This is a genomic window from Kordiimonas sp. SCSIO 12603, assembly GCF_024398035.1.
GTDB lineage: Bacteria > Pseudomonadota > Alphaproteobacteria > Sphingomonadales > Kordiimonadaceae > Kordiimonas.
In genome coordinates, this window is the sequence record NZ_CP073748.1 from 177,501 (window position 1) to 292,843 (window position 115,343).

Annotated in this window: 113 protein-coding genes, 1 tRNA gene and 1 pseudogene (1 of these 115 only partly in view); 47 read left to right on the forward strand and 68 right to left on the reverse strand. The window is 45.5% G+C overall.

Annotated features, from left to right (window positions below; genetic code table 11):
• Positions 1–201: 201 nt before the first annotated feature.
• The gene (locus tag KFE96_RS00700) at positions 202–813 is read right to left on the reverse strand and encodes a pentapeptide repeat-containing protein (protein WP_255834094.1); all 612 of its coding nucleotides are present in this window, start codon (positions 811–813) and stop codon (positions 202–204) included.
• Positions 814–1,046: 233 nt separating this feature from the next.
• Complete coding sequence (locus KFE96_RS00705; RefSeq protein WP_247020108.1) at positions 1,047–1,499, reverse strand: TerB family tellurite resistance protein; 453 nt, start codon at positions 1,497–1,499, stop codon at positions 1,047–1,049.
• Between the two features lie 218 nt (positions 1,500–1,717).
• On the opposite strand from KFE96_RS00705, the gene KFE96_RS00710 reads away from it, so the two are divergent.
• A complete protein-coding gene (locus KFE96_RS00710; RefSeq protein WP_255834095.1) occupies positions 1,718–2,131 on the forward strand; it encodes a VOC family protein in 414 nt (137 codons plus the stop codon).
• A 9-nt stretch (positions 2,132–2,140) separates the two neighbouring features.
• On the opposite strand, the gene glpK is transcribed toward KFE96_RS00710, so the two are convergent.
• The 9 genes from glpK to KFE96_RS00755 all read right to left on the reverse strand — a co-directional run bounded on the left by glpK (position 2,141) and on the right by KFE96_RS00755 (position 14,328).
• The gene (glpK, locus tag KFE96_RS00715) at positions 2,141–3,631 is read right to left on the reverse strand and encodes a glycerol kinase GlpK (protein ID WP_255834096.1); all 1,491 of its coding nucleotides are present in this window, start codon (positions 3,629–3,631) and stop codon (positions 2,141–2,143) included.
• A gap of 117 nt (positions 3,632–3,748) precedes the next feature.
• Positions 3,749–4,873 (reverse strand): acyl-CoA dehydrogenase family protein, encoded by a 1,125-nt coding sequence (locus tag KFE96_RS00720; RefSeq protein ID WP_255834097.1) that lies wholly within the window; start codon positions 4,871–4,873, stop codon positions 3,749–3,751.
• Between the two features lie 18 nt (positions 4,874–4,891).
• The gene (locus tag KFE96_RS00725) at positions 4,892–6,103 is read right to left on the reverse strand and encodes an acyl-CoA dehydrogenase family protein (RefSeq protein WP_370650528.1); all 1,212 of its coding nucleotides are present in this window, start codon (positions 6,101–6,103) and stop codon (positions 4,892–4,894) included.
• A gap of 6 nt (positions 6,104–6,109) precedes the next feature.
• Complete coding sequence (locus KFE96_RS00730) at positions 6,110–7,261, reverse strand: acyl-CoA dehydrogenase family protein (protein WP_255834099.1); 1,152 nt, start codon at positions 7,259–7,261, stop codon at positions 6,110–6,112.
• 10 nt (positions 7,262–7,271) lie between these two features.
• Positions 7,272–8,084, reverse strand: coding sequence for a TIGR03084 family metal-binding protein (locus KFE96_RS00735; protein WP_255834100.1), 813 nt, complete (start codon positions 8,082–8,084; stop codon positions 7,272–7,274).
• Between the two features lie 5 nt (positions 8,085–8,089).
• On the reverse strand, positions 8,090–10,090 hold the full coding sequence (locus KFE96_RS00740) for an acetyl-CoA carboxylase biotin carboxylase subunit (protein ID WP_255834101.1): 2,001 nt from the start codon (positions 10,088–10,090) through the stop codon (positions 8,090–8,092).
• Entirely contained in the window at positions 10,090–10,908 is an 819-nt protein-coding gene (locus KFE96_RS00745) for an enoyl-CoA hydratase/isomerase family protein (RefSeq protein ID WP_255834102.1), read from the reverse strand. Before KFE96_RS00745 ends, KFE96_RS00740 begins: the two co-directional genes overlap by 1 nt.
• A 10-nt stretch (positions 10,909–10,918) precedes the next feature.
• A complete protein-coding gene (locus KFE96_RS00750) occupies positions 10,919–12,541 on the reverse strand; it encodes an acyl-CoA carboxylase subunit beta (RefSeq protein ID WP_255834103.1) in 1,623 nt (540 codons plus the stop codon).
• Complete coding sequence (locus KFE96_RS00755) at positions 12,541–14,328, reverse strand: acyclic terpene utilization AtuA family protein (RefSeq protein ID WP_255834104.1); 1,788 nt, start codon at positions 14,326–14,328, stop codon at positions 12,541–12,543. The genes KFE96_RS00750 and KFE96_RS00755 overlap by 1 nt, the downstream gene beginning before the upstream one ends.
• Positions 14,329–14,508: 180 nt before the next feature.
• On the opposite strand from KFE96_RS00755, the gene KFE96_RS00760 reads away from it, so the two are divergent.
• Positions 14,509–15,129 (forward strand): TetR/AcrR family transcriptional regulator, encoded by a 621-nt coding sequence (locus KFE96_RS00760; RefSeq protein WP_255834105.1) that lies wholly within the window; start codon positions 14,509–14,511, stop codon positions 15,127–15,129.
• Here the strand turns inward: KFE96_RS00760 and KFE96_RS00765 are convergent.
• On the reverse strand, positions 15,126–16,670 hold the full coding sequence (locus KFE96_RS00765; protein ID WP_255834106.1) for a cytochrome c peroxidase: 1,545 nt from the start codon (positions 16,668–16,670) through the stop codon (positions 15,126–15,128). The two genes, KFE96_RS00760 and KFE96_RS00765, sit on opposite strands and share 4 nt — an antisense overlap.
• A 100-nt stretch (positions 16,671–16,770) precedes the next feature.
• Here KFE96_RS00765 and KFE96_RS00770 point away from each other — a divergent pair, with 100 nt between their 5' ends.
• Entirely contained in the window at positions 16,771–17,298 is a 528-nt protein-coding gene (locus tag KFE96_RS00770; protein WP_255834107.1) for a hypothetical protein, read from the forward strand.
• Positions 17,299–17,324: 26 nt separating this feature from the next.
• Positions 17,325–19,700, forward strand: a complete 2,376-nt coding sequence (ygjK, locus tag KFE96_RS00775) for an alpha-glucosidase (RefSeq protein ID WP_255834108.1) — start codon at positions 17,325–17,327, stop codon at positions 19,698–19,700.
• Here ygjK and KFE96_RS00780 read toward each other — a convergent pair.
• From KFE96_RS00780 to KFE96_RS00810, 7 genes are all read right to left on the reverse strand, one after another.
• A complete protein-coding gene (locus tag KFE96_RS00780) occupies positions 19,690–21,258 on the reverse strand; it encodes an NAD(P)/FAD-dependent oxidoreductase (RefSeq protein WP_255834109.1) in 1,569 nt (522 codons plus the stop codon). The genes ygjK and KFE96_RS00780 overlap by 11 nt on opposite strands.
• A 61-nt stretch (positions 21,259–21,319) precedes the next feature.
• Positions 21,320–22,381 (reverse strand): DUF418 domain-containing protein, encoded by a 1,062-nt coding sequence (locus tag KFE96_RS00785; RefSeq protein WP_255834111.1) that lies wholly within the window; start codon positions 22,379–22,381, stop codon positions 21,320–21,322.
• A 69-nt stretch (positions 22,382–22,450) separates the two neighbouring features.
• Complete coding sequence (locus KFE96_RS00790) at positions 22,451–23,257, reverse strand: class III extradiol ring-cleavage dioxygenase (RefSeq protein WP_255834113.1); 807 nt, start codon at positions 23,255–23,257, stop codon at positions 22,451–22,453.
• A gap of 179 nt (positions 23,258–23,436) precedes the next feature.
• On the reverse strand, positions 23,437–24,387 hold the full coding sequence (locus KFE96_RS00795) for an Hsp33 family molecular chaperone HslO (RefSeq protein WP_255834114.1): 951 nt from the start codon (positions 24,385–24,387) through the stop codon (positions 23,437–23,439).
• Between the two features lie 38 nt (positions 24,388–24,425).
• Positions 24,426–25,364: an ornithine carbamoyltransferase gene (argF, locus tag KFE96_RS00800; RefSeq protein WP_255834116.1), complete on the reverse strand. Its 939-nt coding sequence runs from the start codon at positions 25,362–25,364 to the stop codon at positions 24,426–24,428.
• Between the two features lie 24 nt (positions 25,365–25,388).
• Entirely contained in the window at positions 25,389–26,573 is a 1,185-nt protein-coding gene (locus KFE96_RS00805) for an aspartate aminotransferase family protein (protein WP_255834117.1), read from the reverse strand.
• Between the two features lie 164 nt (positions 26,574–26,737).
• Positions 26,738–27,562 carry an ABC transporter permease gene (locus KFE96_RS00810; RefSeq protein ID WP_255834118.1) on the reverse strand — a complete coding sequence of 275 codons (825 nt, stop codon included), beginning with the start codon at positions 27,560–27,562 and terminating at the stop codon, positions 26,738–26,740.
• 159 nt (positions 27,563–27,721) lie between these two features.
• Here KFE96_RS00810 and KFE96_RS00815 point away from each other — a divergent pair, with 159 nt between their 5' ends.
• Complete coding sequence (locus KFE96_RS00815) at positions 27,722–28,138, forward strand: GcrA family cell cycle regulator (protein WP_247020067.1); 417 nt, start codon at positions 27,722–27,724, stop codon at positions 28,136–28,138.
• A gap of 122 nt (positions 28,139–28,260) precedes the next feature.
• On the forward strand, positions 28,261–28,722 hold the full coding sequence (locus KFE96_RS00820) for a cytochrome c (protein ID WP_255834119.1): 462 nt from the start codon (positions 28,261–28,263) through the stop codon (positions 28,720–28,722).
• A 74-nt stretch (positions 28,723–28,796) separates the two neighbouring features.
• On the opposite strand, the gene KFE96_RS00825 is transcribed toward KFE96_RS00820, so the two are convergent.
• The 3 genes from KFE96_RS00825 to KFE96_RS00835 are packed head-to-tail and all read right to left on the reverse strand — an operon-like array spanning position 28,797 to position 31,370.
• On the reverse strand, positions 28,797–29,441 hold the full coding sequence (locus tag KFE96_RS00825; protein WP_255834120.1) for a cytochrome b/b6 domain-containing protein: 645 nt from the start codon (positions 29,439–29,441) through the stop codon (positions 28,797–28,799).
• Position 29,442: 1 nt separating this feature from the next.
• Positions 29,443–30,435, reverse strand: a complete 993-nt coding sequence (locus KFE96_RS00830; protein ID WP_255834121.1) for an alpha-ketoacid dehydrogenase subunit beta — start codon at positions 30,433–30,435, stop codon at positions 29,443–29,445.
• A complete protein-coding gene (locus KFE96_RS00835; RefSeq protein WP_255834123.1) occupies positions 30,435–31,370 on the reverse strand; it encodes a thiamine pyrophosphate-dependent dehydrogenase E1 component subunit alpha in 936 nt (311 codons plus the stop codon). Before KFE96_RS00835 ends, KFE96_RS00830 begins: the two co-directional genes overlap by 1 nt.
• A gap of 199 nt (positions 31,371–31,569) precedes the next feature.
• On the opposite strand from KFE96_RS00835, the gene KFE96_RS00840 reads away from it, so the two are divergent.
• The 7 genes from KFE96_RS00840 to KFE96_RS00870 all read left to right on the forward strand — a co-directional run bounded on the left by KFE96_RS00840 (position 31,570) and on the right by KFE96_RS00870 (position 37,760).
• On the forward strand, positions 31,570–32,031 hold the full coding sequence (locus tag KFE96_RS00840) for an SUF system Fe-S cluster assembly regulator (RefSeq protein WP_247020056.1): 462 nt from the start codon (positions 31,570–31,572) through the stop codon (positions 32,029–32,031).
• A gap of 41 nt (positions 32,032–32,072) precedes the next feature.
• Positions 32,073–33,542, forward strand: coding sequence for a Fe-S cluster assembly protein SufB (gene sufB / locus KFE96_RS00845; RefSeq protein ID WP_247020054.1), 1,470 nt, complete (start codon positions 32,073–32,075; stop codon positions 33,540–33,542).
• A 14-nt stretch (positions 33,543–33,556) separates the two neighbouring features.
• Complete coding sequence (gene sufC / locus KFE96_RS00850; protein ID WP_255834124.1) at positions 33,557–34,294, forward strand: Fe-S cluster assembly ATPase SufC; 738 nt, start codon at positions 33,557–33,559, stop codon at positions 34,292–34,294.
• 24 nt (positions 34,295–34,318) lie between these two features.
• The gene (gene sufD / locus KFE96_RS00855) at positions 34,319–35,605 is read left to right on the forward strand and encodes a Fe-S cluster assembly protein SufD (RefSeq protein WP_255834125.1); all 1,287 of its coding nucleotides are present in this window, start codon (positions 34,319–34,321) and stop codon (positions 35,603–35,605) included.
• Positions 35,606–35,608: 3 nt separating this feature from the next.
• Positions 35,609–36,850: a cysteine desulfurase gene (locus KFE96_RS00860; protein ID WP_255834126.1), complete on the forward strand. Its 1,242-nt coding sequence runs from the start codon at positions 35,609–35,611 to the stop codon at positions 36,848–36,850.
• A 74-nt stretch (positions 36,851–36,924) separates the two neighbouring features.
• Complete coding sequence (locus KFE96_RS00865; RefSeq protein WP_370650546.1) at positions 36,925–37,419, forward strand: SUF system Fe-S cluster assembly protein; 495 nt, start codon at positions 36,925–36,927, stop codon at positions 37,417–37,419.
• An 11-nt stretch (positions 37,420–37,430) separates the two neighbouring features.
• Positions 37,431–37,760, forward strand: coding sequence for an iron-sulfur cluster assembly accessory protein (locus KFE96_RS00870; protein WP_255834129.1), 330 nt, complete (start codon positions 37,431–37,433; stop codon positions 37,758–37,760).
• Between the two features lie 36 nt (positions 37,761–37,796).
• On the opposite strand, the gene KFE96_RS00875 is transcribed toward KFE96_RS00870, so the two are convergent.
• The 10 genes from KFE96_RS00875 to hemC all read right to left on the reverse strand — a co-directional run bounded on the left by KFE96_RS00875 (position 37,797) and on the right by hemC (position 46,861).
• Complete coding sequence (locus tag KFE96_RS00875) at positions 37,797–39,458, reverse strand: U32 family peptidase (RefSeq protein WP_255834130.1); 1,662 nt, start codon at positions 39,456–39,458, stop codon at positions 37,797–37,799.
• Between the two features lie 15 nt (positions 39,459–39,473).
• The gene (locus tag KFE96_RS00880; RefSeq protein ID WP_255834131.1) at positions 39,474–40,472 is read right to left on the reverse strand and encodes a rhodanese-related sulfurtransferase; all 999 of its coding nucleotides are present in this window, start codon (positions 40,470–40,472) and stop codon (positions 39,474–39,476) included.
• A 92-nt stretch (positions 40,473–40,564) separates the two neighbouring features.
• Entirely contained in the window at positions 40,565–40,855 is a 291-nt protein-coding gene (locus KFE96_RS00885) for a helix-turn-helix domain-containing protein (protein ID WP_247020036.1), read from the reverse strand.
• A gap of 12 nt (positions 40,856–40,867) precedes the next feature.
• Complete coding sequence (locus KFE96_RS00890) at positions 40,868–41,305, reverse strand: hypothetical protein (RefSeq protein WP_247020034.1); 438 nt, start codon at positions 41,303–41,305, stop codon at positions 40,868–40,870.
• Between the two features lie 256 nt (positions 41,306–41,561).
• Positions 41,562–41,891: a helix-turn-helix domain-containing protein gene (locus KFE96_RS00895; protein ID WP_255834132.1), complete on the reverse strand. Its 330-nt coding sequence runs from the start codon at positions 41,889–41,891 to the stop codon at positions 41,562–41,564.
• A gap of 4 nt (positions 41,892–41,895) precedes the next feature.
• Positions 41,896–42,426 carry a hypothetical protein gene (locus tag KFE96_RS00900; RefSeq protein WP_255834133.1) on the reverse strand — a complete coding sequence of 177 codons (531 nt, stop codon included), beginning with the start codon at positions 42,424–42,426 and terminating at the stop codon, positions 41,896–41,898.
• Between the two features lie 178 nt (positions 42,427–42,604).
• Positions 42,605–43,954, reverse strand: coding sequence for a heme biosynthesis protein HemY (locus KFE96_RS00905; RefSeq protein ID WP_255834134.1), 1,350 nt, complete (start codon positions 43,952–43,954; stop codon positions 42,605–42,607).
• Positions 43,955–43,957: 3 nt separating this feature from the next.
• Entirely contained in the window at positions 43,958–45,187 is a 1,230-nt protein-coding gene (locus tag KFE96_RS00910) for a COG4223 family protein (RefSeq protein WP_255834135.1), read from the reverse strand.
• 16 nt (positions 45,188–45,203) lie between these two features.
• A complete protein-coding gene (locus tag KFE96_RS00915) occupies positions 45,204–45,902 on the reverse strand; it encodes a uroporphyrinogen-III synthase (RefSeq protein WP_247020028.1) in 699 nt (232 codons plus the stop codon).
• Positions 45,899–46,861 (reverse strand): hydroxymethylbilane synthase, encoded by a 963-nt coding sequence (gene hemC, locus KFE96_RS00920; protein ID WP_370650547.1) that lies wholly within the window; start codon positions 46,859–46,861, stop codon positions 45,899–45,901. The genes KFE96_RS00915 and hemC overlap by 4 nt, the downstream gene beginning before the upstream one ends.
• A gap of 141 nt (positions 46,862–47,002) precedes the next feature.
• Here hemC and tsaD point away from each other — a divergent pair, with 141 nt between their 5' ends.
• Genes tsaD through KFE96_RS00945 form a run of 5 tightly spaced genes read left to right on the forward strand, consistent with a single transcriptional unit; the run spans position 47,003 to position 50,285 of the window.
• Positions 47,003–48,124, forward strand: coding sequence for a tRNA (adenosine(37)-N6)-threonylcarbamoyltransferase complex transferase subunit TsaD (gene tsaD / locus KFE96_RS00925; protein WP_255834137.1), 1,122 nt, complete (start codon positions 47,003–47,005; stop codon positions 48,122–48,124).
• A 57-nt stretch (positions 48,125–48,181) separates the two neighbouring features.
• Positions 48,182–49,174, forward strand: coding sequence for an NAD(P)H-dependent glycerol-3-phosphate dehydrogenase (locus KFE96_RS00930; protein ID WP_255834138.1), 993 nt, complete (start codon positions 48,182–48,184; stop codon positions 49,172–49,174).
• 9 nt (positions 49,175–49,183) lie between these two features.
• Positions 49,184–49,483, forward strand: coding sequence for a YciI family protein (locus tag KFE96_RS00935; protein ID WP_255834139.1), 300 nt, complete (start codon positions 49,184–49,186; stop codon positions 49,481–49,483).
• A gap of 11 nt (positions 49,484–49,494) precedes the next feature.
• Positions 49,495–49,905 carry an EVE domain-containing protein gene (locus tag KFE96_RS00940; RefSeq protein WP_255834140.1) on the forward strand — a complete coding sequence of 137 codons (411 nt, stop codon included), beginning with the start codon at positions 49,495–49,497 and terminating at the stop codon, positions 49,903–49,905.
• Complete coding sequence (locus tag KFE96_RS00945) at positions 49,905–50,285, forward strand: Rieske 2Fe-2S domain-containing protein (RefSeq protein WP_255834141.1); 381 nt, start codon at positions 49,905–49,907, stop codon at positions 50,283–50,285. Before KFE96_RS00940 ends, KFE96_RS00945 begins: the two co-directional genes overlap by 1 nt.
• Here KFE96_RS00945 and KFE96_RS00950 read toward each other — a convergent pair whose 3' ends face one another.
• Positions 50,286–50,942 carry a hypothetical protein gene (locus KFE96_RS00950; protein ID WP_255834142.1) on the reverse strand — a complete coding sequence of 219 codons (657 nt, stop codon included), beginning with the start codon at positions 50,940–50,942 and terminating at the stop codon, positions 50,286–50,288.
• A gap of 164 nt (positions 50,943–51,106) precedes the next feature.
• On the reverse strand, positions 51,107–51,625 hold the full coding sequence (locus tag KFE96_RS00955) for a histidine phosphatase family protein (protein WP_255834143.1): 519 nt from the start codon (positions 51,623–51,625) through the stop codon (positions 51,107–51,109).
• A 130-nt stretch (positions 51,626–51,755) separates the two neighbouring features.
• On the opposite strand from KFE96_RS00955, the gene KFE96_RS00960 reads away from it, so the two are divergent.
• Positions 51,756–52,379, forward strand: coding sequence for an alpha/beta fold hydrolase (locus KFE96_RS00960; protein ID WP_255834144.1), 624 nt, complete (start codon positions 51,756–51,758; stop codon positions 52,377–52,379).
• Here the strand turns inward: KFE96_RS00960 and KFE96_RS00965 are convergent.
• A complete protein-coding gene (locus KFE96_RS00965) occupies positions 52,376–53,038 on the reverse strand; it encodes a glutathione S-transferase family protein (protein WP_255834145.1) in 663 nt (220 codons plus the stop codon). The two genes, KFE96_RS00960 and KFE96_RS00965, sit on opposite strands and share 4 nt — an antisense overlap.
• Positions 53,039–53,157: 119 nt before the next feature.
• On the opposite strand from KFE96_RS00965, the gene KFE96_RS00970 reads away from it, so the two are divergent.
• A complete protein-coding gene (locus KFE96_RS00970; protein ID WP_255834146.1) occupies positions 53,158–53,550 on the forward strand; it encodes a response regulator in 393 nt (130 codons plus the stop codon).
• Here the strand turns inward: KFE96_RS00970 and KFE96_RS00975 are convergent.
• From KFE96_RS00975 to rpmI, 5 genes are all read right to left on the reverse strand, one after another.
• Positions 53,539–54,531, reverse strand: a complete 993-nt coding sequence (locus tag KFE96_RS00975; RefSeq protein WP_255834147.1) for a cyclopropane-fatty-acyl-phospholipid synthase family protein — start codon at positions 54,529–54,531, stop codon at positions 53,539–53,541. The genes KFE96_RS00970 and KFE96_RS00975 overlap by 12 nt on opposite strands.
• Before the next feature lie 120 nt (positions 54,532–54,651).
• Positions 54,652–57,051 carry a phenylalanine--tRNA ligase subunit beta gene (gene pheT / locus KFE96_RS00980; RefSeq protein ID WP_255834148.1) on the reverse strand — a complete coding sequence of 800 codons (2,400 nt, stop codon included), beginning with the start codon at positions 57,049–57,051 and terminating at the stop codon, positions 54,652–54,654.
• Positions 57,048–58,127, reverse strand: coding sequence for a phenylalanine--tRNA ligase subunit alpha (gene pheS, locus KFE96_RS00985; protein WP_255834150.1), 1,080 nt, complete (start codon positions 58,125–58,127; stop codon positions 57,048–57,050). Before pheS ends, pheT begins: the two co-directional genes overlap by 4 nt.
• 137 nt (positions 58,128–58,264) lie before the next feature.
• Positions 58,265–58,624 carry a 50S ribosomal protein L20 gene (gene rplT, locus KFE96_RS00990; RefSeq protein WP_255834152.1) on the reverse strand — a complete coding sequence of 120 codons (360 nt, stop codon included), beginning with the start codon at positions 58,622–58,624 and terminating at the stop codon, positions 58,265–58,267.
• Positions 58,625–58,659: 35 nt separating this feature from the next.
• Positions 58,660–58,857: a 50S ribosomal protein L35 gene (rpmI, locus tag KFE96_RS00995; RefSeq protein ID WP_247019996.1), complete on the reverse strand. Its 198-nt coding sequence runs from the start codon at positions 58,855–58,857 to the stop codon at positions 58,660–58,662.
• 205 nt (positions 58,858–59,062) lie between these two features.
• Between rpmI and KFE96_RS01000 the strand changes: the two genes are divergently transcribed.
• Together KFE96_RS01000 and KFE96_RS01005 are read left to right on the forward strand one after the other, a co-directional pair.
• On the forward strand, positions 59,063–59,461 hold the full coding sequence (locus KFE96_RS01000) for a DUF3052 family protein (protein WP_255834153.1): 399 nt from the start codon (positions 59,063–59,065) through the stop codon (positions 59,459–59,461).
• The gene (locus KFE96_RS01005; RefSeq protein WP_255834154.1) at positions 59,461–59,922 is read left to right on the forward strand and encodes a GNAT family N-acetyltransferase; all 462 of its coding nucleotides are present in this window, start codon (positions 59,461–59,463) and stop codon (positions 59,920–59,922) included. Before KFE96_RS01000 ends, KFE96_RS01005 begins: the two co-directional genes overlap by 1 nt.
• On the opposite strand, the gene KFE96_RS01010 is transcribed toward KFE96_RS01005, so the two are convergent.
• Both KFE96_RS01010 and KFE96_RS01015 read right to left on the reverse strand, forming a co-directional pair.
• Entirely contained in the window at positions 59,919–60,590 is a 672-nt protein-coding gene (locus KFE96_RS01010; protein WP_255834155.1) for a cupin domain-containing protein, read from the reverse strand. The genes KFE96_RS01005 and KFE96_RS01010 overlap by 4 nt on opposite strands.
• 50 nt (positions 60,591–60,640) lie before the next feature.
• Positions 60,641–61,267: a glutathione S-transferase family protein gene (locus tag KFE96_RS01015; RefSeq protein ID WP_255834156.1), complete on the reverse strand. Its 627-nt coding sequence runs from the start codon at positions 61,265–61,267 to the stop codon at positions 60,641–60,643.
• Positions 61,268–61,378: 111 nt separating this feature from the next.
• Here KFE96_RS01015 and KFE96_RS01020 point away from each other — a divergent pair, with 111 nt between their 5' ends.
• Positions 61,379–61,951 (forward strand): TetR/AcrR family transcriptional regulator, encoded by a 573-nt coding sequence (locus KFE96_RS01020; protein WP_255834157.1) that lies wholly within the window; start codon positions 61,379–61,381, stop codon positions 61,949–61,951.
• Between the two features lie 25 nt (positions 61,952–61,976).
• On the opposite strand, the gene KFE96_RS01025 is transcribed toward KFE96_RS01020, so the two are convergent.
• Positions 61,977–63,695 (reverse strand): serine hydrolase, encoded by a 1,719-nt coding sequence (locus KFE96_RS01025; protein WP_255834158.1) that lies wholly within the window; start codon positions 63,693–63,695, stop codon positions 61,977–61,979.
• A gap of 466 nt (positions 63,696–64,161) precedes the next feature.
• Here KFE96_RS01025 and KFE96_RS01030 point away from each other — a divergent pair, with 466 nt between their 5' ends.
• A complete protein-coding gene (locus tag KFE96_RS01030; protein WP_255834159.1) occupies positions 64,162–65,319 on the forward strand; it encodes a LytTR family DNA-binding domain-containing protein in 1,158 nt (385 codons plus the stop codon).
• Positions 65,320–65,328: 9 nt separating this feature from the next.
• Here the strand turns inward: KFE96_RS01030 and pyrF are convergent, their stop codons facing one another.
• The 5 genes from pyrF to cmk all read right to left on the reverse strand — a co-directional run bounded on the left by pyrF (position 65,329) and on the right by cmk (position 69,578).
• Positions 65,329–66,042 carry an orotidine-5'-phosphate decarboxylase gene (pyrF, locus tag KFE96_RS01035; protein ID WP_255834160.1) on the reverse strand — a complete coding sequence of 238 codons (714 nt, stop codon included), beginning with the start codon at positions 66,040–66,042 and terminating at the stop codon, positions 65,329–65,331.
• 53 nt (positions 66,043–66,095) lie between these two features.
• Positions 66,096–66,461 (reverse strand): LapA family protein, encoded by a 366-nt coding sequence (locus KFE96_RS01040; protein ID WP_255834161.1) that lies wholly within the window; start codon positions 66,459–66,461, stop codon positions 66,096–66,098.
• Between the two features lie 32 nt (positions 66,462–66,493).
• Complete coding sequence (locus tag KFE96_RS01045; RefSeq protein ID WP_255834162.1) at positions 66,494–66,772, reverse strand: integration host factor subunit beta; 279 nt, start codon at positions 66,770–66,772, stop codon at positions 66,494–66,496.
• A gap of 286 nt (positions 66,773–67,058) precedes the next feature.
• On the reverse strand, positions 67,059–68,756 hold the full coding sequence (rpsA, locus tag KFE96_RS01050) for a 30S ribosomal protein S1 (RefSeq protein ID WP_247019975.1): 1,698 nt from the start codon (positions 68,754–68,756) through the stop codon (positions 67,059–67,061).
• A gap of 192 nt (positions 68,757–68,948) precedes the next feature.
• Complete coding sequence (gene cmk / locus KFE96_RS01055) at positions 68,949–69,578, reverse strand: (d)CMP kinase (RefSeq protein ID WP_255834163.1); 630 nt, start codon at positions 69,576–69,578, stop codon at positions 68,949–68,951.
• 135 nt (positions 69,579–69,713) lie between these two features.
• Between cmk and KFE96_RS01060 the strand changes: the two genes are divergently transcribed.
• The gene (locus tag KFE96_RS01060) at positions 69,714–70,124 is read left to right on the forward strand and encodes a VOC family protein (protein WP_255834164.1); all 411 of its coding nucleotides are present in this window, start codon (positions 69,714–69,716) and stop codon (positions 70,122–70,124) included.
• Between the two features lie 42 nt (positions 70,125–70,166).
• On the opposite strand, the gene KFE96_RS01065 is transcribed toward KFE96_RS01060, so the two are convergent.
• Entirely contained in the window at positions 70,167–71,492 is a 1,326-nt protein-coding gene (locus KFE96_RS01065; protein WP_255834165.1) for a S41 family peptidase, read from the reverse strand.
• Between the two features lie 31 nt (positions 71,493–71,523).
• On the reverse strand, positions 71,524–72,843 hold the full coding sequence (gene aroA, locus KFE96_RS01070) for a 3-phosphoshikimate 1-carboxyvinyltransferase (RefSeq protein ID WP_255834167.1): 1,320 nt from the start codon (positions 72,841–72,843) through the stop codon (positions 71,524–71,526).
• 122 nt (positions 72,844–72,965) lie between these two features.
• Between aroA and KFE96_RS01075 the strand changes: the two genes are divergently transcribed.
• Complete coding sequence (locus KFE96_RS01075; RefSeq protein WP_255834168.1) at positions 72,966–73,286, forward strand: TIGR02300 family protein; 321 nt, start codon at positions 72,966–72,968, stop codon at positions 73,284–73,286.
• 111 nt (positions 73,287–73,397) lie between these two features.
• Positions 73,398–73,473: transfer RNA gene (locus KFE96_RS01080), tRNA-Ala, on the forward strand.
• A 68-nt stretch (positions 73,474–73,541) separates the two neighbouring features.
• On the opposite strand, the gene KFE96_RS01085 is transcribed toward KFE96_RS01080, so the two are convergent.
• From KFE96_RS01085 to KFE96_RS01095, 3 genes are all read right to left on the reverse strand, one after another.
• Positions 73,542–74,960, reverse strand: a complete 1,419-nt coding sequence (locus KFE96_RS01085) for a hypothetical protein (protein WP_255834169.1) — start codon at positions 74,958–74,960, stop codon at positions 73,542–73,544.
• A complete protein-coding gene (locus KFE96_RS01090) occupies positions 74,957–75,589 on the reverse strand; it encodes an ATP-binding cassette domain-containing protein (protein WP_255834170.1) in 633 nt (210 codons plus the stop codon). The genes KFE96_RS01085 and KFE96_RS01090 overlap by 4 nt, the downstream gene beginning before the upstream one ends.
• A 221-nt stretch (positions 75,590–75,810) precedes the next feature.
• Complete coding sequence (locus KFE96_RS01095) at positions 75,811–76,530, reverse strand: CPBP family intramembrane glutamic endopeptidase (RefSeq protein ID WP_255834171.1); 720 nt, start codon at positions 76,528–76,530, stop codon at positions 75,811–75,813.
• A gap of 210 nt (positions 76,531–76,740) precedes the next feature.
• Between KFE96_RS01095 and KFE96_RS01100 the strand changes: the two genes are divergently transcribed.
• A complete protein-coding gene (locus KFE96_RS01100) occupies positions 76,741–77,574 on the forward strand; it encodes a helix-turn-helix transcriptional regulator (protein ID WP_255834172.1) in 834 nt (277 codons plus the stop codon).
• 108 nt (positions 77,575–77,682) lie between these two features.
• Here the strand turns inward: KFE96_RS01100 and KFE96_RS01105 are convergent, their stop codons facing one another.
• A complete protein-coding gene (locus KFE96_RS01105; protein ID WP_255834173.1) occupies positions 77,683–78,567 on the reverse strand; it encodes a dienelactone hydrolase family protein in 885 nt (294 codons plus the stop codon).
• 174 nt (positions 78,568–78,741) lie between these two features.
• Positions 78,742–81,993, reverse strand: coding sequence for a glycosyl hydrolase (locus KFE96_RS01110; RefSeq protein ID WP_255834174.1), 3,252 nt, complete (start codon positions 81,991–81,993; stop codon positions 78,742–78,744).
• Positions 81,994–82,324: 331 nt separating this feature from the next.
• Between KFE96_RS01110 and KFE96_RS01115 the strand changes: the two genes are divergently transcribed.
• Complete coding sequence (locus KFE96_RS01115; protein ID WP_255834175.1) at positions 82,325–82,891, forward strand: helix-turn-helix domain-containing protein; 567 nt, start codon at positions 82,325–82,327, stop codon at positions 82,889–82,891.
• Here KFE96_RS01115 and KFE96_RS01120 read toward each other — a convergent pair.
• From KFE96_RS01120 to KFE96_RS01130, 3 genes are all read right to left on the reverse strand, one after another.
• Complete coding sequence (locus tag KFE96_RS01120; protein ID WP_255834176.1) at positions 82,888–84,078, reverse strand: glycine C-acetyltransferase; 1,191 nt, start codon at positions 84,076–84,078, stop codon at positions 82,888–82,890. The two genes, KFE96_RS01115 and KFE96_RS01120, sit on opposite strands and share 4 nt — an antisense overlap.
• A gap of 3 nt (positions 84,079–84,081) precedes the next feature.
• Positions 84,082–85,110, reverse strand: a complete 1,029-nt coding sequence (gene tdh, locus KFE96_RS01125; RefSeq protein ID WP_255834177.1) for an L-threonine 3-dehydrogenase — start codon at positions 85,108–85,110, stop codon at positions 84,082–84,084.
• 254 nt (positions 85,111–85,364) lie between these two features.
• Positions 85,365–86,186, reverse strand: coding sequence for an SDR family NAD(P)-dependent oxidoreductase (locus tag KFE96_RS01130; RefSeq protein ID WP_255834178.1), 822 nt, complete (start codon positions 86,184–86,186; stop codon positions 85,365–85,367).
• 124 nt (positions 86,187–86,310) lie between these two features.
• Between KFE96_RS01130 and KFE96_RS01135 the strand changes: the two are divergent.
• The 4 genes and pseudogenes from KFE96_RS01135 to KFE96_RS01150 all read left to right on the forward strand — a co-directional run bounded on the left by KFE96_RS01135 (position 86,311) and on the right by KFE96_RS01150 (position 90,497).
• Positions 86,311–88,039 (forward strand): annotated as a pseudogene (locus KFE96_RS01135) (IlvD/Edd family dehydratase).
• Positions 88,039–88,968, forward strand: a complete 930-nt coding sequence (locus tag KFE96_RS01140) for a 2-dehydro-3-deoxygalactonokinase (RefSeq protein WP_255834180.1) — start codon at positions 88,039–88,041, stop codon at positions 88,966–88,968. The pseudogene KFE96_RS01135 and the gene KFE96_RS01140 overlap by 1 nt, the downstream one beginning before the upstream one ends.
• Positions 88,969–89,598 carry a 2-dehydro-3-deoxy-6-phosphogalactonate aldolase gene (locus tag KFE96_RS01145; protein WP_370650548.1) on the forward strand — a complete coding sequence of 210 codons (630 nt, stop codon included), beginning with the start codon at positions 88,969–88,971 and terminating at the stop codon, positions 89,596–89,598.
• Between the two features lie 11 nt (positions 89,599–89,609).
• Positions 89,610–90,497 carry an SMP-30/gluconolactonase/LRE family protein gene (locus tag KFE96_RS01150; RefSeq protein ID WP_255834182.1) on the forward strand — a complete coding sequence of 296 codons (888 nt, stop codon included), beginning with the start codon at positions 89,610–89,612 and terminating at the stop codon, positions 90,495–90,497.
• 36 nt (positions 90,498–90,533) lie between these two features.
• Here KFE96_RS01150 and KFE96_RS01155 read toward each other — a convergent pair whose 3' ends face one another.
• On the reverse strand, positions 90,534–91,232 hold the full coding sequence (locus tag KFE96_RS01155) for a FadR/GntR family transcriptional regulator (RefSeq protein ID WP_255834183.1): 699 nt from the start codon (positions 91,230–91,232) through the stop codon (positions 90,534–90,536).
• Positions 91,233–91,378: 146 nt separating this feature from the next.
• On the reverse strand, positions 91,379–92,683 hold the full coding sequence (locus KFE96_RS01160) for an O-antigen ligase (protein WP_255834184.1): 1,305 nt from the start codon (positions 92,681–92,683) through the stop codon (positions 91,379–91,381).
• Between the two features lie 74 nt (positions 92,684–92,757).
• Here KFE96_RS01160 and KFE96_RS01165 point away from each other — a divergent pair, with 74 nt between their 5' ends.
• The 6 genes from KFE96_RS01165 (at position 92,758) to KFE96_RS01190 (ending at position 100,715) form a co-directional block, all read left to right on the forward strand.
• Entirely contained in the window at positions 92,758–94,224 is a 1,467-nt protein-coding gene (locus KFE96_RS01165; RefSeq protein ID WP_255834185.1) for an undecaprenyl-phosphate glucose phosphotransferase, read from the forward strand.
• 32 nt (positions 94,225–94,256) lie between these two features.
• Positions 94,257–95,351 carry a glycosyltransferase gene (locus tag KFE96_RS01170; RefSeq protein ID WP_255834186.1) on the forward strand — a complete coding sequence of 365 codons (1,095 nt, stop codon included), beginning with the start codon at positions 94,257–94,259 and terminating at the stop codon, positions 95,349–95,351.
• A gap of 47 nt (positions 95,352–95,398) precedes the next feature.
• Entirely contained in the window at positions 95,399–96,298 is a 900-nt protein-coding gene (locus KFE96_RS01175; RefSeq protein WP_255834187.1) for a class I SAM-dependent methyltransferase, read from the forward strand.
• Positions 96,299–97,562: 1,264 nt separating this feature from the next.
• A complete protein-coding gene (locus KFE96_RS01180) occupies positions 97,563–98,714 on the forward strand; it encodes a CDP-glycerol glycerophosphotransferase family protein (protein ID WP_255834188.1) in 1,152 nt (383 codons plus the stop codon).
• 1 nt (position 98,715) lies between these two features.
• Positions 98,716–100,299 carry an asparagine synthase (glutamine-hydrolyzing) gene (gene asnB, locus KFE96_RS01185; RefSeq protein WP_255834189.1) on the forward strand — a complete coding sequence of 528 codons (1,584 nt, stop codon included), beginning with the start codon at positions 98,716–98,718 and terminating at the stop codon, positions 100,297–100,299.
• A complete protein-coding gene (locus KFE96_RS01190) occupies positions 100,296–100,715 on the forward strand; it encodes an adenylyltransferase/cytidyltransferase family protein (protein WP_255834190.1) in 420 nt (139 codons plus the stop codon). Before asnB ends, KFE96_RS01190 begins: the two co-directional genes overlap by 4 nt.
• On the opposite strand, the gene KFE96_RS01195 is transcribed toward KFE96_RS01190, so the two are convergent.
• From KFE96_RS01195 to KFE96_RS01205, 3 genes are all read right to left on the reverse strand, one after another.
• Positions 100,712–101,959, reverse strand: a complete 1,248-nt coding sequence (locus KFE96_RS01195) for a lipopolysaccharide biosynthesis protein (RefSeq protein ID WP_255834192.1) — start codon at positions 101,957–101,959, stop codon at positions 100,712–100,714. The two genes, KFE96_RS01190 and KFE96_RS01195, sit on opposite strands and share 4 nt — an antisense overlap.
• 126 nt (positions 101,960–102,085) lie before the next feature.
• Positions 102,086–102,793: a LytTR family DNA-binding domain-containing protein gene (locus KFE96_RS01200; protein ID WP_255834193.1), complete on the reverse strand. Its 708-nt coding sequence runs from the start codon at positions 102,791–102,793 to the stop codon at positions 102,086–102,088.
• A gap of 3 nt (positions 102,794–102,796) precedes the next feature.
• A complete protein-coding gene (locus KFE96_RS01205) occupies positions 102,797–104,482 on the reverse strand; it encodes a histidine kinase (protein ID WP_255834195.1) in 1,686 nt (561 codons plus the stop codon).
• 254 nt (positions 104,483–104,736) lie between these two features.
• Between KFE96_RS01205 and KFE96_RS01210 the strand changes: the two genes are divergently transcribed.
• Entirely contained in the window at positions 104,737–105,501 is a 765-nt protein-coding gene (locus KFE96_RS01210) for a hypothetical protein (protein ID WP_255834197.1), read from the forward strand.
• Between the two features lie 50 nt (positions 105,502–105,551).
• Here KFE96_RS01210 and KFE96_RS01215 read toward each other — a convergent pair whose 3' ends face one another.
• Positions 105,552–106,010 carry a MarR family winged helix-turn-helix transcriptional regulator gene (locus KFE96_RS01215; protein WP_255834199.1) on the reverse strand — a complete coding sequence of 153 codons (459 nt, stop codon included), beginning with the start codon at positions 106,008–106,010 and terminating at the stop codon, positions 105,552–105,554.
• 177 nt (positions 106,011–106,187) lie between these two features.
• Between KFE96_RS01215 and KFE96_RS01220 the strand changes: the two genes are divergently transcribed.
• Positions 106,188–106,904 carry a ParA family protein gene (locus KFE96_RS01220; RefSeq protein WP_255834201.1) on the forward strand — a complete coding sequence of 239 codons (717 nt, stop codon included), beginning with the start codon at positions 106,188–106,190 and terminating at the stop codon, positions 106,902–106,904.
• A gap of 12 nt (positions 106,905–106,916) precedes the next feature.
• Entirely contained in the window at positions 106,917–107,207 is a 291-nt protein-coding gene (locus KFE96_RS01225; protein WP_255834203.1) for a hypothetical protein, read from the forward strand.
• Here KFE96_RS01225 and KFE96_RS01230 read toward each other — a convergent pair.
• Positions 107,204–108,316 carry a tetratricopeptide repeat protein gene (locus KFE96_RS01230; RefSeq protein WP_255834204.1) on the reverse strand — a complete coding sequence of 371 codons (1,113 nt, stop codon included), beginning with the start codon at positions 108,314–108,316 and terminating at the stop codon, positions 107,204–107,206. The two genes, KFE96_RS01225 and KFE96_RS01230, sit on opposite strands and share 4 nt — an antisense overlap.
• A gap of 138 nt (positions 108,317–108,454) precedes the next feature.
• Here KFE96_RS01230 and KFE96_RS01235 point away from each other — a divergent pair, with 138 nt between their 5' ends.
• The 3 genes from KFE96_RS01235 (at position 108,455) to KFE96_RS01245 (ending at position 110,751) form a co-directional block, all read left to right on the forward strand.
• Positions 108,455–109,747: an SPOR domain-containing protein gene (locus KFE96_RS01235; RefSeq protein WP_255834205.1), complete on the forward strand. Its 1,293-nt coding sequence runs from the start codon at positions 108,455–108,457 to the stop codon at positions 109,745–109,747.
• Positions 109,748–109,921: 174 nt separating this feature from the next.
• Positions 109,922–110,329, forward strand: a complete 408-nt coding sequence (locus KFE96_RS01240) for an Hsp20 family protein (protein WP_247019917.1) — start codon at positions 109,922–109,924, stop codon at positions 110,327–110,329.
• The gene (locus tag KFE96_RS01245) at positions 110,329–110,751 is read left to right on the forward strand and encodes a secondary thiamine-phosphate synthase enzyme YjbQ (RefSeq protein ID WP_255834206.1); all 423 of its coding nucleotides are present in this window, start codon (positions 110,329–110,331) and stop codon (positions 110,749–110,751) included. The genes KFE96_RS01240 and KFE96_RS01245 overlap by 1 nt, the downstream gene beginning before the upstream one ends.
• Here the strand turns inward: KFE96_RS01245 and KFE96_RS01250 are convergent.
• Positions 110,748–111,728, reverse strand: a complete 981-nt coding sequence (locus tag KFE96_RS01250; RefSeq protein WP_255834207.1) for a YdiY family protein — start codon at positions 111,726–111,728, stop codon at positions 110,748–110,750. The two genes, KFE96_RS01245 and KFE96_RS01250, sit on opposite strands and share 4 nt — an antisense overlap.
• A gap of 102 nt (positions 111,729–111,830) precedes the next feature.
• On the opposite strand from KFE96_RS01250, the gene KFE96_RS01255 reads away from it, so the two are divergent.
• Both KFE96_RS01255 and KFE96_RS01260 read left to right on the forward strand, forming a co-directional pair.
• Positions 111,831–112,799 carry an NAD-dependent epimerase/dehydratase family protein gene (locus KFE96_RS01255; protein WP_255834208.1) on the forward strand — a complete coding sequence of 323 codons (969 nt, stop codon included), beginning with the start codon at positions 111,831–111,833 and terminating at the stop codon, positions 112,797–112,799.
• 107 nt (positions 112,800–112,906) lie between these two features.
• Positions 112,907–114,634 (forward strand): hypothetical protein, encoded by a 1,728-nt coding sequence (locus KFE96_RS01260; protein ID WP_255834209.1) that lies wholly within the window; start codon positions 112,907–112,909, stop codon positions 114,632–114,634.
• A gap of 5 nt (positions 114,635–114,639) precedes the next feature.
• Here the strand turns inward: KFE96_RS01260 and KFE96_RS01265 are convergent, their stop codons facing one another.
• Positions 114,640–114,795, reverse strand: coding sequence for a DUF1674 domain-containing protein (locus KFE96_RS01265; protein ID WP_255834210.1), 156 nt, complete (start codon positions 114,793–114,795; stop codon positions 114,640–114,642).
• 22 nt (positions 114,796–114,817) lie between these two features.
• Positions 114,818–115,343 carry the 3' portion of a CPBP family intramembrane glutamic endopeptidase gene (locus KFE96_RS01270; RefSeq protein ID WP_255834211.1) on the reverse strand. It continues 347 nt past the right edge of the window, so 526 of the gene's 873 nt are visible here — the last part of the coding sequence; its start codon lies off the right edge, out of view; the stop codon is at positions 114,818–114,820.

A 115,343-nucleotide genomic window follows, 5' to 3' on the forward strand; every position in this document is an offset into this window, starting at 1 on the left:
CAGACCTTCCTCTGAGATGACTAGCAAAGACGCTAACACCTGAACCCTAGAGATACCGCGGCTTACAGAATATTACCTGTAAAATGAATCACCTAAAACCATGAAAACCGACTTTGAAGAATCAAATACCGCCAAAGTGAATCGCTATAATGAAAAAACGCCGAAACGTATGTTCCGGCGCTGCTATTGTCTTCAGTATGATTAAGACGGCTCCTTTACTGCCATGTGCTCACCATGCCCTATACAGGCCTCTGCATAAGAGAGTGCTTTTAAGATATCGGCACCTAATTCAGGCGATGCCTCCAATGGAATATTGGTAACGCCGTTATGGCTATGCACATGCCAGCTTGCAGCTGTCTTATATATAAAGAGTGGATGACCCATTGTTGTGACCCTTACATAAGGCATAGGCCCATCGATTTTCGCCGCTCGCGAATAACGCGGATGAATAAAGCTGCAACAATGGAAATCATCAGGCCCCATAAAGCCACCGATGATGCAATCTGTAAAACTGGTATCAGACACAGCTGACGCTTTCATATCCGTTCCTGCAAGCGTGCAGGATATGAATTCGCAAGCATCAAGATCACAGGCCCTGAAACTGGCCCCAGAGAAATCGCAATTAAAGAAGATAGCACCAGAGACCATCAAGAGATGGAACCGAGCTTCAGAAAAATCGCAGTTTACGAAAATAGTATCAGACCAATCCAGAATGGCCCGCACTTTAAGTGCGCTGATATTTTCCTGCGCGAATTGTTCCCCCATAACTAATTTATGCGAAGGAAACATATGTGTAAGTGTTTTTAAATCCATGACAGTGTCACCCAAATTAATGTCATGAACGTCCCCAACCGTCCGAAATGCCGGGATAATGCCGATGCTTGGATCACTCGTAAAGATTTAGATAAAACTTTAAGTAATTTCTGGGCGTGAACACCTAATGGTTTTGAATAATAGAAAAGTTAAGCGCTAAAAGGGCGTTAAAAGCAAAAAAAAGGCCACCTCTGATGAGGTAGCCTTTTTGAAAATCAGTATCCTTATACCGATTAAACTTTGATTGGGTCTTCCACAAGGCCCATAAGCTGAGCAGGTGTTACGCGCAGCGCATCAACAACGCTGTTATAGAAAGCCACTTCAAACGGGCTTACATTATCATCTGCTTTAATCAGTTTTGCGAGAGACTTAGCAATCTGTAGGCGCTGACCATCATTAATCTTACGGCTTACGTTGGAAAGATAACCTTCAAGGGTTGCTTCATCATAAAGGTCAGAGATTGCAGCAATGCGCACTTCACTTTCTTCCACATCCTTGCCAGCAAATTCAGCGAAAATCTTCTGCACTGTATCCACTTCAACAGGATTGATATTAGAATCAGCGCTTGTCGCGCGGGATAGAGTAAGAAGAAGTGCTTCTTCGAATAGCTTTTGGCTTTCTTCCGCAGACGGCATCTGATCACCAGTGAAAAATTTAACAATGTGGCTAAAGCTTACAATGCTCATTATGCCCCTCCTAAACGTTCAAACGTTACCCGTATCGATAGTTTGCAGGATTTCAACGTAAATTGCCAACCCGGAATAAGGATTAACGTAAAATTTCGAAATTACCCCACAAGAATATTCTTTAATTGCTGAACTACTTCAAGAAATGGTTTGTTGCAAGCATATGTTCGAGCTTTCATAAAAAGACAGAGTAAACAGCTTCAAGAGAAAGAAAAGAGATGCCTGCATTTTTCCATTACGCCTGCCATGTGAGATCCCTTGAAGATGCGGTTAAATTCTACTGTGATCTTCTTGGGTGCACAAAAGGCCGATCTACAGAAACATGGGTTGATATAGACTTCTTTGGCCACCAATTATCGCTGCACATAGGAGAACCATTAGCTACACAGCCAACAGGTATCGTAGAAGGTATCAACGTTCCTATGCCTCATTTCGGTGCCATCCTTCCTTCTTCAGAGTGGCACACATTAGCTCGTAAACTTGATGAAGCTTGTGTTGATTTTATCCTTAAGCCAACAACTCGTTTCGAAGGGGAAGCAGGCGAACAAAACACTATGTTTTTCACTGATCCATCCGGAAACGCAATTGAGATAAAGGGCTTTACTGACATGAGTGGTATTTTTACTGCCTGATTCGTCCAGCTAAACTGAAAATGCCTCCGTTGCAACTACCGCCTTGCGCCAGCGCATGCGCTTTTCCTGAACTGCATTTTCAGTTTCTTCAGGCACGAAACCACGTTCGCACTGCCAATTCGCGCTGATATCCTCAACCGAGTGGTAGAGCCCGGCCTGTAAGCCTGCAAGATAGGCAGCACCCAAAGCGGTTGTTTCCATCACCACAGGACGATCCACTGACACATTTAGAAGCGTAGACAAATTCTGCACCATCCAATCGTTGGCCACCATGCCGCCATCAACCTTAAGCACTTCTGGTTTCACACCATCATCAGCCATCGCTTCCAATAAATCTGCTGTCTGGAAGCATACAGCTTCAAGAGTAGCCTTAACGATTTCCGCTTTACCGCTTGCACGCGTAAGACCAAACATGGCGCCACGCGCTTCTGGATTCCAGTAAGGTGCCCCTAATCCCGTGAAAGCGGGCACAAGAATTACACCACTATCAGGATCAGCTTCTTTCACAAGTACCTCAGTTTCTTTTGCGGAACTGATAAGCTTCACTTCATCCCTGAGCCACTGAACAGCAGCGCCTGCGATAAAGATGGAACCTTCAAGCGCATAAGTGGTTTCACCGTTCAACCGGTAGGCCACGGTGGACAGGAGTTTATTTTCTGAATGAATGCGTGTCGTGCCAGTATTGAGCATTACAAAACAGCCAGTGCCGTATGTACTTTTAATATCGCCAGCCTTGAAACAACACTGCCCGATAGTTGCAGCTTGCTGATCACCGGCCACACCTAATATTGGTACCGGACGGCCGAAAATATTTGGGGCTGTCTCACCATAATTATCAGCAGAATCTTTCACCACCGGCAATACAGAAGAAGGCACACCGAAAAGCGAAAGCAATTCTTCATCCCAGGCTTGAGTTTCAATATTAAAGAGACTGGTACGACTGGCGTTTGTAGCATCTGTCGCGTGCACACGACCATCCGTCAATCGTGAAATCAGGAAGCTATCAATAGTGCCAAATGCAAGGTCACCTTTTTCAGCTTGCGCTCGTGCGCCTTCCACATGATCCAAGATCCAGGCAACTTTGGTGGCGGAGAAATAAGGATCAAGCAACAGCCCTGTTTTCTGCTGAACCGTTTCACTATGGCCAGCCACCATCAAAGATCGGCAAGTTGCCGAGGTTCTGCGGTCCTGCCAGACAATCGCGTTATAAAGTGCTTTACCTGTATCTCTGTTCCATACGGTGGTGGTTTCCCGCTGGTTGGTAATGCCAATGGCGATTACCTCATAGCCTTTGCCTTCTGCTTCGCGGAAAGCCGTTTGCGCAGTTTTGAGGCTTGTTTCCCAAATAGCTTCCGGATCATGTTCAACCCAACCGTCGGCTGGATAAATCTGCGGAAACTCTTCCTGTGCAACAGCAACGATTTCTGCTTCTTTAGTAAAGACCATGGCTCGGCTGCTTGTGGTGCCTTGGTCCATCGCTAAAATGCACTGCTGTTTCATAAAATCTCCTCCCACCATTCGGTGGTAAGCATAGCCAGAACAAATAGCATAGGAAAAGAAAAAACAGCGCCACAAGGGGCGCTGTCTTCAACTCAGAACTTTACTCAAAACAAGAAATTAAAACATTAATGCCGCAAGTTTTTCACGGTGATACGCGCCATCCCCTGCCATATGCTCACACCAGAGCGAACGACGACGGTAAAGCTGAGCATCACATTCATACGTAAAACCAAAACCGCCATGGAATTGAATGGACCGATCAGCCGCATAAGAGAAAGCTTCCCCCGCTTTTGATTTAGCCATACGCACTGCGATTTCCTGCTCGCCCTGTTTATCAAAATTATGTGCCGCACTATAGAGATGAGACCGCGCATGTTCATAAGAAATATGCGCATCTACAATCGGGTGCTTCAGCGCCTGATAAGACCCGATGATTTTATCAAACTGCTTACGGGTGCGGAGATAATCAAGTGTATATTCTATGGTACTGAAGGCACCACCGCACATTTCCGCAGAAAGAAGCAAAGCCTGCACCATATGAATATGAGCAAGAGCTGCATCAACTTGATTCACATCCATCATCTGAATTTCATGCACACCAACACCGTCCAAACATAGTTTGAATGAGCGTCGGGTTTCATCAATCACAGTCTCTCGGCGAATAGAACCTTCTGGCAGCATATCTTTTTCAACAATAAACAGTTTTGCTGAGCCGCCATCTAAAGCAGCTGAGACAATGAAAATTTCAGCAGAATGAGCATCACACACAAATGTCTTTGTGCCTGATAGCATATAGCCACTCCCTTCCAGATTAGCCGTGGCAGTGATATTTGAAAGGTCCCAATCGCCATTATCTTCTGAAAGCGCGACAGTTGCCGCCATGCCTTCAGCAATTTTTGGCAGATAGTTTTTTTTCTGAGCCTCAGTACCGCCCGCGATGATCGCCTGCGCGGCAATACTGGTGGAAACAAACGGCGTTGCCATCAAATTACGGCCCATCTGCTCAACAACAGGTACCACTTCAGCAAGGCTGAGGCCCACACCGCCATATTCTTCCGGCAGAGCGATGGCAAGCCAGCCAAGTTCCGCTACTTCTTTCCACACATCCGGGTCATAGCCCAGATCGTCTTCAAGCAGTTCACGCACTTTCTCGATAGGGGATTTATCCCGGCAAAAGTTTGTTGCGACCTCCAAAAGGTCAGCCTGTTCCTCTGTAAGGCCAATGGTTCCAACCATATCCATAATACTGTCCCCCTCGCCTTAACTTTTTGGAAGGCCGAGCACATGCTCGCCAATAATGTTGCGCTGAATTTGGCTCGTGCCACCGCCAATAGTTGCCGAGAAAGCATTCAGGTAGCCACGCTGCCAGATACCACCTTCAACAGCATCTTCTTCACCCACATAATAAGCAGCCTTAGTACCCTGTAGCGAGATAGCAAATTCATTCAAACGGCGGATAAATTCTGTCCAAGCCACTTTAGAAGAAAGCGGCAAACTATGCGGCTTTTCCTGAATAAGCGGCGTGAGGCTCTGGCGTTTGGCAGATAATGCAATGCTGCGTGCTTCAATCATAAACTGGGTAAGTTGATCACGAATAACCGGGTCTTCAATAGCAGGTTTGCCGTTACGCATCGCTGTTTTCGCAAGATCAAAAATCTTAGATACATCCGGCATACTGATCGTATACCCGCCTCCCTGTCCGCCACGAGCACCACGTTCATATTCTAGCGTGCGCATAGCCACAGCCCAGCCCTGACCTTCTTCACCCATCATGCAATCTGCTGGAATACGAGCATCCGTGAAGAATGTTTGGGTAAAGCCGTATTCGCCAGTAAGCTTACGGATAGGGGTAGTTTCAATACCGTCTACATGCATTGGGGCAAGGAAGAAACTAAGCCCTTTATATTTGCTTGGCGCATCTGGATTGGTACGGGCAAGCAGGATCATATATTTGGCAAAGTTGCCTTGCGTGGTCCAAATCTTCGAACCATTGATGATATAATCATCTCCGTCACGTACCGCTTTGGTTTGCGCATTTCCAAGATCAGAACCATGGTCCGGTTCAGAGAAACCCTGACACCAGATATCTTCTGCGGTCAAAATACCTTTCAAATATTTAGCCCGGTCCTCATGGGTTCCCATATCAAGGAGAAGCGGGCCAGTCCAATTAAGACCAATAGCGTTGAGCATAATCGGCACCCGCTGGCGCTCCATTTCTTTGGTCGCAACTTCCTGGAATTTCTGGTGCATACCGCCGCCGCCATATTCCTTTGGCCAACCGGCACCAATGAAGCCTGCTTCATAGCATTTTCGCTGCCAATTACGGAGGAAATCAAACTGCTCTTCGGTACCCACTTCCATAAAGGTAAGCGGCAACATGAAATCAGGCTCAGCAGGGCGGTTTTCCTTTAGCCATGCAGAAGCTTCTTTTCTAAACTCTTCCAATTCCTGTGTTGTCGGACTGCTCATCATATCCCCCTATAGGCCCATCTGGCGTACAGCCAGATCACGCATAATTTCTTCCGAGCCACCACCAATGGCCATTACCTTCACATCACGGTAAATGCGTTCAACCGGATTACCGCGCAGATACCCGGCACCGCCGAAAATCTGCATGGCTTCGCTTGCGCAATATTCCAGCATTTTGGAGGCCGAGAATTTAGCCTTGGTAATCTGTTCAACAGGCATATCGCCTTCGTTAATCATCCAGCAAATCTGGTTAAGCCATGCGGCCATGCTATCAATCTTCGCAGACATATCCGCGATCTTGTGGCGGATAACCTGATGTTTAATCATTGGCTTACCGAATGTCTCACGGTCCTGCGCATATTTGATACTTTCATCAAGACAGCGTTCAGCCATACCAATCATCTGGCCTACCATCATCAGGCGCTCATAATTGAAATTATTCATGATGGAGAGGAAACCCATGTTTTCCTGCCCCAACATATTCTCCGCAGGTACACGAACATTATCTAAGAATAGAGTGGCAGTATCCGATGCCCACCACCCCATCTTACCGCCTACTGACTGGCGGGAGAAACCTTCTGCATCTGCTTCAACGAAGAAAAGCGAGATACCAGCAAGTCCCGCATCACCTGTACGTGCACCAATCACAAAATAATCAGCTTTCATGCCGCCTGTGATAAAGGTCTTTGAACCATTGATTACATAGTGATTGCCGTCTTTCACAGCTTTGGTTTGAAGGTTAGCTACATCAGAACCTCCGCCCGGTTCCGTGATACCAAGCGCACCGCCCTTACGGCCAGAGACAATATCCGCCAGGCATTTATCTTTGATATCGTCTGATGCTAACTTCTGGATTGGGCCTGTCATAATATTGCGGGAACCAAGGCTGGCCATCACACCGCCCGCTGAAGATTTCCCCATTTCAATCGCAGACCACGCGCGCATAAATGCATCATCATAATCAAGGCCAAGTCCGCCGTATTTCTCATCAATGCCAGCCGCGAACATACCAAGTTCACCAGCTTTCTGGTGCAGTTCCCATGGGAAGTCACCATCTTCATCCCACTGATCAACGAAAGGCTCAATTTCCTTCTGCACAAACTTGGCCATGCTGTCGCGGTAGGCGCAGCGCTCTTCTGTATCAAACGGTGTTTTCTTCATGGTTGCCCCCTTACACAACTGGTGTGGCATGCTTGAAGCGCGTGCCCGGTTTTGGCGGTTGTTCAGCACCACCCGCGAAACACTGGGCAATCGCCATCCAGGCGTTTGCTACATCGCCTTCTACTTTCAAACCTGTATCTGCAATATTTCTGGTTTGGGTAACCACCTGCGCAAATTCAGCAGCACTCCCCATTATAGAGCCCGCGCTATTTGGCTCACCAAAAGCCCATTCCGCGCCAGACGGCGCAGTAAGGCTCACAAACGGCACTTCTTCAGGCACGGGCTTCCCGTGGGTTTTGAAGCAGAACCCGAAGGTTTTCACGCCAATCACAACGATATTTTTGATACGGTCCGTATCGGTCCGGTCAAGCGCCAGCATATCGTAAATTTCCTGACCGTGAGCCCAGGTTTCCATCTGCCTCGCTGTCGCGAACATGCGTACACCCATATCTGGGCCAAACCACTTAAGACGTGCGTCAGGTTCTGTGCCGTCAAACAAATCACACATTTCAAGAAAGTCGACGCGCCATTTCTCCAAAAGGTCAGGACCAGAGATGTCTCCAAGCCAATCACGGGCATATCCCTGCAAGCCTTTACCATTCTGGAAATAGACCATCACTTTCCCTGCAAGCTCGGCGAACGCTGCTTCGCTTTTCGCAGTCGTCATCGCCATATAGTCAGAAAAATGCAGGTGGGCAATCACATCCCAAACGGTCCAGTCCTTAAACTGGGTTTTCACCTGCCAGAAACTTTCTGGCTGCTTTTTCATCAGGTTATAAAGTTCTGCACCTTCAGTGCGAAGATCAGCGGTGAGTGATGTCATTGGCCCTATTCTCCCTCTGCTTCAATTTCTACAAGCAGATCACCCGCCGCTACTTGCGCACCAGCTTCTGCAGCTACTTCTTTCACGGTGCCGTCCACTTCCGCGAGGATTTGATGCTGCATTTTCATAGCTTCAAGAACCGCGAGTGTATCGCCCGTTTTCACCGGGTCTCCAGCCGTCACAAGCACTTCAAGAAGTGCACCGTGCATAGGCGCAGTGACCGTGCCACTACCACCCGCTTCATCATCACTTGCAGAAATACGTATACGGTCTTTGAAGATGGCAGACATTGCACCACAAGAAGCATGGAGCACACCTTCCTGCTCTTCATGGAATCGAACAGTTCGCGTGCTACCATCAACAACGAGAATAGCTTCATTTTCTTCTAGCGATCCAAGTGTAACTTCACAGCTCTCTTCGCCTGCTGTCACTACATAGCTATCATCCGAAATAGGCTTTACAGAAAGCGCGTACGCAGTTTCACCAAATTCATAGGTAACAGGAACAGGCAGTACCGAAGCACTGAACCAATTCCGCAGGTGTGACGATACGCCCGCAGAAGCATTCAAAGATTTTTCAGTCGCCAGCTCAAAACTGATAACCGCAACACTTGCCGCATCCACAAAACTTGGCGTGGTTTCTTCCACACCCACATCACCATATTCTTCTGCAATGAAAGCTGTGGTGGCTTTACCAGAAGCAAAGCTTTCACGCTCAAGGCAATCAATCAGGAAGGCTTTATTGGTTTTACTGCCAAAGAGAGCCGTATCTCCAAGTGCTTTTACAAGCCGCTTACGTGCAACATCCCGGGTTTCACCATAAGCAATAACCTTCGCAACCATTGGATCATAATGTGGGGAAATTTCCTGACCAGAAAGGATACCGCTATCAACCCTTACACCTTCACCTTCTGCTTCATACCAGTGATGTACTGGTCCGCAGGCGGGCAGAAAATCATTCGCCGGATCTTCAGCATAAAGCCGTGCTTCAATCGCGTGCCCTTCAAGAATGATATCTTCCTGGGAAACCTGAAGGTCTTCACCTTGCGCAACAGCGATCTGCATAGCTACAAGATCAAGCCCTGTCACCAATTCAGTTACAGGGTGTTCTACTTGCAGCCTTGTATTCATTTCCAGAAAGTAGAACTCGCCAGAGCTATCCAGAAGGAATTCAACGGTGCCCGCACCTTCATAGCCAATTGATTTTGCAGCTGCTACAGCGGCTGCACCCATACGTTCACGCAGTTCCGGTGTCGTCACCGGGCAAGGCGCTTCTTCAAGCACTTTCTGGTGACGGCGCTGAACAGAACAGTCTCGCTCACCGAGGTGAATGGTATTCCCAGCTTTATCGGCAAACACCTGAATTTCTACGTGACGCGGTTCAACGATTGCTTTCTCTAGGATCAACTCACCTGAACCAAAAGCATTCTCTGCTTCTGAGCGCGCAAGCTTGATTGCATCTGCAAGGCCTGCTTCCTCAGTAACCAGACGCATACCACGACCACCACCGCCCGCGGCAGCTTTTACCATTAGCGGATAGCCGATTTCTTTCGCTGCGCTAACCAGCGCATCATCGCTTTGATCTGCGTCCTGATAGCCGGGTATGCAAGGTACATCTGCTTCAAGCATCAGACGCTTGGCGGCAGCCTTGTTGCCCATCACATCAATAGCTTCAGCAGAAGGGCCTATAAAGATAATGCCATTTTCCGCGCAAGCTTTCGCAAAAGCTGCGTTCTCACTAAGGAACCCATACCCCGGGTGGATCGCATCGGCACCTGTCTTTTTCGCCGCTTTGATAATCTTATCAGCACAGAGATAGCTTTCACCAACGGGGGCCGCTCCAATATGCACTTTATGGTCAGCCATCAGTGTATGTTTCGCGCCAGCATCGGCATCGGAATAAACAGCTACAGTTTCAATGCCCTGCGCATAAGCAGTTTCCATAACGCGGCAGGCGATTTCACCTCGGTTTGCAATAAGGATGCGTGTAATATTTTTCGCGCTCATTATTTTCTATCCAAATCTACGAACCACTCGGGCTTGCGTTTTTCAATGAAAGAACTGATGCCCTCGCGGCCTTCATCACCAAGAAGACAATCGGCAAAATCACTTGCTGCAAATTCCACCATCTCTTCCCGAGGGAGCTTATGCGCTGAAAGGGCGAGACGTTTTGTAGCCGCCACAGCACCCGGCGCGCATTTCAGCACCTGTCGCTTGATCTGCCATTCAGTACGGCTAAGGTTTTCCTCACCGCTTGCAAGGAAATCCACAAGGCCAAGTTTTTCACCTTCAGCACCATCAAACTGCGCTGCCGTCAGCATGAGGCGGCGAGCCACCGCATACCCAAACTTCTGCATCACATACGGTGAGATTTGCGCTGGCGTTATGCCGAGCATCGCTTCTGTAAGCGAAAAACGTGCATCTGGTGCAGCAATCACAACATCAGCTGTACAAGCCATACCGAGGCCACCTGCCATTGCAGCTCCCTCGATCACCATGATCACCACTTGCGGCACGGTGTTTATAAGGTGGAAGAAATCAGCAGCAGTGCGGCTTGTTGCCATAATATCTTCTTTTGAAGCACCGCCTGTCATACTGGCTTTGAAAGATTTCAAATCCCCGCCAGCACAGAAAATACCGCCTTTGCCGCGCATAGTAATGCCCCTCACATCGCGGTCTTCTTTAACGGTATTCAATACATCTGAGATATCTTTGATCATCTCAGTTGAAAGAGCGTTTCTGTTATCAGGCTTGTTGAACCAAATGGTTAACCAACCATCAGCCTGCTCACAGAGAATGTTTTTATACTCACCAAGATCAGCCATGATTTCCCCCCTACATTCTCGCAATGCCGAAGTTATTGGTACGTACTTCACGGCGGCGAGCTTCCACCACTGTTTCCAGAAGGAACCCAAGCACTTTGCGGGTATCGCGCGGATCAATCATACCGTCATCAAGCATGCGGCCAGATGTGTAGAAGGCACCTGATTGACCATCGAACATCTGGGTGAGATGTGCTTCCTGCGCGGCTACAACAGCTTCATCAACGTCCTGTCCCATGGCTTTGGCTTTTCCGCGCATCACCATGGACATGGTTTTCGCGGCTTGCTCACCACCCATCACACCAGTTGCAGCATTTGGCCAGCTATAGATGAAATCTGGGTGATAGCCCTGTCCACACATACCGTAGTTACCAGCACCAAAACTTGCGCCTACCATCATAGTGATACGCGGCACTTCGATATTGCGTACGGCCTGGATCATCTTGGAGCCGTGTTTGATCATACCCGCCTGCTCGGACTGAGTACCAACGATATAACCTGTGATATTCTGAAGGAAAATTACCGGGGTATCTGACTGGTCGCAAAGCTGAAGGAACTGCGCGCACTTCACCGCGCCTTCAGGGTCAATCGGACCGTTATTCCCTACAATCCCGCATTTCTGACCAAAAATGTTTGCATGCACACAAACCATGGATGAACCGTATCTTGGTTTGAAATCGAGGAAGTCTGAACCGTCTACCACACGCGCTAAAAGCTCCCGCACATCATAGGGCTGGCGGTAATCAACCGGCACAAGGCCTGCGATTTCATCCGGATCATAAACCGGCTCTTCATAGTTACGTTCAGGCGCAACGGAGCAAGCATTATTCCAACCAAGACGATCTGTAATTTCTCGGGCAATCTGCACACAGTGGTTATCGTCATCTGCCAGATATTCTGCGAGCCCCGAAACAGATGCATGCATTTCAGCGCCGCCTAGTTCTTCTTCAGTTGCAATCTCGCCTGTTGCGGCCCTCAAAAGTGGCGGTCCAGCCAAAAACGCTCGCCCACGACCTTTTACCGCAATCACGTAATCGCTGAGGCCAGGCATATAAGCGCCACCCGCTGTGGACGAACCGTGCAGAAGAGCGATCGAAGGAATACCCGCCGCGCTAAGTACAGCCAAATTACCAAACAGTTCACCACCGGATACGAAGCCTTCAACAGTATAATTTAAAAGGTCACCACCCGCGCTTTCCACGAGATGAATAAATGGTAGTTTCTGTTCAAGCGACACCTTCTGCGCGCGCTTAATGCGGCCACCACCAGCTGTTGTTAAGGCACCTGCCTGAATGCCGCTGTCATCCACCACAATCACACAGCGCACACCAGAGACAAACCCCACACCTGTAATCACTGTTGAGCCCGGGATAGATTTCTCTTCTTTCTTGGTATCAAGCAAATATCCAGCAAGGTTACCAATTTCCAGAAATGGCATCCCCGGATCCAGCAAACGGGAAAGGCGCTCACGCGGGGTTAACTGCCCCCGTTTTTCAAAACGCGGTTTGCGTTTCTCGGATATAAGAGCACCACGGCTGTTCAGTTCAGAAAGCTTTCCAATAAGGCCGAGCATATCTTCCCGGTTCTTTTTATAGCTTTCAGAGGCTGTATTCAGTTTCGAGGCGAAGACAGGCATTAAAGAGACTCCGCTAGAGTTTTTGGAATTGTTACGTTTGCAGAAAGCAGAAGCTGTGCATAGCCTTTACCCTGCGGATCATTTCTGAGGCTAGCGACACCACCACCACCAAGCACATCATGAAGCAAGAAATTAATTGAATGACTGCCAGGCAGATAAAAGCGCTCAACATCACCTTCAAGGAAATGACAGAACCGACTTTTCACTTCTGCTTCTGTGAGTGCGGCCCAGATATACGGCATATATTCAGCGCGGCGGGCAATGATGCCAATATTAGCCTTATTGCCTTTATCACCGCTTCGCCCCCATGCAAGTTTGATAAGTGGAACATCCACAGTTTCACCACTCAGATCAGGCACTTCTGGCGCTTCAACAATGGGTGCATCTGTTTGTTCAAACGCTGATGCTGGAACATAAGGAATTTTCTCCCCTTCCAGATCAATCTCAATAGCTATTTTATCTTTAGGCAACAAGAATGAGAACAAGCGCACTACAGGCGATGGTTTAGGCCGTCCTGAACTGAAGATCGATAGACCGGGCGGTGTAGCAAGGCCAAGACCAGTTGCTTCTTTAAGAAGTAATCCAACCGCTCTCATATCTGGGTGTTTCACCCCGATTTTTAGCACGACCTCTCGGGCATCCTGACCGAACCCATAATCACCATACTGGCTTTCGCTTCCAAGAATTTCGACACTCTTCTCTGTATAGTCACCAGCATTGGAAAGCCGAAGAAACTTATCAGCCCGCGCAAAAGCAGCGTCCACAAACGATTGAGCTTTTCTAGCAGCGTCAATACCGTAAAAACTCATGAGAAGCCCTCCCCGGAAACCATCCGCATAAGTGGCACACACTTTATATGTATCCGTGGCCGCACGGCCTCTAGCACCAGAAACCGCAACCCGGTCCACACCAATTTCTTCAAGTTCTACGTCAGAAAAATCACACACTACATCTGGCAAAACATAAGCCTGTGGGTCACCAATTTCATAAAGCATCTGCTCAGCAACAGTACCAATACTTACCTTGCCGCCCGTATCTTCAGGTTTCGTAATCACCATAGAGCCGTCACTGGATACTTCTGCAACAGGATACCCAATATTAACTAGGTCATTTGCTACATCTTCCCAATCAGTGAAGTTTCCACCCGTTGCCTGAGGTCCACATTCAATGATATGCCCGGCGAGACTTCCAGCCGCCAACAGATCAACATCTCTTTCATTCCATCCGAATTCATGGATGCATGCACCAAGAGTTACAGCGCTATCCACACAGCGCCCGGTAATAACAATATCCGCACCTTCGCTTAGCGCTTTTGCGATAGGGAACGCACCAATATACGCATTAATACTGGCGATTTTTTCAGGATCAGGGAATGGATCATCAGAGAACATTTCACCATAACCATCTTCAGATAATTCACGAGCACTCGCCAGCAAATCGTCACCAGTTATGACGGCAACTTTGAGCGAGAGATCCATCTCGGCAACCAGCGACCTGATTGCTTCGCCACATGCTTCGGGATTTACGCCGCCGGCGTTTGAAAGAACCTTCACACCTTTACCGGCAATAGTTTTCAAGTTTTGCTTCATCACCACAGAAACAAAATCAACCGCATAGCCAAGTGAAGCATCTTTGGCCCGCGCCCGAGCCATAATCGACATAGTGATTTCAGCCAGATAATCATAAACAATATAATCCAGCTTTTCCGAACCGAGTAACTGCGGTGTGGACATTGCGGTATCTCCCCAGAACCCGCTAGCCCCGCCAATATAAATAGGTCTGGTCACTATTTAATCCTCCATCAGGCTTACACCGCAGCTTGCCACTTACTCGTGACAATCTCAGTTCGGGAGTGAGTATGGCGCAAAAATTTAAAAAAACAAGCCGTCTGTACTGCTTTTTTTATTCGCTTTTTCCATGACTGCTAGATTAAGATGAAAAAACACCAAGATCAGGGAATAAAAACAATGGCGGAAACCGCAGAAAAACCAATGGGAAAACAGGAAGCAAAGCGCGCATTGGCACATGAGAAAATTTGCCAAGCTACGATCCTTTGCCTTGCTGAAATTGGGTATGCGGAAACCTCAATCCATAAAGTGATCGAGCGCGCTGGCGTTTCAAAAGGAGCGCTTCAGCATCACTTCCCTACAAAAGAAGACCTGATGGCTGCTACCGCAGAACGTATTCTACAAAACGCGCAGTTTGCTCCTGTTTTCGAAACATCAAAGCCTGCTGCAAAACGAGATGTAGCGAAAGAACTGAAGCAAATCTGGCTCCGCTATGTGAACACGGATGAATACCGCGCTCTTTTAGAGGTTTTGATCGCTATCAGAACAGATGCTGAACTGCAGAAACGCCTATCCCCTAACCTGAAGGCCTGGGAAGAAAACCGTCTTGCTGGTGCAGTGAAACAATATGAAGCCAAATCAGGTGATGATAGTGACGTTGAGCTCATCATGACCATGACAACAAGCATGATGCGCGGGCTTATCATTCAGACACAGTATAATAATGACCCTGATTTTCACCTGCGCATCATTGATGCCTGGACAGAAATGGCAGCAAACCTTCTTACCCCAAGGGATTAATCCTCAGAGAAAGGGTCGCTGAACTTCTCATCTGTTAGAAACACATTATCCGTCAGAGTGTTCATGAAGGCGACAAGCGCTGCTTTTTCAGCATCTGTCATATTAAATCTGCGAGGTTGCCCATTATTCTCCAAACGCCCGCTCAGGTTCGGATGTGCCTGAATACCGCTATTATAAAACTCAACCACTTCTTCCAGTGTACTGAAGCGACCATCGTGCATGTAAGGCGCGCGTACCGCTATATTCCGAAGCGAGGGAACTTTAAAACGGCCAGCTCCGGCTCCTTGATCCCCTGATGTATCTGCATCAAGGCCATTATTTTCAGGGCGTTCAGCAGTTTGCACCGCAGTAGTATGACACCCATTACAGCGCAGCGTACGGCCCGGAAGGTTCACTTCATCAGTGAAGAGCCTTAACCCTTGCAGCTCTTGTGCGGTGAAAACGCTCTGGAAATCAGGGTTTTCAGCATCGCCACCTGCAAAGGCTGTGTCAAATTTTGACTGAAAGGAAACCATGCTGCGAATAAACTGAGCAAGCGCATCCGCAATACGGCCACTGGTAATCGCGCTAGAGCCAAAAGCATCTTCAAAAAGATCTGGGTAGTAACTGGTTGCGGCGAGCTTGGTCTCAAGCGCACTTAGCGTCATCCCCATTTCTACTGCATCCTGAATGGGCTGTAGTACTTGATCTTCTAGAGTATTCGCACGCTCATCCCAGAAGAAACGACCACGCTCGTAATAACGAGCATTCGCAAGCCCCATAGAGTGACGACCCGTCTCACCCCCTTCAAAGCCAATACTCAACACATTCGGGTCACTAAACCCAAATTCTTGTTGGTGGCAAGAGGCACAGCTAACCGTATCATTCGCTGAAAGTTTCTTATCGTAAAACAGCACTCGCCCCAGTGTGGCCCCTGCATTGGTAATAGTATTATTCACAGGCTGATTATCCTGCCCGGCAACATCCCCAAACTCAGAGTTCGGGTTAGTAAAGTGATCCGGCAGATCAATATTCACATATTCAAAACTCACCGCTGGCAGAGAAGGTGCGTCTTCATCAACGGCTAAAGTAACTGAAATTTCAAATTCGTCTGAGGCTGAACCACCATTACCGTCATTCACCGTAACGGTTACAAAAACAGTACCTACGGTAGCCGGTGTTCCAGAAACTATAGTACCTGTAGAAGACAGTTCATTTTCAATGGCGATACTATCACTGTTAAAAGTTTGAATAGAAATCGTATAACTGAGGCTATCACCATCTGCATCAGTAAAAGTGGTGTCATTCTGGCTAACGTCATAATCAACCGCCTCACCTGCACTCACACTAAAATCTTGATTAGGGGCCGCAAGCACAGGAGCTGAATTGGTCGGTGTAGTGGTGGTACCTGTTGATGGCGAAGTGGTGGATGTACTGTTATCTTCTCCGCCGCAGCCCATAAGGCAAAAAACTGAAAACAGAACAAATATATTGGGGAGCTTCATTGCCTGCATGTTGTTTCCTTTCTTCCCGACCTCAACAAGTTGGTACGAAACAAACACTGCAAACCCTTCGCTTACCCAGCAGCTTAGTAAAAGTTGATCTGCTTTGCTGGATTTTACAGAAGAAAAGAATAAAGTAGCGCAAGGGAGGGACACCATAATGAAAAAGAAACTGCCTGAAGTTGTTGAAGATATTCGCCAAAAAATAATGGGTAATAACCCTGAGCAAAGCTGGGGACAAAGCGCTAGCGAAGCATACAGTGCAACAGTTGAAGGGCTGAAAGGCTTTGGTGGCGATACACTCGGTAAAACAGCCCAAACCTTCAATGAAGCCCTGCCTTATATAGAACGCGCGGGTTATATTGTGACAGAGATTGAGGTTGGCCTTGGGCTATCGCCCAAAATCGTACCTCACCTAAAGATGCAAGACATGATTTCAGAAGAAGAGCAGGCAGCCCTTCTTATGGAAACGCAAGATAAAAAGCTGGTTAACACCATCCTTGGCTCTCTCTTCAAAGCAACTGCTGCCCGCAAAAAACTAAAATTCAAGAAATTTCATTTCAATGAGCTAGAGCTGGAACTCAGCATTTTACCCACTGTAACGTTGAAGTTTAAACCCAACGACAACACAGGTGAAACACTGCCCGATATCGTGCAAGCTGACCCGGCACCTGACCAACCAGAATAAAAAACACCAAGGGTATGGGGGATACCATGAAACAGATATTTGCCGCACTACTATTGGGCTGCTTCTCAGCGGCAACACTCGCGGTCAACAATCCTGCTGACTATAAAAACACGATCAACCGTAAAGGTGATGTCAGCGCTGTCCGTCATTTTGATGAGTATGGTAACCAGCGCTTTAATCCGCTTATGGACGCAGGTGCATGGCACGGATATCTTTTACCTGCTGAGGGGAATTTTGGTTATTTTTCAGGCCCAATGATCATCGCAGAGGAACTACCAGTTTTCTTGGGTGCTAAATCTGACCATCTTGAGATCTTTCTGGGCGGTCAAGCCACCGCTACCCTTGAGGAAAACGGCGAAGCTTATTCTATTCCTGGCGCACTTATCCAAACCTATAAAACAGGTGCTTTAAACATCAAGCGTGAACTGCGCATGGTAGGTCCGCGGTCAGCTATTATTAAAACCACTATCAGCAACACATCCTCTATACCCATAGAGGCAAGGCTTAAATGGTCTGAAACTATGGTAAAAACCTGGGCTGAAGACTCAAAAGAAACCATTAAGGACACACTACCAGAATGGCTTGTTGAAAAATCCGCTGACGGTAACTCTGTAAAATACAGTTATTCTGCTGTGCGTGCTTCAGGCCAAATGCTGTTGAGTGGTACATCAAGTCTAATCACCTTACGGAGCACACCAGCTGAAATATCAGCGACCTTCGCCCCAAGGAGTGAGCAAACTTTCTATACCGTCCAAAGTTATGTGCTGAATGAAACAGAAGCTACCCAAATAACACCACATCAAAAAGCCCTTCTCACTAATGCCGAAAAGGCGATCGCAACCACCGAAGCTCGCTGGAAAGATTATCTGGAAAAAGGACTTCAAGGGACCGACCAAGAACTGAACCATGTCGCAGTGAAAGCCATTGAAACTCTGATCGGGAACTGGCGGTCGCCAGCAGGGGCTATCAAAACAGCAGGTGTTGTTCCTTCAAGTACAGCACGCTGGTTCAGCGGCCTTTGGCCTTGGGACAGCTGGAAACACGCTGCTGCAATGGCGCACTTTGCCCCAGATGTTGCTAAAGATAACATACGCGCACTGTTTGATTATCAAATTCAGCCGGACGATGCCCTACGCCCACAAGACGCGGGCATGATCATTGACACAGTTTTTTATAACCAAAGCCCGGCGCGAGGTGGTGATGGCGATAACTGGAACGAACGCAACAGTAAACCATCCCTTGCTAGCTGGGCCGTTTGGGAAATCTATCAAGCAACAAGTGATATAGCTTTCCTTATGGAAATGTATCCCAAACTGAAAGCCTATAATGATTGGTGGTACAGGAATCGAGACCATAACCGGAACGGTTTGGTAGAATATGGTGCAACGGTTCATCCACGCCATAACAATGAAGATGGCAAACTACTGTTCAGCGCCAAACCGCAAGATGAAACAGCCAAACATTCAGACCTTCTTAAAACCTGCACAAAAGGTAACCGTGGTTGGTACAGCTGTGCCGGGAAACCTCTTTATGATTCTATGAAAGAAAGCGGCCTCGCCTTAGAACTCTACAGTGGCGCACAAGTAGCTGCAGGTTGGGAATCTGGAATGGATAATGCTGCTCGTTTTGGATTCATTTCGGAGTCGCAACTAAATAGATACGCGCAAAAAAACTATGTAGGCGACACTGCAAAAGCTTTGCAGGATTGGCAGGTATCTTTCCTTGAAAACCGTGATACCACAGGCGCGCTCACAGGTTATTCTATTGCCCAAGAAAGTGTAGATCAGAATAGCTATCTTTTTCTTGAAGCAAGCCTGCTTTCTCAAATGGCGAGGCTACTGGGAATGCCTCACAATATAAGCTTATACCGAGACAAAGCTGCCCACATTCAAACGCTGGTGAACAACTGCATGTTTGATAACGGCTCAGGCTTTTTCTATGATACCGCCACCAGTGAAACAGGATGTAGCAAACAGCCCTTGAAGAAACGCGGTAGAGGACCAGAGGGCTGGACACCACTTTTCACGAAACTGGCGACAGCAGATAAAGCGAAACAGGTTGCTTCAGTGATGCTTGATCCAAATGAGTTCAACACATTTGTGCCTTTTGCAACAGCTAGTCAAAGCAACCCGGCTTATGATCCAACTATCTACTGGCGTGGCCGCGTGTGGCTGGATCAGGTTTACTTTGCGATCAAGGGCCTTGAAAACTACGGCTACCATGAGGACGCTCAAAAACTACGCGCACGCGTTTTCGAAAACCTGCAAGGCCTGAAAGGTGATGGTCCAATCAGGGAGAATTATCACCCCCTCACTGGCGAAATGCAGGGGGCCACAAACTTCAGTTGGTCCGCGGCCCATCTTTATCTGCTCTACAGAGATGCTGTGAGCCCTAATCCCTAAGGATTTCATGAGCCGCATTATGCCCAGGCGCCCCAGTTACACCGCCGCCTGGGTGAGTGCCGGAACCGCACATATAAAGACCTTCGATGGGCGTACGGTAATTACCGTGCCCCAGCATGGGCCGCGCGCTGAACATTTGATCAAGGCTTAGTTGTCCGTGCATAATATCACCGCCCACTAATCCGAACTTTTCTTCAAGATCAAGCGGACTGAGAATTTGCATACCAAGGATGCTTTTCCTGAAACCGGGAGCATATTTTTCAACCGTATCAATGATTGTAGCCGCCGCATTCATACGGTCCTTCGCCCAATCATGATCGGGTTTAAACTGCTGGCAAAACAGGCTTGCCACATGCTGGCCTTCTGGCGCCAAGCTATTATCAAGTGTGCTGGGGATCAGCATTTCAACAATGGGTTCGCGAGACCAACCATAATCTTTGGCATCCCTTAAAGCTCGGTCCATATAATTCATTGTAGGCGCAATGATAATACCGCCAGTAAGGTGGTCATCAGTCGCTCTTTCCTGTGATAGACATTTAAACTCAGGCAATTTATCAAGCGCCACATTCATTCGGAATGTGCCAGACCCATTTTTATAACGTTTAATACGGCGGCTGAAATCTTCCGGCATATCCTCTTCAGCTACCATTTCACCGAAAAGCAAACTTGGGTTAAGGTTAGAGACTATTTTTTTCGCAAATATCTTTTCACCATCCTCCAGTTCAACACCAACAGCCCTGCCATTTTCTGTTAAAATACGAGCCACTGCAGCATCTGTAGATATTTCAGCACCTTTGGCTTTCGCACTTTTTGCCATCGCCTGCGTAATAGCCCCCATACCGCCAACCGCATGACCCCACACACCTTTTTTGCCGTTCACTTCACCAAAAGCATGATGCATAAGAACATAAGCCGTGCCCGGGGTTTCACTATCAGCGTAATTTCCCACCACTCCATCAAAGGCAAACGCGCCTTTCACAAATTCATTTTCAAAATAAAGATCAAGGAATTCACGGACACTTTTGGTGAAAATATCCATCACCGTACGCTCGTCTTCTATGGATAATTTTCTAAAACGATTCCCAAGTTTGATCGCTTGCCACAAATCTCGCAAACCGCCGCCTGCATTCGGTGGAGTTTCCAAAAGCTGACTACGCACCAGATCAGCAACCATTTCAATATCACGGAAATAACGATCAAGTACCTTAGCATCGTGCTCAGAAAAACGAGCAATTTCTGTTTCCAGCGCTTCATATCCAACGGGAAAAGCCAGGAAATCATCACTCGGATGAGGCCAAAAGTTATTCACCCGGCGCTCTCTGATCTCAAGCCCGAAATCATGGAGCTGCATATCTTTGATAATTTTCGGGTTAAGCAGGCTTACAGTGTAGGAGGCGACAGAGTTTCTAAATCCGGGATGAAACTCTTCGGTAACGGCTGCACCACCAACAACAGACCTGCATTCAAGTACCCGCACCTTCCTGCCAGCCGCCGCGAGATAATAGGCGCACACAAGCCCATTATGCCCACCACCAATAATAACTGCATCCAAACTCATAATGCCCTCCCAGATGACTGCTTACATTTGGTCGTCCTAAGTTTAAAGATGCAAGATATAATTACCCCGCCAGTTTTCGCATCAGCATTTCAATAGGACCGCGCTTAAAAAAGCGTGACCAGAAATAAGCGAACACCAGCGCATCAAAAGAAAAAAGCCCTGCCGCTATAACTGAATGCGTTGCAGTAAGATCAGAGCGTTCCAAAAGGCCAAGCCCTTCGAGGGCTCCCATCCCCACAAGAATATGGGCTATATAAAGCGTGAGCGTCATACGGCCAGCGGGTGTGAACAGCCCCAAAAACTTCATTCTCTCAAGAAAAGGTGCAACCAGCAAACAAGCCCCTATCGCACAAGAAGCTGCAGCCATTCCGGCAAAACTATAAAGCGGCACAGGTGGAATTGGGCTGGTAGAAAAGAGAATGGCAATTTCTTTTGTATCAGGCCCTTCAATCATCCCCATCAAAATGGCCGATAATGTTTCAATCCCCAACAAGCCAACCAAACCGCCCAAGGCTAAAGCTATCTGTACTTTCATCTCTCCAAGCTTCACTTTGCTTAAAAGCAAGCCAAACAGGAAAAACGCGAGCCACGGAAATACAGGATGCCAGCCATTAAAAAATAGGTTCCTGACAAAACCACCCGCAGTCCAGAAACCCGAATATTCATAGGTTTCCCAATTCCAGCCAGCTTCATAATCAAAGGTAAAAAGCATGATCATGAAAAGCGCCATCACCGAGCCGATAGCCAAAAGCAGTGTGGGTGTTTTTGTTTTTACAAACAACATTCCAAACAGGAAATAAAAGGCATAATAATGGAGGATATCTGCTTCAAAAATCAGCATATTGGCAAGACCAGTTACAAGCAGAAATAAAGCACGTTTCACTGTAACGGAAAAAATCGGCACTGTTTCTGAACGGTTTGCTGCCAAACCTAATCCAAGGCCTGCAAGAACAACAAAGGTAGCAGCAGCTCGCCCCTGCATTCCTTCGGAAAGAGATGTGGACCAACTATCAGGTTCAAAGGTAACGCCCATAGCGATGGAAAAATTCACTATCACCATGCCAAAAAAAGCAAGAAAGCGAGCTAAATCAAGCCCCACAAGCCTTGAAGAATCCGTCGCCACATTATCCCCCTACAGAATAAAGCCATTCACTGAATATCTACCTTTTAGGTTGGTATCAGCCTTTCGGTTTCAAGACCATAGATAGCACCGGGTTTCATAGCCAAAAATATCGAATGGCATTATTTCACTAACAGGCTGCTGAGCAGCACCGTAACAAACATGCACAGGCAGAAGATGTTCTTCTCTGGGGTGACAATATCTGGCGTGAGGTGCGTCAGCCCACCCTGAAAGGGCGCTAGCTCTTTCCTCTTCGGAAATATTTGGCGCTTTCAATGCTTGATCCAGCCACCTGTGGAAAGCTCTGTTTTTATTTATGTTTTCTGTACGCCCTCTTTGACGTAAGGCACGCATATTATGGAATGTCATACCGGAGCCAATAATCATTACCCCTTTGCGCCTCAATTCAGCCATACGCTTCCCAAGATTAATATGGAACTCAGGGTCCAAGTTCCTATGCATGGAAATTTGAACAACAGGGATACCCGCTTCAGGAAACAATAACTTAAGGGGTACAAACATGCCGTGGTCGAACCCTCTTTCAGAATTAACTATTGTATCAATCCCAGCATCACACAGTATTTGATGGGTACTTGCAGCTAAAAAGGGCGCTCCTGTTGTAGGATACAGGATTTCGTACGCCTCTTTTGGAAACCCGTAGTAATCATAGATTAATTCAGGTTTTTCAGCGCCAGTAACCTGCACTTGTTTTTCTTCCCAGTGCGCACTGAACATCAAAATAGCCTTGGGTTTAGGTAGCTTTTTCTTCAAAGCCTGCATGGTTTCAACCATATCTGCGTGACGTATATCGCCCATCAACGGCAACGGTCCACCGCCATGGGAAACAAATAAGATTGGCATTTTTTCCAGTTCGGTCATTTCCAAACACCACCATTTTCTATTCATCTGGTTTGCTGAATATAGATATGGCTTAAGAACCTCGGTAGAGAGCGATATCGGGAAGCATTGTTCCAAATTTTGAAACGCTTGATTGGCTCAATAAAAAAAGCACCAGACATGCCGGTGCTTTTCAAACATTCACAATCTTGCCAATAGCCTTAGCTAGCGCGCGTTTCTTCGGGCAAGAAATAATATGTGGTATTGCAGAACTGGCAATTTACATCAATCTTGCCGTTCTCTTTGGTCATATCTGCGATATCTTCATCCGAGAAACCTTGAAGAACAGTCTGCAGGCGTTCGCGGGAACAACGACATTGGTGCGCCATGGTAGACGATTCAAACACACGCACACCATCTTCGTTATAAAGACGGTATAGGAGCTGGTCGAGATCGAGTTGCGGATCAAGAAGTTCTTCTGATTTCACACTAGACATCAGGATGGATGCCCGGTCCCAATGCTCCTGAGTTTCACGGTCCAGGATACGTTCCTGCCCCACTTCACCGCGCGCCAAATGCTGCACCATAAGGCCGCCTGCACGCCAGTTACCGGAAACAGGGTCTTTATCGCAATTCAAACGAATTTCTGTAGGTGTCTGCTCACTATTCTGGAAATAGTTACGCGCTACTTCAGCCAGTGTTTCGCCTTTCAGCTCAACAATGCCTTGATAACGATCCATCTTATCACCTTGATCGATGGTCAGCGCCAGATAGCCACCTTTGCTCCCAATCATGCCCTGGAAGCTAGGGTTTTTACCAAATGTAGAAAGCTTTTGCTGATCAATATCTGCATAGCCACGCACCCGACCAATACCATCTTCACGGCGCTCATAATCCGCAACCATCATGGGGATCGGGCCCGCTGATTTGGTTTGCAAGGTTACAATACCATCAAATTTCATGATGGAACCCAGCATACCAGTAAGCACCAGCATTTCGCCAAGAATACGAGCAACAGGCTCAGGGTAGTCATGAGCTTTCAAAATCTGGTCCACCACAGTACCAAAACGCACTGCGCGGCCACGCACATCCATTCCCTCAATCTGGAACGGACGAACTTCATTATCCCGGCTACCTTCCGGGTCTTTCACAACAATCGGTGTTTCAGTCATCAAACTTACTACGTTTACTAATTCAAATTGGTGCCGGTTTATATTTTACCAAGACACCATGCAAGAACTGCTTTCTGTGCATGGAGACGGTTTTCCGCTTCATCCCATACAACTGATTGCGGGCCGTCGATTACGCGGTTGGTTACTTCCTCACCGCGGTGTGCTGGCAAACAGTGCAGGAACAAAGCATCCGGCAAAGCTTGCGCCATTAGGTGGCTATTCACCTGGAAAGGTTCAAGGGCCCGCATACGGGAGCCTGTTTTATCATCCCCCATGGAAACCCAAGTATCAGTGAATACAGCCTCAGCGCCTTTTACAGCAAGCATCGGATCATCGGTGATTTTAATATCACCGCCCATTTCCTCTGCCCAATCAAGAACCTCATCAAATGGCCCGTATTCAAGCGGACAACCGATGGTAAGGGAGAAATTAAACTTCACAGCTGCTTCAATAAGAGAAGCTGCAACATTATTACCGTCGCCCACCCATGCGATCTTGCGACCAGCGATCGGCCCAAGGTGTTCTTCAATCGTCATCACATCCGCCATAAGCTGGCAAGGGTGCGAGAGATCGGTGAGCGCATTAATAACTGGCACATCACCTTCATCAGCCAGCTCAAGCACGGCTTCATGTGTGTTAGCGCGGATCATAATCGCATCAACATACCGGCTCATAACCTTAGCGGTATCACCAATAGTTTCACCGCGGCCCAGTTGCATATTATTGCCTTGCAATACAACGGTTTTACCGCCCAGCTGCTGCATCGCCATCTCAAAGCTTACACGGGTACGCGTAGATGATTTTTCAAAAATCATCGCCAACGTATGACCATCAAGCGGTGCACCTTGGTCCACCGCTCCTTTAGGCATACCTCGTCGCGCCTCTTTCCATTTCATGGCCGTATCAAGGATATGGCGCAGGGTTTCTGCAGGAATATCCCGAAGGTCAATAAAATGGTTAAAAGACGCATTACTCATGGCATTTACTTTCTTTAGTTAAGTTTATTCAGCCTTAGACGCAAAATCTGTGAGACATGCATCAAGAATTTCAATTGCTTCATCAAGGTGGCTGTCATCAATAATCAGCGGTGGCAGCATACGTACGACCATATCACCAGCAACAGCAGGCAATAGACCACGACCAATCAAATCAGTTACGATATCGCGTGTTGGGATAGACGGCACTCGAATACCAGCCATTAGGCCAGAACCACGCACTTCCTCAATCAGTGTTGGGTGCTTCTGTTGAAGCGCAGCAAGGCGGCCCTGAAGTTTGTCACCCATTTCTTTTGAATGCTCAAGGAAACCAGGCTTCAGCATTTCATCAAGAACAGCATTACCAACAGCCATTGCAAGCGGGTTACCGCCGTATGTTGTGCCGTGGGAACCAACAACCATGCCTGACGCAGCATCTTCTGTTGCAAGTACAGCACCAAGCGGGAAGCCGCCGCCAATACCCTTCGCACATGCAATGATATCCGCTTTCACGTCAGACCATTCGTGCGCAAACAGCTTACCCGTACGGCCCATGCCACACTGGATTTCATCACATACAAATAGAAGGCCGTTGTCATCACAGATTTTACGAAGTTCCTGCATCACTTCAGCCGGAATTGGGCGGATACCGCCTTCACCTTGCACTGGCTCAATCATAATACCACCAGTGTTCGGACCAATTGCCGCTTTCACAGCATCCAGATCACAGAATGGTACAACATCAAAACCGTCTGGCAGTGGCTCAAAACCTTTTGTCAGTTTTTCCTGACCAGCCGCCGCGATACCCGCAAGAGTACGGCCGTGGAAAGCAGATGCGAATGTGATCAAACGGTATTTACCAGCATTGCCTTTATCGTGGTGGTATTTACGCACCATCTTGATACAAAGCTCCGTTGATTCAGCGCCTGAGTTTGTGAAGAAAACAGTATCAGCGCAGCTTGCATCCACCAGACGCTGTGCAAGACGTTCACCACCAGGGATCTGGTAAGTATTGGCTGTATGCCATAGTTTCTTACCTTGTTCAGCAAGCGCATTCACAAGTGTTGGATGTGAATGGCCAAGACACATAACGCCAATACCTGAATAGAAGTCCAGGTATTTTTTGCCATCAGTGTCATACAGATACATGCCTTCGCCACGCTCAAAAGCGACAGGTTGGCGAGCGTAGGTTGGCATTACTGGTGTAATCACGATTTGTCTCCTCAGGCGGCCTCATTCGGCGGGCCAAATGCTCTTAGAAAATAGTGAACCGGCACGCTACTGCGAACCGGTTAATTTGGGCGGGCTCAGAATGCCTCTAGGATTTTGTGAAGTCAATCCACCGTAGATGAAATTCCTAGGTTTTCGTTACGTTTTTACGCTTTTAGGCGGTATCCCTTTTTAAACACTCGGTATACGGCGATTGTAAGAACAATATTAATGACGAGTGTGTAAAGAATACCTGTTGTGAGATCGCTATCCGCACGGTCAATGAAACCATACCGGAAACCATCAATCATATAGAAGAACGGGTTAATACTGGAAAACACCTGCCAACCATCGCTCAAACGTTCAACAGAATAGAAAGTTCCAGACAGAAGGCTGAGCGGTGCGATAACAAAATTGGTTATCGCCGCAGAGTGGTCAAACTTTTCTGCCCAAACACCTGTCAGCACACCGATAAGCGCCAGCATTGCACTTGCCGATACAGCGAAATAGATCACTGCCCACACGTGCTGCACTTCCATCGTGATGCCCGGCATAAGAACAAACGCAGCACCTACAAAGGCACCAACAAGAAGGCCGCGTGTCACGCCGCCAGCCAGATAACCAACCGTAAGTTCAATCGAAGAAAGCGGCGGCATAAGGGTATCAACAATATTGCCTTGAACTTTGGCAATCAAAATTGAAGAAGAAGTATTGGCAAAAGCATTTTGAAGCATCGCCATAACCATCAAACCCGGCGCAAGGAACTGGTTATAAGGCATACCAGCAATCATGCGGCCATCACCACCAAGCGCCAGAGAAAAAATCACCATAAAGAGAATTGTGGTTACAGCAGGAGCTGCCAGCGTCTGTGACCACACCTTCATGAATCGGCGCGACTCGCGAACATATAGAGTCCATAAACCAAGCCAATTTACGGTTCCAATCGACCTAGCGCCCAGTTCGCTATAGTTTTTTTGTACGTCTGACTGCACAAACAGCTCCTTTTTTCACCTCAAAACCCCATTTTCTGGAGCGCCGTAAGCATATGGGGTCAAAAGCCCCCTTGGCAAGAGGGGGGTGAGGGCGATATAAGCAACATTAATTGGCGTCATGCGCAAAAATTATTAGCCATATGTATAAAAGGAATAAAAATGGCCTGGACGGAAGACCGTATCGAAAAACTGAGACAGCTTTGGGATGAAGGCTTAAGCGCAAGCCAAATTGCAGCCAAGCTGGGTGAAGGCGTAACAAGAAACGCCGTTATCGGTAAGGCTCACAGGCTTGGTCTGAAATCGCGCCCGTCTCCTGTGAAAAAAGACACAGACAAGAAGAAGGCAGCGCCGAAGCGTGTAGCAAAGAAGGTTGATAAAAAGCTTGTCTCCCTTCTCGACCTCACAGACCGCATGTGTAAATGGCCGATCGGGCACCCAGGTGATGATGATTTCCACTTCTGCGGCAAACCATCGGAGCCAGGCATGCCATATTGTGCTGGCCACTGTGCCGAAGCATATCAGGCACAACCTCCACGCCGTGACCGCGCGAAACCACCGCGCCCGCCAATTATGTAATTGGTTTAACCAGTTCACATTTTGCCAGATTTTCTCTTAACGCTTGCCCCGGAAGGTGCAGGCGTTAAACTTATCAAGTCAGGAACAAGTGATACACTTCTTAGGAAGCATAGGGGAAGCAAGTGAAATCAGTAGTAATTAAGGCCATGATCGCCGCGTCATGTATATCCGCAGCGTCTTTCGCATCCAGTTTTGAACAGGAAGAAAAGAGATTCCCAGAATCTCAGTACCGTCATGATGTGATGGAGATGTCCAAACTTTCGCTTTCCGGTATCCTCCAGCATTTCCGAGGACAGGCAAACCATGAAGGCCATATTGCTGAACTCGCTGATATGATGGCAAAATCTGCTGCACTTTCAAAAGCTACTTTTGCAAAAGACACGCGCGGCATGGAAGGTCACACTGAAGCAAAAGATAAAATTTGGGATAACTGGGAAGATTTCGCGTCACGCATGGATGCTTATGCGGCAGACACAAAAGCCTTTGCAGAAGCTGCAAAAACTGGCGATCCCGCTGTTATGCGTCCAGCTTTTGGTAAAGCCGTTAAAAACTGCAAAAGCTGCCACGACGAATACCGCAAGTAGAAAAACACTTATTTTATAGATACTTGTTTCACGTGGAACGATCAGCCAGCTTCATCAAGGAGCTGGCATTTTTTTTATTGATAAGCAGGGATATACCAATAGAGCAGCAAAGCAACGGCCACAGCCATCGTTATTGCAAGCATTATAGACCCGCCTTTCAAACTAAGGTCACGATTAACTACCTTCGCCCAGCCAGTAAGCATTGGCATGATCAGTTTCTGTTTCTTTATTAATTCATAAAAAAGTACAGCCAAGATATGCAGGCCAATAAGCCCCATGAGACCATATCCCAGATATTCATGGATATTCGTAATGGCATTACTGTCGTTCGCATAAACACTAAACGGCCCGCCGAACAACATGCCATCTGATGAAAACAAGCCAAGAACCGCTTGAACAAATAGTGCAAGCAACATCAGAATAACTGACCACCCTCCAAGAGGGTTATGCCCAATATGGCTGTTATCACCCTTTAGATATGACCTAACGCCTGATGGTCCTTTTAGGAAGAACGCAAAGCGCGCTGTATCACTTCCAACAAAGCCCCAAAGAATACGCCACAACACAAGACCAATGATGGCAACACCGGAATAATAATGCATATCGGCATAGATACCGAACTTGTCCTGAAACGCAGAATAAAGTGACAGACCAAACAACAGCGCAAGGGACCAGTGAAAAACCCTAACCGCACCGTCCCATAGTTTGATCTTATTCATATTATTCTCCCACAAGCTCCTTAACAGCCGTAACAACTTGTGCCTTTGACGGCAACCATTCTTGTTCCAGATCAGGTGCATAAGGAATTGGAGTGTGAAGAGGGATTACTTTTTTCGGCGCCGCTTTCAAGGCTCCGAATCCTTCTTCGCTTACTCTAGAGATGACCATTTCAGCAAAGCCAAAACTTTCATCAACCACCAGAAGCTTTCCGGTTTTCTGAACACTTTTTAGAATTAAATTCATATCGAGAGGCATGATAGTACGCGGATCAATGATCTCTACTTCAACCCCATCTTGGGCCAAAACGTCAGCTACTTGATTAGCCACATGAACCATACGAGAAACTGCGACAATGGTTATATCGCAACCTTCTCTGATCACTTGTCCTTCACCAAGTGGAATGAGCGGTAAATCATCTGCTACTTCACCTTCAAGGCTGTATAACCCTTTATGTTCCATAAGAATAACAGGATCATTGTCCTCAAGTGCCGTTTTCAACAATCCAGCAGCGTCAGCCGGGTTGCTTGGACAAGCCACCTTTAATCCCGGAACAGTCGCCAGTAAACCATGTAAAGCCTGGCTGTGCATCGCACCTGAACTGTCACCAGCCCCCAGCGTAGTTCTGATCACCATTGGCATAGATATACGGCCACCAGACAGAAGCCTTACTTTGGCGGCCTGATTAAATATCTGATCAAAACAAACCCCCATGAAATCACAGAACATCACCTCTACAATCGGCTTCAGGCCTGTCATGGCGCTACCGATTCCCATACCCACAAAAGCAGTTTCCGAGATAGGAGTATCAATCACCCGGTTTGCACCAAATTTATCTACAAGGCCGGAAGTTACACCGAACACTCCGCCAAGACCTTCGCCTTTACCGAGGCCAGCGCCACCTACGATATCTTCCCCCATCACTATCACACGTTCATCAGCTTCCATAAGCTGGTGATGCGCCTTATTCAGAGCTTCAGAGATTGAAAGCATCATTACGCTTGCCCTCCCATCTCAGTATGGAACTTGCGAAGTAAATCCGGGGAAGGTATTGGCGCCGCAGAAGCACGCTTCATCACATCTGTCATAAGGGCTTCAGTTTCTCGCCAGACACCCTCTGATATATCGCCGATATGATCATTCAAAATTTTAAGCGGGTCTGTTTGTCCTTCACAATCAGAGAGATAAGCAGCCCTTTCACCATGGTAATGCCCTGCTAGCCTTGGTACTGAGGCTTCAATAAAGACAGGGCCTTCACCAGCTTTTATAGATGTCACTACAGTTTCAACCTTCTCTATGCAGCCTTCAGCATCAACGCCATCTAATGCATAAGTTTGAAGACCAAACCCTTCAGCTCGCTTAAGAAGTGAAACGCCGCCCGAAGCAAACTCGGCAGATGTGCTTTGCCCAAAACCATTATTTTCAAGTACGAAAAGCATCGGCAATTGAAGTGCTACAGCCAAATTCATAGTTTCAAGAACTGCGCCCTGGTTCGCGGCTCCATCCCCGAAGAAAGTAACACCAATGCCGCCTGTCTTGAGCACTTTCGCAGAAAGAGCAGCTCCGGACGCCATTGGCACCTGCCCGCCAACAATACCGTTACTGGAAAGAAAGCCTACTTCCGGGGCCAATAGATGCTGCGTACCGCCCATACCGGCAGACAAGCCATCTGCTTTACCGAGGATTTCAGATGCTACCTTGTAAGGATCAGCCCCCATAGCAAGTGCAAGACCATGACTACGGTGAGAACCCGTTACAGAATCAGTTATACCGTTAAGTGCCAAACATACAGCACTTTGCAGGATTTCCGCCCCATTACAAAGATGTACAAGACCAGGTACCTTCCCTTCATCTGCAAGGGAAGCAATCATGGATTCAAAAACCCTTATTTCCACTGACTTTTTAAAGACTTGTGCCAGCTTATTCTGCATAAATAGGTGCGCCTTTTTCATCACATATTGAAAATTCACCCCTGTTTTTCGCATCAATCAATAAAAAATGCTATATTTCCTTACCTAAATGCGCCATAAGGCTGCAAATAAGTTGACTCCTCCCCCACAGTTCCCATATGTAAACCTGACTAAATTGGTAAGATTTTAGTTTTGGTACAATTACGCTTAGGTTCAGCACATGATCAGGCTCACAAAACTGGCAGACTATGCCGTTATATTAATGTGTGAAATGTCACATTCTGATGCTCGGCTCAGCGCGCAGGATTTATCTGCGAGCACAGGCATTCCTGTACCAACTGTTTCTAAAATCCTGAATCTTTTGGGGCGAGCTGACCTGCTTGTCTCTCATCGCGGCTTAAAGGGTGGTTTTGCGCTATCACGTTCCGCAGATGAAATTACGGTTGGCGGTATTATCGAAGCCATCGATGGCCCGATTGCCCTGACTATGTGCAGCGAAAGCAAAGAAGGCGGCTGTGAATGCAGTTTTGATGACGTTTGTTCTTTGCGCCCTCGCTGGCAGCTTATCAATAGCGCCGTAAAAGGGGCACTTGACGGTGTATCGCTTTCCTCAATCGCAGAACCTGCGTTTGGTGGTGTGATGCAGCCCGGGCCTCCAGCCTCTCTTAAGCTGGCAAAATAACCCCTTCACGCGTTTTTAGTTTTAGGTAAGGAACCACACAAGTGGCTGCAACAGTAGAAACCAAACAACAAGTCGAGGAAATGGCCGAACAGTATAAGTACGGCTTTGTTACCGACGTTGAAATGGACATGGCACCAAAAGGGCTTTCTGAAGAGGTAGTAAGATTTATCTCTGCCAAGAAAAACGAGCCTGAATGGATGCTGGAATGGCGCCTGAAGGCTTACCGTGCATGGCTTAAGATGGAAGAACCTGATTGGGCGCGCGTTGATTACCCAAAGATCGACTATAACGATATTTATTATTATGCGGCTCCAAAAAGCCAGGATAAACCAAAAAGCCTTGATGAGGTTGATCCTGAACTGCTGCGTACATATGAAAAGTTAGGTATCCCACTTCGTGAACAGGAAGTGCTTGCTGGCGTTGAAGGCGCAGCCAAAGTCGCTGTTGACGCAGTGTTTGATAGCGTGTCTGTAGCGACCACCTTCCGTGAAGAACTGAAGAAAGCTGGCGTGATTTTCATGTCTATTTCCGAAGCTGTTCACGAATATCCTGAACTTGTGAAGAAATATCTGGGCACTGTGGTACCGCAGCGCGATAACTATTTCGCTGCACTCAACTGCGCTGTATTTTCAGACGGTACGTTTGTTTACATTCCAAAAGGCGTTCGCTGCCCGATGGAGCTGAGCACATATTTCCGTATTAATGCAGAAAACACAGGCCAGTTCGAACGCACACTGATTGTCGCAGACGACGATTCTTACGTATCATATCTTGAAGGCTGTACGGCCCCAATGCGCGACGAAAACCAACTGCATGCCGCAGTCGTAGAGCTTATCGCCCACGATAACGCGGAAATTAAGTACTCAACCGTTCAGAACTGGTACCCAGGAGACAAGGACGGTAAAGGCGGTATTTATAACTTCGTGACCAAGCGGGCGCTTTGTAAAGGTAAGAATTCAAAGGTTAGCTGGACACAGGTTGAAACAGGTTCTGCTGTAACTTGGAAATACCCAAGCTGTGTACTTGCAGGCGACGGTTCTGTAGGTGAATTCTACTCGGTTGCGGTAACAAACAATTACCAGCAGGCCGATACAGGCACCAAGATGATCCACCAAGGCAAAAACACCAGCTCTACAATCATCTCCAAAGGTATCTCTGCGGGTAAATCTCACAACACATACCGCGGTTTGGTGAAAGTAATGTCTGGCGCTGATAATGTGCGCAACTACACACAATGTGATTCGCTTTTGGTTTCTTCAGAGTGCGGTGCCCACACTGTACCTTACATTGAAGTTAAAAACCCAACGGCGCAAATTGAACACGAAGCAACCACTTCAAAGATCTCTGACGACCAGCTTTTCTACTGTCGAGCCCGTGGTTTCGACGAAGAAGAGGCTGTTGCAATGATCGTTAACGGTTTCTGTAAAGAAGTTATGCAACACTTGCCTATGGAATTTGCTGTAGAGGCACAAAAGCTTCTCGGTATTTCTCTGGAAGGCAGCGTGGGCTAATTGGATAAAGTAATATGCTTAAAATTAATGATCTCCATGTCCATGTGGACGGTACTGAAATCCTAAAAGGTCTAGACCTTGAAGTGAAAGCTGGCGAAGTTCATGCAATTATGGGCCTGAACGGTGCTGGTAAATCAACGCTGGCGAATACAATTGCCGGCCGCGATGATTATGAAGTATGTGCCGGTAGCATTGAATTTGAAGGCCAGGACCTTCTTGAGCTTGAACCACACGAACGTGTTGGTGAAGGCATTTTCCTTGGCTTCCAATATCCAGTAGAAATTCCGGGTGTTTCCAACCTGAATTTTATGCGCACTGCCCTAAACAGCGTGCGTAAATATAACGGCGAAGACGATATGTCTGCTGCTGAATTCATGAAGCTTATTCGCGCAAAGGCCAGCGAACTGGGCATGGATGCAGAAATGCTGAAACGCTTTGTTAATGTTGGCTTCTCAGGTGGTGAAAAGAAACGCAACGAAATGGTTCAGATGGCTGTTCTGAACCCAAAACTTGCTGTTCTTGATGAAACCGATTCTGGCCTTGATATCGATGCTCTCCGTATTGTTTCCGAGGGTATCAATGCACAGCGCCGTGACGATACAGCGATTCTCTTGATTACTCACTATCAACGCCTTCTCAACTATGTGCAGCCAGATGTGGTGCACGTGATGATTGACGGTAAAATTGTGAAATCTGGCGGTAAAGAGCTTGCAGCCGAGCTTGAAGAAAAAGGCTACGCAGACGTAGCCTAATCCCCGGGTTTGAAGGAGAAGCAAGTGCAAGAGCAACTTACTGAAGGATATAAGGCCCAGGCGGAGACCTTGATGGGAACAGTACCTGGTGCAGATTCACTGCGCCAAAGTGCCCTGAAGGAATTCGAAGGTATTGGTTTTCCAACCAACCGTACCGAAGAATGGCGTTATAGCGACACCAAAGCACTGCGGGCCGAAGAGTTTGTACTCGCAGGTACATCAACCTCAGCAGAAATTGCAGCACCTCTTGGTGAAACTGCTGCCCGTTTTGTGTTTGTAAACGGCCGTTACGCTGAGGACCTGAGCGATCTTGGTGACCTATGGCAGGCAATGCCTATTCGCCCGCTCGCTAATCATTTTATGGCAAACCCCGACCGCGCAACAGAGCTTATCCGCGGCAATGACGGTGTAAGCCTGCTGAATACGGCCCTTATGCGTGATGGCCTTGTCCTTTCTGTACCTGCGGGTATTGAAATTGATGAGCCGATCGAAATTGTACATGTGATGGATGGTGCCGATCAGGCCGCCGCACACACTCGCCATGTTATCGAACTTGGCGAAGGTGCAGAAATCACTGTGATCGAACATTTTGTTGGCGATGCATCTGCATACTGGACCAACAGTGTGCTTCAGGCCCGTATCGCTGAAGGCGCTAAACTGCGCCATGTTCGTTTACAGGAAGAAGGCGAGGCAGCAACACATACAGCAAAAGCTTATGTGAACCTTGATGCCGAAAGCGAGTATTACTGCGTAAATATGTCTGTGGGCGGAAAAGCTGCACGCTTTGAAGCGCATGTTCGTGTACTGGGCGAAGAAGCCGATGCACATGTTGATGGTGTATCACTCGCAGGTACAGGGCAAAACCACGATATGCTTACACACGTAAGCCATATGGTACCAAACGCAACAAGTGATCAGATTTTCCGCACTGTGGCTGACACACGCGGGAAAACAGCTTTCCAAGGCAAGGTTACTGTTGTGAAAGATGCCCAACTCACTGAAGCAGACCAGTCTTTCAAGGCCCTTGTGTTTGATAAAACGGCAGAAGCCAATTCAAAGCCTGAGCTTGAGATTTTAGCTGATGATGTAAAATGTAGCCACGGCGCTACCATTGGCCAGCTAGACGATAAAGCGATCTTTTATCTGACATCCCGTGGGATTGACCCGGTAACAGCGCGTAAAATCCTTGTGGAAGCCTTCACCGCAGATGCATTAGTGAATGTTGAAAATGAACCTCTTAGAGAAACACTGGTTGAGCGTATCCGCGTTTGGATGGCAAGCCGCGCTGAAAATGTAGGCGCTGGAGAGTAGAGTATGAATGAGTTCGCCCCAATTGGTGGATTAGATGTAGCAGCTATTCGTGCACAGTTCCCTATTTTGAAGGAAACAGTACACGGCAAGCCGCTGGTATTTCTTGATACAGCCGCGAGCGCACAGCGCCCGTCTTCAGTAATTAATGCCGAAGTTGAACTGTATGAGAAATACTATGCCAACATCCACCGGGGCGTTTACAAGTTCAGCCAGGATGCCACCACCGCCTATGAGAAAACCCGTGAAAGCGTGCGTGCTTTCATTGGCGCGAAACATAAGCGTGAATGTATTTTTGTACGCGGTGCCACTGAAGGTATCAACTTAGTTGCCCAAACATGGGGGCGTGCAAATCTGAAGGAAGGAGATGAAATCCTCCTTACCTATCTTGAGCACCATTCAAACATCGTGCCTTGGCAGTTGGTTGCGGAAGAAAAAGGCGCAACGGTAAAAGCTGTGCCTGTACTTGAAGATGGCAGCCTTGATATGGATGCCTACCGGAGCATGCTGAACGAGCGCACCAAAATGGTAGCTTTCACACATGTATCCAACTCAATAGGCACCCAGACAGACGCCAAAGAAATCATCCGTCTCGCCCATGATGCAGGCGCCCTTACACTCATTGATGGGTGTCAGGCCGCGCCGCACTTGAAAATTGATGTGCAAGATTTAGACGCTGATTTCTATGCCTTCTCAGCCCATAAAATGTATGGCCCGACAGGCATTGGTGTAATTTACGGTAAAGAAGCGCTTCTTGATGCAATGCCGCCATGGCAAGGTGGCGGGGATATGATCTCCACTGTTACGTTCGAGAAAACCACCTTCAATGATCTACCGCACAAGTTTGAAGCGGGTACACCGAACATTGCAGGCGGTATTGGCTTTGACCATGCGATTGAATTTATGAATGAGATCGGCGTTGAGCGCATAGCAGCTCATGAGGCTGATCTCTTGAAGTATGCCACAGAACAACTATCTGCCATGAATAGCGTACGTTTGATTGGTACAGCACCAAAGAAAGGTGCGCTGATCAGCTTTGTTATGGAACATGCACACCCGCACGATATTGGCACTATCCTTGACCAACAAGGTATCGCCGTTCGTGCAGGCCATCACTGTGCTCAGCCGATTATGGATAATTTTTCCATCCCCGGCACAGTAAGGGCAAGTTTTGGTGTTTATAATGACAGGAGCGATGTAGATGCTCTTGTGGTTGGCTTAAAGAAAGTAATGGATATTTTTGGATGACCGAGAACCGAGCAACCCGCGATATTTTGGACCTGAGCGTACCAGCTGGTGACGCTGATTATCCTGCGGACAATATGCCGAAAAAATCTGTTGAACGCCCGCGTGTTGATATGGCTGGCGTCGAAGCTGCCACACAGCCTGAGGTAAGCCCACAAGAAGGAGGCTATTTCCTCAACAAGTTTCTTGAGCAAACCGAGAAAAATGAAGCTGAAGCAGCAGCAAAAGAAGAGGCAGCCAACACTCCCGTTGAAGCACCCGCTGATGCTGAAACACTGCAGGCAAACATTGTTGAAGCGCTCCGCGAAATTTATGATCCAGAAATTCCAGTAAACATCTATGAAATGGGCCTTATCTATAGCGTTGATGTGGCATCTGATTTCTCGGTATCCGTTACTATGACCCTGACAACACCTCATTGTCCAGTAGCTGAAACCATGCCTGGTGAAGTAGAACTGAAAGTAAGTGGTGTGGCTGGCGTGAACGGTGTAACCGTAAACCTTGTTTGGGAACCAGCATGGGATATGAGCCGCATGTCTGATGAAGCACGCCTTGAGCTGGGCTTACTCTAAGGAAATTGAGCATGAAATCAGCAGTAACCATTACAGATAAAGCCGCCGAGCATATCAAAGCACTTCTTGCGAAAAAGCCAGAGGCCAAAGGCTTGCTTCTTGGTACCGAAACACACGGTTGTTCAGGGCTTGGTTACACCGTTGATTATGTGCTGGATGATGCAGGTGATTTCGAGGTGGTGGAAGACAAAGGCGTGAAAGTGTTTGTTGACCGTAAAGCCCTTCTTTTCATTCTCGGTACAGAAATGGACTGGGAAGACAGCATGTTTTCAACTGGCTTTAAGTTTTCCAATCCTAATGAAAAAGGCCGATGTGGTTGCGGGGAAAGTTTCCACGTTTAACGAAAAAAGCCTTCCAATCGGAAGGCTTTTTCATTTCTAACTGGCAATAGCTTCATCCAGTTCTTCATCTGTCATTTTCTTCTCAAGCAGTTGTCCTTGCTTTTTCTTTGCAAGCAGTGTGCGAGCTTTCTCATACAGCGGATCGTGCCAGAACATCAAACAACCATTACAGCCCTTGCCGCAGCACCCTTCAGTACCCCTGCGCGGTGTTTTAAAAGTTCGGTCACTGTCTCGCTCATCAAGAGACTGCTGCAGTTTCTCCCGCTTTTCCTCATAACCTTGCTGGGTGCCTCGCCCAAGCTCCAGCTTCTGGCTTTCTGCATCCAGCTTAATCCGGTCCCACTGCTCTTGTGTAAGGGCTTTTTCCTTGCGGATAATAGTCATCGCGGGGAAATCATTCGTCAGCGATGAAACCTCTTCCTGATCGAACAGACTGAATGGCACCCTGATAAACGGTGTCGTGCTGGCATTTACCTCTTCTGTCACACGGCCATTTTCCGCATTTTCATATTCATATAGGCGGATAAGCATAATATCCCGGCGTTTCGGTGAAACAAACTCAAGCACATCCCCTGCGATCAATTTGTTTTTCACCTTAAGGATATAGGCATCTTCCTGCACTTCATGAACTACAGCAGCATACTCATAATCCGCGAGTGTATATGTTTCCTCAAAACCGTGCGCATAGTTGGTAAGGCGTCCATCATGGAACGCAAGCGTATAGCCGCGGTTTGGAACCGTTGAAAGCTCCTTCATATAGTCATCGGCACGCCAATTTGTGGGATCATTATACCAATCATCAATCGCCATACGGTAGGCACGCGCCACAAGGCCAACATAGTATGGGCTTTTCCCCCGGCCTTCCACCTTCAGGCTATCAACCCCAATTGAAAGCAGATCGTTGAGCTTCGGCATAATACAGAGATCTTTGGAATTGAGGATATAAGTGCCCCGCTGGTCTTCCTCAATCGGTAGCAGCTCACCTGGGCGGTAATCTTCCTCAAGGAAAAACTCGAACAGTTCCAAGTTCTCTTCCGTAAGGTTCAGCTCCTTAACCGTGCCGTCCTTAAGGCCCATATGCACCTTGTATTTCCAGCGGCAACTGTTCGCGCAAGCCCCTTGGTTTGCACCGCGTTCCGCCATAAAGTTGGAAAGCATACAGCGGCCAGAATAGGTCATGCACATAGAACCGTGGACAAAAGCCTCTAGCTTGATATCCGGGCATTTTTCGCGGATTTCTTTCAGTTCTTCGTAGGAAACCTCACGGCCAAGTACTACAAGCTTCGCGCCCAGATCCTGCCAGAACTTTACTGAATGCCACGAACATACATTAGCCTGCGTTGAGATATGCAGTTCAAGCTCAGGCGCATGTTGTTTCACATACATAAACACACCTGGATCAGCCACAATAAGGCCATCCGGTTTTACTTTACGTACCGTTTCCACAAACTGCGGCAGTTTGGTAATGTCTTTATTATGGGAAAATAAGTTTAGCGTGAGATACACGCGTTTGCCAAAGCTGTGGGCAAACTCCACACCTTCAACCACTTCCTCAAGCGAGAAAGCAGATTTGGTGCGGAGCGACATATCAGGGGTACCAAGGTAGACGGCATCAGCACCATACAGCACCGCTGCCTTTAGCTTTTCAAGATTGCCGGCTGGCATTAAAAGCTCTGAGCGGTGCGTATGTTCTGTCATCTTGTCCTCTATATATTAGCCCTCGCCAGCCTCCGCTCTCTCGCGGTCAGCTTCCTTTTGGGCAGCCTTTTTCGCCTGCGCTTCTGTGCGCACATGTTCCATATCAACGGCCAAATGCTCTTCATTGCGCTTTTTTGCAAGCTCAATCTGCTTTTGGCGCTCTTTTGACGCAGCCTTCTTTTCATCAGACAAGCTATCGAAACAGCGTGGGCAGCTTACGCCCTTCTCATATTTTGGAGATTTTTTCTCTTCTTCCGTGATAGGCCAGCGGCAACCATAACACTGGTCATACTCGCCTTCTTCAAGGCCGTGGCCTACAGAAATACGGCTATCAAAAACAAAGCACTGGCCTTCCCACATGCTTTCTTCCGCAGGTACCTCTTCAAGATATTTCAAGATACCACCTTCAAGGTGATACACTTCCTCATATCCTTGTGCTTTCATATAGGCTGTGGATTTTTCGCAGCGGATACCACCCGTACAGAACATTGCCACTTTCTTTTTTGAACGCAGCATTTCTTCATTGTCTTTTTCCCACTGCGGGAATTCACGGAAAGTTTCTGTCTCCGGGTCAACCGCACCTTTAAAAGTACCGATTTCATATTCGTAATCGTTGCGGGTATCCACAAGCACTACATCAGGATCACTGATAAGCGCGTTCCAGTCTTTCGGTTTTACGTAAGTACCAACGATATCGTTCGGGTCAGTACCCGGCACACCCATGGTTACGATTTCTTTCTTTAGGCGAACCTTCATACGGAGGAACGGTGCATCCTCTGCCCAGCTCTCTTTGTGCACAAGATCTGTGAACTCAGGGATACTGTGAAGGTAAGCGAGAAGCGCGCGAACGCCAGCTTCAGGGCCAGCTACTGTGCCGTTAATACCTTCTTCCGCAAGGAGGAGTGTACCCTTCACATCGTTATCGTCGCAAACCTGCTTCAAAGGTTCCTGAATGTCTTTATAGTGTGGGAGACGCACAAATTTATAGAGCGCTGCAACCAAATAGTTAGACATGGTCTTTTCCTAATCCATACAATAATTGGCGGCTCTCATACGCTGTTTTCCCGAAAAGTTCAAGAAAACTGCGATATACGGCAAAGCTATGCTTAAAGTACAATCCCAATTGCCAGCCCCATACCAAAAGCAAAGGCGACAACTACGAGCAACAACGGATCAATATTTAAGCCTGCCTTTGACGCTGTATCTTCCACAATGATTTGTTTTTGCGGGATTTCCAGTACAGCACAGAGACTGAGGACAGTCTCTGGTGACGCAACTCCCAAACGTTCAACCCGCTGAACAGTACGCAAACTTAAATCACATGCTTCCGCCAAATGCTGCTGGGTCCAGCTCTTGGCGTTGCGATTCTCTTTTATTAAAGCAGCATTAATTTGCACTTTGCCACCCCTCTAAAATGTCTTCGCAAGATATTCGCCGAGTGCGGCACCCAGAACTCCTGCAACCACACCTGCGACAAAGCACTGGAAAATGGTCTTCTTGAAATTCCTGCTTTTCATCGGCTTGCGGATATCATGACCAATTTGCTTGTCATTTTTATACAGAGTACATTCAAGTTCCGCTTTCATTAAGCTCTTCATATAGAACGTAAGCCTGTAGCGGTCCTTACCAATGGTGAATTCGTGTTCAGTTGTACGGGAAGTAGCATTACGCTTTTCAGATACAAGCTGATCGTTGAAATACACCCACTCCTTACCGTTCCAAACAGAACCGTTAGCGGCAATTTCTTCTTCACCATCTTCAAAAACAAACCAGTAACCATCACGTAAGGTTACTTCTTCAATGTTCATGTTTCTGTCTCGCTTCACCGAATTTGTCATTGCTGTCATGATTAGTCCTATCAGTAATATGTATTTAATCGCCATAAGTTTTTCCATTCGGCGTTATTGCCGTTTGTCCTTTGCGGTGATTTGCATATTGGTGAAAACACGAAAAAATACGCCGACAGCAGTGCGCCAGTACCCCTTACTGGCGTATGACACAGGGTGTGTCGCATAAAAAAAGCCGCAAAAAACTGCGGCTTTTATTGCATATCTAAAATTAGTATATTTGGAGTGTGACATAATAAGTGTCACACCAATAGCCTCATGGCTGCAGCAGAAAATAGGTAAAAATACTTCCCATAGTCATCCCAAACAATATGGCGACAACGATAAGCAGCGTGATGCCGCTTGAAGAAATTGCGCTTGAGAAATAGCTTTGTTCTGCCTCTGCATCATGCTTCAAAATAACCAGATCATCAGGCTTTAATTCCAAAACCGAACAAAGTTCCATGATTGTTTCAGGTGATGCTGCACCAAATTTTTCTACCCTGTGAACAGTTCGCACACTTATATTGCAGGCATCCGCAAGATGTTGTTGTGTCCAGCTTCTACTGAGGCGAGCATTTTTTACAGTTGATGCATTGATATCCATTACATCACCTACGCTTCAGAAGCTTTACAAGTATGAGAACTGTAAGCGCTGTTAACAGAGAAACCGTTGTGCCCAGTATAAACCCCCGAGCAAATTCTGCTGATAGCTCCAGAGTGATTACCAACGCCGATACAAACAAAATACCAACACCAGAACCCATCAAAAACAAAGGTAGGAATTTTTTAAATATCTGCCACGGTGTACCTGTATAATAAGCCTTGGATGCTATCCCGACTATTTTACCGTTCTTCAGTGCCGTACATTCCCACTCAGATGTCAGGAAATCACTGGTTTTGATCCGCACTTCATATTGGTGGCCGCCCTTAGTGAATCGAAATGGTTCATTCTTCTTAATCAAACTACGGTTGGAAGCCACCTTTTCACCACGGACATAGAAATCTTCACGCCCTGACCAAGCAGAAGCATTGATAATCAGTTCTTCACCATCAGCATCAAAAACAAACCAGTAACCATCCTTCAAAGTTACCTCTTCATTCAAAATACTCTCTTTCATATCCTTCGCCAGAAACGCCATTATCACTCCTATCAAGCAGATATATTTTATAGCCATAGTTATCCCAATAGACACCTGTGTTTTGTGCCTCAACGCATTGAGATATATGATAAAAGGATAAGGATTACGCTGACAGCCACATGACACAGCATATGCCTGTCAGATAACTGTCTGTTTTATTCTACCTGAATTATAGGAACTATACCTGAGTATCAGCGAGTAGTGCGATGGTAGGATCACCACCCTCAGCTTTATTATGGCCAGAGACAATATCAGCCTTATTTTGCCAAAGGGTCGTATCAAACCCATCACAGCTTTCACAAAGCGGTGCCCACATACGCGGCTGATGCCCGCAATCTGTACATTGCCAAATAGCACCTTCAAGGGCATGTTCAAGAGCTGTTTCCACTGGATCAGGATCTTCGCCAAGCGCATGAACAAGAGCGAGTTTATATTGCCATGCCGTTCGTGTAGGGTGTTCTGCAAGCAAACGGTCAAGTACCGGTTTTGCTCCGGAATATTCCTGTGCATCCATCAAGGCATCCGTAAGAAGTAATAAGGATTCTGGATGATCCGGATTCTTTGCCACAAGCGCTCGCACACGCGAGAGCCACCCTGCCGGAGCTTCGGCAGCATCAAGTTCCTTGTAAAGCTTCGCATATGCCGGATGTGGTTCTTGCCCCCAAGCATCCATAATAATTTTTTCAGCTTTTTTACCGTTACCACCTGAAAGCTCAAGTCTCGCAAGCGCTGAAACCGCAGCATAAAAAGCTGGCTGTAACGACATCGCTTTCTTAAAGCCTTTACGCGCTATATCGCGATCACCTTTCAAGTTATGTTCCGCAGCCTCCGCGTATGCAAGGGTTGCTTGATGGCGCTTGCCAAGATCATCAGCAACCAAGCCTTCTTTCATCACCTTGGAAAGGGCCGCTGAAGCCTGCTCCCAATTCCCTGCTGCAACCTCAAGGGTAAAGAGCGTTTTCAAAACCCACGGACTTTTTCTGTTTTCTTCAAAAGCAACCCGAGCAAGGCGCAAAGCTTCACTTTCCCGGCCGGTACGGCGCGCCTCTGAAAGCAGACCACGCAGCCCAAGGAAGCGCCCTTCATCGGTTTCTTCAAGCGCTGCAAACCTTTTCGCGGCTTCTTTATGATTGCCGCCACGTTGGGCTGCTTCTGCGGCGATCAAATGCACCATCGGCTGCGGCGGTAATAATACCTCGGCCTGTCCAGCCAATCGCCCGGCTAATTTATGATCGCCCGCAGACAGTGCGACAAGCGACTGATTAAGAAGCTTGAGGCCGCGCTGTTGGCGCTTTACCACCTGATTACTACCGAAAAGTGGCATATCACGCTTTATCCAGCCCACAAGCCACACCACGCCACCAGTAAGCGCAGCCAAACCAACGGCAACAAATGCAAGAGAAGCGAAACTTGCGTAAATTCGGCGGCCTTGAAAATCAATTGCCACTTCACCAGGGTTATCAGCGAGCCAAACCGCCGCTACTGACACAACCAGAATTGCCAGAAACCAGAATATGATCCGTGTCATATCTTATTCTCCGGCTCTAACTGGTGAACCAGCGTTGGTCGCAGCCTTGATCATACGGCTTACAGCAGCATCTGCCTCAACATAGGCCTTGGCTTTTGCTGTCCATGGGGCCATAGCTTCTTTGACAGGAGCAGAGAGAGCTTCTAATGCTTTCAAAGCACCTGCCGTATCTCGAGCAGCCAGCCTTCTTTCCGCCTGCAAAAACACTGCGTCATCTCCTGATGCACCAGCATCTGTTCTTCGGCTGGTAAAAAGACTGCTGAGGAAACCACCATCAGCTTTTTCTCCGGCCGTTAATGCGCCTGATACAGCCGCATCAAAATCACGTACTAGCGAAATATAAGGGCTGATCCCTGCCGAATGAGTTTCCAAACGTGCGAATTCAGCTCCCATCAGCTGCTGATCAATCGCTGGCAAATCTGCAATATCTGTGCGTAGGGCATCCAGTTCAGAAGAGAAATCAAGACCAGCAAGTACCCGATCTTTTAAACGAACAAGTGCTAACACCAAACGACCACGCGGACTTGCTTCAAGGGCACCAGCCTGTACAGCCATTACACTGTTTTCAATAGCCTCAAGACGTGCTTTGAATTGAGCATTCTCTGCTTTTGCAAGCGCTAAAGCACCACGAAGCTGGGAAACTTCAGGATCTCCTTCGCTATTCAGCGCACTTAAGCGTGCGATATCGCCTGTTAAGCGTTCTATATCTGCCTTCAATGCCACAAGCTGAGCAGAATCACCGGCATTACCGACAGCGGGGTTATTAGCAGCAGCAAGCTCTAACTGACGCTGCAAATCCGCACGTGCTGTATTGGCTGCTGTAATATCAGCAGATTGCTGAGCAAGAATTTCTTTATAAGTAGCAAGGCTGGCTTTCAAAGCCTCAATTTCTGCCTCTAATGCGCTGCTATCAAAAGGAACCGAAGCCGGAACAGTTCCCACGCTTACATCTTCACTTAAAAGGCCAAGCGCAATTAACTGTTTTTCCGCATAAGGTGCTGCAAACAAACCACCAACAAAGGCTGCTAAAACACCTGCCGTGATCCAGCCCGCTTTTCCTGATGAGGTTTTAACCACCGCAGGCTGTTTATCCTCGAACTTTGGAGTTTCAGAAGATACTGTTTCTTCAATGATTTCGGCTTCTATGAACTCAGTAGCTCCTGATGCAGAAGCTGACTGACTATTCTGATCTTGCGGAAGCTCGGTTTCATCCGTATTTGATGCTTCTGCCATTTTATTCCCCGCCAATTTATCTACTTAGTAGGCTTAAGAGTGCTTTTTCCTCAGGCATGATAGACCGCTTGATCTCTCTCCATGGCCCTAACAAACTATCCGCTACCCGCTCAGAAAGGCAGTAAGCATCCAGCTTGGGGAGCCAGTCATGGAAACCGCATTCAGATATCGCTTCTTCAAAGATGGTGGCTGTACGCGGAGAATAAAAGAGGACTGCATCAATTCCACCATTTTCCATCATTTCCTGTACCGCAGGCGGGAAAGCCCGATTAGGGAGAGATTGATAGGTAACAGTATTTTCTGCATCCAACCCAGCATCACGCAGAACCGAAGCAATATTATAGGCGATTTCACTGCCACATAGGTGGCTATAGTCCCGTTTTTGTTTATCACCGCACTCTAAAAGAAGCGGCACAAGCTGACGAGCAGTTCCCGGGCCAACCGTTATATTGGTAAAACCTTGCGAACGGGCAACTTCTGCTGTTTGTTCGCCCACAGCAAAGATTGGACGATCTTTTTTTCCTATATTTGCAAGACCATACCGTGCACCATTTTTACTGGTTACCACGAGCGTACGAGATTCATCCGGAATCTCAAAAGAGACCGGAGCAATCTTGATCATAGGCGCATAAAGAACATGATATCCAAGCGCTTCCAGTTTCTGCCCTGTTTCCCCGGCTTCTGTCTCCGGGCGCGTTACAAGAATAGTTTTCATGCGATCGCTTCTTGTACTTCCTTGTTAAGTTTTTCGAAGAAAGCTTGGCCTGCTTCTGCTTTTATGTCCAGCCCAACTTTATTTCCGAGAGCATTTGCAGCCTCTAAAGTCGCATCCGTTTCCGCGTTTCGCTCAAAAATCTTCGAACCATCAAGCGATAACAGCTGCGCTTTCATAAGGATATGATCACCATCAACTGTAGCATGCGCAGCAATTGGTGTGCGGCATGAACCGTCAAGCGCCGCCAAATACGCGCGCTCGGCTACCACTTCAAGTTCTGTATTTGAACAGTGAAGTGGGGCAAGCATATCCCGCATACGGTCATCATTCTCCCGGATTTCTACAGTTACAGCCCCTTGTGCCGGCGCCGGCAGAAATTCTTCCAGTGAGAGCTTTTCAGTAGCCGCACTTTGCATATCCATGCGGTTCAAACCAGCTAGCGCGAGGAAAGTTGCATCTGCTTCCCCTTCACCCAGCTTTCTCAGCCGTGTTTGAACATTACCGCGGAAAGTAACCACCTTAAGGTCAGGACGAAGATGAAGAGCCTGAGCACGGCGGCGTAGAGAAGCTGTACCCAGAATCGCGCCCTTAGGAAGATCGAGGAAATGAGAAAACTTCTCGCTGATAAACACATCACGCGGATCTTCTCTAGGCAGGAATACGGTCAAACATAAACCTTCTGGCAATTTGGTAGGCATATCCTTGCTTGAATGTACGGCGCAATCGATACTTCCATCAAGGAGCGCTTCTTCGATCTCCTTGGTGAACAGACCTTTGCCACCAGCTGTCATCAAGTGCTTATCAAGAATGCGGTCGCCCGAAGTTTTTATAACAACAATCTCGATCTGCTCTTCACTCAGGCCGTCATGTGCCTTAAGAAGACGTGCCTTTACATCATTTGCTTGTGCGAGTGCCAGAGGGCTGCCTCGTGTGCCGATTTTGATCGATTGTTGCAAGATACTTGCTCCCGGTGCTATGGGCTTACAAAACGCTAGTGTGCTAGCATATATAAGCAGCATCCACAGTTTTTGAAACTCTATTTGCTTAGGGTTATAGAAGTATTACGGTTCGGCCCCAAGCCCAAAGATGGATTTATTATCATGACACAAGCCACTGAGACGCCTGACAAAAAGCCGCAGCGCCCCTTTGTGCTTGGAATTGAAACCAGCTGCGACGAAACCGCTGCCGCTATCGTAAGTGCTGACAAACAAATTCTGGCTCATCAGGTTCTTTCTCAAATTGATGACCACAGTGAATATGGTGGTGTGGTGCCCGAAATTGCAGCACGTCAACATATCTCTAATCTGGACCATCTGGTGGCTGGCGTCTTGAAAGACGCTAACATCTCAATAGCAGATTTAGATGCCGTAGCTGCGACAACAGGCCCTGGGCTTGTAGGTGGCCTGATGGTTGGCGTTATGACGGCAAAAGCAGCCGCAAGAGCCGCTGGTAAGCCCTATGTGGCTGTAAATCACCTTGAAGGCCATGCCCTTACAGCGCGGCTTGTTGAAGATATTAAATTTCCTTACCTACTCCTTCTAGTATCCGGCGGACACTGCCAACTCCTAAGTGTAAGCGGTGTTGGAAAATACAAACGCCTAGGCACTACAATAGATGATGCCGTTGGAGAAGCTTTTGATAAAACTGCCAAACTACTGGGGCTCGGGTACCCTGGAGGCCCAGCGGTAGAAAAAGAAGCATTAAAAGGGGACCCAACCCGCTTTAAACTACCGCGCCCGCTTATCGGCAAACCTGGATGTGATTTTTCCTTCTCAGGCTTAAAGACGGCAGTACGGCGAACAGCTGAAGCATGCGTGGAAGAACGCGGCGCTTTATATGCAGATGACCGTGCAGATATCTGCGCGGCTTTCCAAACCACAATTGCCGCATGCCTTACCAACAGGCTAAAGAATGCTATCAAACTGTTCCGCGAGGAAGCAGGCACTGATACACTGCCGCTTGTTGTAGCAGGAGGTGTAGCAGCTAATAAGTATCTGCGTGCGGAGCTACAAAAAACTGCTTCAGATAACAATATGACATTCCATGCTCCACCACTGGCTTTGTGTACAGACAATGGCGCCATGATAGCCTGGGCAGGGATGGAGCGCTTTCTTGATGACCCAACCATTGATGATTTTGAAATGGCACCAAGAGCGCGCTGGCCGCTGGATGGCACAGCCATACCGCTGGTAGGAAAAGGCAAAAAAGGCGCGAAGGCATAAGCACTTGCCAGTGTCTACGAGAGCAGGCAAACTATAGAAAATTTCAGGAGACTTTGAGTGCATAAGATTGGTGTTTTAGGGGCAGGAGCATGGGGAACCGCACTAGCGGCTGCTGCAGTTGCAGCAGGTCGGGAGACCACTATATGGGCAAGAGAGCCTGAAGTTGTTTCTGCAATCAATAATACCCATGAAAACACCGTATTCCTGAAAGGCGTGGCATTAAGCGAAAAGCTCATCGCAACCGGTGATATGGCTGACCTTTCCGATAGCGATGCAATCCTTATTGTTAGCCCAGCCCAGCATCTTCGCACTATGTCTGCCGAACTTGTGACGCATCTAAAGCCAGGTGTACCTTTGGTTATTTGCTCCAAGGGTATTGAAGTTTCAAGCGGTAAGCTGCTGAGTGAAGTACTTGAAGAAACAGCACCAAACAACCCAGCTTGTATCCTGTCTGGCCCTACGTTTGCTGCGGAGGTGGCCAATGGTTTGCCTTGTGCACTTACACTGGCTGCAAAAGATAAAGCTTTAGGCGAAGTCTTAATTGATGCGTTAGGCCAACCCACTTTCCGTCCGTATTATAATGATGATGTGGTTGGAGCCCAAATTGGCGGCGCAATTAAAAATGTACTGGCTATTGCCACGGGCATTGTTTCCGGTCTGAGTATTGGTGAAAATGCTCGTGCTGCTGTTATCACCCGTGGTTTGGCAGAAATTGTTCGTTTCGGTGAACTATATGGCGCTAATCCCGAGACCTTGATGGGCTTATCAGGTCTTGGCGACTTAATCCTCACATGTTCCAGTACACAGTCCCGGAATATGTCGCTGGGCAAAGCTATTGGTGAAGGCAGAACCTTTGCTGAAATTATGGCTGAACGAAACTCAGTGGCAGAGGGCGCACATACAGTAGAAATTGTTCATAAACTCGCAGTGGAAAAAGGGATTGATATGCCTATTACTGCAGCGGTTTATCATATTTTAAAAGAAGGTCAGAATGTAAATAAGGTTATGGAAAAGCTTATGACCAGACCATTTACAGAAGAAGGCGTATAGGAGGAATAGATGCTCTATGTAATTACCTGCACGGATAAAGCAAACAGCGTTGATCTGCGCATGTCTGTTCGTCCCGATCACTTGGCTTACTTAGAAACTGCCGGCGATCGCCTGAAAGTTGCTGGACCACTTTTATCTATTGGGGAAGATCCGAAGCCAATTGGCAGCGTGATTATCATTGATGCAGCAAGCGATGCAGCGGTGCAGCTTTTTGCAGATAATGACCCCTATGCCACCGCAGGGCTTTTTGAGAAAGTAGAGATAAAGCCCTGGAAGGCAGCAGTGGGCGTTTGGGCACAATCTGAATAAAGGAACATCTTATGGCATATTGGTTGGTAAAATCTGAACCGGGTGACTGGTCATGGGAAGATCAGCTCTCTGTGCCGCAAGAACCATGGGATGGTGTTCGTAACTTCCAGGCCCAGAAAAACATGAAAGCTATGGAAGAAGGCGATTTGGTCTTTTTCTACCATTCGGGCAAATCCCGTGAAATTGTTGGCCTGTGTTCCGTTGCCCGTGCGCCGTACCCTGACCCAGACGATGAAAAAGGCCGATTTTGCCTTGTTGACCTGAAGGCAGAAAAAAGCGCAAAGACCCCGCTGAATCTCACCGAAATAAAAGCACGAGAAAGCCTTGCACACATCGCACTGGTTCGCCAATCTCGCTTATCGGTTATGCCTATAGATGATAATGCATGGGCAGAGATGTATAGCGCTTGCTCTTTTGACTAATGAAAAAGCCATCTCCCCTTCATTTAGAAGATCTACCCGCTGGACCACCTAAAGGCACAAAACTGTGTAATCTCGCTGATTTGCCAGAACACGGCGGTAAGGAAATAATCTTTCGGGAAGATAGGTTTCGGGTAAGTGTTTTAGTCCAGCAAAAAGATAGCTTCATCAAGGTCTATGACAATCGCTGCCCTCATGCAGGCACCCCTCTAAATATGTTCGATGAAAACTTTCTAAATATTGAAGGTACTCTCCTTATTTGCCGCACGCACGGCGCACTTTTTGACCATAAAAGTGGTAAATGCATTTTAGGGCCATGCAAGGGGGAATATCTTAGAGAAGTTGCCGTTGATATTACCGAGACCGCAATTTTCACGCGCTGATTAAATCAGTACCGTGCCAGAACGGCGTCTTTGCGGCGCATTCTGATCAGCATCACCTGGCAAAATAATTGAAATAGCGCGCCAATGACTCTGCCGATATTTGTGGTAGAAGTTCTTTTTCAGAATCATATTATATTCAGGGTCATAATACAGCTTCTCTTGATGACGCTGTTTTTTCCCTTCGATATCAAACTCGGTCGTTACATGAATTACAAATACTTTGCGATCACCTGATGGTAGGGAAATTTCTTTTTCACCTTCTACACTCATATGCACCCAAAATTGATACGTTGAGTTTTCTTCAAAATGAGTAAAGGTGCCTTCAAAACTAGTCTCATTTCCCTTTTCCAGAGGAAATAACCCTTCCAGTTTTGATTCATTGAAATCATATTCATACTGACCATTATGGCGTACGCCACCAACTGGATATAGGCCGCGGTACATCTTAACGGTGCGCAGATGATTACCATTCCAATCAGACCAATCAACGGACACATATTTACCGTCAACATCAGTGATTTCTGATGTAACCTCACGGCCTTCAGCCTTGATAATAGTCTTCATGCCAATCATTGCTGTGGAGCTGGATGTTTTGCGTGCAATAGGGTCACATGCCGCAAGCAGCAGCATGAGCAACACACCCAAAATCAGCTTCATACCAGATTGCACTCGTCTCAACTCCCGAGAAAAACATATATGGTAATAACACTTAGATGCGTTTTAGGGAAGTCTGTCGAGCAGAAATGCAAGGTAACTTTGGTTCAGTTATACAACACATAGATTAGGTTATGCGTGTAATTCCAGTATTTCCAATACCCTGATTAAGCGAATTCTATCTTCGGACGCATAAAGTCAATCAGCTTACCACTGCGGGCAGAAACATCTGAAAAACACGGCACATCAAACTCTATAGAAATGAAGCTCCCGGTAGGGACTTTGTGGTAAAGGCGATCAAATAATGACTTTTTGCCTTTGGTAGAAAGTGCCATCGCGGCATCCTCAAGGCCTGGATTATGACCAATGATCATCAAATTATTTACGGCAGGGCCATATTCTTTGATAATCGCAAGAATAGTGTTAGCACTGGCCCCATATAATCTTGGTTCAGGCTTCATATTCCATTCAAATCCACCCGCCTCAACAATACCAGAGAAAGTTTCTTGTGCACGAGTGGCCGTGGAGCAAAGAACTAAATCAGGCTGTATTTGCATCTCGGCAAACCTTTTCCCAATCTTTGCAGCTGCCCTATACCCACGTTTGTTTAAATGACGGTCGTGATCACAGCTGAAATCACCTTTCCAGCAGGATTTAGCGTGCCTGAGCAAATATAACTGTTTCATATCTTTGCACCCCCTATAAGCGCTCATCAAACACATTGCCCTTTGCTTTTTTCTGTTTTACCCAAATCAGGATATACAGAACCCCTCCAGCAAGAGCGGGTATTTAACATCTAATAAAAGTCTTACAGATATGACGTTACAGTTTAAATCATTTGGCACAAAAAATAACACAGCACTCATTCTAGCCCACGGTGCAGGCGCTGGCATGGGCCATCCATTTATGGAATATTTTGCCACTGAATTAGCCAAGACAGGATTGGAAGTTATTCTCTTTAACTTCCCTTACATGACAAAACGCATGGAAGACGGAAAGAAACGACCACCTGACAGAGCACCTGTGCTTCTCGAACATTATCGAGAGTTTATCAATCATATAGGCCCCAGAGAAAAAGTATTTATAGGCGGTAAATCCATGGGTGGCAGGATGGCGAGTATGTTGCTTGCTGAAGACAACTCTATTGCTGACGGCCTCGTACTGCTCGGATATCCGTTTCACCCACCAGGAAAACCTGAAAAGCTCCGTACCCAGCATTTTAATGATATCAACAAACCTGTATTTATCGCTCAAGGTGAAAGGGATACATTCGGCGGCAAAGAATTCACTAAAAGCTTATCTTTGCCCCAAAACTTTGAAATGCATTGGCTACCAGATGGTGACCATAGTTTTAAACCACGTAAAGCTTCTGGCCATACAGAGCCGGAAAATTGGGATAACGCCGTAAACGCAATCTCAAACTTCTGCATACAGGGCTAAGATTTAATCATAGTTTGCCCAGTATTTTTCTTGTCTTCCGGATCTACCTTTGGCGGAACAAGCAACCCACGCTGAACAGCCTCTCTTTCATTGATACTGTTCAGCCACCGTTCCAGATGATCAAGTCCATCAATACTTACACCCGCCCATTCATAAGATCTTACCCAGCAAAAATTGGCGATATCAGCAATCGAATAATTCTTGCCCGCAAGATATTCGCTTCGGCCAAGCTGCGTATTCAACACTTCGTAAAGACGGCGAGTTTCTGTTTGGTACCTATCAATAACTGCTGGAATTTTCTCAGGGAAATACCGGTGGAACACATGTGCCTGCCCTTGCATGGGGCCTACACCGCCCATCTGAAACATTAACCACTGGATTGCACGCGAGCGTGCCTGAGTTTCAGTAGGTAAGAGCCCCCCGAACTTTTCCGCCAGATACATCATCACCGCACCAGATTCGAATACAATAAAATCATCATTGTCATGATCAATAATAGCTGGAATACGGCCATTTGGGTTAATAGCTAAATACCAATCCTCTTTTTGCTCTTTCTTATCAAAGCTCAAAGGTTTGGCTTCATATTCAGCGCCCAGTTCTTCAAGGGTAATTGCCGCTTTGTAACCATTCGGCGTGGAGGCCGTATATAGCGTGATCATAACATTCACCGCCCATTATCTTCAAAGTTAACTAAATAGTCAGAAAAATACTCTTTCCTATAAAGGCTACTTCTGCAACCCTTGATAAAGAATAAGAATGGTTTCTGATCGGACAGAAAATGGATAATGGCGAGAAGCATATTCTCTATGTGGAAGACATTGAGGTAAATCAGCTTATTATAAAAAGCATGATCAGCCGTATGTCGGGATACCAAATTGTATGTGCTGAAACAGGGGCGGAAGCACTCAAGATGCTGGCAGACAAAGATTATGATCTCGTACTGACCGATCTTTTTTTGCCAGATATGAATGGCTTTGAACTGTATGAAAAATTCCTAAATAAGGAACCGGAAAGCACCCTACCTTTCATTGCGCTCACTTCAGATATAAGTGACGAATCTAAAGAAAAGGCCGATAGCCTGTCTTTTAAAGGTTATCTGGAAAAACCTGTTCGGCCTGATGATCTAGAAAATATGCTAAAAGCAACTTTTGCTGAAGACTTACCAGTCTGACATCATACTAGGGCCAGTGGATTTCTTATTTGCCACAATACGCCACAGTTTCAAATCACCTGATTCCAGCATCTTCTTACGGCGTGTCCAAAACTCTGCTTCACGCATAAGGGTTTGAATCATCATCGCACCGTCTTCTTGCTTAGCTAATTTAGCGGCAACAGCATCAGCGCCTGCCCACGCCTGATTGATCATATCAATATACTGCATGGAAATATCTTCAGATACACGTACCTGCAAACGGTTATCCTTAAGGATACCTACCATATCATCTGCAGTAATTGGGCAAGGGTGATTACGTTCACCAACAGCCCACTCTTTATAGCGATCTTTACCCGGTACAGAATCGTTATCGATCATATATTCTGTCATCAGGAACAAACCACCAGGCTTCAGTTTGTCTTCAATTTTTTCGATAACACCGCGTTTATCGTTAATTGTGAAAAGTGCTTCCTTTGACAGCGCCCGATCAAATTTCCGATCAAAACCTTCAATATCATCCGGATTATACTGCTCAAGTACGGCTTTTTTCTCTAACCCCGCCATTTTTGAGAGCTGTCGACCCTTTCCAACAAGGTTTTCGCTTTCTTCGTAGCCTGTCATCCAAACGCCAAAACGGTCCACCAGCACACGTGCGGGACCACCAAGGCCAGCACCAATTTGCATCATGGACATTTCAGGGCTCAGCGCCAAAAGTTTGGAAAGAGAGATAATATACTCAGGCCCCCCCGGACCACAGAAACCTTTACCCCAAATATACTGGGCAATATCAACAACCTCATCGCTCCAAGGGTCGATATCCTCGTTACTTTTGGTTTCTTCCGCAGCTTCTTTCTTGGGTTTTTCTTCAACAGGTTCATCAGGCAGCCGTGCATCAATCCGTTTCTGGATCTCATCCGCATCATAGCCTTCCCACCATGCTTTCAGGCGAAGGCCTAAGCCCATTTTACCTTTCGCGCTTTTATTCTTTTTTGCAGCCACAATTAAAACCCGTGCACATACCCTGCTGCTTTGCAGCAATCACTACCCAAGCTGTATATGAAAACCGATCGGAGCCATTTTGCAAGCCCCGATCGGGATTTTTTATTATATCAGTCGTTTTTAACCACGCAAAGTTGCGCTTACAGCTTTTTCCGCCGCAGCTACCACTTTCGCAGAGATCGCCTCGATATCTTTATCAGAGAAAGTCTCATTCTTCGGCTCTAGCAGTGTAGAGATCGCGATAGACTTCTGCCCTTCCGGAACGCCCTTGCCTTCATATACATCAAAAACATTCACTTTCTTGATGAATGCTTTATCTGCACCTTGGATAGCACGAACCAAGTTCGCCACCTGAACATCCGCATCCACAAGGAATGCAAAATCACGCTCTACAGACTGAAGATTTGAAACTTCTAGCGCACCTTTAGCTACAGATTTACCGCGTTTTGCTGGAATCTTATCAAGGAACACCTCAAAACCAACAACCGGGCCATCCACATCCAGTGACTTAAGCACTTTCGGATGCAATTCACCAAAGCTTGCCAGAATATTCTTTGGGCCAAGGCGAAGAGTACCTGAGCGACCAGGGTGATAATAGCTCGGTGCTTCAGTAAACACCTGAAGGTTCGCCGTTGGTGCACCAGCTGCATCAAGAGCTGCAATCGCATCACGCTTTGCATCAAACACAGAAACCGCTTCTGAAGCCTGAGCCCAATGACGTTCAGTTGAAACGCCAGTGCGAATACCTGTTGCAACAAACAACTGGCCTTTCTCGGTATCATCAGCGAATACCTGACCAACTTCAAAGAGAGCAACGCTTGATGCACCGCGTGCCTTGTTGCGCTGTGCTGCCTGCATCAGGTTAGCCAACATGCTTGGACGCATGCAGTTCAACTCTGATGAAATCGGATTATCTACCATCAGACAGTCCTGTCCGCCACCAAACAGTTCAGCATGATCACGGTACATGAAAGACCATGTTACCGCTTCGTGCATACCAGCAGACGCAAGCTTGCGCTTCACGGCGCGTGCACGTTTCTGACGCGGGCTTAGCGTTGAACCAGCTTTATGGTCTGTTGCTGGTAGCTGAACACTCGGAATAAAGTCATATCCGTGGATACGGAGTACTTCCTCAACGATATCAGGCTCGCCCACCACATCACAGCGCCAGCTTGGTACTGTGATTGTGTATGGATCATTGCCTTCAATACCAAAACCAAGTGTTTCCAGAATCTGCACACTGTCTTCTTTTGGAAGATCAAGACCGCCCAAAGTTTTCACACGCTCTGAACGGAACGGTACCTTGCGATCCCATACTGGTGTGTCGCCAGCTGAGAACACATGACTTGGTTCGCCGCCACAAAGATCCATGATCATCTTGGATGCGATCTCAACCGCATCTGCCACAAACAGTGGGTCTACACCACGTTCAAAACGGTAACGGGCATCTGTATTAATACCGTGGTCACGGCCAGTGAAAGCGGTACGCACTGTATCAAACAGGGCTACCTCAAGAACAACATCTGTCGTCTCTTCTGTACACCCGCTTTCTTCCCCACCAATAATACCGCCGAAACCAAGAACAGCCGCATCATCTGCAATCACTGTTTCAGAACCGTTTGCTGTATATTCCTTATCATCAAGCGCTAGGAAGCTTTCGCCTTCATTTGCTAGACGCGCTTTCAAATTACCCTGAAGTTTCGCAGCATCATAAACATGCAGTGGGCGACCAAACTCGTATGAGATATAGTTAGTGATATCCACAAGCGCGGAGATTGGGCGCAAACCAATTGCCTTAAGGCGGTCCTGCATCCACTGTGGGCTTGGACCATTTTTCACGCCAGTGAATTTACGGCCAGCAAAATAAGTACACGCATCTTTTGCTTCTTCTGGCAGATCAATAGAAACGGTTACATCACTATCGTATGCGCCAGCAATCTTCTCAACAGCCAGTGGCTTCAGTGTGCCTAAGCCAGCGGCTGCGAGATCACGGGCAATACCGTAAACACCCAAACAATCCTGACGGTTAGGAGTGATTTCGATATCAATCACCGGATCATCAAGACCAGCCCATTCAACATAGCTTGCACCAACAGGTGCATCAGCTGGCAAATCAAGGATACCATCATGATCTTCACCAAGCTCAAGCTCAGCGGCAGAACACATCATACCGTTTGATTCAACGCCCCGTACCTTACGGAGCGCCAGTGTTACATCAAGGCCCGGCACATAATCACCTGGGCGGCCAAGAACCACTTTCATATCTTTGCGAGCATTCGGCGCACCACAAACAACAGTGATGGTTTCAGAACCTGTGTTTACAGTACACACTTTCAGCTTGTCTGCATCAGGGTGTTTAACAGCATCCACAACTTCAGCAACTGTGAAGCTGCCAAGTTTTTCAGCTGGGTTTGTTACCGTATCAACCTCAAGGCCAATCGCATTTAACTTTGCAAGAATCTCATCAAGGCTCGCATCTGTATCAAGATGGTCTTTGAGCCAGTTCAGTGTAAATTTCATCGGCTCATCCCTCCGGCAATAGTAGGTAGATCAAGCGCTTGGAAACCGTAATGCTTCAACCAGCGCAGGTCAGCATCAAAGAAGGCACGTAGATCGTTCATGCCGTATTTGAGCATTGCAAGGCGGTCAATACCGCAGCCGAAAGCGAAACCTTGGTAAACATTTGGATCGAGGCCACATGCCTCAAGAACCTTCGTGTTCACCATGCCTGACCCCAGAATTTCAAGCCAGTCGTTACCGTCACCAATTTTCACAGTGCCGCCATCAAAGCTGCACTGTACATCCACTTCCATAGAAGGCTCGGTGAACGGGAAATAACTTGGACGCAAACGCAGTGTTACTGCATCAACTTCAAAGAAGGCTTTAAGGAAGGCTTCTAATGTGCCTTTCAAGTGCCCAAGATGCGTATCTTTATCAATCACAAGACCTTCCACCTGGTGGAACATCGGTGTGTGTGTTGCATCAGAATCGCTGCGGTAAGTGCGGCCCGGTGCAATAATTCGGATCGGAGGCTCTTTTGACATCATCGTACGAACCTGCACAGGGCTTGTATGCGTACGTAGTACTTTACGGTTACCTTCAGCATCCGGCTTTAGGTAAAATGTATCGTGGTCCTGACGTGCAGGGTGCTCTTCAGGAATATTCAGTGCCGTAAAGTTATTGAAATCAGTTTCAATATCCGGGCCTTCAGCCACATCGAAACCAAGGCCTGCAAAAATCTCTGCAATCTCATCCATAACCTGGCTGATTGGGTGAACGGAACCAGCTGCATGTTCCTGCACCGGCAGCGTTACATCAACGCGCTCAGATGCAAGGCGGGCTTCCAGTTCAACTTCCTCAAGCACTTCCTTGCGAGCTGCCAGAATATCAGCAACCTCTGTCTTCAGGCCGTTTAACGCAGGGCCCATCACCTTACGTTCATCAGGAGACATGCCACCAAGGCCTTTCATCAAGCCTGATACACTGCCTTTTTTACCAAGTGTCGCAACACGAATTTCTTCAAGGACTGCCATGCTTTCAGCGCCCGAAACCTGTGCTGTAATTTCTTCCCTAAGGGATGAGATCTGTTCCTGCATTTTTCTTCCAGTTACAAAACCACAAGTGTTTCAAATGAATAATACGAAGTTTCTATGAAACAAAAAATAAAGGGGATCCGGCCACAGGCCAGACCCCCTTTTCATAAATTTGGTCGCGATAAATCTACGAGCCAGCTTTATTTCGCAAGGGCGGCCTTAGCCTGTTCCACAAGCGCTTCAAAAGCAGTAGCTTCGTTGATTGCAAGGTCGCTCAGTACTTTACGGTCAAGCTCGATACCAGCGAGCTTAAGACCGTGCATGAACTGGCCGTATGGCAGACCGAACTGACGCGAACCAGCGTTGATACGCTGAATCCAAAGAGCGCGGAAATTGCGCTTCTTAGCTCTGCGGTCGCGGTATGCGTACTGACCGGCTTTCTCAACAGCCTGGCGAGCAACTTTGATAGTATTCTTGCGACGGCCCCGGTAGCCTTTAGCTTCCTCAAGAACCTTCTTGTGACGAGCGTGCGATGTTACACCGCGTTTAACACGTGCCATGGTATTTCTCCTTAACCTTCAGATTCGTGAGTGGCTTAGCCGTAAGGCATGAACTTCTTAACGATTTGCGCATCGCAATCTTTAAGAATAGTTGTGCCACGTTGGTTACGGATTTGCTTATTGGTGCGCTTGATCATACCGTGCTGTTTGCCGGCCTGAGCAGAGCGTACTTTACCAGAAGCAGTGAGCTTGAAGCGCTTTTTAACGCTCGCTTTTGTCTTCATCTTGGGCATTTTCTGTCCTCACATACGTAAAGATAGTAAACAAGAACCCCCGCGGCAGCCCATTAAACAGCCGGACGGTTCGGTGAAGTGGGCTTCATACAGCAAGTGATTACGCATTGCAAGATGATTCAGACACCGCAGTTTTCAGCGGTTTTGAAGCCTTGAAATACATCAGAAAACTGCCAACATAAACAACAAGTGAGGGGAGGATATTATGGTGGGTTATTCAGGTACACCACTTATAAAAAAGCTGGGAATCAAAGAAGGTTTTCGCCTCAGGTTCGTGGGCGCCCCAGAAAACTATTCGGAACTTCTCGGGCCACTTCCTCTAGGAGTAGAGGAAAATACCCCGGAAAACTGCCATTTCATCCACGGTTTCTATAAAGAACGAACTGATCTTGAGACCGATCTTCCCCATCTCATGAATCAGATAAACCGCAATGGTATGATCTGGGTTTCCTGGCCAAAGAAGGCCTCAAAAGTACCAACAACCATCACCGAAGATACAATTCGTGAAATTGCGCTGCCGCTTGGTCTTGTTGATGTAAAAGTATGCGCGGTCAATGAAATATGGTCGGGCCTCAAACTGATGATTCGTAAGGAACTAAGATAATGAGCATTACACTTAGACCTGCTATCAGTAGTGAACTTGATGCACTGCATGATCTCTGCATGCGTTCAAAAGCTTATTGGGGATATGATGAAGCCTTTATGAAGGCCTGCACCGAAGAACTTCACATCAACAAAAGCGATCTGGAAAATCATCATGTGGTGGTAGCTGAAGAAGGCTCGCAAATCCTCGGTGTTACCCAACTGGAAATCACTGATGAAAATGCAGAACTGGATAAACTGTTCATTTGTCCAGATGCAATTGGCAGAGGGGTTGGCAAACAGCTATTCAACTGGGTGAAAGAAACATCTCATGCTGCAGGCGTCAGGAAAATCACTATCCATGCAGATCCGTATGCTGAAGATTTCTATAATTATATGGGGGCAAAAACTACCCGAACAGTGCCATCAGGCAGCATTGAAGGGCGTGTTTTGCCCTTCATGGAATATGTGATTGAGGGCTAAGGGCGCACTACATAGTTAAGGTGGCCAGTTTTCACCCAAATCTTCGCACCGTCTTCGCCCGCTTTTAATTTGGCAACATAACCAACAGGCACCCGGAACCAGCTGCGCTCTGTAAAAGTTTCGCCTTCTTCATGAAAACTGCCAGCAAGTACAAGGAATTCAGCACCGCCTTCTGCCACGATTTCAGTTTCCACGCCCGGAGAAAGTGTTTCAAGGCGGACGAACTCACGCTCATCTTCAAAGAGTGGCGTTACTTTCACGCCTGGGCGATTTGCTTCTGAAACAGCGCCCATTTTATGCATGTCCGTGCGTACAAAAGTACGGTCATCCATATCATACTGCCATAGCTTCACGAAGATGGTGCAACCTTCATCAGAGCGGGGGGTATGGCTTGAGGTTGGCGGGTTACGCACATATGAACCAGCAGGATAATCACCGTGCTCATCCTGAAATACTCCATCAAGCACAATGAATTCTTCACCGCCCGTATGTGTATGAGCGGAAAAATGGCTTTCCGGTGCATACCGAACAATCGTTGTAGCTCGCGCCATTTCATCACCTAGACGATCAAGGAGTTTCCGTTCAACTCCTGCCATCGGAGATGCTTGCCACTCATTCTCTACATCATGCACGGAAACACGCTTTGAGAAATCTGTATGTTTATCCATCACTCTTCTCCTGTAGCGGCGCCCGCATGCCAGCAGACGCCAGAAAATTTTTAAACCGCATGCGTCATAGATGGACGCGCGGAAACGCGTTCACGCCAAGCCTTTACATTCGCACAATCTTCGGGGATTTCAATTTTCGCAAAATCAGCAAACGCAAAGCCAGCTACCGCGGTGATATCGGCAACCGTGAAATGATCTGCCGCCAAATAATCACGCTCTTCAAGGATTTCATTCATCCAGCGCATGGTCTTCAGCGCTACACCGTGGCGGAAATTACCCCAATCAGCATTCTGGTAGGTTTCGATATCCGGGCCAAGACCATCCGTCGCGTGGTGGAAATACGCGCCAACTGCCTCAAGAAGGCCATCTTCGATCTTACGCTGGATCATATGGATTCTGCCACGTTCAGCGGCCGTTTTCCCTGTAAGATCCTGATCACCAGTTACATGATCAACATAATCTGTAATCGCTGCCGATTCAGAAAGAATGGTACCATCGTCAAGTTCCAGTACCGGCACCACACCTGATGGGTTTTTTGCCAGAAATTCAGGTGTACGGTGTTCACCCGCCATCACATCTACATGGATAAATTCCACATTATCAATCAGACCTTTTTCCGCGAGAGCCAAACGGACACGTGCTGGGTTTGGGAAACCCTTATATTCATAAACCTTCATTGAAATCTCCTCTTTTTTACCTACTTACCTATCAGTAGATAGATAATGAAAATAACATGGGTATGTTGTTGGCACTTGTCAACAGCCTATCTTCTGATAGATAGTAAAAAGATGACCAAAACATATTCGCCAAAAGCACAAGAAATATTGGATGCCGCGGAAAGACACATGCGTTCCGGCGGTTTTGACGCCGTCAGTTTCCGAGATTTAGCCACTGAAGTTGGTGTGAAAAGCGCCAGCGTGCATTATCATTTTCCGCAAAAAGCAGACTTAGGAGAGGCTGTTGTCAGCCGGTATACCGAGAAAATTCTCGAATCACTCGGCGAGCCTGAAGCAACATCCATTTATGAAGTAAGACAGCGCCTTGACCGCCTTATTGGTATATACAGAACCGCCCTATACGGCGATGATAAGGTATGCCTTTGTTGTATGCTGGGTTCAGAAGCAAGTTACCTGCCCGAACCTGTTGCTGCTAAAGTTCTTTCATTCTTCATGCAGGTGAAGGGCTGGACAGAAACAGCCATTTCCTCTGGCGCACCATCAGTGGATGCAAGTGCTATTGCTTCTTTTATGATCAGCAGCCTTCAAGGCGCTATGACCCAAGCTGTTGCCACATCAGATAAAAGTCATTTTGAAATAGCTGAACAAACCCTGAAGTTATGGGTTTCAAATACCCTGAAATAGGATCGCCCCGTGGGGCGATCAGCACCTATAGAGCTTTAAGTTTCTCCAACACCTCTGAATTTTTAGGGTAAAAATGCAGAGCAATCCTGTAGAAATCTTTCGCTATAGTCTGTTGATTATTCTCAGCCGCATACGCCGCTTCCTGTAAAAGATTACGCACAGTTAGAAGGCTACTTTCAGGCACTTCCTGTTTCCAGGCTTTATAAGCCGCTAGAGCGACATCAAATTGCCCTTCATAAATAAGGTCATATGGCAACTTATAACCGGGTGTTAATTTTCTGAGAGCATAGGCCTTCGAATTCATGCCTTTACGGCCCATAGTTAAGTACCATGATTGATCAGAAGGATTCTTTTCGATGGTAATTTCACTTCCATTGAATTCATCCATCTTGAACCTGCCTTCTCCGATATGAATAAGCTTTCGAGGGGCTCTGCGTTTGATTGAATTATCAAGCCACAAAGCACCATCCCGCTCTTCAATTGTCACTACTTCATGAAACGGAGACCAATACCCCGTGTTCAAATTCCGGTAATGCCCAACAATACGGGACCGCACTTCTTCAGGTATATCCGTCTCACTTACCTGAATCTCTCGCTTCCACCCCAGTGTTTTAATAGTTGTTGCGATCACTTCATTAATGGCAGGCACCCGCACACGGTGAACCCCATTTCCAAAAGCAATAATAGCTTTTCCGCCTTCCATACTGCCCATTACAGCACCGCCAATACCGGTGTTATAGCCAAGGTGCGAAAACCAATCGAGATTACCTTGCGCTTCATACCTCGCCCAACCCAGGCCCCAGCCCCCAGCTTTCTTAAATGTCTGAATCGATGTAACAGTCTTCGCCACCCAAGGAGAAATCACCTTTGAAGGCTTGTTGGCAAGTGCTTTCTGCATATCCAAAACCAGCTTCGCCATATCTGCAGCGCTACTCCAAACACCACCTGCTGCCTGTTGTGGGTTAATAAGAACTCCACCGTCACCAAAATGGCTTCTGTCAAACGCATGAGCTTTAGCCACATTCTTCGGGAATTCCTTATGCCCGACCTGATGCATGGTCGTATTTCGCATACCAAGTGGATCAAACAACATTTCTCTTGCCAATTCTGGGAGTGTTTTTCCTGTCACATCCTCTATTGCTACCTGTGCTACAACAAACCCGCCGCCACTATATTTAAACCGCTGCCTGGGCTCCCACATAATAGTAATAGGCTCCTTGTAGCGGGCCAGCTTCTCACCATTCAGGCTTTCAATCAGAGTGGGAATATCGTCACCCGGATAATAATCAGCAAACCCGCTTTGAGATGTTCCTGCCGTGTGCGTTAGTAGGTGGCGCAGTGTAATAGGCTGGTATTTATTGAAGTCGCTTTCAGGCAAAGACCAACGCTTCAGATATTCTGAAACAGGTTTATCCAAATCCAGCACACCTTGTTCCACCAGCAACACAGCAATAAGGCCTGTAATAGCCTTGGAAACGGAAGCCGTTGAAAAAGCAGTATCAGGATCAACCAACTGGCCTGTTCCGTAGTCTTTTTCTCCAGCACCGATGAGATGAACAAGTTCATAGTTATCAATGACAGCGACCGACAGGCCAGTAAGTTGGTGCTTTTCAAGGAGCTGGTCGTATTGGATTGTCTCCTTCAGGCGGATATCAACCCTGTCTTCAGCGCATGTGATAGCACTCACCGCAAAAATGGTAGCCACACCGATAATGCTGTTTTTGATAATTGTTGGTATTTCCATAGTTATTTACTCGCTGCATAGTCAAAACTATAAATAGGGTAATAACTTTTCGGCAGGTTTCTGCCTGAGTTCGGTAAACGGTATAGTCTTTCCCATAAACGGTACATGGATGTCATACACAAAAACATCTCTGATAAAACTCCTTAGCCAGGTAGTTCTTTGCTGGATTATTGCCACGCAAGCTTCACTGGCCGAAGATAAATTCACCCATATTAAAGATGTAACCATCTGTTACAGCGATGCTGCTTCAATGCCAAATTTCGAAGATGCAGGCTGCACTAAAACCAGTTTCTACGACGTTAAACCACATAAGAAGTCAGCTTGGGTTAAAGCAACTGTCACAATCGCTGACGAGATATTAAAGCAACCAGAACCACTGGGACTTTTCATCTCAGGCACCATTTCAAGCAGTTTGTATTGGAATGGGTCTCTACTTGGGCACAATGGGAAGCCAGCCTCTAATTCAGTGGATGAAATCCCCGGAAAAATGGATGCCGTCTTCTCCTTACCACGCCAGCAAATCAGAGCAGGGAAAAACAACCTCATTATCCAACTATCGAACCATAATAGCTATATCGCTCTGAAATCGCCGATACATTATCTTGCTATTGGTCCTTATAACCATCCGCCAAATGTTGCTTTAAAGAACTATCTACCCTCAGCAATACCCTTGGGCATTTTACTGGTAGGTGTATTTTATTTTGGTTTTCAGGGGTTCCGACAGAAGAATATATTAGAAGGGCTCGCCTTGCCGCTTGGTGCGCTTTTCACTGTGTTACAGCTTCTTGCCGAAATCACCCGCGGGCTCTTTCAGTATGAATACCCCTTTCAGGAAATAAGGCTTATTCTCGTAGCCCTTTTCTCAGGGCTAACGGGTAGTTTCCTGTTTTATTATATATTCCAAAAGTTCTGTCCCAACATCAGATCTATCTATTTTTTTGCTAGCCTTCTTATGCTGCAATTGCCGGCAGTTGTAGAACCATCCTTTAATGACAAAGCGGCCTTTGCCATGCTTGGACCAACGATAGGAGCTTTTCTGTTAACGAGCCACGGTATTTACAAACAGAAACTTCATGCAAAAATCTACACCGTGGTACTTTTCGTGTTCGCAACCATTATTGTCGCCGCACCTAATGCATTTTTAGATACCTATTATTATTATTCCGTAGCCTTGCTCTTTATCTTTTTATTCTGGGATCACGCCACTTTACTGGAAGAAAAGCGGGCGCTCTTGCGCTCGGAACAAAAACGCGCCGACAAGCTACAACTGGTCTTGGAAAGCAAGCGGGAAAATGACAACCCAAGCATAATCCAGATTTCAGAAGCAGGGAAAATCAAACGTATCAACACGACCCAGATCATCTACTGTCAAGCAGCAGGCGATTATGTAGAAATCTATCTTACAGGCGGAGAGACCTTATTGCATACAGCAAGGCTTTCTAAATTTGAGGAAAGCTTGCCTAGCAGTTTTATGCGCGTTCACCGATCTTATCTTGTGAACACACATCATATTCTTGAACTTGTAAGAGAAACATCCGGCCAAGGGAGTTTAAAACTTACAGAGACGCAGACCATTCCTGTGAGCCGCAGAATCATGCCGCAGGTCAGAAAAGCTTTATCCTAAACGCCGAATTTAACCATTAATGCTCTTTGCAATGGCTTCTGCGGCAGCTCGCGGATCATCTGCCTGAGTAATTGGGCGACCAATCACCAAAACATCAGCCCCGGCTTCTACGGCATCAAAGGGGGTCATCACCCTTTTCTGATCTCCAGCTGCACTACCTGCAGGGCGAATACCTGGCACAACAAGCTTGAAATCAGGATTTGTTGCAGCACGAGCTAATGATATTTCACGGGGGCTACATACCATCCCGTCAAGGCCATTTTCTGCACCAAGCGCTGCTAAGCGGGCAACCTGATCAGCAACCACATCCTCAACACCAATCGCCTTCATATCCGAATCGTCCAAACTGGTAAGGATAGTAACACCTGTGACCCACGGCTTCGCATGACCATGCTTTGCAGCCTCTTCCGCAGCAGTTTCCGACGCACGGCGCATCATCTCAGGTCCACCTTGAGTGTGAATGGTCAGAATTTTTGGGCCAAGTGGTGCGACCGCTCTTATAGCTCCCGCAACAGTATTTGGAATATCATGGAATTTCAGATCAAGGAAAATCGGCATGCCCGTTTCAGCAACTGCTTTAAAACCATCCGCACCGTTCGCACAGTAAAACTCAAGGCCAAGCTTAATACCGCCAACAACACCATTCAGTGTTTTGGCTAAATCCACAGCTTTTTGAGTTTCAACAGTATCAAGAGCACAGTAAATGCGGTCGCTAGGTTTCATGGTTCAGTCGCCTTATAATAAGAGATACGATTGAAGCCAGCATGTAGCCTGTTTTACTCTGTTTTGGCAAGCACGCTGCCGCCAGTTTGGGCTGTTTCTCTCGCTCGCGCAGCCTGCGTTACGTATGCATCTTCTGCCATAGCAGACATTTGGTCTTCAAGATAACCAGCCCTACGTTCGGCTTTGCGGCGCTTTGTGAAACCTTCAAGGCGAAGCCACCCGGTTACAAAAGCGGAAACCAAAAGCCCAATAAAAATACCAATGAACAAGAGAAGGTAAAGCGGCATAGAAAAGCCGCTCCAGAATGGTTCAAAGGAAATTTGAACCATCGTACGATTATTAACCGCAAAAAACACCAGAGCAAGCCCTATAAGCAGCCAGAAAAGGCGGCGAATCAAGAGTAGCAAGGACTTGCCCATAATGTAGTTCCAAGTATGGTTAAAACGCGTGCCTATTTATTTAGGCGTTCGCGTAGATGTTTACCAGTTTTAAAGTATGGAACTCTTTTCGCGGAAACATCCACTTGCTCACCCGTACGCGGGTTACGTCCAACACGAGCAGGACGTTCTTTTACTGAGAAAGCCCCGAAACCGCGTAGTTCAACGCGATCCCCGCGAGAAAGTGCGCCAGTAATTTCATCAAAAATCTTCGAAACAATTCGTTCCACATCCCGATGAAAAAGATGAGGGTTCTCTTCTGCAATTTTGTTAATCAATTCGGACTTGATCATATGCATCCTCCCGTGGGGGCTGTCTTACTTCACTCGGCACTATCACCCGTGGTCCGTTGGAAGTAGCGTGCCACTTGATCGCGCATCCGTCAAGATAAGTCGTTCAAAGAAAAGGCTTTTATGGGCATATTCTTACATTTTTTTTGAATTTATTCGTTTTTCACACAAAATCAGGCCCATTTAACCCACCAGAGTAAGAGATTTTTCTAACCACCCCTGTTCAAATACAAAAAAGCCGCCACCAAAAATGGCAGCGGCTTTCCCGTAAGAATAATAAGCGTATGGCTTAGTTATCTTTTGCTTTCTCAAGCGCAGCACCAAGGATATCACCAAGGCTTGCACCAGAGTCTGATGAACCAAACTGTTCAACAGCAGCTTTTTCTTCTGAGATCTCAAGAGCTTTGATTGAAAGGTTAACTTTACGGCTGCTCTTATCAACGCCAGTTACCATTGCATCAAGCTTGTCACCTTCAGAGAAGCGCTCTGGACGCTGGTCATCACGGTCACGTGCAAGATCAGAGCGGCGGATGAACGCAGAAACACCAGTGTCGCCAAGCTCAACTTCAAGACCGTTCTCAGTTACCTTAGTAACAACTACAGAAACCTGCTCACCGCGTTTCTTAGAAGAAACGTCTGCAAATGGGTCGCCAGAAAGCTGTTTGATACCAAGAGAGATACGCTCTTTCTTCATGTCTACGTCAAGAACAACGGCTTTAACTGTGTCGCCTTTCTTAAAGTCTTGGATAGCTTCTTCACCAGAACGATCCCAATCAAGATCAGATAGGTGAACCATGCCGTCCACATCGCCTTCAAGACCGATGAACAGACCGAACTCTGTGATGTTCTTAACTTCGCCTTCGATTTCTGTACCTGCAGGGTACTTATCAGCGAATGCTTCCCATGGGTTGTCGCCACACTGCTTAAGACCAAGAGAAATACGGCGCTTAGAAGCATCAACTTCAAGAACCATAACTTCAACTTCTTGGCTTGTAGAAACGATCTTACCTGGGTGGATGTTCTTCTTAACCCAGCTCATTTCAGAAACGTGTACTAGACCTTCAACACCAGACTCTAGCTCAACGAATGCACCGTAGTCAGTGATGTTTGTAACAACACCGTTGAACTTAGCGCCAACAACGTATTTCGCTTCGATGCCTTCCCATGGATCTTCAGCAAGCTGCTTCATGCCAAGGCTGATGCGCTGTGTCTCAGGGTTAATGCGAACCACTTGAACTTTGATAGTCTCACCAATTGTAAGAACTTCAGATGGGTGGTTAACACGGCGCCATGACATGTCAGTAACGTGGAGAAGACCATCGATACCGCCAAGATCAACGAACGCACCATAATCAGTGATGTTCTTAACAACACCGTCGATTGCATCACCTTCTTTAAGCTTACCAAGAAGCTCCGCACGCTGGCCTTGACGATCTTCTTCAAGGATAGCACGGCGAGATACAACGATGTTACCACGACGACGATCCATTTTCAGGATCTGGAATGGCTGCTCAATGTTCATAAGCGGTGTTACGTCGCGGATTGGGCGAATGTCCACTTGTGAACCAGGAAGGAACGCAACAGCGCCGTTCAGGTCTACAGTGAAACCGCCTTTAACGCGGCCGAAGATAACACCGTTAACACGAGCGTCGCCTTCAAATGCTTTTTCAAGCTCAGTCCAAGCTTCTTCACGGCGCGCTTTATCGCGAGACAGGATAGCTTCGCCAAGTGCGTTCTCAACGCGATCAACGAATACTTCAACATTGTCTCCAACAGCGATTTCAGCTTGCTGGCCTGGCATTGCGAATTCTTTAAGAGGAACGCGACCTTCGGCTTTAAGTCCGATATCAACGATCGCGAAGTCGTTTTCAACAGAAACAACTGTACCAGTTACAACCTGGCCTTCAAAGCCAGTTTCAGCTGGCATAGATTCATTCAGTAGGGCCTCAAAATCAGAGAGGCTAGGCATTGTTGCCACGTCAGACATTTAAGTCTTCCTTTCAGTATAGTTTTGTTTTCGTGCCAGCCGGTTGGTTCCGGCGGTCTTCTCCCGGGATATATAACGAAAGGACAACCCTTTCATTTTCTCCTGCCCGGAAGCCTCTAACAGCAACACAAAATATCCCTCACGCGTAAAGCATGGGGACCGCATGTAATGCGTCTTCGGTTATTGGAACTATTATCGTTCGCGTACGACCGCAACAGCTCTTTGAAACACGGCGTCTATATCTAATAATGTTGTATCTAGCAAGAGGGCATCTTCAGCGGGCTTCAAAGGCGCTTCCGCACGGTTCATATCGCGCTCGTCTCTGGCTTTAACATCAGCAAGAATAGCTTCAAAATCCGCCACCTCGCCGCGACTTTCCTGCTCTGCGGTTCTACGTCGCGCTCGTTCTTCTGCACTAGCTGTAACAAACAGTTTCAAGTCCGCATCGGGGCACACCACAGTACCGATATCTCTGCCGTCCAGTACAGCACCTTCAACACCACCCGGAGGATTGGACGCATAATTACGCTGAAAATTCAGAAGGTTAGACCTAACCACCGGCATAGCAGCCACGTGAGACGCCGCAGTGCCCGTTGCTTCATGGCGTAGTTCTGGTGCTTCAAGGAGGGATAGATCCAGATCCGCTGATGCGGCCTCCGCGAAGGCGTTATCTTTCGGGTCCACACCCGCCTTCAAAGCCGCAAGCCCTACCGCACGGTAAAGTGCGCCAGTATCCAGATAAGCATAACCCAGCTCTTTTGCCAGACGCTTGGCAAGCGTTCCCTTTCCAGCTGCCGCTGGGCCATCAATTGCAATAATCAACGCGAATCACCTTTTTTAGATATCTGCGGCGCTTATAGAAAATACAGCCTACTGGCGCCAGCGAAGAATATATTTTTACAAATAACACATCCCATGATAAGGAACAAATCAAGAACATGCTTAAAGAGGGATGTTATGTTAAAAGCACTTATTTTGGGGGCACAGATCATGATCCAGCAACTCACACCTAATTTGCCTGTTGATAGCATAGAACCATCTGCAGAATTTTTTGCGAAGATTGGTTTTGAAGTAACGGTACGTGTACCAGAGGAAGGTGCGATGGGCTTTGCTATTCTTATGAACGGCAATCAGCAGGTAATGTACCAAACCCATGACAGCCTGAAAGAGGATGATGCCTCCCTAGCCACCGCAGGCAGCCCGGTTCTTCTCTATGTAACGGTAAATGATTTAGATGCTGTTGCCGAAAAACTGAAGGGGTATGATAAAGTGATGGAAGAACGCACCACCTTTTACGGTGCCCGCGAAATTACATACCGAGAGCCAGGTGGCCATCTGGTAACTTTCGCTCAGTTCCCCGAACAATAAAGAATACTTAATAACAAGAGCGTACCAAATACGCTCTTGTTATTAATTCAATATCTCAAGCACCGCATCCAACTGATTATCTTGCCCCGCTAGCAGCTTCTCAAGATTAAGGGTAACAGCGATATCAGGCTTAAGGCCTGTCATGTCAAAGCTCTTGCAGCTTCCATCAACATAGCGTTCATTTGGAAGCCCAAGCAAAAATCCGTTTGGTAAAATCCGCGGCAGGATATCTGAGAAAGCGCCGACCGTTGCTTCCCCAACCTGGGTGACTTTAGGTGTTCGCCCTTTAAGGCCCATCAGAAACGTTTCTGCGGCACTCATAGTGCCCGCATCTGTTAGCACCACAATATCACCGCCATAAGAATTCTCGCCAAACGCTTCAACCATAATAGGTTCTGGTGCGGTCCACTCTCCAGTTGCTGCGAAATCTACCGCCGCCTGCTTCGAGTATGCGATATAATCATCTTTTGTCAGGCGAGATAACAGTTGCAGCGCCATCTGGTCACTTCCACCAATATTTGAGCGCAAATCAATAATCAATTTATCGCTTGCTTGAAGCTTCTTAAAAAGCCCATCAAGAGCCGTTTCATATCCTTCACACGATGTAAAAGAAGCTAATCGGAGATATAAAATACCGCTTTTGATATCTGCGAACTGAAACTGGTTATCACAGTATGAGCTTACACCGCCCGTAAGATAGTGATCTTCAATAACGCTACCAACCTGCTCGAAACCATTATAGGCTGGCACGCGTTCAACATGCTCGGCCCCAAAGAAATACCGTTCTGCACTGGGAGCTACGAGTACCGTATGTGGATCTCGAAGTTTTAGAAGTTCGTTTACAAAGAGATCATGCAATTCAGCGGAAGTTTGAACAGCAGACGCGCCCTTGAGTATGGCTTCTTCATCCCAACTGATCTTTTTCTCTTCAAAGAAAGGGTAGTTTTGTTCGAAAATACTAAGAAAGGCTATCGTTGTAGCCTCAACTGAACGATCGACGGGTTGATCACACAAGGCTGGCAACTCATTTAAGCGTTCCGCCTTCATTTTTGATCCTGTATCAGAACGGCTGAAATAGCGAATACCATTATCTGGTGCGGTAACGCGCATATCTGCTTCAATGAAACCTGGTACAGCTACAGAGAAGCTAGCTACATATTCATCACCAGATTGGTAGGTCATAGAATCTGGAGAAAGCACACTCTGCAAACAGCTCACACCGCTTGTTTCGAAAATGGAAACTCGGTTCCCTTCAATATGAAATAGAAAGCCATATCCTTCGGTTTTCCATACGCCATCCAGATTATCATCCGCCTTAGCCTGCACAGACACCAGCAAACCTAAAGCCAGAAAAACCAGATATTTCATACCTCAACCTGCCCCCACCGGTGATACCAAGTTATACCGTCATACCCGCGCCAAGGCCCGTTAACAACTCAACAAAAGTTGGAAAACTGGTCTGGATCGGAGCAGCATCATCAACGGTAATCGGTGCTTCTGCCATCTGCCCAAGAATGGCAAAACTCATGGCAATGCGGTGATCAAGGAAGGTTTTCACCTGCGCACCGCCCGGTACTTTGCCTGCATTACCAATGATTTCGATACCATCATCAAACTCTTTCAGCTCAACACCATTGGCTTTAAGGCCTTCCGCCATTGCTGAGAGGCGGTCACTCTCTTTAACGCGTAGCTCTTCAAGCCCCATAAAACGACTGGTACCCTCTGCCACCGCCGCGGCACAGAAGACCACCGGGAATTCATCGATCATTGTACTTGGATCAACAGGCAATTCAGTAACCGCTTTAAGCTGAGCATAGCGCACACGCAGATCACCCACAGGCTCTCCACCAAGTTCACGCGGGTTTTCCACGGTAATATCTGCACCCATCGCTTTCAGCGCATCCACCACACCTGTACGGAGCGGATTAAGACCAACATTTTCGATCAGAATATCTGATCCCGGAATAATACTTGCCGCCACCAGAAGGAAAGCGCTTGAAGAAATATCGCCTGGCACCTCAAGGCTAATAGGCTTAAGTTCAGGCTGGCCTTCAAGGCGGATAACATAATAGCCATTCTCCTCAGTCGTCGTCACCTTAGCGCCCATCGCCGTTAGCATGCGTTCAGTGTGATCTCGGGTAGAGATTTTTTCGCGAACTGTCGTAATACCTGGGGTATTCAACCCTGCCAGCATCACTGCTGATTTCACCTGCGCGCTGGCCATTGGCGTTGTGTAATCAATGGGCATCGGCGTATCCGTGCCTTTAATAGTAATCGGCAGGTAAATTTCATCTCGTGCAGTAAATTCTGCACCAACCTCACTAAGCGGCGTGATAACGCGCTTCATCGGCCTGCCACGAAGTGAAGCATCCCCTGTAACCGTTACAGTAATATCATGGCTCGCCATCAAACCCATCAACAGGCGGCAGCTCGTACCGCTATTTCCCATGTCAATGATATCATCCGGCTGCAGAAGGCTACCAACACCAACACCGTTTACAACCCAGTCACCACATTCAAGTTTTTCAATTTTTGCACCCATGGCCCGCATAGCATCAGCGGTTGCCAACACATCTTCTCCTTCAAGAAGACCGCTGATTCGGCTTTCCCCAACGGCGAGAGCAGAAAGCATAAGTGAGCGGTGAGACACCGATTTATCACCTGGAACCTTTATTTGGCCCTTAAGTGCTGATTTAGACTGAGAAACAAGGCTTGGCACAGTGAAATTTCCGTATTAATAAAACAAGTGAACGACTATTGCTTTGACAGTCGCTGCCGATCATGGCAAGGGATGCGCCAAATTCATAGCTCTAAAGCGCGTCAAATTTCAAGGAGAAGCACGTGGCAAAACCAGAATGGGGTACAAAACGCACATGCCCAAAGTGTGGCGAGCGCTTTTATGACCTACAAAAAGACGACCCGGTTGTATGCATTGAATGTGGTACAGATTTCAAACCTGAGCCAATTCTAAAGACTAAACAGCCGATCATTGTTGAAGAAAAAGCTGAGAAAGAAAGCTCCGAAAACGAAGATCTGGATCTAGAAGATGATGATCTAGAAGTTGGCGGTGACGACGATATTGATGCTGTAAGCCTCGATGATGACGATGATGCTGAAGTTTCAAGCATGGTTGATACATCCCTCACTGAGGATGACCAGTAAGAATTTTGCTTCTGGCAAATTCTACTAAATGAAAAAGCGGGCCAATTAGCCCGCTTTTTTCTTGCCTAGCTTCAAGCAGTTACCTATATATTTCGCACCAGACGATCAGATGGGGCCGTAGCTCAGCTGGGAGAGCGCTACACTGGCAGTGTAGAGGTCAGGGGTTCGAGCCCCCTCGGCTCCACCAATATTTTAGCTTCATCCGACTTAATCTAGCCTTAGCTTAAAGCCCATTTAAATTAGCTTACATAAAGCTTAAGTCGCAGATGACAGATAAACATACCAAGCCATTAACATAATCAACCGACCTGTCACAGCGCTACGGGTTAAGGCTCCAAGGGCAACTAAAACCAACGGCACAGATACCGCAATCAGCCCTGCGTCCATTAAGCTGTTTGAATTACCACTAAAAACGGCAACAATCATTGCAGGCGTAAGCGTCACAATTGCCACAAACATTGAACTCAAAAACAAAATGACCGCTCGCTCAAAACGCCCTGGCCCAAATGTATTAAGCAAAGTGCTTACAGTGTTGTTTTGCCACCGAGCGCTTGCCTGCGAGATTGGAAATATAAGCACCAAGAAAATTGCAGGACCCGCAACCGTTCTAAAAGGTAAAAATGCTCCGGCAATTGCAACCGCCAACAAAATTAGTAGAGATAGGCGACTTCTAAACAGCAATTTAATTTCATTAATAACACCAGCGATATAATGAGACATTCGCGCAGAAACGACTTTAGGTGCCTTAAACGGCACATCTTTTATTGATGTTTTATATGTTGATAGTGGTGCGGCTGGATTACCCTTCACCTTAATCGAACGAGCCTTCATCGGCGCCCAAATCAGCCCTGCAACAACAGCAACCAGTGCTGAAATACCAAGCCAAGACAAACGCGCCACCATATAACCTGCGTCAGTAACACCACGATAAGCATCAACCATAACTGTTTCACCGCTATTAGGTGCACCACCAATGGTTACACCATCTACGGGATAATCTACCGCACCAATAATAGGTGAAGTAAAACCAAAGGCGTCTGTCATTGGATTATTGGCCATGTAATTGGTCTCAGGATCAACGGTTCCAATGATACTCACGATCAACAAAGCTATCCAAAGGATGAAAAAGACCACATCCCCAAACCACCGACGGGTAAGGTTGCGTGCATCTAAAAACAGTCGAATTGCAGCAATCAAGGCAAGTGCGGGCGCAGCGGGCAACCAGAGAGCAATTGTTGTTTCAACAATATTCATCTGGCCTTCTAACCTAAAGATACCAAGGATCAAGCCAGCTACAGTAAGCCCGACCAGTAACATCCATAAAGCGCATGTATCAGCAGCCCAGCGGCCTAAAGCCCAAGCGACACGTGAATGCGCCGCTGTATCTGTTATCTGCCATGGCCGGTGCCGCGTAGGCCCAGCCCTCAAAAAGATATAAGCAAGCGGTGTCAACAAGGTTGCTGCGATTACACCAAGATCAAGCCCCAAAATTGCTGCTGTTAAAACGGGCACTTGCTGATTAATTGTTAAAACCGCGTAGGATGCCTCTTTGTCTGGCACCATATAATGCGCTGCTATGGGTGTCGCGAGTGCCGCCAACAATAAAGCGGAACTGCGTACATAGCGTTTCAGTTCCAACTGGGTGCTAGATTGAAGGACGCCAAAAGTACTCATGTTGCATGCACCCCGCCATCTGCAACTCGTACAATATTGGCGCCTATAGAATCAAAATGATCTACTAAATGGGTAGTCAGCAATATCGTAGCTGATTGGGCTGCGTGGGCTATCAATTCCGCAACTCTTGTTGCTGTATCAGTATCCAATTCCGCAGTTGGTTCGTCCAGCGCCAATAATTTCGGCGCCCCTAAAAATGCCTGAGCCAATATTAACCGTCTGCGCATACCACCAGACCAGCCAATGATGCGCTGGTCAGCATCATGGCTCAGACCTAGCTGCTCCAAAAGTTCGGTTATTTGAACTTTTGCACCTTCACCCACGGCCTTTAATGCCGCCATATGTTCTAAAAACTCTCGCCCAGTCACATCAAGAGGAAGGTCAACAATCTGAGGCGCATAGCCTAATTCATATCTCAGTTTTCGTTTAACTTTGGCATAAGGTTTATCATACCACCACAACTGACCCGAGGTTGGTTTTTCCACAGTCGCACACATACGAAGAAGTGTAGATTTTCCTGCGCCGCTAGGGCCAACTAATAGGTTTAAACCAGAATTAAACTCACAACTAACATCATTGAGAATTAAGCGTTTTTTATAACGCTTTGAAACATTATCAAGTTTTAGCATAAGCCCCCTAATTGAGATTTAATGATCTCATTACTTACTGCTGGCAATCTTTAGTTTGAGGCTATCGCCTTTTCTCTCGTTAAGGCAACTTTTTTCATTCTTTTCAAATTATTAGGGACCAAGATTGCTTTACATAACCTTAGGGGGAACTATTGTTCACTTTGTTTTATGAACGATATGCTGGTGAAATTGAGACAAGGAGATACAGGCCATTATTGCTACTACACTTCAGAATATGCAGCAATAAAACCAACCGTATTCACGCCAGCATGCGCAATAATACCAGGGACAAGACTACGCCCCGCCAGATAGTAGGCAGTTCCATAAACAAGCCCACCAACGCCAGCACCGATCACCCCTCTTAGACCTTGAGGGAAATGCCCAATACCAAATATGATTGCAGAGCCAATAATCGCATAAATCCAGCCTTTTCTGGTATCACCAAACACACGAGCAAGTGTATTCATCAGGAAACCCCGGATTAGCAGTTCTTCACTAACCACAGCTATCCACATCACTGGTAGTATCATCAACAATAGCGGTAAGTTACCTGACAGCTGGCCTGTTTGCCCAAGCCTCGACGCCAGAATATCCATATGATTCATTAATAAAGATACGGGAATAGCGGTAACAAAACGCGCTATTAAAATTAGCAGTGCCGCCCCGATGATCAACATAACCATTTTACTTTTTGAAACATTCCAATCAGGCAGTCGCAAGCCGATATCTCGCACATGATGGCCGTTCATCTTAAAAGCAATTACCAGCAAAGAAGTTAGCGCAACATATGGAAGGGTACGCCCCATAACAGGCAGCACATCATAAATATGCGAATAACTGGTATTTTCTCGTAGCACCAACAATATGGCAAATACCCCTAACGCTATACCGTAGAGTAAAATATTTTCCTTGGGTTGAGTGTTAATACTGTGTTCGGGCATACGGCTTCTCTTGTACTTGCTTTTTCAATCTAGATAAAAACTACCCAATATCCTTGAAATGATCTCAGCTTAATCGTGACAATCAGCCGAACGTTTCATCCGTAAAAGGTAGCTTTAGCATCTTATAATTTGAAAAAACGCCCCTATATCATAATCTTGCGGTTTATAACCGAACCCTTTTCATCAGGGTGTTTCCTTGGAGATGAAGACGTGGCAGACCTGCATACATTTAACGCCTCTCTATTAACTCAATCGGAGTTTCTGCCCGGAGTTGAGATCAAGCGCTGGAAAATCTCTCAGGCCCAAGTGAACTACCATAGCCCCGACAAACATACCCTAAGCATGTATATTAAAGGCGGCGAGACCAGCTATAGGTCTGATCAGGTGGGTAGAAAAGGCGGCCCAAACTCCCTTTGTCAAATGCCGCAAGGACAAGCATCTGACTGGCATATTAATGGCCTCATTGAATTTGCCCATTTGTATTTTACTGACAAAGCACTGAAGCAGTATGCCGCCTTAAATTTTGATGATGATGTGCGCTTTATTGATTTACGCGATTTAACCTATAAGCAAGATCCAAAACTCAGCGGCTTATTTTCCAAGTATCTAAATATCTGCGAACACAAGGAGCAGGCATTCTCCCTTGCTACAGAACAGTTATTATACGCGATCCTTCATCATATTCTGACCCACTACAACGGTTTCCACATAAAAGATCAAACGATTAACGGCGGGCTTTCTCCATTCAATATGAGACGGATAAAAACAGCTATATATGACTGCCTGCACGAAAAGCTAACCCTCGCTGATATGGCTGAGATTGTTAACCTAAGTCCTTTTCATTTTGCACGAATGTTTAAAATAAGTTTCGGCGTGTCGCCTGCTGAATTCGTGATGCTTGCTCGCCTAGAGAAAGTAAAAGAACATCTAGCCGGACCGCTATCGCTTTCTGAGATTAGCGCTGCAACTGGATTTAGCCATCAAAGCCATATGGCGTACGCCTTTAAAAAGGCCACAGGCATTACCCCAAGCCAATACCAATAAGAATGCCAGGCTCAGTATATGAAGAAGATCAAGCTTTTGATCATGGTTGTGACTTTAGTCTAACCTTCTCTAGAAGGTTAGACCGTACGCTTTATAACTGTCTTGGCACTATCCCAGTGCGGTTTCAAAAAGCGCCAGCAATCTGGACCATGCTTTTTCAGCTTGCTCTTTATTGTAAACAGGGCTGTCAGGCGGGCACCAGCCATGCAATGTGCCTTTGTAAACCTCTATCTCAGCCGGAATACCTGCTTTTTCATAAGCAGCCCGCAGAACATTTTTTGCATCCGGGAAGCGCTCATCATCATTCTCAGCAATAGCATGAAGAACATGGGCTGGTGAGTTTGGAATAAGAAGATGAGGACTGTCTTCACTATCACGCACTAAGCCACCCCCATGGAAGGAAGCCGCAGCTCCTACACGTGACGGCACTGCACCAGCCGTTCGCATAATAAGCGGGCCCCCCATACAGTATCCCATCGTACCAATCTTTTTAGAGGTATCGACACTCTCTTGCGCATCAATGAATTTAATGTAATCCCTAGCATCCGACATGCTGGCATCTTGCGTTAGCTTGCGCGCCATACCGATAAGGAATTTACGAGTATCTGGATCACGGAAACTAGCGTCCGGGCCAACAACAGGTGCTTTTGCATCCCGGTAAAACGGGTTTACAACAAGAACAGAATACCCTTGTTTTGCAAGGCGCCGTCCCATTGCCTTAAATGCCGGGCGCAGGCCTTTAATATCTGGCCACAATAGAATACCAGGATGTTTGCCCGTAGACGGGCGAACGAAATAACAATCAGATTGGCCTGAAGCCATATCTACAGTGACATCACTTTCCAGAATAGTATCATCAGCGAACACACCTGCAGAAGGTGCCATCATAGCTGTGATTGCAGCGATACTTAGTTTGCTGAAATCACGGCGGTTAACAGCACCACCTTTTTTTTCAAAGACAATATTGTCTTCTTCCGTTAGATCGTCACACATTTCCACCTCCCAAGTTTAGATTATTGACGAGAAACCCTGCATGCTGATTAGCACAAAGCTGGTTTCAGAACTACGGCAGGGAGCCGCATTGCACGGCATCGTGATGGGAGCAGGCGAGGTAGATAGAATAGGAACGGCACCTTATTTTCAGGTACCGTTCCATTGTTTAAGGGTTTATTCTGGCTGCCATTCAGGTAGACGGCCTGGAGTGGCAGGAGCCCCTGCAGCACTCATGTCTTTCTCGATTGCAGTCATATCAGCGGACAAAGCTTTTAGCTCAGCCAGTGCAACTTTGAATTCATCAGCCGCAATATCATACGCCTTTTGGTGCAAACCAGTTGCTGGAGCTTGACTTCTCCAGGAACCAAAGACAATTGAGTTAACTCGTTCATTGATTGACATCGGCACCGATTCATTCCGGCTGGAAATAGTACGATCACCCAGCAGCGCATAATTCAGCTTTGTAAGCCTATCTTTCAGTGACGCGAGACGCTGCTTATACGCATCAGGCGCATTTGGTGTTCTTAGGAAAGCGGCATCCAAAAACTTAATACGGTTAGCCATTTCGCGGCTTGTCATATTCGCGGCAATAACAGCGCTACGCAGTTTTGCTGTTTTCTGCTGGAAGGCAAGTAGCGCCGGGCGATCCGTTGTTACTTCATCGCTTAAGCCTAGCGGCTTCACGTTAAAGGAACGCGTTTCTCCAATCTTGGAGAGCTGGCCTTTAACGCGAGTATGCATTTCCACGCTATAAGTACCCGGCAACACCATCGGTCCGCTAAATTCACGAGATGAATTAAGCGCGACCGCATCTGGTGCATCGTAGCGCAAATTCCAAGCAACCTGCTGCAGGCCTTTTCCTGTTTTACCAGCAAGTCGGCGCACAACATTACCCGCATCATCTTTAATGGTAAGAATAACCGCTGGCTTTTCTTCGTTATCTTCCGCACGAAGGGTTTCAAAATCAGGATACGGCGTATCTTTACCTTCTTTCAAAAGCTTCGCTTCTGTGGCTTTACGGCGGGCTTTATCAGTTTTAAGGCTATCCTTCAGGTGATATCTGATGACAGCACCATATGGCGGATTTTCTGCACGCCAGAACTGATCACCTAGGAAACCTGTTGCTGATGTACCCCACTTATCCCCTTCAACATACTGCCATGCATCCTTAACAGGGAATAATGTAGCGTCTGCGCTTTCAACATCTGCGATCTTGTTGCGGAGCGGTGAATAATCATCAAGTACGTAAATACCACGACCGAATGTGGCGATTACCAGATCATTTTCTCTGCGCTGGATTTCAAGATCTCTAACCGCGATGGTTGGGAAACCCGCTTTCACCTGATGCCAATTATCACCGCCATCCTGTGTGAAGAACAAACCATATTCGGTACCAGCGAATAGCAGATCAGGGTTTTCATGGTCTTCCGCGATCGTATGAACAGTGCCACGTTCTGGAAGGTTTCCGCTGATCAATTTCCATTTTTTACCCTTATCCGTTGTCTTCAGGATATAAGGCTTAAAGTCACCGCGTTTATGGTTATCAATCACCGCATACGCCGTATTTTCACTATGGACAGAGGCAATGATATCTTCAACAAGCGACATATCAGGCACGCCTTTGAAGCTTTCAACTTTGCGCCAGTTTTGGCCACCGTCTTCTGTAATCTGAATCAAGCCATCGTCAGTACCTACATAAATAAGGCCTTCCTTCAGCGAGCTTTCACTTAAGCCGATGATACTGCCGTATTTCGATGTGGAATCGTTTTTGGCAACAGAATCCACACTCCATACTCTGCCCATAACCTCAAGGCTGTTTCTGTCTAACTGCCTGGTTAAATCGGGGCTGATAACACGCCAATTGTCACCACGATCTTCAGATACAAAAACTTTTTCGGCTGCATAATAAAGCCGTGTTGATTTATGCGGGCTCAGAACAATTGGTGTATTCCAGTTCCACTTGAATTTATTCTCGCCACTTTCCGGTTGCGGCGCGATATACACACGCTCAGCTGTGCGTTTGTCATAGCGTGCGAGACCACCATACTGGTACTGGGTATAAACGATATCTGGGTTGGTTGGAACAGAGACCGCTTTATAGCCGTCCCCCCCCAGAATGATGTTCCAATCGCTATTTACAATACCGTGCACCACATTAGTTCTGGATGGCCCACAGAGCGAATTATTATCCTGTGTGCCGCCACATACATTGTAGAAAGGCACATCATTGTCTGGCGTTATGCGATAAAACTGTACAATCGGCAGGTTTTGAATATGTCGCCACTTGTTACCGGCATCAAAGCTTTCGTAAATACCGCCATCACCACCGATATAAACATGATCGCTATTGTTTGGATCAATCCAAACTGCGTGATCATCTACGTGGCGTGCTTTTGCACTCAGGCGTTTCCATGTACGGCCGCCATCCTTTGACACACTTGTAAAAGTATCCACGGAATACACCGTGTCCGCATCAGACGGATCAACAAAAAGCTCATTATAATATTGAGGGCTGCTGGTTTGGCGTGATGACCGCTTCTTCCATGTTACACCGAAATCGGTTGAAGCATAAACGCCCTTGCCCTTATCTTCTGCTTCAATGATTGCGTAAATAAGGTTTGGTTCGCTTTTGGAGCCTGCAATACCAATACGGCCCAGCTCTCCACCGGGTATACCGCTCGAAACCTTTTTCCAGGTTTTACCGCCATCTGTGGTGCGGTGGATACCACTACCCGGGCCACCATTGATAAGTGTCCACACATGCCGGCGGCGCTGATAACTGCTGGCAACAATGATATTTGGGTTGTTCGGATCGACCACAAATTCATTCACACCGGTGTTTTCATCAATATCCAAAATTCTAGTCCACGTAGCACCGCCATCCATGGTTTGGTACAAACCACGATCACCACCAGAAGACCAAAGTGGTCCTTGCGAAGAAACAAGTACATGATCGCTATTGGCAGGATTAATCCAGATACGGCCAATGTGGCCACTATCCTTCAGGCCAACATTTTTCCAGCTTTTACCACCATCTACTGATTTATAAACGCCATCACCGTTCGCTACAGAACGTTGAGCATTGTTTTCACCGGTGCCCAGCCACAAAACACTCGGGTTATTTGGGTCTATTTCAATATCGCTTGTAGCGTATGACGCATATTTATCAAAAATTGGTTTCCAGGAAATGCCATTATCTGCGGTCTCCCAAACACCGCCAGAAGATGTAGCTACATAGAAATGGTTGCTTCTTTTTGGATCAAAAGCGAAATCAGAAATACGGCCAGACGGATAGGCAGGGCCAATCAATCGTGGTGACAAATTTTTAAACGGATTATTTTCTGCTGCCGCTGGTGCAGATACCAATCCAGACGCCGTGAGCGACAGTGCACCCGCAACAAGCGCAGCATATGAAGTTTTAAGCATGTGAGCCCCCTAGTTTATCAACTATGGAGGCTACGCTATGTCAGAACCCTACGGGAGTAAAGCCAACTACGAGATTGTTACCAGCAAAAACCAAGAGATAGTAATTTACCTTTCCTTCAACAAAAAAATCTGTCCCCTAGCCACTTAAGAAGTATCCAGAATATTTCTGTCACCTCAAAGGCAAAATGGGAAAGTTGTAAATATTTTTCCAACTGCTACTATCAACATGTTTTCAAATCCGTAAAACTGCATTCCCATTACATTCGAAAACAGAGCTTTTAAAATTGATAACAAGCTCCACTGCAGTGGGGAAAATCCAGAATATTTTGCTATGAACGATAAAAACACACCGCCTCAAATCGGCCCGCGCATTCAAGACATCCGCAAACAGAAGGGCTTTACACTGGAACAGCTTGCTTCCCATTCAGGTGTTTCACGTTCAATGCTTTCTCAAATCGAACGCGGTCAGGCTAATCCAACCTTTGCTACACTCTGGAGCCTTACACAAGCTCTCGGCCTTGAAATCTCAGACCTTACAGAAAGCGTGGCGGAAGTACATCATCAAACCATTGAAGTGATGATGCCAAACTTCACGCCCGAGATTAAAAGCGAAGACAGGCTATGTGATTTGAAAATTCTTAGCCCAACGGATCAGGTTGGCCGGGTAGAATGGTATGAAATTTCTATTGAAGCAGGAGGGAAACTGGAATCTGAACCACACACTAATGGTTCAATGGAACATCTCACAGCATTCAATGGCCGTTTTCAGGTCATCAGCGGCACTGCAAAAACCGATGTGCCTACAGGTGGTACCGCACGGTATGCCAGTGATGTCAGCCATACTATTTTAAACCCCGGGCAGGAAACCGCCCGAGGCATTCTTGTTGTGGTTAGCTAGTCGATCAAAAGCTTTTTAACTTGTGCAAATGCATCAATCGCGTGATCCAGTTCATCTCTGGTAATCGCCGCTGACATTTGAGTTCTAATACGGGCTTTTCCGTTTGGAACCACCGGGTATGAAAACGCTACTACGTAAACACCGCGCTTGAGCATTTCATCAGCAAACTTAGAGGCAAGCGCTGCATCATAAAGCATCACAGGAATAATTGGGTGCTCACCCGGCAATAGGTCAAACCCGTGGCGTGCCATACCTTCACGGAAATACTGTGCATTATCGTTCAAACGATCGCGAAGATCATTTGATGTTGTTACAAGCTCAATGGCCTTAATCGCACCCGCCACAACTGGCGGAGCAACTGTGTTTGAAAACAGGTATGGCCGTGAACGCTGTCTTAGAAGCTCTACAATTTCTTTCTTACCGCTTGTATAGCCGCCGCTTGCACCACCAAGTGCTTTACCAAGCGTACCGGTTATAATATCAACACGGTCCATACAGCCCCGGTATTCATGCGTCCCTTTACCGCCAGCACCAACAAAGCCCGTAGCGTGACAATCATCAAAATGCACCAGAGCATTATATTTTTCAGCCAAATCACACACTTCATCAAGGCGGGCGATATAACCGTCCATTGAGAACACGCCGTCAGTGGTGATGAGCTTAAACCGCGCACCATCTGCATCCGCAGCCTTCAACTGCTCCTCAAGCGCTGCCATATCATTATTTTTGTAACGGTAACGCTTAGCCTTCGACAGGCGCACACCATCAATGATACTCGCGTGATTAAGCTCATCAGAAATAACGGCATCTTCCGGGCCTAGAATAGTTTCAAAGAGGCCACCATTTGCATCAAAACAACTTGGATAAAGAATTGTATCTTCAGCGCCAAGGAATTCGCTTAGCTGATCTTCAAGCTGCTTATGAAGGGACTGTGTACCGCAGATAAAACGAACAGAAGCCATACCGTAGCCCCATTCTTCAAGGCCTTTCATTGCAGCCTTATTCACTTCTGCATGCTGCGCCAAACCAAGATAATTGTTTGCACACAGATTAATAACCTTGGAACCATCACTGATACCAACAGATGAACCTTGCGGTGTCGTTATTTGGCGTTCGTTTTTAAAAAGTCCTTCAGAGCGGATTGTATCAATCTGCCCTGCCAGATGCTCCTGGAATTTCCCGTACATTCTCTATGCCTCCCAATTCAATACAACTTTGCTGGCTTTCCCAGCATTAAGAAGATCAAAGCCTTGTTGGAATTCTGTATATGGTAACCGGTGTGTGATTACTGATGAAATATCAAGCCCATTTTCAATCATAACTGACATTTTATACCAGGTTTCATACATTTCCCGGCCGTATATACCCTTCAAAGTGAGCATGTTGAAAATAACTTTATCCCAGTTGATGTTCGCGCCTTCGGCAGGAATTCCTAGAATAGAAACCTTACCGCCATGGCACATGTTGTTAATGAGATCATTGAATGCGCGGTCATTACCTGACATTTCCAAGCCGATATCAAAACCTTCACTCATGCCGAGGCTTTTCTGAACCTCTTCGATTGTTTCACTGCGTACATCAACTGTTCTTGTGGCACCAAGTTTAGCTGCAAGTTCAAGGCGCTCTGGCACAACATCAGTGATCACAACATGACGTGCCCCAGCATGTCGGCAAACAGCAGCAGCCATTGCGCCAATAGGACCAGCACCTGTGATCAAAACATCTTCACCTAGCAAATCCCACTGAAGAGCAGTGTGAACGGCATTGCCCAAAGGATCAAACAGAGAAGCTACATCAAGATCAATACCCGGACGGTGTTCCCAGACATTTGACATTGGCAAAGCAACATATTCTGCAAACGCACCAGGACGGTTCACGCCAATGCCGCTTGTTTGCGCACAAAGATGACGACGACCTGCCATACAGTTCCGGCAACGTCCACAAACCACATGGCCTTCACCAGACACAATTTGGCCGGGATGGAAATCATTTACGTTAGAACCAACTTCAATAATTTCGCCAACAAACTCATGGCCAACCACCATCGGTACAGGAATTGTTTTCTGCGCCCATTCGTCCCAATTGTAAATGTGCATATCTGTACCGCAAATCGCTGTACGCATCACCTTTATCAACACGTCATTGATTCCAAGTTCTGGCTCAGGCACATCTTCAAGCCATAACCCTACATCTGCTTCACGTTTTACCAGCGCTTTCATGACACGCTCCTTTGTGTTCGTGTGATACAATATGATGGTTTAAATTCTCATAAATTAGAATTTCCTCTACGTATCAGGCGATTTTCCCATATACAAGATTTATAATTCCTAAATAATGGAAATGTGATCTTAAAAAGAAAATGGCCCAACTTCAGCGCATGAGAAACAATCACCCCCTGAACACTTTAAGATCTAGAGATTTAATGAGTTAGACCAAGACCTAAAACCGCACCATCTGCAACAAATACCAAGTTTTAAACCCTGCCACCATCAACGATAATTTCCTGACCCGTCAACATAGCAGCACCACTAGAAGCCAAAAACAAGGCTGGCAAGGCAATATCCCAGCCATGCATAGGGCGCTTTATAGATTGTTGATCAAGGCATTCCTGAAGTGCTTTATCGGTTACCCACAAACGCTGCTGACGCTCCGTAAGTACCCATCCCGGCACAAGCGCATTTACTCTGATATTATGTGGCCCAAGTTCTGTTGCTAATGCCTTTGTTAAACCAACAATTCCCGCCTTTGCAGCGACATAGGCAGGGTATCCTGACAGGCCAAGGTTAGCGGAGTTTGAACCAACATTAATAATAACCCCTACCTTCCGGGTGATCATACCTTCGGCCACCGCCTGCGCAGTAAAGAAATGCGGCTTTAAATTGGTGTCAAGAGACTCACCCCACTGGGCTGGTGTGAAATCTGTAATCTTATGTCGCAAATCTCTAGCAGCATTATTGATAAGTACATCAACTGGCCCTAGGGCCTTTTCGGCCTCAACAATCGCTTCTTTCAGCGCTTCTATATCGCGGATATCGCACTGGATAAATAAAGGCCGATAGCCGCTCTTTTCCTCAATCGCATCACAGATATGATTAGCTGGTCCTTCCGATAAGGAAACAAAGGCAACCTTAGCGCCCTGTAAAGCAAAGGCCGCAGCAAAATACGCACCTATTCCAGAACCACCACCAGTGATGAAAACCGTTTTACCTTTCAAGTCCGGATACTCAGGCATTAGATCGTTTGAAAAGCCTTCAAAAACCTGATCACAATAATCAGCGGTTACATCCCTACCCATAACGTTGTCCAACTTTCATCATTTCCAGCGATTGGTCCTTTGGGTTTCACCAAAGCTTTACTAAATATTATTTATAATATAAATATCTTCAACAGTTATTCCTACCGGAAGAATACTATCAGACATGCCAAAGAAAAACAGATTCCGCAGTGCTAAGTCATACGGCAAACTTGATAAAGACGGTTTCATCCACCGCAGTTGGATGAAAAATCAGGGCTTGCCTGATGAAGCTTTTGACGGGCGTCCCATTATTGGTATCTGCAATACATGGTCAGAGATCACCCCCTGCAATGCCCATCTACGTGATATTGCCGAAGTGGTAAAACGCGGTGTGTGGGAAGCAGGCGGTGTACCACTGGAATTTCCTGCCATGTCACTCGGCGAGACCCAGATGCGCCCCACAGCTATGCTATTTCGCAATTTGCTTGCGATGGAGGTGGAAGAAAGCATCCGCGCCAATCCCATTGACGGTGTCGTTCTTCTTGGTGGCTGCGATAAAACTACGCCGGGCCAGATTATGGGGGCCGCTAGTGTTGATTTACCAACGATTGTAGTATCAAGCGGTCCCATGCTTAACGGCAAATTTCGCGGGAAGGATATTGGTTCTGGCACCGATGTTTGGAAGTTTTCTGAAGCGGTACGCGCTGGGGAAATGACACTGGCGGATTTCATGTCTGCGGAATCTGGCATGTCTCGCTCACCAGGTACCTGCATGACTATGGGCAGCGCATCAACCTTCGCATGTCTTATGGAAATTATGGGCCTCAGTCTGCCCTATAACGGTACGCTTCCTGCCGTTGATGCCCGCCGTAAAGTAGTCGCCCACAACACAGGCCGCACAATCGTGGATATGGTGAAAGAAGATCGGCGAATTTCAAAAATAGCCAGCAGAAAATCGTTTGAAAATGCCATTCGGTTGCATGCAGCCATCGGCGGCTCCACCAATGCAGTTCTGCACCTCATCGCGCTCGCAGGGCGTCTTGGTATTGAACTAGACCTCAATGATTTTGATACACTGTCCCGGGATATTCCTCTTATTCTAAACCTGCAGCCATCTGGCGAATATCTAATGGAAGATTTCCACTATGCCGGCGGGGTGCCTGCTGTGGCAAATCAGATTTCAGAAAAGCTGCATTTGGATGCGGCAACGGTTACAGGCACACCTCTTGAGGGCACCATTGGTGAGGCAAAAAGCTATAATGAAGATGTTATCGCCCCAGCGGAAAAACCCTTTAGTAACATATCAGGCACCTGGGTACTGAAAGGCAATCTATGCCCGAAAGGTGCTATTATAAAGCCGAGTGCTGCTTCACAAGATCTTCTTTCTCACACAGGTAAAGCTATGGTTTTTGAAGATATAGAAGACCTTAAAGTTCGTATTGATGACCCTGATCTTGATGTGGATGAAAACAGTATTCTCGTGCTCAAGGGATGTGGCCCCAAGGGTTACCCTGGTATGCCTGAGGTTGGTAATATGCCAATACCGAAAAAGCTTCTTGAAAGGGGCGTGAAAGATATGATCCGTATTTCTGATGCGCGGATGAGCGGTACGGCTTTTGGCACTGTTGTTCTGCATGTTTCCCCTGAATCAACGGCAGGGGGTCCACTTGCATTCGTTCAAACAGGGGACGAGATCCACTTTGACGGCCCAAACCGCAAGCTTGAATTATTAGTAGATGAGGAAACGCTTAGAGAGCGCCGATCAACTTGGGAACAAACACAACCCCAAAGTAAATATACGCGAGGCTATTACAAACTGTATATTGATCACGTTCTTCCAGGCTGAAGATGGCTGCGACCTTGATTTTCTTGTCGGGGCCAGTGGTTCTGTTGTGGACAGGGAATCCCACTAATGACAGGCAAAGCCTACATCTTGGGAGATTGGGGTACCAGTAATCTGCGCCTTTATCTGTGTGGTGAAAATGGCACTTTGTTGGATGAAAAGAGTGGGCCCGGTATCGGCAGTATACGAGAAAAAGCCCAAGAGACATTCCTCAACCTCACCTCTGACTGGCAAGAAAAATATGGTGCAATGCGGGTTACGTTATCGGGCATGGTAGGGGCTAATATCGGTTGGCGCAAGATGCCTTACTTCAACTGCCCTCTCAACATAAACCACCTCAAAAATCAGCTCATAAGCTTCACAGCAGAAGGGCACCAAATCACTATTGTGCCTGGCTTAAAAACTAAGAATCCCCTCGGTTCTCCTGATGTAATGCGAGGCGAGGAGACCCAGATATTTGGTGTATTGCAAATGTTACCTGAGCTTATGAGTGGTGAACACTTGCTCTGCCTTCCGGGAACGCACACAAAGTGGGTCCATCTGAAAAATGGGAATATTAAAACGTTTCTCACGACCATATCCGGGGAACTGTTCGGTCTTCTCAGAAAACACAGTGTGCTTCTTGATATGAAAGTGGGCTTACCTTCAAAAGTTTGTTCCGCCTTTGAAGCTGGTCTCGCTCGAGCATCAGAGCAAAATAAGACAACACTTCTGCATTTGATTTTTGAAGTGCGCAGCAAACAGTTAGTAGGGGAGCTCCCTAAAGAAGATGCCGCTGCTTATCTTTCAGGTCTTATCACAGGTCGAGATGTTTCTGGCGCCATCCAAATTTTTGGAAATAGTAACGCCGTAAAGTCCTGCGTTCTTATTGGTACGGATACCCTCACAAACTTCTATAAAACAGCTATGGAAAAGCATAATATTCATGTGAAAACAATTGCAGGCTCCGAAGCAGCACTTGCCGGCCTGAATGCTATCCATACATCATTTCAGGAGTAAATAGTGAACAGCGCCGAAACATATCTGAAGGAAATGCCGCTTGTTGCTATTCTCAGAGGTATAAAACCAGATGAGGTAGTTGCCATTGGTTCAGAGCTTATAAATGCAGGCTTCAAAGCCATTGAAGTGCCTCTTAATTCACCGGACCCTCTGGAAAGTATTAAAAGACTGGTGAATGCTTTTGGCAGCAAATGCCTTATTGGTGCAGGAACCGTTCTGACACCAGATGCTGTGGAAGCAGTAGACGGCGCTGGCGGGAAACTGATCGTAACCCCCAACACAGACCCTAATGTAATTGAAAAGGCAGTTAGCCTTGGCTTGCTGCCTATGCCAGGTATGGCAACCGCTACAGAAGCACTGACAGCGGTGAAGGCAGGGGCAACACATCTGAAACTGTTTCCTGCAGGCACATACGGGAAAGGCCATATTGGCGCCTTGAAAGCAGTACTGCCAATCAATACAAAAATCTATGCCGTGGGTGGCGTATCGCCAGATAACTTAGCTGAATGGCTTTCTGCTGGCGCTGACGGTGTGGGCTTTGCTTCAAACCTCTATAAACCGGGCTTAACCGCAGCAGATGTTGCAGAAAATGCAAAACACATGATCACTGCATATAAAACTGCACAGTAAAAGAGAGAAAAATGACCGGCGATATTCTTCATAGTGTCCCTGTCCAAAACCAGCTGGGTGAAGGTATTATATGGGATCACCGGACAAGCACCCTTCTCTGGACAGACATACTCGGCAAAAGACTATTTCAGATGAAATGGGAAGGCATTGAAATTATTGAGCAAGCCTTGCCTGAAAAACTATGCTCCTTTGGTTTAACACCCAATCCTGACAGGCTGATAGCAGCTTTTGAAACCGGTCTTGCTTACTTCACAATCAGCACCCAAAAGATTGAGTGGCTGCATAAAATTTACGGCACTGAAGCCAAAAATACCCGGCTTAACGATGGCCGCGTTGACCGTCATGGTAATTTCTGGGTTGGTGGTATCGTGGAAGATGATAGCGCTCCTACAGCAAAACTCTATAAACTTAGCCCTACTGGCAAACTTAGTATTCACCGGGATACGATTGCCATCAGTAACAGCTTGAGCTTTTCTCCGTCCGGTCATGAAATATATTTTGCTGACACTCCAAATCAATTAATTGAAATCGCAGCACTTGATGGCACATCGCCCCTTATGTGGCATCCTTTCGCAAAAACCGATCCACATGCTTATCCTGATGGTGCAACTGTCGACAAAGAAGGAAACCTATGGTCCGCCGAATGGGGTGCTGGACGAATAACAGCCTATACTCCTGAAGGTAAATTACTCACAAGGTACAATGTACCAGCAACACAGCCCACCTGCTGCACATTTGCCGGGCCAGAACTCAACTATCTATGCGTTACATCTGCCACGACAGGATTATCCCATGAGGCATTAGGCAAGACATCTTATGAAGGCAGTATGTTTATTTTAAAGACTAGTTTTACTGGTCTTCCAGAGAGTATTTTTGCAATAAAAAATTACATTTCCTAAACACCAATACCAGCTACCTATGCTGAGAACAAACTGCTACGTTTTTTCAATCAACTCTAGCGCTTCATCAATCAGCTTCTGCATCGCTTCCACTGCAATTTGCGATTGGCCTGCAGCAATCGCCTCATATACAGCCCTGTGATCAACACTAGACGCACGATCCACACCTTTAAATCTATTCGTAAGCCGAATACTGTAAGTCAGTGCGCATTTCACCATTTCTTCAAGCTGCTTAAAAAATGGATTATCACTTGCGTTAAGCACAGCTACATGAAAAGCGATATCTGATGCTAGTGGATCATCCAGCCCCTTTTCTGACGCCTCCATACGCTCAAGCGCTACTGCAATTTGTGCTATCTTTTCTTCATCCATTTTCAAAGCAGCCAATCGGGCAGCTTCCGGCTCAAAAGCGCGACGGGTTTCCGTGAACTGTTTGATCAAAGTAACTGAAAACTGCCTTTCCAAAAGCCAGGTTAAAACGTCAGGATCAAGCAGGTTCCACTGCTCTTCGCCAAGTATCCAAGTGCCATGGCGTGGTCGAGCTGCCAGCAACCCCTTCGCTGTAAGCATTTTTATTGCTTCACGAACCGCAGTACGACTTGCTTCATATTTTACACATAAATCTGCTTCAGTTGGAAAAGCTTCACCACGGGAATACTCCCCAGCGACAATAGCAACGCCTAGCTCATTCACGAGCTGTCGTGTGAAACTTATACCTCCAGGTCGCAAACTCATTAAAATCCTCGTTCATAACATTCGCACGACTTATTTCAGGGGAAATAACTTCAATCAAGCCTTGATTATATTTTATCAGGCCCCACCAAATTCCTGACGGTGCATATCTTTATTTTTCCTCATCTGAATGTCCAAACCAAGCAGTTTTACTGCGAAACACGTTTCCGACCGTTCTCTAAAGAAACACCAGCAATAACAAGCCCAATCGCCATAATAGCTATAAATGTGTAGGCGATAGCAGGCATCTGCAACGAGAAATCCACAAGAGAATGCAGAGCTAATTGCCCCATAATGCATAATATCGCGAGCAGCTGCGCTCTATATCTTTCTGTATACCGCATAGCTTTTTTAATACGCCAAGCGATAGCAAAGAAAGCCATTAGCAATGCGATAGTAGCTGGTATCCCCACGGTAAAAGCTAATTCAAGATAATCATTATGGGCTCGATCGAAATATATATTTAGGCTATTTGTTCGGTATTGCTGGAATATATATTCAAATGAACCGGCACCATGCCCAACCAGTGGACTGTCTTTAATACCCTCTAAAACCATGGGAAATGCGATAGCCCGACCATCAGTCATTATACCAGAATTCAATCGATTACTTAGGCGTTCGCCGCTTAAAGTGAAAATACCGACAACACTTGCAATCACTATGGACACTATTAACAACTTAGACTTCCAAGTATTTCTTTTTGCTTCAATTACTGTGACTAGGATAAACAATCCGGCCATTAAAAACGAAGTAACCACCCCTGCTCGAGAGCTCGTCAACATCAAAACAACGGCCAGAAAAACTATCTTAATGATAGGTTTCCAGCCACTTGTTAAAAAGAGGTTGATAGTATCTCGGGCATAATAACGATCGATGGAATCGCCTTTATTAAACCTAGACAATACTTCCGTTAACTCCATAATAGAGAGGATTAAACCCATACCGGTATAGGCAGCAAAACTATTTTTGTTAACAAAGGTAGAAGTCAAATCTTTTGTGTAGACTACTTTCTTATACCAGAGAACATACTCATTCCCTGACACATACAAAGCAAAACCAATCGCTGCATATATAAAAATAATATTTAAAATTTTCCCCAGTAATTTCTTCGCATCATCACGCTGTTTCACGACATACAAGACAATCGAGAAAAACAGTAAATAGCTTACCCCCTGAACAGAGAAAAATGCGGCTTTCTTAGCAATTACGGGTTCAGTAAAGGCAAGTATCTGATAGAAACAAATAGTAAGAAATACCGCTACACCCAACCAAACAATAGTTGGTACACGCTGAAAAAACATTAAATTAGGCTGTATTTTTCCAAAAAAATTTAATCCAGAGGCTATACAAACTATTATAGCCACATAGGTGACCCACATCCATTGCCAAACAGGCCTAGCACTTGCCAACAAAGCTGGTGCTAAAAACAACAGAGCAATAATTAACTTTTGCACAGACTCAATCTCATCATTATGATATTAGTATTTCAACTTTATTTCATTAGTGTTAATTGATTTAGAGGTCAATCATGAGTACTGATATTGTAGATAACTCAGCCTATACTTCGAATACCAAGAACTCAATTAAGAATAAAACCGGCATATTCCAATTATCAGTAAAATTATTTATTATTGATATTATAGCGCTATTCATCACATTCTTTATCCCTTGGTTCTTTAGAATTGGAATTTGGGGTACATCTATTTCAAGCCTTTATTTAATAGCCTGTCTATTGAGTTTAGGCATATTTACTTTTATGGCTTTTAACGAAAAGTGCTATCAAGAAGATCGTTTAAAAAAACCTTTTGACGGCATAGTGACTACATCAAAAGCTATTATTTTAACCTTCAGCATTCTATTATTTATCACCTTCTTGTTGAAAGAAACATCCAGCTTTTCAAGGATCTGGGCTACGACATGGCTTATGCTTTTTCTAAGCTATGTAACTATATCGAGATTTTTTATTGCCAAACACATAAAAAAACGCCTTGCATCTGGCATTGGTCTAGAAACCGCAATTATCATCGGAAAAGTTCCAATAGCAGCTGCATTTGAAGCATTCATTAAAGAACATGAATTGAACTTTGAACTTGTTGGGTATTCGGCTCAGCGAGAGGAACAAAAACAATATCAGGGTACATTACCATGGCTTGGTCCGTGTGATGAGATTAGCCAGCACATAAAAAAATATAAAGTAGACCATGTATTTATCGCAGAAGAGCATACGAACAGCCCAAAAATTAAAACGCTCCTGAAAGAAATTAACAAACGGTCCGTTAACTGTTATCTTGTGCCAGACTTGAAAATGGAAGATGGCTTTGCTTCAAAAAGATATCGAAATTTCGGAGCGTTTTCTGCCGCAGAACTTAGCAATAAACCTATTGATCGCTGGCCTGCAATCGTAAAACGCATTGAAGATTTAACTTTATCTATTATTGCTTTACTCATTATTTGGCCAGTTCTTCTTATAACAGCGCTAGCGATTAAGCTCGAATCTAAAGGACCTGTATTTTTTAAACAACCTAGATATGGTTTTAATAATGAACTTATAAATGTTTATAAATTCCGGTCGATGTATACTGATATGACAGACCTACACGCAACCCAACAAACTACAAAAGATGACCTACGGGTCACTAAGGTCGGAAAGTTTATCAGAAAAACTAGTATTGATGAACTTCCTCAACTTTTTAATGTACTAATCGGAAACATGTCACTAGTTGGCCCTCGACCACACGCAGCTCAAACAAAAGCTGCCGGGAAACTATTTGAAGATGTTGTAGATAACTATGCTATTCGACACCGTGTTAAGCCAGGTATTACGGGCCTTGCGCAAGTAAATGGATGGCGAGGCGAGACAGACACGGAAGAAAAAATAATTGAGCGTGTTAAACATGACTTAGAATATATGAGAAATTGGTCTTTTACTCTTGATATCTTTATTTTATTTAAAACTGTATATGCCTTAATTTTTTCTAGTTCAAAAGCTTATTAAATACTCATCAATAGAAAAGAAAAAAACTCTATATGAAAATACTTCACATTGCTCAAAGAATTCAAGGAGGACTAGCTAGTTACCTAGAAGAGTTGCTATATTATCAAGAAAAATCTGATTTAATCGAAAATATAATAGTATCCATACCCAACACAGAAAAAGAGTATTTAACAAAAAACCAAAAAACTCAATATGAATATCATAACTTTATTTTAAGAAATATTTTTACTATGTTTTATTTTTTTGTCTTTTGTAGAAAACTGATTAAAAAATATAATCCCGATGTAATACATTTACACTCAGCGTTTGCAGGAGCAATAGGCAGAATCGCTATCATAACTTTACCCAAGAACCAATCAGTAACAATTTATTGTGCGCATGGTTGGTCTTTTGATATGCCCGTCAGCAGGATAAAAAAATGGCTCTATATAAAAACAGAGCGAATATTGTCGATATATACCGATGTGATCATCAATATTTCCAAGCATGAATACAACCGGGCAGCTACAGAAGGACTACCGAAATCCAAACTCGCATTAATTATGAATGGTACTCAAGACATACAAACAGAAGTCCAACCATTAAACTTTATAAACCAAACAGAAATGAATTTTGTTTTTATTGGAAGACATGATTTGCAAAAAGGCTTAGACTTTCTATTAAACATCTTCACAAATAATAACATTACTGCCAACCTACACATTTTAGGTGAAGCAGTTCTTAATCAAAACAATCAGAAGTCGCTAAAAAAACAAAATATTTTTTTTCACGGCTGGCAATCTAGAGATAAAGTTGATCAATTTATTACATCGTGTGACGCTGTAATAATGCCATCAAGATGGGAGGGCTTTGGCCTCGTTGCAATTGAAGCAATGAAATTATCTAAACCAGTAATTGCTAACCCGGTAGGCGCCTTATCAGAAATAATCCAGAATAAAACAAACGGGTATTTTATACCTTTCAGCGAGACCAACAAAGCCGCAAAGATGATCAACCAAATGGAAAAGTCAGATCTCGCAATATTAGGCAGGAAAGCAAGAAAGACTTACCTAAAATCATATCAAGCAGATAGAATGGCTGCTGAAATTCAAAGCTGCTACATTGAAGCAATCCGGAATACCAAATAATGAAAAAAATTATGTTAGAATGCATTTATTGTAGAGGTAAGGTAGAAATGACTGATCTTACCTGTATCCAATGTGGTAAATCATATAAAAGCATGATTGATACTTCAGATACAATACCCATTATGATTGATTTTTCTGATAGCGTTTTCACAGAAGATTTATATTCCAGCTCTAAAAAAACAGAATACAATCTCCCATCCAGATCTTTTCACTTCAAAGGTATGTTACGAGCACTATATTACAAAGTAATTCGCCCTTTTAGCGGAAGCAAAATCAACTTTTCGTATATTAAAAATTTCATTAACCAAAATAATCAAGAAAGTATAAATGTACTAATTATAGGTGGCGGCACAAAAGGTCATGGAATAGATCAAATCCTCTCGCTAGAGAAAGCCAACATAGTGTCGGTTGATGTTTACCCCTCAAATTATGTTGACATAATTTGTGATGGATCCAATTTACCTTTTCCCGACAAATATTTTGATGTTGTAATTACCCAGTCGGTGATCGAACACGTTCTCACCCCACATAAATTAGTAAACGAAATCCATAGAGTATTAAATAATAACGGTATAGTTTACGCTGAGACATCCTTTGTACAACAAATACATGAAGGGGCTTATGACTTTAGCCGCTATTCCTTAAGCGGGCACAGATGGCTATTTAAACATTTCGACGAAATCAAAAGCGGCTGTATTAGCGGCCCAGGTTTTGCGCTTAATTGGGCAATAAAATATTTCATGTTGGGTGTTACGAGAAGTGAAGCTATCGCAAAACTTAGTAGTTTATTGTTTTTCTGGCTAAACTGGTTTGATTTGATAATTCCACATAAATATAAAAAATTAGGCGCTGCAGAAGTGTATTTCCTTGGGGAGAAGTCTAACACTAATATAGATCAATATGATATTATTAATTACTTCGATAAAAGCTACAATGAACAAAACTAATATTATATTCCTAGCCAGTATTCTTATTCAGGCTTTAGTAACATTTGTTGTTTTTCCATTGCTTCCAGATAGATTTTCAAGCGACACTAAAAAAGCATTTTATTTAGCATCTGAAAATATAGACGAAATAACAGGATCATTCAAAAATATAGCATTCCTTTACTCATATCTACCTCAAGACAGTTATCAAATAATATCATTTCTTACATCAATATTATTATTGTTTTTTCTTTTTAAAAAAATTCCGGACAACAAGATAAACTGGCAGCATCTCGTTTTTATTTTCCCGAGCCAGTTCTTCGTACTATCATCTATTAATAAAGATACTTTTGTTTTTATACTCTACCTAACAACGATATACTTAATATATAGTAAGAAATCTTGGAAATATTCTATTATTTTTCTACTATATTGTTGTTATGCATATCTCTTTAGAAGTTATTTTTTCATCATAACCAGTTTGGCAATTTTATTTATATGTTGGGATAACAATAAAAAAATAGGGATAACTGTTACTATACCTCTAACTTTAATCTATTTTTTTATTCCAATTGAGTATTTACATTCCATTGCATACCATAGAGACGCGGGAAATCTATATAGAATGTACTATCTAGATGCCGGAGCTCGAACAGCTTTCCTAAACCCATACCAAACACCAAATCATTTAGAATTTCTTATTAACTATACATATGCCTTTGCAAGATTGAATTTTCCTGTGGTTTTTAACTTTGAGCTAAGAGAAACAATTATGTTTCTATATAACTCTTCCATTTTCATTTTAATATTTAAAAACTTATCCTCCATATATGAAGATCAGAACAAGAAACTTATGCTTATATTAGCCACCTCTCACATACTTACTTTAGGTTTATTTGAACCTGATTTGGGATCATATTTTCGGCATGTGTCACCGCTGGGTATATTCTATATATTCCTAATAAAACCATTGCTAATTAATACTCGACACAATCACTTCTTAAAGGAACAAAAACGAGGCTTTGATACAAATGGATAAGAAGGCTAAATCTAGAGATCATTTATATACATGAAGATATAAAACCATATAATAAACATTGATATTTAGCTGCCTCTAATTGTACATCATTTAATCAAATACTAATACTTAACAAACTGATAAAACTACCGAAACAGCTTCTATTTTAACTTAAAGGATAAATACTGATGCTTATAAAAAAGAAATCTTCTATTATCTATATAGCGTAAATAGCGATTAAATTACCTATCGAACAGATCAATGTACATGAACAAAACTATACTTAAATTATCTACCAAAAATCCTATAATAAAATTTATCCGATTTATTTTTATAATCTTTATTTGGGGATTATTCTCTCCCATAAGACTTTTCATACCCAAAAGGAAAAACCTATATCTTTTTGGAAACAATAAGGGGTCTATTGATAATAGCTATTATTTGATGGATTATCTATCTAAAAACTTTCCAGATCTAGATTGCTTTTGGGTTAATCGAAACTCCATGGAGATATATTCTTTACGTTCCATATGGCTACATCTCAGAGCTTCCAAAGTATTCATTGTAAACGGTAAAACAGACATCCTTATATGGTTGGTAGGCCACGCAGAAATACACAATTTATGGCATGGTATACCTATGAGGAAAATTAGACTAGACGATGATATGCAGCATGGTTTGAATAAATGGTTTATTGCATTGAGTGATTGGTTAACCCCAGCTTTTCATTACGTAAATTCTGAGTACGAACGGAATATAATAAAGTCAGCTTTCTTCAGACAAAAAGCAATCCTAGAAACAGGCTCTCCGCGTACAGATATAATTTTACATCAAAAAGCTGCGAATATAGCTGAAACATCAACTACACCTACCGACATAAAAAAGGTACTGTATGCGCCAACTTGGCGCCCTTATGATAGTCCCTCCCCCCTTATGTCTGTTGATGACTGTGAATATATCAACAAAGTTTGTCAAAAAAATAACTTAATATTGTATATCCGTGCTCACTTTTTAGAAAATATTTCAATCGAATCACAAGCTAGGTTCCCTTTGATTCAAATTTGTGACAATGATAACGATGTAAACACCGAACTAGATCAATACGACATACTAATATCGGACTATTCTTCAATAATTTTTGATTACTCGTTACTAGATAGACCTATTTTTCTTTATACACCTGACATCGATTTGTACTCTGAAAAAGTAGGCTTTTACTTAGACTACAAAGATTTTGTGGAAGGCAACAACTATACAAATTGGAAAACCTTGATGAAAGCCTTGAGTTCTTTAACTAATAAAAAGCTCCTAGAAAACAATCTGGTTTTGAGCTCTAAGTTCAAAAAGCTAGGGCATACTTTTACGGATGCTCGGAATATGAAACGAATTGCCGACTTTGCTATAAAAGGAAAATTATAACGTGTGTGGTCTATTATTTGTTCAAGCCAAAGAAAATCAAAATCTAGATAATAATCAGCTCCTTGAAACATTAAAGCTTATGAGTCACAGAGGCCCTAATCACATGGGTAGTCTTCATGCAGACAATACTACATTTTTAGGGCATACAAGGTTAAGTATCTTAGATACAGACAAACGAAGTAATCAACCGTTCTTTTCTAGATGTGGTAGATACTGTATAATATACAATGGCGAAATATATAATTATATGGAGTTAAAAAGGCGGTATCGTATTAAAACAAAAACATCTTCTGACACAGAAGTTTTATTAGAATTGTATATTAAATTAGGCCCTAAAGTTCTTTACGAATTAAACGGCATGTTTGCATTTGTTATATACGACATAGAAAATAGAGAAATATTTGCAGCTCGTGATCGCCTAGGTATAAAACCATTATATTATTACCAACATGATGACACATTAATATTTTCCTCAGAAATTTCATCCGTTTGTAATTTGCTTAAAACGCAATCAATTGATCAAATCGGCTTACGACAATACCTTAAACTGAGAACCTTTTTTAATAATAGAACATTATATAATGATATTAAAATGTTTCCTGCCGGCTCCTTTTTCTCGAAGGGTCGGGTATATAAATATTGGGACTATTTAGATTGCGAAAGCCATACTACGGACGCTTGTGACGAAGAAGTTCAACACTTAATCGAGTCTTCTGTAAATTACCGATGTATAGCAGATGTACCACTAGGCAGCTTTTTAAGTGGTGGCGTTGACAGCTCTATTATTGCATCTCTATCAAACAAACCAGACACTTGGACTGTGGGCTTTAAAGATAACAACGAGTTTAAATGGGCTAAAATAATAGCAGATAAACTCGAAAGCAAACACACTGAAGTAACTTTAGCTGAAGAAGAGTTCTTAGAGTTGACATCAAAAATGATTCGACTTCGCCAAGAACCTCTTTCCGTTCCAAACGAAGTATTATTGTATAAAATGTCAGCTATAGCCAAAGCAAAAAACACAGTGATTTTGTCTGGCGAAGGAGCAGACGAATTATTTTATGGTTATGATAGAATATTCCGTTGGGCACACGCTAATACCTGGAATATTAAAATGTTTGATGAACTATACAGCTACGGAAGCCATAGAGACGATGAAGTATTGTACGACGTGCTACAACCATATTCATTGTTATCTAATTCCTTAGAAAAGGTATCCGCATTTTTTCAAGTAAGCCATCTCCACGGATTGCTACGCAGGTTGGACAATAGTTCAATGTTAGGCTCTATTGAAGCGCGAGTACCATTTGTTGATCATCGCCTAGTCGAGTACATGAAAGGGAGAAATTTCGAATATAGAATACAACATAACAATGTGAAGGCTCCTTTAAAAAGAATATTTTCGCACTTTTTAACACCCGAAATAATAAATAGGCCTAAAATCGGTTTTGCCGTACCTCTCCAAAAGATATTCAACTCAAATAAAAACCCTATGGATAACTGGTTGGACTTTAATATGTCGACCTTACTTGGAGATGACTGGCCAATGTTAAAACGAGAAATTTTTGCAGGGATAGAATCATGATTATAGGGTATACAACAGGTGTATTTGACTTGTTCCATGTGGGGCATGTCCGAATTTTAAAAAATGCTAGTGCACTTTGTGATAAATTAATAGTCGGCGTCACCTCAGATGAGATGGTGTATGAGTATAAAAAGAAAAAAACTGTAATTCCGTTTAACGAACGTTTAGAGATAGTTTCTAGCTGTAAGTATGTGGATGTAGCAACAATACAAGAAAATCATGACAAACTAGAAGCATGGAACCGGTACCACTTTGATATTATGTTTGTGGGAGATGACTGGTTTAAAACATGTAAATGGCGTAAAATAGAAGAGGAGTTAAAAACTCGTAATGTTAGAACTATCTACTTCCCATATACAAAAACGACATCATCTACTCTAATAAATCAAACCTTAGAAGATCTGAGAGACAACTAAGAAAATATTCTCTTAAGTGCAAAAATCCATAAAGCAACTTTGCTAAAATACGGTATACTCAAGGTATAAATAGCAACTTCAATAGTAAATATATTTCTCGTATAATATACAGTTATCAACCATAATAGAAAAAACAGTATATTATACGAATATTCTGTTTTTTCGTAGCCCGTCATTAATGTTATATAGTTTATAGGGCCGCACACACAGTTTATAGAATGTATTACTGCTATCATCACCAAGAAATAGTGGCCATTATGATAGCTCTTACCAAACATAGAAAGTACTTGTTCTCCAAATAGCGAGAATATTCCAATAAAAACTAAAGCATTTAGAAACCCATACAATGTCAATAAAATACATATTTTGAGTAGTTTTTCTTTCTCTCTAAAGAAAATTTTTGATATTTTTGTAGAAAGATATAAGTTAACAGCTATCTGTGGCAAAAGCATAATTGCCGATACTTTGTATATAATAAAGAATAAACCAGCATCTTGGGGGGTTAACAAATATCCTACCAAAATCACGCTAATATTCTGAGACGCAACCCCTACAACAGAACTTGTCCATAGCCCTTTGGATGTAGCCCACCAATCCTCCTTATCTATTTCAGGAGTTATATAACTATCTTTCTCTAAAAGAGCGCGTTCACTAAATATATACTGTACGGCAACAATGAGTAATAAACTTCCTGCGGCATATAACAGCACAACTGGTGCAGTCAGCGCTATACCAAATCCACCACCTAATGTAGGAATGAGGACACGCCAGAGGATATCTCTTGGGACCAAAGCACCCACGACAGACCCACGTGCCCGCATTATATGGGAAACATATTCAGCCCCTGCCATCGGCAACAATAGAAGAACAGCATAGTATAAATAATCGACCTGAGCTGAAGGTTTGAATAACGAATATAGATACACGCCAACCAAGGATAAACACAGCGTGCCAAAGCTAATTTTAACGAACAGATGTTTACTATAGGCCACTGCACCATGCATTAAAGCCAGCTTATTCTGGCCATCATATTGCGGGATATAACGCAGTACAAAATTATGCTGACCACCCGTACCAACCATTGCCAAAAACGTGGCAAGGCTAAAGCCCATTGCAAACTTACCGTATTCAACGGGCGTCATCCAACGGGCTAGAAGTACAAACATGATGTAAGACAGCCCTGCAGTTGCTACTTTAATCATTAAAGCAACACTACCTTTTTTTAGTAATTCACTCAGAGCCACATCAGCTCCTCAACCATCAAAAATTGAATAAATAATCTGCAATAGAAAACAATATTAGTATGACGGACTTATAAATTAATTTAAGTATAAACACACATCTTTTTTATGAATTGCTCTAAATATCCTTTAATTAAGCCTCCCCCTCAAGGCAGCTAGGTAACTACGGCCAACTGGGATGTGCACACCATCCAAACACTGTAGTTCATACTTGCTGCCAGGAAAACTCTTAAGGGCTTGTGTCTCTAGTAAATTCACACCGTGTGATTTATGAATCCGCTGGAAATTATCTGGGAGCAGCAACATCAGCTGCCCCAGGCTTTTCTCGTGGAAAAGGTTACTACCGTTTTTCAGTATAATCTCACAGTATTTGTCATCTGCTTTAAGGCGTACAATATCTACCACCTGAATGAGCTGAGTTTTTCCGGCATGCCTTACTCCCAGGAACTGTGCTTTCCCTGCACCCGTGTGCTTACCTTGACTAGCCCCACCCAGCTTCCCAAAAGCTTGTTTCAAACGCTCTTCCGTAAAGGGTTTTGCAACAAAATCCACCACACCATACTCAAACGCTGTTAACGCCTGATCTGTATTCGCGGAAACAATAATTGTTTGAAAGTTGCGCGCCACTATACCCGCGAGCAAATCAAACCCGCTCTCTCCACCCAAGTTTAAGTCCAACATCAAAACATCTATTTCATGGTCTGTGAGAAATTCTTCCGCATCTGAAACACATTCTACTGTCTCTAAGAGGCGAAGGTCTGGCCCAATAATTTCGCGTGTCATCCTAGACAGCGCCTTGGCCACCATATGCTCATCTTCCACAATCAATATGCGCATCTACTATCTCTTAGTTTCCAATTTAATCTTGGTTACCCAGTTGCCTGTGTGGTTCATGCCATCTTCAAAAAGATAACCCTCACCCCAAACATCCTTCATACGTGCTCGCACATAACTAAGCCCTATCCCACCTGTCGTAACCTTCCTTTTCAACGGCTCACCAGAGGGTGCAACCAGCTCATATTGAAGCTGCCCATTCGGTAGAGTAAGCTGCTCTAGCCTGAAAGGTCCCACATCCTTCTTAAAACGCGTATGGGTCATGGCATTTTCAATAAGTGTATGAAAAATCGCAGGTGGGACTAGGGCTTCACCATCCTGCACACTGGTCTCAAGCCTGAATTTCACATCTTTTCGGTAACTCATCAGCTCAAGGTGAACATTACAAAGCTCTATCTCCCTAAACAAAGGAATAGATTGCTCTCCCGCTATTTCCCGAAGAATTCTAAATTCACTCGCAAGAGCATGGATCATTTTCACCCCAACATCGGGATTTTCACGTATCCATTCAGCAAGTGCTGATAGCGTATTCATTATAAAATGTGGCTGCAGGTGGCTCTTTAAAAGCTCAAGCTCCAATCTTTCAGACAGCAGAGAAATTTCAAAAGCTTCACGGCGTTTATGTTCAAAGGCAATGGCTTGCAAAACAAACAACACCACCGAAAGCGCAGACATATAGTAATAATAATAATTGCTCAGATAGATATCTTGCTCGAAGAAAAAGCCTGTGGAAAACAGAAGTAAAACGAGTAACACCAATTTCCCATACGGATGCTTTTTTCGCGCAGCATACAGAGCAGCTATAATAGCCAGTAAAGTATATAACCCCGTGCTTAGAAACAGCCCAAACTCTATGGAAAAACCCTTTAAAACAACGGGGGTCACTAATAACAGAACAGGAAGGATCCATGTGTAAACCCAGGGCCTTAAAACTGTAATATCAAGGCGGTTTGCCACAAATCGAAACAGAAAAACCCCAGCATAAATACGGCAAACGTACCATAGATAGAGCCATAATATATGATAGGAATACGGGTATGAATATAGGGTAGCAAGAATACCAAGCAGCAACTCCACCCATGCCAAAGCAAACATAGGCGCAAGCCATATTTCGGCATCAACCTTTCGCCGGATAAATGCTCCCATAAGGAAAAACACTGCCGCAGTAAAAATACTGCCTGTCATCATTAAGAACGGTAGATAATCCTCGAAGGCAACATGCCCCTTTTCTTCAAGCGGCATTATAATCGCAACGACTTCCAATTCTGGCTTCAGAAAACTCCATTTCTCACCAAAACCATGTGCAGAAAAGCGAACAGAGATTATATTTTTGCCTTCGTGAAGGGCATTAACACGAAGCGGGAAAATACGGTGCACTCTACCCGGCTGTTCACCTGCACTGGTTTGAGATGGAACACCGTTTGAACCAACCTGCTTACCATTGATATAAATCACTGAGGTAACAGTACTATACATTGTTATCGCCAGCGGGCGCGGCTGTTCAAACATCCCTACCGGCACATCTATTTCTGCTCTCAGCCAATTAACCGGTTGATCAGTATCATAGTCAAAATCGCTAAGGGTAACCCAGTTCCCACTTTGAAAAGGAGCCGCCGAAAACACCCTTTTATCCTCTCGGGAAACCTCAAAATCTCCAAGGACAACTGAAGGGAACTCTTCCTCGCCAGGCATTGAAACACTGCCGTAAGATATCAACATCGCACCAAAGAAAAGCGCAATGAATACAAATTGAAATATAACGTGCTTTATTTTCATGAACCGCAAAATATCACGAAACCAGCCTTTGTCGTCGGCTATTTTGAGCAGTTGGCCTATAGGTTTGAGCAGTTGACGTGCTTCTGCTCAAAACAACAATACTCACGCCCTACATGCACCTCGAAACCAATAACAGGCCATAACTTGCCGTAACTAAAGCGAGGTATATTATGAAATACGCAACTTTACTAAACAGTCTATCAACTGCCACCCTGATCTTTGGAGCATTATCCTTAATGCCTACCGCACATGCCGATGATGCGCCCGAGCTTTCCTATACTTTCATCGAAGGTGGCTACCTAACCACCAGAAATGGCTTAAGCGGTTCGGTGCAAGATGGTGATACAGCAATTAATTTTATATCTGCAGACACGGATGGTTTTTTCGGTCGCCTCTCTTACCAATTTGGTGACAACATGTATGTTTGGGGTGACTTCTCTCAAAACAAATATGAACTGGCAGCATCTACCCAGACAGGTGATGTATTTACAAATGCCTTCTACAGCTTAAAACCCCGTCGGTACATGGGTGGCTTGGGTATCTTCCATGAGCTTGATGATAACTTCCATCTGTTTGCAGAGGGTGGTATTGCCGTTACCGATTTCAGCCTCAAGCTAGCTGGGGTCAACACTGGCCCTACTGGTGATTTACTGAATGTTGTTAATTTAGCATCATCCAATACAGAAATTCATGGCACCGCCAAAGTCGGTTTGCGTTACATGACGGAATTTGGTCTGGAACTTAATCTTGCAGGTTCGTGGGCCGGGGATAGCCGTATCAAAGCCAATGATGCAGGAAATGATTTCCGTATAGCAGATGAATATGCGGGCGAAGCAGGGCTTAGATATCATTTCAATGATAAAATATCGCTTGGCGCTTCGTATCGCAGAACATCGGAAAATACATTTCTAGGTTCTGTTCGGTTCAGCTTTTAATCTCGCTTAACTGAGCCGACATGGCCTCATTCTTTATTGAGTGAGGCCTTTTATTCCTGGAATTCACCAAGCAGGAACAGTTTTGATTTCAATTCTGAAAGATTGATTTCCAGTTGTGCCTCAAGCTGCTTATCAACATCACCCATCAATGCATAGGCTTCTTCTACAAGTTCAAGCCCTTCAGGTGTTGCAAAAATCCAGATCTGCTTCTTATTTAACTTATCCGGCACACGGTTCACTAGCTTGTCCCGTTCCATCCTGTTCAGCAAATTAGAAACTGAGGGGCGACTAATACCAAGAACACTGGCTATTTCACTAGGCGTGCATAATTTACGGTCTTTTAAAATACCAAGGGCATAGGCCTGCACCGGCCGCAAACCAAGTGGTTTCAAGCATTTTGTATATAGCTCGCTAACCAATCGGTGGCTTTCCGCCAAGCGAAACGCCAATTGGTTCGAAAATGTTTCAACATAATCCACGGTAAAAAACCTGTCCCCATCAGTACGCAAAAACAAGATGCATACTTTTGAAAATTTTACAAAATACTTTCGTAAATTTTCCCGAAGTTTTTACTGATTTTTACATTAATTAATCACTATTTACGAGAAATTTGCTCGCATAAATTAATCTATCTTTGAAGGTTTTCCGAGATGCTTGATTCTATATTTCAGGCACCGGAGAGCATCATGAGAACGATTGCTATTACCTCCCAGAAAGGTGGATCAGGCAAAACCACCTTAACGGGACATCTGGCGGTAGCGGCTGAACAGGAAGGTTTCGGCCCTGTCGCTTTAATTGACACTGACCCTCAAGGAAGTTTGAGCGACTGGTGGAATGCAAGAGAGGCAGAGACACCACTCTTTGCTAAAGCCAGCCTCTCTTCGCTGGCAGATGACCTTCAGGCTCTAAAGGAAGCAGGTGTTAAACTTGTTTTCATTGATACACCACCCGCTATCACTCGCGCCAATCAGACTGTGATTGCAAAATCTGATCTGGTCGTCATCCCAACGCGCCCCAGTCCCCATGATTTGCGAGCGGTTGGTGCAACGATTGACCTCGTCGAAGAAGCGCAGAAGCCCATGCTGTTTGCCATCAACGGTGCAACGATGCGCGCCAAGCTAACCGGCGAAGCGGCAATTGCACTATCACAACACGGAACAGTGGCGCCCGATATCCTTCACAATCGGCAAGAATTTGCAGCCAGCATGATTGATGGCAGAACAGTTATAGAAACCAATGCGAACGGGAAATCTGCCCAGGAAGTTTTAGGGCTTTGGCAATATATTGAAGCGCGCCTCAAAAAGCTGCCCGTAAAAGCCAGTTTTAAAACCACCAATCATCACCGCATGAATGGATTTGGTAAGAAACCCGCCAGCTTTGGCGAACAACCTGCCGCGCTCTAAAGGAGAATAGTTATGACAACCGCCTCCCTGAGCGCAAACCTATTAGTTCGAAAAGGAAGAGCTGTTCCATCTGGACAGAATGTCGAACCGCTTTTTCAAAATATTGACCTGAAGGTACCGCAAACCGAGCCCGTAAAAAGGCCTATCCGCAAATCACTGCGCGTAACAGAACGAGATAATAAACGCTTACGAATTTTGGCGGCGCGCCTCGGCGTTTCACAGCAAAAAATTATGGAAACAGCACTACTAAAAATGCTGAATGAAGCGTCAGATCCGAATGGATGTATCTGCGGTACCCCTTAAGGGATACCAGGCAGATCATCATCATCTTTTTGTGGGGCTTTGGCAAAACAGTCATGCCCCGCACGTTTCATAGCCACGCACTTTGTAACCGCGCTTTGAAGTGACGTTACAGGACCGAAAACCAACCTATACAGCCCAGGCCGATTTGGGGATTCAACAATATCGGAATGCAAATTGCCTACTTCCTGCTGCAAAGTGGAACTGACAATAGACCTTAAGCGTTTTACCTCAAGCTCCGACATGGCAAAACCCACTTCCAGATGCCAGACCTCATCCCAATCTTCTGGTTTGGGAGCCGCTTTACCTTCTTGATTTGCAGTAACATCTGTTTCTTTTTCCTGCACAGCTTCCTCAGCAGGTGCTGGTTCAGCCGCAACTGTTTCCTTGGCTGTCGCTTCCCGATCCAATATTTCCGCGGCCGTTAACGCGTTATCAGCGCGTTTCTTTCTCGTATCAGCGCTATCCACAACGGGTAGCAAGTGAGGTGCAAGTGCTTCTTCATCAAATCCTAATTCTTCGAGACGCTCCGCATAACGTTGCCCCACATCTTTCGCTTTACGCTCTAGAAGCACGGACATAGTGCCAAGGCTATCCCCTGCTTCTAAATAGCCATCACGGCTGGCACGCCAGACAAGGCCATATCCTCTAATGGGATCCTGCTCAAAGCCAGCCTCTCCATTCCAATATATCATCCCCATCATATAGAGAGCTTCAGGCACCCCCTTCATAGCCTCACTTTGCCATAGTGAAACAGCTTCAGCGACTTCGGAATCTGTGCCGCCACCTTCAAAAAACAGGATATTTGCAAGCTTCAGCGCTGCCTCTTCATGGCCGAGCTGAGAAGAAAGCCGATAAAACATTGTTGCCACAGGGATGTTTTTCTCTGTTCCCACCCCGATACGGCGTACTTCAGCCAGATGATAATAGGCAAGCGCATTACCTGTCATAGCGAGGCTTTCAAGCATGGCCACACCACCCTTGATATCGCCACTACGCATCATCTCAAGTGCATCTTCAACACTTTGCATATCAACAGATGTTTGCGGCATATCATCTTCTGATATCGCACCGAATAATATTGCAGCAGCTAGGAGTGTGGATTTTATCATTTCAGCCTCTGTTTTTGCGCTATCTCAAATTTTAGCAAAATGCCTGTAAAAATCAAAAAACTACTTAAAGCTTCTTTCACACCCTGTGATTAGAGTGAGAAACTGACAAAACAGGCAACTACCCTTGGAAAGAGGGCAATGAAAATTATCAGGCGTACATTCCCAATTATAGCTGGGCCAGCTATTCTTTTACTCGCGGCATGCAGTACCCCGCAAGCAACGACAACGCAAGGCTCATCCCAGCCCGTTCCTACGAACACTTCACAACAACCGTTAGGGCATCTGTTTGTAATGGCCCAAAACATGGCCGCAAACGGAAATCATAGCGCTGCAATTCCATTATACAGGCAGCTTATCAACATGCCAAATGGAAGGATGGCTGAACAAGCTCTCGCTAAAAGCTTAATAGCGACAGGCGCTTATTCTGAAGCAGAGAAAATTCTTTTAGCAAGAGAACAGCAAGGTTTAGCTGATTGGGAAACATATCATTTATTAGGAAAATTATATCTTTCTAACGGGCAGTTTGAAAAGGCACTTTCGGACTTTGAAACAGCTTTCAGATTAAACCCTACAAACACGCAGATTCGCTCCGGGCAAGCTATAACATTTGCAGCTCTTGGCAATATCTCAACAGCACTTGCAACATTCGGCACAGAGGCTGACCTGCTACTTCTCTCTAACAAGGCATTGGTTCTTGCGGCCTCAGATAACCCAGATGCAGCCATTACAATCCTTGAAGCCTTGGTTCGTGCAGATCAGGCAAACCCCAGGGTGCGTCAAAACCTTGCCCTAAGTTACTTGCTTAAAGGTGAAGAAGCTAAAGCATATCAGATGGCACGTTTAGATCTTGATCCAGTTACTCTGGACGATACGTTCGCTTTCTACCGGTCACTAAAATCTCTTACCCCCATGAGACGTATGCAGGCACTGGTAACAGGCATTGTTCATCAGGAAACCGATACCGATGAACAAGCGAATTTAATACTAACTGATTCTGAATCACAACAAACTGCAAGCAAACGCATAGTGGAGGAACCAGAACCTGAGCCAGTTCCTGAACCAGTATCTGAACCCGCTAAAGATTATGAGCTCACGGAGGTACCCCCACTTGTAGAACCTGAGGGCTGGGCCCTTCAAATTGGCGCTTACCGCAACATCGAACGCCTTATGCGGGGCTGGACCATCCTTTACCGCAAAAACAGTGATATTCTCCAGGGTATTCCGCCACGTCGTTCGGAAATAGACTTCGGTGAAAATGTGAAAGACGGCACACCAAAAGGTTTTTACTTCCGCTTAAATGCAGGCCCACTGAAATCCCTCAGTCACGCGAGAGAAATCTGTAAAGAACTGATGGAACGCGGCACCGAATGCTGGATCAGGCCACCTGAGGAAGCAGAAGGTAAGCTGCCTTCCCAGAATTCAGAAGAATAACTCTCACCCAAAACAGCATAAAACAGGCAAAATTTAATGTTTTGCCTGTTCTCCCCTTGAACAGATTGATATAATTCCAACCTATGGAAAGGTGCCCATAAGGGGCCTTTAAGATTGGTTTCGCGGCGCTGTCAGGTTTGAAGCACCGCACTATTCGCTCGCAAGGGGAATGATATGTCTCGTATGTCCGTTTTTAACAGCCCGTTTCTTGTGGGCTTTGACCAGCTTGAACAGGTATTTGATAAAGTGTCCAAAAACGCTGGCGAAGGCTATCCTCCTTATAATATTGAACAACTCAATGACTGCACTATGCGTATTTCACTGGCGGTCGCAGGCTTTTCAAGAAGTGATCTCAATATCGCGGTTGAAGGCAACCAATTGATTATCCACGGCAAACAGCAAGATGATAGCGATACCAAAACCTATCTCCACAGAGGTATTGCGGCACGCCAGTTTGTACGTAAATTTGTGCTGGCAGACGGCATGGAAGTGGAAGATGCACACATGGAAAATGGGCTTCTTCACATTGACCTGGTAAAACCAGAACCTCAGGAAATTAGCCGTGAGATTAAAATCCGCTAATGCTGGATCAGGCACAAACCGAACTTAGCTTCCATACGAGTGGGTGTGGACTCTATGAGATTTCCAGAAGTGTAAATGATTGGCTGAGTACCACAGGTTTAAAGAACGGCCTGCTTACAGTTTTTATCAAACACACCAGTGCATCACTTACAATTCAGGAAAATGCTGACCCTGATGTCTGCTTGGATTTAACTGACGCTTTAGAGCGCCTCGCTCCGAGCGATCCCCGTTTATACAGGCATATCGCAGAAGGGCCGGATGATATGCCAGCACATATCAAAGCGGCACTTACTGATGTTTCACTTTCCATTCCTGTAAACAATGGCCGAATGACACTTGGTACATGGCAGGGCCTTTATATTGCTGAGCATAGACGCGCACCTCACACACGCTACGTAACCTTGCACCTAATAGGCAGCTAAAACCCGTATACTAAAGTAGCACGCGTAGCAGTATCCCATGCAGAGGTAGTATCAGGCGCATTTGAATCGTATTTCACTTCCACTGAAAGCCGCGCTGCTAAGTGGGAATTCAACTTTGCATTAAACTGCGCCAAATTTTCAAAGGTGGTAGATTCTGAGGCGAAAATGACCGAGCTTTTATCCTTTAAGGTCAGATCTCCGCTTAGCTTCACATCATAGGTGGTAGAAAGTCGACCAAGATATTCGGATTCTGTCGCGCCAGTTTCTTTCAGTTTGCTGAAACGCACCCCCGGCCCACCTTCAAAACGCAGCTTCTGCTTGCCCGTATCAAACACATCAACACCGGCACCGATATTCTCCACAACTCGGTAATCAAAGCCTGAAAAACGATCTAGTTCCAATTCTGTATAATTAAGAAGAAAACCCTTTTTCCATGCTCGCCACAACGTTTCATATTTGGCTACAAATCGCTGCCTAGTGGTCGTGCCTGCATTTCTGGCATAATCAAACCCTAAATCAAGAGCATGTTCCCAAGCCTCACCAAACTTGCGTTTGAACGTGAGCCCCGTGGTAACTGATTTCTCGTTGGTATCACCTGTGCTGCTGCCTGCACCCAATTGAATTTTGGCATTCCAAAGCTCCGGATCAACATAATAGACAAAACCTCGTGCCTTTGAAGCAGCTTCAGCAGCTGCCTCTGCCTGTTCCGCTTCATCTATTTCTTCCAGAAAGTCCTCGTGAAGCCAATAAGGCTTAACTCCCTCTGCTGCTTCAAGGATATCCATGCGTTTATCTGGCCATGTTTCCAGCGCCATGCCCAAAATAGTATCAAAACTTACGCGATTATTAGTATCTGCAGCCTTCTGGAGCATTTCGGTTACACCTTTTGGTGTTTCAGCCCAAAGTGGAGTTGACAAAAATATCATAGCTGAGAAGATCACTGCATACGCACAGCTTGTATGGCCAAATAGTCTCATGGGCATCAGATCCTGCTAAACGGATTATATAGGGATTATTAATTCCTCTACCCTCAGGCAATTGGAAATACAAATTCTGAACTAGGGGAATGGGGAATTTTTATGCCAACAGCATTTGTTACAGGTGCAACTGGTTTTCTGGGACGTCATCTCATCAATGTATTACGTGAGCAAGGTTGGGAAATTACCGCAATGGTAAGAAACCCGGCAACTGCTAAAGACATGATTGGCGAGGGTGTGACCTTTGTGGAGGGAGATCTGACACGTCCCGAGCAGGTGCACAAAGTCATGCCCCAACAACTGGACTGTGTGTTCCATACTGCCGCTAATACAAGTACATGGCGCGCGGAAGAAGATCTTCAGTATGAAGTGAATGTGGAGGGTACACGAACAATCCTTCAAGCGATTCTCGACCGTGAAGTAAAACGCATGGTGCATGTCTCTTCAATTTCCACGTTCGGACATCATGATGTGACTATCACAGAAGAAACTCCACGCCTTGGTGCTGAAAGCTGGATCAGCTACGTACGGACCAAATCCTATGCTGAACGAAAGGTGAAAGAAGCCTGTGACCGTGGTTTAGATGCAGTAATCGTGAACCCCACCCACATTATTGGGGAATATGACAGCCACAACTGGGCACGGCTTATCCTTAAGATGGCAAAAGGTGAACTACCAGGCACACCACCAGGAGCTGGTAATTTTGCAAATGGTCGCGCTGTTGCCGAAGCTACAGTAGCGGCTTTCCATAAAGGCAAAACAGCAGAGAATTATATCCTTGGCGGCCCTCAAGCCAGCTATTATGAATTCCTGTCTATCGCGGCTGATATACTTGGCATCAAAGGCCCTAAAAAACCAATGCCAGCCTTTATTTTAAAAACTCTGGCTTTCCTTCTAAGCTTTTCAAAAAACCGCCCCATGGTTACACTGGAGGAGGCAAGTTTCTCCTGTGAGGTCGCTAACGCTTCAAGTGCAAAAGCTATCTCAGAATTAGGGTTTCAGGAAATTGATCTAAAACAGTCTATTCAAGAATCTATAAGCTTTTTGAAAAGCCAAAAACTGTTGTCATAATTTTCGAAAATTTTTACTAAATACTTAGATTGTGTGCTTATAGTTAGGTTTTCAGATATCACAATTTTAGCTTCTTTATTAATACTGCTTCCGCAGGAGATTAAGCCGTGAGCGGAAATATGCTCGTCCATTATGAAATACAAGGCCGCCAAGGCGCCAGTTGGACAATTCTGCAAATATGCGATGACAGGGAAACCGCAACAAAACTCGGCGAAAAACTATGGGGCGCAGGAAAACGCTTTACAGGCCTTAGGGTTCTTAAAGAAAGCTATAATAAATCCACACAGGAATTTAAATCTGTAGAAATATTTGCCCGAGGCCGGGCTGGAAAAAAATCCAAATATGACCAAACGGGGCAAATCACCCCTTGCCTATCGCCTGATGATCTCTATAGCGCAGATGGCAGGCGCTCTATCTGGTTATTGATGAGCACAACTCTTAGCGATTGGCGCATAACACCAACTGAACTACTCCATAATCTGGAACACTATAACAAGCTTTATAATACAGGTACTTTGCTGCAAGATGCGGTACAGCGAACCGCCGTTTCATTTGATGTGGAGAATGAAAGCATTCAGGAACGCATGCGCAAACTCTATAAGGTTATAGATGCTTGCGTAGATATTATGAAATCCACTCAGGCAAATGTTCCTACGCTAGAACTTGGAAGACTTAAACCAATTATCTCAGCCCTTGAAGGGGCTTCGAATAAAAGCTTTCTCTTAACTTGTTCTCTTGTTGAATATTTGAGGCCTGCCGTTACGCCAAGCGATAAATTTGGTCGTGTTTCGGTGTTTCTATCCAATACGCGGCCCAAATGGGTAACTGAAATACTAGATCAATTACTTTCAGAACTGCTGCTTCATAACTCGGTTATTGATGAAATACTTGGCAGTTATGAAAACCGTGCCGATATGATGATAGATATGGCCTATCTTGCTTCGGGTAATCTAAGCATCGCGAACTCGGAAGGTAGAACTCAAAAATTTCCCAATGAAGCTAAACGTTTAAGCGGTTTTATCAAAGAAGGCATGTTGCCTCTTACTTCTCATGGGCTCATAGAACGCCTAAAAAAGGAAATTTCAGCATCACAACCACTTTCACAGCATGGTCTGGTACATCAAGTGGGCTGCCTTAGAGACTTAAAACGCACAGCCTATACTCTGCTTGATAACCCCCACACATTAGATACTTTAAGAGAAGAACTTAATTCCAGAGCTTCACGGCTCATTAACAGCCATTCAATTGCTGAATTAATCGCCAGCACAGATAACCCCATCGAACAGATTGAAGCCCTGCTTGATTTGGAAACGGCAGCCATCGGGCAATCAAACAAGCTAACGATCGCCAATTGTATCATGCCTATTCTCTCTCGCCCTGATTATGAGACTATCTTTATGGGATTAGATGGTTCTGGTATCAGCAGAATGGGAGATCTGGTTAATCTGCAAAAAAAGGTACTTGTGGCAGAGCTTACAGAAATGCACCGACGGCAGATATCCGAAAAGCTGGATGGCTTTTGTAAAGTTATTCTAGACAATACACAGCTTCTGCAAAAGCTTCATAAGTTGGATATCAGCCTGCAAGATAAATCTGTTAAAATCCTCCAACTTATGGGAGACGGCTATTTCACTGACGGGGACTGCTTAATGCGTGCTGAACAGCAAGTACGTACCTATATGCGTCAGGCTGGCTTCACAGAAGGGTTAATAAGCGGCCTTGGTAGAGAAGAAGCGGAAAACAAACTTATAATGTTTAAAACGTTACTCGCAAAGGCAGGTATAAAACGCTTAGACCCCGAAGATCAGGTTAATCTTGATTCAGATAGTGGTTAAATACCTTAGAAATCAGAAATAATACCACCGTGTTCCCAATCACCATAACGTGTTGGTTCTAATCCTTCACGGCCACCAATTTCTTTTGGTTTTTCACCATCTTTTTGTTCAGCTTCTTTTGAAGTTTCATCTACTGGTTTTTTAATCTCTTTTTCGGTCATGCCCTAATACTCACATAAGGGGTTATTGCGCTTCTTTCCGCGCACGATACCAAAAGCCAAGACCAAAGGCGAGGATCACATAAGGCAGAACAAAACCAAACTCACCTGTAAAGCGCCAGCTCTCTTCATACTTAAGTGTCATTGGATCAAGAACCGAAAGAATAAAGGCATTGTGCGCTGCGTGTAAAAGACTTGCCGCCCAAATACTCCGAGACCGTAGGTAAACGTAAGTAAGAATGAAGGATACGCCAATCGTCATCACGGTATAATTAAGAACCTGCAGCTCAATATCCTGAGGGCCCGCGTTATATTTGGTGTAAAGAAGGATCGGCAAGTGCCATAACGCCCATACTACTCCGACAATCAATGACGTTACGGGAAAAGAAAACTTCTGCAGTAAGAGAGGCGTTAGAAACCCGCGCCAACCAATTTCTTCACCAATCACAGCTCCTAACCGCCATACGAGACCAACAACAGCAAACATCAAAACCGCAATGATAATCACCGCTGTATCAGACCAACCGGATAGTCCTAAAAAAGCTCCAACT

Coding starts and splice junctions, on each gene's coding strand:
- KFE96_RS01250 (WP_255834207.1), bottom strand. CDS start 111,728: ATGAGACTATTTGGCCATACAAGCTGTGCGTATGCAGTGATCTTCTCA.
- KFE96_RS00720 (WP_255834097.1), bottom strand. CDS start 4,873: ATGGATATGGTTGGAACCATTGGCCTTACAGAGGAACAGGCTGACCTT.
- KFE96_RS00740 (WP_255834101.1), bottom strand. CDS start 10,090: ATGAGCGCGAAAAATATTACACGCATCCTTATTGCAAACCGAGGTGAA.
- KFE96_RS00960 (WP_255834144.1), top strand. CDS start 51,756: ATGACGTTACAGTTTAAATCATTTGGCACAAAAAATAACACAGCACTC.
- KFE96_RS01170 (WP_255834186.1), top strand. CDS start 94,257: ATGAAAATACTTCACATTGCTCAAAGAATTCAAGGAGGACTAGCTAGT.
- sufC (WP_255834124.1), top strand. CDS start 33,557: ATGCTTAAAATTAATGATCTCCATGTCCATGTGGACGGTACTGAAATC.
- KFE96_RS00750 (WP_255834103.1), bottom strand. CDS start 12,541: ATGCCTGTCTTCGCCTCGAAACTGAATACAGCCTCTGAAAGCTATAAA.
- KFE96_RS00745 (WP_255834102.1), bottom strand. CDS start 10,908: ATGGCTGATCTTGGTGAGTATAAAAACATTCTCTGTGAGCAGGCTGAT.
- KFE96_RS00830 (WP_255834121.1), bottom strand. CDS start 30,435: ATGATGCTTTCAATCTCTGAAGCTCTGAATAAGGCGCATCACCAGCTT.
- KFE96_RS00880 (WP_255834131.1), bottom strand. CDS start 40,472: ATGTCTAACTATTTGGTTGCAGCGCTCTATAAATTTGTGCGTCTCCCA.
- KFE96_RS01140 (WP_255834180.1), top strand. CDS start 88,039: ATGACAGGCAAAGCCTACATCTTGGGAGATTGGGGTACCAGTAATCTG.
- KFE96_RS00760 (WP_255834105.1), top strand. CDS start 14,509: ATGGCGGAAACCGCAGAAAAACCAATGGGAAAACAGGAAGCAAAGCGC.
- KFE96_RS01105 (WP_255834173.1), bottom strand. CDS start 78,567: ATGTGTGACGATCTAACGGAAGAAGACAATATTGTCTTTGAAAAAAAA.
- KFE96_RS00900 (WP_255834133.1), bottom strand. CDS start 42,426: ATGGCGTTTCTGGCGAAGGATATGAAAGAGAGTATTTTGAATGAAGAG.
- KFE96_RS01005 (WP_255834154.1), top strand. CDS start 59,461: ATGAGCATTACACTTAGACCTGCTATCAGTAGTGAACTTGATGCACTG.
- KFE96_RS01095 (WP_255834171.1), bottom strand. CDS start 76,530: ATGCCCGAACACAGTATTAACACTCAACCCAAGGAAAATATTTTACTC.
- KFE96_RS00790 (WP_255834113.1), bottom strand. CDS start 23,257: ATGACCGAACTGGAAAAAATGCCAATCTTATTTGTTTCCCATGGCGGT.
- KFE96_RS00950 (WP_255834142.1), bottom strand. CDS start 50,942: ATGAAGCTGATTTTGGGTGTGTTGCTCATGCTGCTGCTTGCGGCATGT.
- KFE96_RS00970 (WP_255834146.1), top strand. CDS start 53,158: ATGGATAATGGCGAGAAGCATATTCTCTATGTGGAAGACATTGAGGTA.
- KFE96_RS00735 (WP_255834100.1), bottom strand. CDS start 8,084: ATGACATCACTCACCGCTGATCTTCGCACTGAAGGTGCAGAACTTTAT.
- KFE96_RS00940 (WP_255834140.1), top strand. CDS start 49,495: ATGGCATATTGGTTGGTAAAATCTGAACCGGGTGACTGGTCATGGGAA.
- KFE96_RS01245 (WP_255834206.1), top strand. CDS start 110,329: ATGCTGGATCAGGCACAAACCGAACTTAGCTTCCATACGAGTGGGTGT.
- KFE96_RS00890 (WP_247020034.1), bottom strand. CDS start 41,305: ATGACAGCAATGACAAATTCGGTGAAGCGAGACAGAAACATGAACATT.
- KFE96_RS01255 (WP_255834208.1), top strand. CDS start 111,831: ATGCCAACAGCATTTGTTACAGGTGCAACTGGTTTTCTGGGACGTCAT.
- pyrF (WP_255834160.1), bottom strand. CDS start 66,042: ATGAAACCTAGCGACCGCATTTACTGTGCTCTTGATACTGTTGAAACT.
- KFE96_RS01265 (WP_255834210.1), bottom strand. CDS start 114,795: ATGACCGAAAAAGAGATTAAAAAACCAGTAGATGAAACTTCAAAAGAA.
- KFE96_RS01150 (WP_255834182.1), top strand. CDS start 89,610: ATGACCGGCGATATTCTTCATAGTGTCCCTGTCCAAAACCAGCTGGGT.
- glpK (WP_255834096.1), bottom strand. CDS start 3,631: ATGAAACAGCAGTGCATTTTAGCGATGGACCAAGGCACCACAAGCAGC.
- KFE96_RS01065 (WP_255834165.1), bottom strand. CDS start 71,492: ATGAAATATCTGGTTTTTCTGGCTTTAGGTTTGCTGGTGTCTGTGCAG.
- KFE96_RS01190 (WP_255834190.1), top strand. CDS start 100,296: ATGATTATAGGGTATACAACAGGTGTATTTGACTTGTTCCATGTGGGG.
- KFE96_RS00865 (WP_370650546.1), top strand. CDS start 36,925: ATGCCGAAAAAATCTGTTGAACGCCCGCGTGTTGATATGGCTGGCGTC.
- KFE96_RS01040 (WP_255834161.1), bottom strand. CDS start 66,461: ATGGGCAAGTCCTTGCTACTCTTGATTCGCCGCCTTTTCTGGCTGCTT.
- KFE96_RS01220 (WP_255834201.1), top strand. CDS start 106,188: ATGAGAACGATTGCTATTACCTCCCAGAAAGGTGGATCAGGCAAAACC.
- KFE96_RS01120 (WP_255834176.1), bottom strand. CDS start 84,078: ATGTACGGGAAATTCCAGGAGCATCTGGCAGGGCAGATTGATACAATC.
- KFE96_RS01110 (WP_255834174.1), bottom strand. CDS start 81,993: ATGCTTAAAACTTCATATGCTGCGCTTGTTGCGGGTGCACTGTCGCTC.
- KFE96_RS01175 (WP_255834187.1), top strand. CDS start 95,399: ATGACTGATCTTACCTGTATCCAATGTGGTAAATCATATAAAAGCATG.
- KFE96_RS00870 (WP_255834129.1), top strand. CDS start 37,431: ATGAAATCAGCAGTAACCATTACAGATAAAGCCGCCGAGCATATCAAA.
- KFE96_RS01240 (WP_247019917.1), top strand. CDS start 109,922: ATGTCTCGTATGTCCGTTTTTAACAGCCCGTTTCTTGTGGGCTTTGAC.
- pheT (WP_255834148.1), bottom strand. CDS start 57,051: ATGAAATTTACACTGAACTGGCTCAAAGACCATCTTGATACAGATGCG.
- KFE96_RS00730 (WP_255834099.1), bottom strand. CDS start 7,261: ATGAAGAAAACACCGTTTGATACAGAAGAGCGCTGCGCCTACCGCGAC.
- KFE96_RS01000 (WP_255834153.1), top strand. CDS start 59,063: ATGGTGGGTTATTCAGGTACACCACTTATAAAAAAGCTGGGAATCAAA.
- KFE96_RS00725 (WP_370650528.1), bottom strand. CDS start 6,103: ATGATGAGCAGTCCGACAACACAGGAATTGGAAGAGTTTAGAAAAGAA.
- KFE96_RS01010 (WP_255834155.1), bottom strand. CDS start 60,590: ATGGATAAACATACAGATTTCTCAAAGCGTGTTTCCGTGCATGATGTA.
- KFE96_RS00835 (WP_255834123.1), bottom strand. CDS start 31,370: ATGCAGAATAAGCTGGCACAAGTCTTTAAAAAGTCAGTGGAAATAAGG.
- ygjK (WP_255834108.1), top strand. CDS start 17,325: ATGAAACAGATATTTGCCGCACTACTATTGGGCTGCTTCTCAGCGGCA.
- KFE96_RS01025 (WP_255834158.1), bottom strand. CDS start 63,695: ATGGAAATACCAACAATTATCAAAAACAGCATTATCGGTGTGGCTACC.
- KFE96_RS01085 (WP_255834169.1), bottom strand. CDS start 74,960: ATGAGTACTTTTGGCGTCCTTCAATCTAGCACCCAGTTGGAACTGAAA.
- KFE96_RS01115 (WP_255834175.1), top strand. CDS start 82,325: ATGAACGATAAAAACACACCGCCTCAAATCGGCCCGCGCATTCAAGAC.
- KFE96_RS00815 (WP_247020067.1), top strand. CDS start 27,722: ATGGCCTGGACGGAAGACCGTATCGAAAAACTGAGACAGCTTTGGGAT.
- KFE96_RS00705 (WP_247020108.1), bottom strand. CDS start 1,499: ATGAGCATTGTAAGCTTTAGCCACATTGTTAAATTTTTCACTGGTGAT.
- KFE96_RS01235 (WP_255834205.1), top strand. CDS start 108,455: ATGAAAATTATCAGGCGTACATTCCCAATTATAGCTGGGCCAGCTATT.
- KFE96_RS00825 (WP_255834120.1), bottom strand. CDS start 29,441: ATGAATAAGATCAAACTATGGGACGGTGCGGTTAGGGTTTTTCACTGG.
- KFE96_RS01165 (WP_255834185.1), top strand. CDS start 92,758: ATGAGTACTGATATTGTAGATAACTCAGCCTATACTTCGAATACCAAG.
- KFE96_RS00915 (WP_247020028.1), bottom strand. CDS start 45,902: ATGAAAACTATTCTTGTAACGCGCCCGGAGACAGAAGCCGGGGAAACA.
- KFE96_RS01210 (WP_255834197.1), top strand. CDS start 104,737: ATGAAATACGCAACTTTACTAAACAGTCTATCAACTGCCACCCTGATC.
- KFE96_RS00955 (WP_255834143.1), bottom strand. CDS start 51,625: ATGAAACAGTTATATTTGCTCAGGCACGCTAAATCCTGCTGGAAAGGT.
- KFE96_RS00860 (WP_255834126.1), top strand. CDS start 35,609: ATGAATGAGTTCGCCCCAATTGGTGGATTAGATGTAGCAGCTATTCGT.
- argF (WP_255834116.1), bottom strand. CDS start 25,364: ATGAGTAATGCGTCTTTTAACCATTTTATTGACCTTCGGGATATTCCT.
- tdh (WP_255834177.1), bottom strand. CDS start 85,110: ATGAAAGCGCTGGTAAAACGTGAAGCAGATGTAGGGTTATGGCTTGAA.
- KFE96_RS01205 (WP_255834195.1), bottom strand. CDS start 104,482: ATGCCTGGCGAGGAAGAGTTCCCTTCAGTTGTCCTTGGAGATTTTGAG.
- KFE96_RS00895 (WP_255834132.1), bottom strand. CDS start 41,891: ATGGATATCAATGCATCAACTGTAAAAAATGCTCGCCTCAGTAGAAGC.
- KFE96_RS00770 (WP_255834107.1), top strand. CDS start 16,771: ATGAAAAAGAAACTGCCTGAAGTTGTTGAAGATATTCGCCAAAAAATA.
- tsaD (WP_255834137.1), top strand. CDS start 47,003: ATGACACAAGCCACTGAGACGCCTGACAAAAAGCCGCAGCGCCCCTTT.
- rpsA (WP_247019975.1), bottom strand. CDS start 68,756: ATGTCTGACGTGGCAACAATGCCTAGCCTCTCTGATTTTGAGGCCCTA.
- KFE96_RS00945 (WP_255834141.1), top strand. CDS start 49,905: ATGAAAAAGCCATCTCCCCTTCATTTAGAAGATCTACCCGCTGGACCA.
- KFE96_RS00935 (WP_255834139.1), top strand. CDS start 49,184: ATGCTCTATGTAATTACCTGCACGGATAAAGCAAACAGCGTTGATCTG.
- pheS (WP_255834150.1), bottom strand. CDS start 58,127: ATGCAGGAACAGATCTCATCCCTTAGGGAAGAAATTACAGCACAGGTT.
- KFE96_RS01130 (WP_255834178.1), bottom strand. CDS start 86,186: ATGGGTAGGGATGTAACCGCTGATTATTGTGATCAGGTTTTTGAAGGC.
- rpmI (WP_247019996.1), bottom strand. CDS start 58,857: ATGCCCAAGATGAAGACAAAAGCGAGCGTTAAAAAGCGCTTCAAGCTC.
- KFE96_RS00700 (WP_255834094.1), bottom strand. CDS start 813: ATGGATTTAAAAACACTTACACATATGTTTCCTTCGCATAAATTAGTT.
- KFE96_RS01225 (WP_255834203.1), top strand. CDS start 106,917: ATGACAACCGCCTCCCTGAGCGCAAACCTATTAGTTCGAAAAGGAAGA.
- KFE96_RS01180 (WP_255834188.1), top strand. CDS start 97,563: ATGAACAAAACTATACTTAAATTATCTACCAAAAATCCTATAATAAAA.
- KFE96_RS01060 (WP_255834164.1), top strand. CDS start 69,714: ATGTTAAAAGCACTTATTTTGGGGGCACAGATCATGATCCAGCAACTC.
- rplT (WP_255834152.1), bottom strand. CDS start 58,624: ATGGCACGTGTTAAACGCGGTGTAACATCGCACGCTCGTCACAAGAAG.
- KFE96_RS00840 (WP_247020056.1), top strand. CDS start 31,570: ATGATCAGGCTCACAAAACTGGCAGACTATGCCGTTATATTAATGTGT.
- KFE96_RS00910 (WP_255834135.1), bottom strand. CDS start 45,187: ATGGCAGAAGCATCAAATACGGATGAAACCGAGCTTCCGCAAGATCAG.
- KFE96_RS01020 (WP_255834157.1), top strand. CDS start 61,379: ATGACCAAAACATATTCGCCAAAAGCACAAGAAATATTGGATGCCGCG.
- KFE96_RS00780 (WP_255834109.1), bottom strand. CDS start 21,258: ATGAGTTTGGATGCAGTTATTATTGGTGGTGGGCATAATGGGCTTGTG.
- KFE96_RS00795 (WP_255834114.1), bottom strand. CDS start 24,387: ATGACTGAAACACCGATTGTTGTGAAAGACCCGGAAGGTAGCCGGGAT.
- KFE96_RS01015 (WP_255834156.1), bottom strand. CDS start 61,267: ATGAAGGTTTATGAATATAAGGGTTTCCCAAACCCAGCACGTGTCCGT.
- KFE96_RS01155 (WP_255834183.1), bottom strand. CDS start 91,232: ATGAGTTTGCGACCTGGAGGTATAAGTTTCACACGACAGCTCGTGAAT.
- KFE96_RS00965 (WP_255834145.1), bottom strand. CDS start 53,038: ATGATCACGCTATATACGGCCTCCACGCCGAATGGTTACAAAGCGGCA.
- KFE96_RS00875 (WP_255834130.1), bottom strand. CDS start 39,458: ATGACAGAACATACGCACCGCTCAGAGCTTTTAATGCCAGCCGGCAAT.
- KFE96_RS00710 (WP_255834095.1), top strand. CDS start 1,718: ATGCCTGCATTTTTCCATTACGCCTGCCATGTGAGATCCCTTGAAGAT.
- KFE96_RS01090 (WP_255834170.1), bottom strand. CDS start 75,589: ATGCTAAAACTTGATAATGTTTCAAAGCGTTATAAAAAACGCTTAATT.
- KFE96_RS00905 (WP_255834134.1), bottom strand. CDS start 43,954: ATGACACGGATCATATTCTGGTTTCTGGCAATTCTGGTTGTGTCAGTA.
- KFE96_RS01230 (WP_255834204.1), bottom strand. CDS start 108,316: ATGATAAAATCCACACTCCTAGCTGCTGCAATATTATTCGGTGCGATA.
- KFE96_RS01045 (WP_255834162.1), bottom strand. CDS start 66,772: ATGATCAAGTCCGAATTGATTAACAAAATTGCAGAAGAGAACCCTCAT.
- KFE96_RS01200 (WP_255834193.1), bottom strand. CDS start 102,793: ATGCGCATATTGATTGTGGAAGATGAGCATATGGTGGCCAAGGCGCTG.